At 63.4% G+C, this 110,633-nt stretch carries 113 protein-coding genes and 1 pseudogene (2 of these 114 only partly in view); 43 read left to right on the top strand and 71 right to left on the bottom strand.

The features are described 5' to 3' along the window. The 7 genes from SRB521_RS01630 to SRB521_RS01600 all read left to right on the top strand — a co-directional run. Nucleotides 1–417: the 3' end of an ABC transporter ATP-binding protein gene (locus tag SRB521_RS01630; RefSeq protein WP_075705162.1), read on the top strand. Its footprint begins 633 nt before the window's first position; 417 of the gene's 1,050 nt are visible here — the last part of the coding sequence; the start codon falls outside the window, past its left edge; it ends in the stop codon at nucleotides 415–417. Continuing rightward, a complete protein-coding gene (locus SRB521_RS01625) occupies nucleotides 407–1,345 on the top strand; it encodes an ATP-binding cassette domain-containing protein (RefSeq protein WP_075705161.1) in 939 nt (312 codons plus the stop codon). Before SRB521_RS01630 ends, SRB521_RS01625 begins: the two co-directional genes overlap by 11 nt. Nucleotides 1,346–1,418: 73 nt before the next feature. Beyond that, nucleotides 1,419–2,342 (top strand): S66 peptidase family protein, encoded by a 924-nt coding sequence (locus tag SRB521_RS01620; RefSeq protein ID WP_058116946.1) that lies wholly within the window; start codon nucleotides 1,419–1,421, stop codon nucleotides 2,340–2,342. Beyond that, nucleotides 2,339–3,130: a serine hydrolase gene (locus SRB521_RS01615; protein ID WP_075705160.1), complete on the top strand. Its 792-nt coding sequence runs from the start codon at nucleotides 2,339–2,341 to the stop codon at nucleotides 3,128–3,130. Before SRB521_RS01620 ends, SRB521_RS01615 begins: the two co-directional genes overlap by 4 nt. A 9-nt stretch (nucleotides 3,131–3,139) precedes the next feature. Next, entirely contained in the window at nucleotides 3,140–3,958 is an 819-nt protein-coding gene (locus tag SRB521_RS01610; RefSeq protein ID WP_075705159.1) for a C40 family peptidase, read from the top strand. Nucleotides 3,959–4,061: 103 nt separating this feature from the next. Continuing rightward, on the top strand, nucleotides 4,062–5,366 hold the full coding sequence (locus SRB521_RS01605) for a redoxin domain-containing protein (protein WP_116721510.1): 1,305 nt from the start codon (nucleotides 4,062–4,064) through the stop codon (nucleotides 5,364–5,366). Nucleotides 5,367–5,676: 310 nt separating this feature from the next. Then, nucleotides 5,677–6,126, top strand: a complete 450-nt coding sequence (locus tag SRB521_RS01600; protein WP_058116943.1) for a GNAT family N-acetyltransferase — start codon at nucleotides 5,677–5,679, stop codon at nucleotides 6,124–6,126. Nucleotides 6,127–6,427: 301 nt separating this feature from the next. Here SRB521_RS01600 and SRB521_RS01595 read toward each other — a convergent pair whose 3' ends face one another. The 4 genes from SRB521_RS01595 to SRB521_RS01580 all read right to left on the bottom strand — a co-directional run bounded on the left by SRB521_RS01595 (nucleotide 6,428) and on the right by SRB521_RS01580 (nucleotide 9,437). After that, nucleotides 6,428–7,288 (bottom strand): NYN domain-containing protein, encoded by an 861-nt coding sequence (locus SRB521_RS01595; RefSeq protein WP_058116942.1) that lies wholly within the window; start codon nucleotides 7,286–7,288, stop codon nucleotides 6,428–6,430. Between the two features lie 11 nt (nucleotides 7,289–7,299). Then, nucleotides 7,300–8,109 carry a M55 family metallopeptidase gene (locus SRB521_RS01590; protein WP_075705156.1) on the bottom strand — a complete coding sequence of 270 codons (810 nt, stop codon included), beginning with the start codon at nucleotides 8,107–8,109 and terminating at the stop codon, nucleotides 7,300–7,302. A 265-nt stretch (nucleotides 8,110–8,374) separates the two neighbouring features. Next, on the bottom strand, nucleotides 8,375–8,887 hold the full coding sequence (locus SRB521_RS01585; protein ID WP_242943981.1) for a hypothetical protein: 513 nt from the start codon (nucleotides 8,885–8,887) through the stop codon (nucleotides 8,375–8,377). 67 nt (nucleotides 8,888–8,954) lie between these two features. Then, on the bottom strand, nucleotides 8,955–9,437 hold the full coding sequence (locus SRB521_RS01580) for an RNA polymerase sigma factor (RefSeq protein WP_033119140.1): 483 nt from the start codon (nucleotides 9,435–9,437) through the stop codon (nucleotides 8,955–8,957). Between the two features lie 342 nt (nucleotides 9,438–9,779). On the opposite strand from SRB521_RS01580, the gene SRB521_RS01575 reads away from it, so the two are divergent. Together SRB521_RS01575 and SRB521_RS01570 are read left to right on the top strand one after the other, a co-directional pair. Continuing rightward, nucleotides 9,780–10,196: a hypothetical protein gene (locus SRB521_RS01575; RefSeq protein ID WP_075705153.1), complete on the top strand. Its 417-nt coding sequence runs from the start codon at nucleotides 9,780–9,782 to the stop codon at nucleotides 10,194–10,196. 15 nt (nucleotides 10,197–10,211) lie between these two features. Then, nucleotides 10,212–10,766 carry a hypothetical protein gene (locus SRB521_RS01570; protein WP_075705152.1) on the top strand — a complete coding sequence of 185 codons (555 nt, stop codon included), beginning with the start codon at nucleotides 10,212–10,214 and terminating at the stop codon, nucleotides 10,764–10,766. Between the two features lie 163 nt (nucleotides 10,767–10,929). Here SRB521_RS01570 and SRB521_RS01565 read toward each other — a convergent pair whose 3' ends face one another. The 10 genes and pseudogenes from SRB521_RS01565 to SRB521_RS01520 form a co-directional block, all read right to left on the bottom strand. After that, nucleotides 10,930–11,247, bottom strand: coding sequence for a thioredoxin family protein (locus SRB521_RS01565; protein WP_075705151.1), 318 nt, complete (start codon nucleotides 11,245–11,247; stop codon nucleotides 10,930–10,932). Nucleotides 11,248–11,266: 19 nt separating this feature from the next. After that, nucleotides 11,267–12,280 carry a permease gene (locus tag SRB521_RS01560; protein WP_116721511.1) on the bottom strand — a complete coding sequence of 338 codons (1,014 nt, stop codon included), beginning with the start codon at nucleotides 12,278–12,280 and terminating at the stop codon, nucleotides 11,267–11,269. Nucleotides 12,281–12,380: 100 nt separating this feature from the next. Then, nucleotides 12,381–12,737 carry an ArsR/SmtB family transcription factor gene (locus SRB521_RS01555; RefSeq protein WP_371824764.1) on the bottom strand — a complete coding sequence of 119 codons (357 nt, stop codon included), beginning with the start codon at nucleotides 12,735–12,737 and terminating at the stop codon, nucleotides 12,381–12,383. 140 nt (nucleotides 12,738–12,877) lie between these two features. Further along, a complete protein-coding gene (hpf, locus tag SRB521_RS01550; protein WP_033119137.1) occupies nucleotides 12,878–13,423 on the bottom strand; it encodes a ribosome hibernation-promoting factor, HPF/YfiA family in 546 nt (181 codons plus the stop codon). Between the two features lie 172 nt (nucleotides 13,424–13,595). After that, nucleotides 13,596–14,753, bottom strand: coding sequence for an amidohydrolase (locus tag SRB521_RS01545; protein ID WP_116721512.1), 1,158 nt, complete (start codon nucleotides 14,751–14,753; stop codon nucleotides 13,596–13,598). A 246-nt stretch (nucleotides 14,754–14,999) separates the two neighbouring features. Further along, nucleotides 15,000–15,479: a S1 RNA-binding domain-containing protein gene (locus tag SRB521_RS01540; protein ID WP_033119135.1), complete on the bottom strand. Its 480-nt coding sequence runs from the start codon at nucleotides 15,477–15,479 to the stop codon at nucleotides 15,000–15,002. A gap of 202 nt (nucleotides 15,480–15,681) precedes the next feature. Continuing rightward, on the bottom strand, nucleotides 15,682–15,960 hold the full coding sequence (locus SRB521_RS01535; RefSeq protein WP_227152170.1) for an FtsB family cell division protein: 279 nt from the start codon (nucleotides 15,958–15,960) through the stop codon (nucleotides 15,682–15,684). A 280-nt stretch (nucleotides 15,961–16,240) separates the two neighbouring features. Then, nucleotides 16,241–16,450 (bottom strand): annotated as a pseudogene (gene yabQ / locus SRB521_RS16845) (spore cortex biosynthesis protein YabQ); the annotation flags it as partial. Between the two features lie 9 nt (nucleotides 16,451–16,459). Continuing rightward, nucleotides 16,460–16,750: a sporulation protein YabP gene (gene yabP / locus SRB521_RS01525; protein WP_033119134.1), complete on the bottom strand. Its 291-nt coding sequence runs from the start codon at nucleotides 16,748–16,750 to the stop codon at nucleotides 16,460–16,462. 195 nt (nucleotides 16,751–16,945) lie between these two features. Further along, complete coding sequence (locus SRB521_RS01520; RefSeq protein WP_075705147.1) at nucleotides 16,946–17,509, bottom strand: biotin transporter BioY; 564 nt, start codon at nucleotides 17,507–17,509, stop codon at nucleotides 16,946–16,948. 225 nt (nucleotides 17,510–17,734) lie between these two features. Between SRB521_RS01520 and SRB521_RS01515 the strand changes: the two genes are divergently transcribed. From SRB521_RS01515 to SRB521_RS01505, 3 genes are all read left to right on the top strand, one after another. Continuing rightward, nucleotides 17,735–18,733 carry a biotin--[acetyl-CoA-carboxylase] ligase gene (locus SRB521_RS01515; protein WP_075705146.1) on the top strand — a complete coding sequence of 333 codons (999 nt, stop codon included), beginning with the start codon at nucleotides 17,735–17,737 and terminating at the stop codon, nucleotides 18,731–18,733. A 19-nt stretch (nucleotides 18,734–18,752) separates the two neighbouring features. After that, nucleotides 18,753–19,268, top strand: a complete 516-nt coding sequence (locus tag SRB521_RS01510) for a transcription repressor NadR (RefSeq protein WP_058116933.1) — start codon at nucleotides 18,753–18,755, stop codon at nucleotides 19,266–19,268. A gap of 166 nt (nucleotides 19,269–19,434) precedes the next feature. Continuing rightward, on the top strand, nucleotides 19,435–20,499 hold the full coding sequence (locus SRB521_RS01505) for a PTS sugar transporter subunit IIC (protein ID WP_116721513.1): 1,065 nt from the start codon (nucleotides 19,435–19,437) through the stop codon (nucleotides 20,497–20,499). A 51-nt stretch (nucleotides 20,500–20,550) separates the two neighbouring features. Here SRB521_RS01505 and SRB521_RS01500 read toward each other — a convergent pair whose 3' ends face one another. The 13 genes from SRB521_RS01500 to SRB521_RS01440 all read right to left on the bottom strand — a co-directional run bounded on the left by SRB521_RS01500 (nucleotide 20,551) and on the right by SRB521_RS01440 (nucleotide 32,882). After that, nucleotides 20,551–21,612: a CAP and S-layer homology domain-containing protein gene (locus tag SRB521_RS01500; protein WP_165366520.1), complete on the bottom strand. Its 1,062-nt coding sequence runs from the start codon at nucleotides 21,610–21,612 to the stop codon at nucleotides 20,551–20,553. A gap of 362 nt (nucleotides 21,613–21,974) precedes the next feature. Further along, a complete protein-coding gene (locus SRB521_RS01495; RefSeq protein ID WP_075705142.1) occupies nucleotides 21,975–22,226 on the bottom strand; it encodes a kinase to dihydroxyacetone kinase in 252 nt (83 codons plus the stop codon). Nucleotides 22,227–22,243: 17 nt separating this feature from the next. After that, entirely contained in the window at nucleotides 22,244–23,557 is a 1,314-nt protein-coding gene (locus tag SRB521_RS01490) for a S1C family serine protease (RefSeq protein WP_075705141.1), read from the bottom strand. Between the two features lie 277 nt (nucleotides 23,558–23,834). Continuing rightward, nucleotides 23,835–25,247, bottom strand: a complete 1,413-nt coding sequence (locus SRB521_RS01485; protein WP_242976503.1) for a sensor histidine kinase — start codon at nucleotides 25,245–25,247, stop codon at nucleotides 23,835–23,837. Between the two features lie 62 nt (nucleotides 25,248–25,309). Beyond that, on the bottom strand, nucleotides 25,310–26,002 hold the full coding sequence (locus SRB521_RS01480; protein ID WP_033119127.1) for a response regulator transcription factor: 693 nt from the start codon (nucleotides 26,000–26,002) through the stop codon (nucleotides 25,310–25,312). Between the two features lie 140 nt (nucleotides 26,003–26,142). Beyond that, entirely contained in the window at nucleotides 26,143–27,327 is a 1,185-nt protein-coding gene (locus tag SRB521_RS01475; RefSeq protein ID WP_075705139.1) for a cation diffusion facilitator family transporter, read from the bottom strand. A 4-nt stretch (nucleotides 27,328–27,331) separates the two neighbouring features. Beyond that, nucleotides 27,332–27,571 carry an RNA-binding S4 domain-containing protein gene (locus tag SRB521_RS01470; protein WP_033119144.1) on the bottom strand — a complete coding sequence of 80 codons (240 nt, stop codon included), beginning with the start codon at nucleotides 27,569–27,571 and terminating at the stop codon, nucleotides 27,332–27,334. A 16-nt stretch (nucleotides 27,572–27,587) separates the two neighbouring features. After that, the gene (locus tag SRB521_RS01465; protein WP_116721516.1) at nucleotides 27,588–27,833 is read right to left on the bottom strand and encodes a hypothetical protein; all 246 of its coding nucleotides are present in this window, start codon (nucleotides 27,831–27,833) and stop codon (nucleotides 27,588–27,590) included. A 29-nt stretch (nucleotides 27,834–27,862) separates the two neighbouring features. After that, nucleotides 27,863–28,138: an HU family DNA-binding protein gene (locus SRB521_RS01460; protein ID WP_058116929.1), complete on the bottom strand. Its 276-nt coding sequence runs from the start codon at nucleotides 28,136–28,138 to the stop codon at nucleotides 27,863–27,865. Nucleotides 28,139–28,246: 108 nt separating this feature from the next. Further along, nucleotides 28,247–29,041 (bottom strand): nucleoside triphosphate pyrophosphohydrolase, encoded by a 795-nt coding sequence (gene mazG, locus SRB521_RS01455; RefSeq protein WP_075705138.1) that lies wholly within the window; start codon nucleotides 29,039–29,041, stop codon nucleotides 28,247–28,249. Between the two features lie 41 nt (nucleotides 29,042–29,082). Next, nucleotides 29,083–30,696: a putative polysaccharide biosynthesis protein gene (locus SRB521_RS01450; RefSeq protein ID WP_033117010.1), complete on the bottom strand. Its 1,614-nt coding sequence runs from the start codon at nucleotides 30,694–30,696 to the stop codon at nucleotides 29,083–29,085. A 44-nt stretch (nucleotides 30,697–30,740) separates the two neighbouring features. Next, nucleotides 30,741–32,039: an amidohydrolase family protein gene (locus tag SRB521_RS01445; protein ID WP_116721517.1), complete on the bottom strand. Its 1,299-nt coding sequence runs from the start codon at nucleotides 32,037–32,039 to the stop codon at nucleotides 30,741–30,743. Between the two features lie 18 nt (nucleotides 32,040–32,057). Continuing rightward, nucleotides 32,058–32,882, bottom strand: a complete 825-nt coding sequence (locus tag SRB521_RS01440) for a purine-nucleoside phosphorylase (protein ID WP_058116925.1) — start codon at nucleotides 32,880–32,882, stop codon at nucleotides 32,058–32,060. A gap of 225 nt (nucleotides 32,883–33,107) precedes the next feature. Here SRB521_RS01440 and SRB521_RS01435 point away from each other — a divergent pair, with 225 nt between their 5' ends. Together SRB521_RS01435 and SRB521_RS01430 are read left to right on the top strand one after the other, a co-directional pair. Then, nucleotides 33,108–33,659, top strand: coding sequence for a helix-turn-helix domain-containing protein (locus SRB521_RS01435; protein WP_116721518.1), 552 nt, complete (start codon nucleotides 33,108–33,110; stop codon nucleotides 33,657–33,659). A gap of 126 nt (nucleotides 33,660–33,785) precedes the next feature. After that, entirely contained in the window at nucleotides 33,786–34,550 is a 765-nt protein-coding gene (locus tag SRB521_RS01430; protein WP_075705126.1) for a hypothetical protein, read from the top strand. A 111-nt stretch (nucleotides 34,551–34,661) separates the two neighbouring features. Here SRB521_RS01430 and SRB521_RS01425 read toward each other — a convergent pair whose 3' ends face one another. From SRB521_RS01425 to SRB521_RS01380, 10 genes are all read right to left on the bottom strand, one after another. After that, nucleotides 34,662–36,428 carry an NADH-dependent [FeFe] hydrogenase, group A6 gene (locus SRB521_RS01425; protein WP_033117014.1) on the bottom strand — a complete coding sequence of 589 codons (1,767 nt, stop codon included), beginning with the start codon at nucleotides 36,426–36,428 and terminating at the stop codon, nucleotides 34,662–34,664. 15 nt (nucleotides 36,429–36,443) lie between these two features. Beyond that, on the bottom strand, nucleotides 36,444–38,243 hold the full coding sequence (locus SRB521_RS01420) for an NADH-quinone oxidoreductase subunit NuoF (protein WP_075705124.1): 1,800 nt from the start codon (nucleotides 38,241–38,243) through the stop codon (nucleotides 36,444–36,446). 15 nt (nucleotides 38,244–38,258) lie between these two features. After that, a complete protein-coding gene (locus SRB521_RS01415; protein ID WP_058116922.1) occupies nucleotides 38,259–38,627 on the bottom strand; it encodes a (2Fe-2S) ferredoxin domain-containing protein in 369 nt (122 codons plus the stop codon). Next, on the bottom strand, nucleotides 38,624–39,214 hold the full coding sequence (locus tag SRB521_RS01410) for an ATP-binding protein (protein WP_058116921.1): 591 nt from the start codon (nucleotides 39,212–39,214) through the stop codon (nucleotides 38,624–38,626). Before SRB521_RS01410 ends, SRB521_RS01415 begins: the two co-directional genes overlap by 4 nt. 182 nt (nucleotides 39,215–39,396) lie before the next feature. Then, a complete protein-coding gene (gene nuoE / locus SRB521_RS01405) occupies nucleotides 39,397–39,891 on the bottom strand; it encodes an NADH-quinone oxidoreductase subunit NuoE (protein ID WP_033117017.1) in 495 nt (164 codons plus the stop codon). Between the two features lie 448 nt (nucleotides 39,892–40,339). Beyond that, a complete protein-coding gene (locus SRB521_RS01400; protein WP_242943978.1) occupies nucleotides 40,340–41,083 on the bottom strand; it encodes a PHP domain-containing protein in 744 nt (247 codons plus the stop codon). Between the two features lie 14 nt (nucleotides 41,084–41,097). Further along, nucleotides 41,098–41,427, bottom strand: coding sequence for a DRTGG domain-containing protein (locus tag SRB521_RS01395; RefSeq protein WP_033117018.1), 330 nt, complete (start codon nucleotides 41,425–41,427; stop codon nucleotides 41,098–41,100). Next, nucleotides 41,424–42,779, bottom strand: coding sequence for a [Fe-Fe] hydrogenase large subunit C-terminal domain-containing protein (locus SRB521_RS01390; RefSeq protein ID WP_075705122.1), 1,356 nt, complete (start codon nucleotides 42,777–42,779; stop codon nucleotides 41,424–41,426). The genes SRB521_RS01395 and SRB521_RS01390 overlap by 4 nt, the downstream gene beginning before the upstream one ends. Before the next feature lie 60 nt (nucleotides 42,780–42,839). Continuing rightward, complete coding sequence (locus tag SRB521_RS01385) at nucleotides 42,840–43,268, bottom strand: ATP-binding protein (protein WP_033117019.1); 429 nt, start codon at nucleotides 43,266–43,268, stop codon at nucleotides 42,840–42,842. Nucleotides 43,269–43,272: 4 nt separating this feature from the next. Then, entirely contained in the window at nucleotides 43,273–43,611 is a 339-nt protein-coding gene (locus SRB521_RS01380; protein ID WP_075705121.1) for a DRTGG domain-containing protein, read from the bottom strand. Nucleotides 43,612–43,974: 363 nt separating this feature from the next. Between SRB521_RS01380 and serC the strand changes: the two genes are divergently transcribed. Further along, nucleotides 43,975–45,060, top strand: a complete 1,086-nt coding sequence (gene serC / locus SRB521_RS01375) for a 3-phosphoserine/phosphohydroxythreonine transaminase (protein WP_075705120.1) — start codon at nucleotides 43,975–43,977, stop codon at nucleotides 45,058–45,060. 20 nt (nucleotides 45,061–45,080) lie between these two features. Beyond that, nucleotides 45,081–46,250 (top strand): phosphoglycerate dehydrogenase, encoded by a 1,170-nt coding sequence (locus tag SRB521_RS01370; RefSeq protein ID WP_075705119.1) that lies wholly within the window; start codon nucleotides 45,081–45,083, stop codon nucleotides 46,248–46,250. A gap of 87 nt (nucleotides 46,251–46,337) precedes the next feature. Here SRB521_RS01370 and ftsH read toward each other — a convergent pair whose 3' ends face one another. Both ftsH and SRB521_RS01360 read right to left on the bottom strand, forming a co-directional pair. Next, nucleotides 46,338–48,206: an ATP-dependent zinc metalloprotease FtsH gene (gene ftsH / locus SRB521_RS01365; protein WP_116721519.1), complete on the bottom strand. Its 1,869-nt coding sequence runs from the start codon at nucleotides 48,204–48,206 to the stop codon at nucleotides 46,338–46,340. A 225-nt stretch (nucleotides 48,207–48,431) separates the two neighbouring features. Further along, on the bottom strand, nucleotides 48,432–49,496 hold the full coding sequence (locus SRB521_RS01360; RefSeq protein ID WP_058116916.1) for a sensor histidine kinase: 1,065 nt from the start codon (nucleotides 49,494–49,496) through the stop codon (nucleotides 48,432–48,434). Nucleotides 49,497–49,760: 264 nt separating this feature from the next. On the opposite strand from SRB521_RS01360, the gene gap reads away from it, so the two are divergent. The 5 genes from gap (at nucleotide 49,761) to SRB521_RS01335 (ending at nucleotide 53,542) form a co-directional block, all read left to right on the top strand. Next, nucleotides 49,761–50,774 (top strand): type I glyceraldehyde-3-phosphate dehydrogenase, encoded by a 1,014-nt coding sequence (gap, locus tag SRB521_RS01355; RefSeq protein ID WP_033117054.1) that lies wholly within the window; start codon nucleotides 49,761–49,763, stop codon nucleotides 50,772–50,774. 176 nt (nucleotides 50,775–50,950) lie between these two features. Beyond that, a complete protein-coding gene (locus SRB521_RS01350; protein ID WP_075705117.1) occupies nucleotides 50,951–51,472 on the top strand; it encodes a TIGR04002 family protein in 522 nt (173 codons plus the stop codon). A gap of 201 nt (nucleotides 51,473–51,673) precedes the next feature. Beyond that, complete coding sequence (locus tag SRB521_RS01345) at nucleotides 51,674–52,048, top strand: GntR family transcriptional regulator (RefSeq protein WP_075705116.1); 375 nt, start codon at nucleotides 51,674–51,676, stop codon at nucleotides 52,046–52,048. Nucleotide 52,049: 1 nt separating this feature from the next. Beyond that, a complete protein-coding gene (locus SRB521_RS01340) occupies nucleotides 52,050–52,910 on the top strand; it encodes an ABC transporter ATP-binding protein (RefSeq protein WP_033117027.1) in 861 nt (286 codons plus the stop codon). Further along, the gene (locus tag SRB521_RS01335) at nucleotides 52,907–53,542 is read left to right on the top strand and encodes an ABC-2 transporter permease (protein WP_075705115.1); all 636 of its coding nucleotides are present in this window, start codon (nucleotides 52,907–52,909) and stop codon (nucleotides 53,540–53,542) included. Before SRB521_RS01340 ends, SRB521_RS01335 begins: the two co-directional genes overlap by 4 nt. Nucleotides 53,543–53,694: 152 nt before the next feature. On the opposite strand, the gene lepB is transcribed toward SRB521_RS01335, so the two are convergent. Next, complete coding sequence (lepB, locus tag SRB521_RS01330; protein WP_242943977.1) at nucleotides 53,695–54,309, bottom strand: signal peptidase I; 615 nt, start codon at nucleotides 54,307–54,309, stop codon at nucleotides 53,695–53,697. A 166-nt stretch (nucleotides 54,310–54,475) separates the two neighbouring features. On the opposite strand from lepB, the gene SRB521_RS01325 reads away from it, so the two are divergent. Beyond that, on the top strand, nucleotides 54,476–54,964 hold the full coding sequence (locus SRB521_RS01325; RefSeq protein WP_075705114.1) for an N-acetyltransferase: 489 nt from the start codon (nucleotides 54,476–54,478) through the stop codon (nucleotides 54,962–54,964). A 76-nt stretch (nucleotides 54,965–55,040) separates the two neighbouring features. Here SRB521_RS01325 and SRB521_RS01320 read toward each other — a convergent pair whose 3' ends face one another. The 4 genes from SRB521_RS01320 to SRB521_RS01305 all read right to left on the bottom strand — a co-directional run bounded on the left by SRB521_RS01320 (nucleotide 55,041) and on the right by SRB521_RS01305 (nucleotide 59,549). Then, on the bottom strand, nucleotides 55,041–57,236 hold the full coding sequence (locus tag SRB521_RS01320; protein WP_116721520.1) for an ATP-binding protein: 2,196 nt from the start codon (nucleotides 57,234–57,236) through the stop codon (nucleotides 55,041–55,043). Beyond that, nucleotides 57,233–58,333, bottom strand: a complete 1,101-nt coding sequence (locus tag SRB521_RS01315; protein WP_075705112.1) for a metallophosphoesterase family protein — start codon at nucleotides 58,331–58,333, stop codon at nucleotides 57,233–57,235. Before SRB521_RS01315 ends, SRB521_RS01320 begins: the two co-directional genes overlap by 4 nt. A gap of 42 nt (nucleotides 58,334–58,375) precedes the next feature. Further along, nucleotides 58,376–59,155: a TIGR00282 family metallophosphoesterase gene (locus SRB521_RS01310; RefSeq protein WP_033117033.1), complete on the bottom strand. Its 780-nt coding sequence runs from the start codon at nucleotides 59,153–59,155 to the stop codon at nucleotides 58,376–58,378. 97 nt (nucleotides 59,156–59,252) lie between these two features. Continuing rightward, entirely contained in the window at nucleotides 59,253–59,549 is a 297-nt protein-coding gene (locus SRB521_RS01305) for a helix-turn-helix domain-containing protein (RefSeq protein WP_243647722.1), read from the bottom strand. A gap of 104 nt (nucleotides 59,550–59,653) precedes the next feature. Here SRB521_RS01305 and SRB521_RS16615 point away from each other — a divergent pair, with 104 nt between their 5' ends. Both SRB521_RS16615 and SRB521_RS01300 read left to right on the top strand, forming a co-directional pair. Continuing rightward, nucleotides 59,654–59,788 carry a hypothetical protein gene (locus SRB521_RS16615; RefSeq protein WP_257534798.1) on the top strand — a complete coding sequence of 45 codons (135 nt, stop codon included), beginning with the start codon at nucleotides 59,654–59,656 and terminating at the stop codon, nucleotides 59,786–59,788. A gap of 51 nt (nucleotides 59,789–59,839) precedes the next feature. After that, nucleotides 59,840–60,607 (top strand): hypothetical protein, encoded by a 768-nt coding sequence (locus SRB521_RS01300; RefSeq protein ID WP_075705110.1) that lies wholly within the window; start codon nucleotides 59,840–59,842, stop codon nucleotides 60,605–60,607. Between the two features lie 55 nt (nucleotides 60,608–60,662). Here SRB521_RS01300 and SRB521_RS01295 read toward each other — a convergent pair whose 3' ends face one another. From SRB521_RS01295 to SRB521_RS01285, 3 genes are all read right to left on the bottom strand, one after another. Continuing rightward, nucleotides 60,663–61,466 carry a DUF4358 domain-containing protein gene (locus SRB521_RS01295; protein WP_165366519.1) on the bottom strand — a complete coding sequence of 268 codons (804 nt, stop codon included), beginning with the start codon at nucleotides 61,464–61,466 and terminating at the stop codon, nucleotides 60,663–60,665. 115 nt (nucleotides 61,467–61,581) lie between these two features. Next, on the bottom strand, nucleotides 61,582–63,132 hold the full coding sequence (gene rny / locus SRB521_RS01290; RefSeq protein WP_033117055.1) for a ribonuclease Y: 1,551 nt from the start codon (nucleotides 63,130–63,132) through the stop codon (nucleotides 61,582–61,584). Between the two features lie 471 nt (nucleotides 63,133–63,603). Next, nucleotides 63,604–64,089, bottom strand: coding sequence for a deoxycytidylate deaminase (locus SRB521_RS01285; RefSeq protein ID WP_033117038.1), 486 nt, complete (start codon nucleotides 64,087–64,089; stop codon nucleotides 63,604–63,606). Between the two features lie 160 nt (nucleotides 64,090–64,249). On the opposite strand from SRB521_RS01285, the gene SRB521_RS01280 reads away from it, so the two are divergent. After that, entirely contained in the window at nucleotides 64,250–64,639 is a 390-nt protein-coding gene (locus SRB521_RS01280) for a hypothetical protein (protein ID WP_075705108.1), read from the top strand. Between the two features lie 181 nt (nucleotides 64,640–64,820). Continuing rightward, the gene (locus tag SRB521_RS01275; protein ID WP_129868752.1) at nucleotides 64,821–65,573 is read left to right on the top strand and encodes a sulfite exporter TauE/SafE family protein; all 753 of its coding nucleotides are present in this window, start codon (nucleotides 64,821–64,823) and stop codon (nucleotides 65,571–65,573) included. Between the two features lie 110 nt (nucleotides 65,574–65,683). Here SRB521_RS01275 and mnmE read toward each other — a convergent pair whose 3' ends face one another. Together mnmE and SRB521_RS01265 are read right to left on the bottom strand one after the other, a co-directional pair. Further along, entirely contained in the window at nucleotides 65,684–67,081 is a 1,398-nt protein-coding gene (gene mnmE, locus SRB521_RS01270) for a tRNA uridine-5-carboxymethylaminomethyl(34) synthesis GTPase MnmE (RefSeq protein WP_075705106.1), read from the bottom strand. Between the two features lie 422 nt (nucleotides 67,082–67,503). Beyond that, nucleotides 67,504–68,907 (bottom strand): NAD(P)/FAD-dependent oxidoreductase, encoded by a 1,404-nt coding sequence (locus SRB521_RS01265; protein ID WP_033117042.1) that lies wholly within the window; start codon nucleotides 68,905–68,907, stop codon nucleotides 67,504–67,506. 76 nt (nucleotides 68,908–68,983) lie between these two features. Between SRB521_RS01265 and SRB521_RS01260 the strand changes: the two genes are divergently transcribed. Then, nucleotides 68,984–69,583: a hypothetical protein gene (locus tag SRB521_RS01260; RefSeq protein ID WP_129868751.1), complete on the top strand. Its 600-nt coding sequence runs from the start codon at nucleotides 68,984–68,986 to the stop codon at nucleotides 69,581–69,583. A gap of 119 nt (nucleotides 69,584–69,702) precedes the next feature. On the opposite strand, the gene SRB521_RS01255 is transcribed toward SRB521_RS01260, so the two are convergent. Beyond that, the gene (locus tag SRB521_RS01255) at nucleotides 69,703–70,392 is read right to left on the bottom strand and encodes a phosphatase PAP2 family protein (RefSeq protein WP_052082566.1); all 690 of its coding nucleotides are present in this window, start codon (nucleotides 70,390–70,392) and stop codon (nucleotides 69,703–69,705) included. Between the two features lie 137 nt (nucleotides 70,393–70,529). Beyond that, nucleotides 70,530–71,546: a stage II sporulation protein D gene (spoIID, locus tag SRB521_RS01250; RefSeq protein ID WP_116721523.1), complete on the bottom strand. Its 1,017-nt coding sequence runs from the start codon at nucleotides 71,544–71,546 to the stop codon at nucleotides 70,530–70,532. Nucleotides 71,547–71,652: 106 nt separating this feature from the next. Between spoIID and SRB521_RS01245 the strand changes: the two genes are divergently transcribed. Next, nucleotides 71,653–73,038 (top strand): citrate/2-methylcitrate synthase, encoded by a 1,386-nt coding sequence (locus SRB521_RS01245; protein WP_242976505.1) that lies wholly within the window; start codon nucleotides 71,653–71,655, stop codon nucleotides 73,036–73,038. Between the two features lie 111 nt (nucleotides 73,039–73,149). Here SRB521_RS01245 and SRB521_RS01240 read toward each other — a convergent pair whose 3' ends face one another. Continuing rightward, entirely contained in the window at nucleotides 73,150–73,641 is a 492-nt protein-coding gene (locus SRB521_RS01240) for a pyridoxamine 5'-phosphate oxidase family protein (protein WP_075705104.1), read from the bottom strand. 176 nt (nucleotides 73,642–73,817) lie between these two features. Between SRB521_RS01240 and SRB521_RS01235 the strand changes: the two genes are divergently transcribed. Further along, nucleotides 73,818–74,861: a DmpA family aminopeptidase gene (locus SRB521_RS01235; protein ID WP_075705103.1), complete on the top strand. Its 1,044-nt coding sequence runs from the start codon at nucleotides 73,818–73,820 to the stop codon at nucleotides 74,859–74,861. A gap of 42 nt (nucleotides 74,862–74,903) precedes the next feature. Then, nucleotides 74,904–76,220: a sodium-dependent transporter gene (locus SRB521_RS01230; RefSeq protein WP_075705102.1), complete on the top strand. Its 1,317-nt coding sequence runs from the start codon at nucleotides 74,904–74,906 to the stop codon at nucleotides 76,218–76,220. A gap of 256 nt (nucleotides 76,221–76,476) precedes the next feature. Here SRB521_RS01230 and SRB521_RS01225 read toward each other — a convergent pair whose 3' ends face one another. The 8 genes from SRB521_RS01225 to SRB521_RS01195 all read right to left on the bottom strand — a co-directional run bounded on the left by SRB521_RS01225 (nucleotide 76,477) and on the right by SRB521_RS01195 (nucleotide 83,798). Continuing rightward, the gene (locus tag SRB521_RS01225; RefSeq protein WP_075705101.1) at nucleotides 76,477–76,719 is read right to left on the bottom strand and encodes a helix-turn-helix domain-containing protein; all 243 of its coding nucleotides are present in this window, start codon (nucleotides 76,717–76,719) and stop codon (nucleotides 76,477–76,479) included. Next, nucleotides 76,719–76,961: a helix-turn-helix domain-containing protein gene (locus tag SRB521_RS01220; protein WP_058116904.1), complete on the bottom strand. Its 243-nt coding sequence runs from the start codon at nucleotides 76,959–76,961 to the stop codon at nucleotides 76,719–76,721. The genes SRB521_RS01225 and SRB521_RS01220 overlap by 1 nt, the downstream gene beginning before the upstream one ends. 283 nt (nucleotides 76,962–77,244) lie before the next feature. Then, on the bottom strand, nucleotides 77,245–77,889 hold the full coding sequence (locus SRB521_RS01215) for a stage II sporulation protein R (protein ID WP_242857397.1): 645 nt from the start codon (nucleotides 77,887–77,889) through the stop codon (nucleotides 77,245–77,247). A 203-nt stretch (nucleotides 77,890–78,092) separates the two neighbouring features. Further along, nucleotides 78,093–78,812 carry a GNAT family N-acetyltransferase gene (locus SRB521_RS01210; RefSeq protein WP_075705100.1) on the bottom strand — a complete coding sequence of 240 codons (720 nt, stop codon included), beginning with the start codon at nucleotides 78,810–78,812 and terminating at the stop codon, nucleotides 78,093–78,095. Beyond that, on the bottom strand, nucleotides 78,809–79,951 hold the full coding sequence (locus SRB521_RS16610; protein ID WP_276330671.1) for a sensor histidine kinase: 1,143 nt from the start codon (nucleotides 79,949–79,951) through the stop codon (nucleotides 78,809–78,811). Before SRB521_RS16610 ends, SRB521_RS01210 begins: the two co-directional genes overlap by 4 nt. Beyond that, nucleotides 79,948–82,623, bottom strand: coding sequence for a translation factor GTPase family protein (locus tag SRB521_RS01200; RefSeq protein WP_116721524.1), 2,676 nt, complete (start codon nucleotides 82,621–82,623; stop codon nucleotides 79,948–79,950). The genes SRB521_RS16610 and SRB521_RS01200 overlap by 4 nt, the downstream gene beginning before the upstream one ends. Before the next feature lie 224 nt (nucleotides 82,624–82,847). Next, a complete protein-coding gene (locus tag SRB521_RS15910) occupies nucleotides 82,848–83,000 on the bottom strand; it encodes a hypothetical protein (RefSeq protein ID WP_158453349.1) in 153 nt (50 codons plus the stop codon). A 213-nt stretch (nucleotides 83,001–83,213) separates the two neighbouring features. Beyond that, nucleotides 83,214–83,798, bottom strand: coding sequence for a helix-turn-helix domain-containing protein (locus SRB521_RS01195; RefSeq protein WP_257534797.1), 585 nt, complete (start codon nucleotides 83,796–83,798; stop codon nucleotides 83,214–83,216). A 67-nt stretch (nucleotides 83,799–83,865) separates the two neighbouring features. Here SRB521_RS01195 and SRB521_RS01190 point away from each other — a divergent pair, with 67 nt between their 5' ends. Then, the gene (locus tag SRB521_RS01190; protein WP_075705097.1) at nucleotides 83,866–84,225 is read left to right on the top strand and encodes a DUF6514 family protein; all 360 of its coding nucleotides are present in this window, start codon (nucleotides 83,866–83,868) and stop codon (nucleotides 84,223–84,225) included. Between the two features lie 581 nt (nucleotides 84,226–84,806). Here SRB521_RS01190 and SRB521_RS01185 read toward each other — a convergent pair. From SRB521_RS01185 to SRB521_RS01160, 6 genes are all read right to left on the bottom strand, one after another. Beyond that, nucleotides 84,807–85,037: a hypothetical protein gene (locus tag SRB521_RS01185; protein WP_075705096.1), complete on the bottom strand. Its 231-nt coding sequence runs from the start codon at nucleotides 85,035–85,037 to the stop codon at nucleotides 84,807–84,809. A 130-nt stretch (nucleotides 85,038–85,167) separates the two neighbouring features. Beyond that, on the bottom strand, nucleotides 85,168–85,578 hold the full coding sequence (locus SRB521_RS01180) for a DUF4367 domain-containing protein (RefSeq protein WP_116721525.1): 411 nt from the start codon (nucleotides 85,576–85,578) through the stop codon (nucleotides 85,168–85,170). Nucleotides 85,579–85,849: 271 nt separating this feature from the next. Continuing rightward, complete coding sequence (locus SRB521_RS01175) at nucleotides 85,850–86,233, bottom strand: DUF5655 domain-containing protein (RefSeq protein ID WP_116721526.1); 384 nt, start codon at nucleotides 86,231–86,233, stop codon at nucleotides 85,850–85,852. Beyond that, entirely contained in the window at nucleotides 86,230–87,489 is a 1,260-nt protein-coding gene (locus SRB521_RS01170) for a competence/damage-inducible protein A (RefSeq protein WP_075705094.1), read from the bottom strand. Before SRB521_RS01170 ends, SRB521_RS01175 begins: the two co-directional genes overlap by 4 nt. Before the next feature lie 37 nt (nucleotides 87,490–87,526). Further along, nucleotides 87,527–88,699, bottom strand: a complete 1,173-nt coding sequence (gene thiI / locus SRB521_RS01165; protein ID WP_075705093.1) for a tRNA uracil 4-sulfurtransferase ThiI — start codon at nucleotides 88,697–88,699, stop codon at nucleotides 87,527–87,529. A 51-nt stretch (nucleotides 88,700–88,750) separates the two neighbouring features. Beyond that, entirely contained in the window at nucleotides 88,751–90,271 is a 1,521-nt protein-coding gene (locus SRB521_RS01160; RefSeq protein ID WP_116721527.1) for a YifB family Mg chelatase-like AAA ATPase, read from the bottom strand. A 233-nt stretch (nucleotides 90,272–90,504) separates the two neighbouring features. On the opposite strand from SRB521_RS01160, the gene nifJ reads away from it, so the two are divergent. Next, nucleotides 90,505–94,068, top strand: a complete 3,564-nt coding sequence (gene nifJ, locus SRB521_RS01155; RefSeq protein ID WP_116721528.1) for a pyruvate:ferredoxin (flavodoxin) oxidoreductase — start codon at nucleotides 90,505–90,507, stop codon at nucleotides 94,066–94,068. 265 nt (nucleotides 94,069–94,333) lie between these two features. Here nifJ and SRB521_RS01150 read toward each other — a convergent pair whose 3' ends face one another. The 4 genes from SRB521_RS01150 to SRB521_RS01135 all read right to left on the bottom strand — a co-directional run bounded on the left by SRB521_RS01150 (nucleotide 94,334) and on the right by SRB521_RS01135 (nucleotide 97,667). Continuing rightward, nucleotides 94,334–94,816, bottom strand: coding sequence for a hypothetical protein (locus SRB521_RS01150; RefSeq protein WP_116721529.1), 483 nt, complete (start codon nucleotides 94,814–94,816; stop codon nucleotides 94,334–94,336). A gap of 66 nt (nucleotides 94,817–94,882) precedes the next feature. Continuing rightward, nucleotides 94,883–95,311, bottom strand: a complete 429-nt coding sequence (locus tag SRB521_RS01145; RefSeq protein WP_116721530.1) for a cell wall hydrolase — start codon at nucleotides 95,309–95,311, stop codon at nucleotides 94,883–94,885. A gap of 180 nt (nucleotides 95,312–95,491) precedes the next feature. After that, complete coding sequence (locus SRB521_RS01140; protein ID WP_075705089.1) at nucleotides 95,492–95,917, bottom strand: hypothetical protein; 426 nt, start codon at nucleotides 95,915–95,917, stop codon at nucleotides 95,492–95,494. A 139-nt stretch (nucleotides 95,918–96,056) separates the two neighbouring features. Continuing rightward, nucleotides 96,057–97,667, bottom strand: a complete 1,611-nt coding sequence (locus SRB521_RS01135; protein WP_033118456.1) for a peptide chain release factor 3 — start codon at nucleotides 97,665–97,667, stop codon at nucleotides 96,057–96,059. 415 nt (nucleotides 97,668–98,082) lie between these two features. Between SRB521_RS01135 and lysA the strand changes: the two genes are divergently transcribed. The 11 genes from lysA (at nucleotide 98,083) to SRB521_RS01080 (ending at nucleotide 109,466) form a co-directional block, all read left to right on the top strand. After that, on the top strand, nucleotides 98,083–99,378 hold the full coding sequence (gene lysA / locus SRB521_RS01130) for a diaminopimelate decarboxylase (RefSeq protein WP_058116892.1): 1,296 nt from the start codon (nucleotides 98,083–98,085) through the stop codon (nucleotides 99,376–99,378). Nucleotides 99,379–99,391: 13 nt separating this feature from the next. Next, nucleotides 99,392–100,744 carry an N-acyl-D-amino-acid deacylase family protein gene (locus SRB521_RS01125; RefSeq protein ID WP_116721531.1) on the top strand — a complete coding sequence of 451 codons (1,353 nt, stop codon included), beginning with the start codon at nucleotides 99,392–99,394 and terminating at the stop codon, nucleotides 100,742–100,744. 37 nt (nucleotides 100,745–100,781) lie between these two features. Then, nucleotides 100,782–102,203, top strand: a complete 1,422-nt coding sequence (locus SRB521_RS01120) for a Na+/H+ antiporter NhaC family protein (protein WP_033118459.1) — start codon at nucleotides 100,782–100,784, stop codon at nucleotides 102,201–102,203. 134 nt (nucleotides 102,204–102,337) lie between these two features. Next, nucleotides 102,338–104,197, top strand: coding sequence for a sigma-54 interaction domain-containing protein (locus SRB521_RS01115; protein ID WP_116721532.1), 1,860 nt, complete (start codon nucleotides 102,338–102,340; stop codon nucleotides 104,195–104,197). A gap of 81 nt (nucleotides 104,198–104,278) precedes the next feature. Further along, the gene (locus SRB521_RS01110; protein ID WP_116721533.1) at nucleotides 104,279–104,656 is read left to right on the top strand and encodes a DUF134 domain-containing protein; all 378 of its coding nucleotides are present in this window, start codon (nucleotides 104,279–104,281) and stop codon (nucleotides 104,654–104,656) included. Next, entirely contained in the window at nucleotides 104,634–105,038 is a 405-nt protein-coding gene (locus SRB521_RS01105) for a NifB/NifX family molybdenum-iron cluster-binding protein (RefSeq protein WP_075705086.1), read from the top strand. The genes SRB521_RS01110 and SRB521_RS01105 overlap by 23 nt, the downstream gene beginning before the upstream one ends. 153 nt (nucleotides 105,039–105,191) lie before the next feature. After that, nucleotides 105,192–106,091 (top strand): precorrin-6B methylase, encoded by a 900-nt coding sequence (locus tag SRB521_RS01100; protein WP_075705085.1) that lies wholly within the window; start codon nucleotides 105,192–105,194, stop codon nucleotides 106,089–106,091. Between the two features lie 364 nt (nucleotides 106,092–106,455). Beyond that, nucleotides 106,456–107,034 carry a 2-oxoacid:acceptor oxidoreductase family protein gene (locus SRB521_RS01095; protein WP_075705084.1) on the top strand — a complete coding sequence of 193 codons (579 nt, stop codon included), beginning with the start codon at nucleotides 106,456–106,458 and terminating at the stop codon, nucleotides 107,032–107,034. Next, nucleotides 107,031–107,336 carry a 4Fe-4S binding protein gene (locus SRB521_RS01090; RefSeq protein ID WP_033118464.1) on the top strand — a complete coding sequence of 102 codons (306 nt, stop codon included), beginning with the start codon at nucleotides 107,031–107,033 and terminating at the stop codon, nucleotides 107,334–107,336. The genes SRB521_RS01095 and SRB521_RS01090 overlap by 4 nt, the downstream gene beginning before the upstream one ends. Next, complete coding sequence (gene porA / locus SRB521_RS01085) at nucleotides 107,336–108,535, top strand: pyruvate ferredoxin oxidoreductase (RefSeq protein ID WP_116721534.1); 1,200 nt, start codon at nucleotides 107,336–107,338, stop codon at nucleotides 108,533–108,535. Before SRB521_RS01090 ends, porA begins: the two co-directional genes overlap by 1 nt. 1 nt (nucleotide 108,536) lies before the next feature. Beyond that, a complete protein-coding gene (locus SRB521_RS01080; RefSeq protein WP_075705082.1) occupies nucleotides 108,537–109,466 on the top strand; it encodes a thiamine pyrophosphate-dependent enzyme in 930 nt (309 codons plus the stop codon). A gap of 226 nt (nucleotides 109,467–109,692) precedes the next feature. On the opposite strand, the gene SRB521_RS01075 is transcribed toward SRB521_RS01080, so the two are convergent. Then, on the bottom strand, nucleotides 109,693–110,633 hold the 3' portion of the coding sequence (locus SRB521_RS01075) for a sugar kinase (RefSeq protein WP_075705081.1). It continues 85 nt past the right edge of the window; 941 of the gene's 1,026 nt are visible here — the last part of the coding sequence; its start codon lies beyond the right edge, outside the window; its stop codon occupies nucleotides 109,693–109,695.

Raw genomic sequence — 110,633 nt, 5'->3', positions numbered from 1 at the left:
ACCATCTACATCACCCATGACCTGGGCGTGGTGGCCAACGTGGCCGACCGCATCGCCGTCATGTACGCCGGGGACATCGTGGAGCTGGGCCGCTGCGAAGAGGTGTTTTACGACCCCCGCCACCCCTACACCTGGGCCCTTCTGTCCTCCCTGCCCCAGCTGGGCGTGAAGGGGGAGCCCCTTTACTCCATCGCCGGTACGCCGCCCAACCTCTTCCACGAGGTAAAGGGGGACGCCTTTGCGCCCCGGAACCCCCAGGCCCTGAAGATCGACTTTGTGGCGCGCCCCCCCTATTTCGAGGTGAGTCCCACCCACAAGGCCCGGACATGGCTCCTGGACCCCAGGGCTCCCAAGGTGGAGCCGCCGGAACACATCCGCCAGCTGCGGGAACAGGGGGTGAAATTCCGTGCCCAGTGAGAACAGGGAAGTCCTTCTGGACGTCAAAAATCTGTGCGTGGACTTCGGCTCCAGGCGTCGTCCCTTCCACGCCGTCAGCGACGTGTCCTTTCAGATCTTCCGGGGGGAGACCTTCGGTCTGGTGGGGGAGTCCGGCTCGGGCAAGACCACCATCGGCCGCTCCATCATCCGCATCCATCCCACGGCCTCCGGCGAGGTGTGGTTCCAGGGGAAGCGGATCAGCGGCAAGATCAGCCGGGAGCTGGACCGGGAGGTCACCCGGAAGATCCAGATGATCTTCCAGGACCCCATGGCCTCACTCAACGAGCGGGCCAAGGTGGACTACATCGTCTCCGAGGGGCTTTATGCCCAGGGGGCCCGCCTGCCGGAGGAGGAGCGGAAGGCCAGGGTGGCCAAGGCCCTTTCGGACGTGGGCCTGCTCCCCGAGTTTGCCAGCCGCTTCCCCCACGAGTTTTCCGGCGGCCAGCGCCAGCGCATCGGCATCGCGCGGGCCCTCATTCTGGACCCCGACTTCATCGTGGCCGACGAACCCATCTCCGCTCTGGACGTGTCCATCCGTGCCCAGGTGCTCAACCTGATGTCCCAGCTCCAGAGGGAGCGGGGCCTCACCTATCTCTTCATCGCCCACGACCTGTCTGTGATGCGCTTCATCTGCGACCGCATCGCCGTCATCTACAAGGGCCGGCTCCAGGAGCTGGCCGGGGCGGAGCAGCTCTTCGCCCACCCCTTCCACCCCTATACCCGGGCCCTCCTCTCCGCCATCCCCCAGCCCGACCCCGTCTCGGAAAAGCAAAAAAAGCTGGTGGTCTACGACCCCTCCTGCCATGGCTACGACGATTCCAATCCTCCCCTGTGGGAGGAGCTGGAGCCCGGCCACTTTGTCCGGGGCAGCCGGCGGGAACTGGACGGCTACCGGGCTCAGCTCTGACCCCGGATCCCCGGCGGCGCCCCCGCGCGGCTCACGCCTCGCGGGGGGCCATTTCTCTCTTTTGAGGTGAACCATGATCACGCCCAATCCACTCTACCCCGGGGCAAAGGTCGCCCTGGTCTGCGCCTCCTCCGCGGTGCCGGAGGAGCGCCTGGCCCCCGCCGTGGAGGCGGTGCGCGCCCTGGGCCTCCAGCCGGTGGTCTACCCCTCCTGCTATTATGAAAACCGCCACGGCTACTTCGCCGCCGACGACGCCCAGCGGGCCGGGGACCTCCAGTCCGCCTTTGCCGACGACACCATCGCCGGGGTGCTGGCTATCCGGGGCGGCTACGGCGCCCACCGCCTTCTCCCCCTGCTGGACCTGGACGCCATTGCCCGCACGCCCAAGCTTTTCTGCGGCTACAGCGACGTCACCGCCCTCCATACCGCTTTCAACCAGTGCTGCGGCTTCGTCACCTTCCACACTCCCATGCCCTCCACCGAATACTATCAGCCCGTGGACGGCTACACCGCGGCCTGCCTCCGCCGCGCCCTCTTCGGCCCGGTGGATGGCCCCCTGGAGAATCCGGAGGGCATGGCCATGACCGCGCTCCAGAGCGGCTCCGCCGCCGGGCTCCTCTGCGGCGGGAACCTCTCCCTGCTGTGCGCCTCCCTGGGCACCCCCTGGGAGATTGACACCCGGGGCAAGCTTCTGTTCCTGGAGGACATCGGTGAGCAGACCTATCGGGTGGACGCCATGCTCACCCAACTGCGAAACGCCGGTAAATTCGACGATTGTGCCGGCGTGCTGCTGGGGGCCTGGACCGACTGCGTGCCTGAATACCCGGAACGCACCCTCACGCTGCCGGAGATCTTCTCTGAGCTCATTGTCCCCGCGGGAAAGCCGGTGCTCTCAGGCCTTGCCTGTGGGCACACCCTGCCCACCATGTCCCTGCCCCTGGGGGCCAGGGCGGCCATGGACACCGAGCTACGCCGAGTGGAGGTGCTCTCCCGATGACACCTGCGGAACTGAGCGCCTATCTGGCGGCCGAGATCGCCGCCTTTCCTGGCAAGACCTCCCTGCTGGTGGCCGATCTCCCCACCGGCGCGGTCCGTCATGCCTGGCAGCCGGAGGAGCCGGTCCCCTCCGCGTCCACCATCAAGGTCCCCATCCTCCTGGCCGCCCTGGAGGAGGTGCGTCTGGGCCGGCTCTCCCTGGAGCAGCGAGTGGTGCTCCCCGCCGCGGCTCTGCTGCCCGACACCGAGGTGTTTGACCGGGGGGAGACGGACTGCTCCCTGTGGGAGCTCCTCTATTGGATGACGGCCCTCAGCGACAATACCGCCACCAATGTGATCCTGGACCTGCTGGGCCTGGACGCCGTCAACAGGTACGCCACCCGGGTGCTGGGGCTCCGGCACACCGTCTGCCGCCGGAAAATGCTGGACGCCGCCGCCGCGGCTGCCGGGCGGGACAACCGGACCTCCGCCGCCGACCAGTGCCGCCTCTACCGGCAGCTCTGCCTGGGACGGCTGCTGACCCCCCGTCTCACGGAGACCGCCCTGGATCTGCTCCGCCGTCAGCGGTGCATGGACGCCGCCCTGCGTTATCTCCCCTACCCGGTGGACTTCGCCCACAAGACCGGCGAGCTGGACGGCGTGACCCATGACGCCGGGGTATTCTTTCAGGGGAGCGGGGGCTACTACCTGGGAATCTTCACCTGGGAGGGCCCCAGCCCCGACGGCGACCCGGAACAGAAGCGCTACATCGGCCGCCTGGCCCGGGCCATCTATGAGACTTATCTGTGAGGTGCTGTTATGAAAGCCATCGTCACTTCCCCTATCTGCCCCCTGATGACCCGGCCCTCCCACCAGTGCCGGCGCGGGGATGAGGCCCTCTTCGGCATGACCCTGGAGGTGCTGGAGGACACCCGCACCGGCTGGTATCAGGTGGAGGCCCCCTACCGCTACGGGGGCTATGCCCCGGCGGAGTGCCTTCTCTTCGGGGACAGCGGCATCCGCCGCTGGGCCGACCTTCCCAAGCAGGTGGTCTGCAAGGCCATCTGCGACGTGCTCTCCGGCCCCGCCGTGGAGTTCTGGCCCCTGGTCACCCTGACCCGGGGGGCGTTGGTCTCCCCCGTAGGAGCGCCCGACGAAAAGGGCTGGCAGCGGGTGGTCCTCCCCGACGGCCGGGAGGGGTATACAAAATGTAGTTTTCTCTGTGAATATTACAAAAAATCCTTTCCTGCCGAGGAGAACGCCTTTCGGGCTGCGGTCACCGCCACCGCCCGCTCCTATCTGGGTGTCCATTACCGCTGGGGCGGCAAAACCCCCATGGGCATCGACTGCTCTGGCCTCACCTCCATGAGCTACCTGCTCAGCGGCGTGGTCATCTACCGGGACGCTGAGATCCGGGAGGGCTTCCCCGTCCACCCCATCCCCCGCTCCTCCATGCGCCCCGGCGACTTGCTGTACTTCCCCGGGCACACGGCCATGTATCTGGGGGAGGGCAGGTATATCCACTCCACCGCCCGCTGCGGCAGCGACGGCGTGGTGATCAACAGCCTCCGCCCGGAGGACCCGGATTACCGGGAGGATCTGGACAAGGGCATGACCGCCGTGGGCAGTATTTTTTGACGGAGCACCCCGCCCGGGCTCCCGCTTCGCGCGGTCTTTCTTGACAGCACGGCGCCGGGGCTGGTATACTTGCCTCCCATCCCATGTTCAGAAAGGAGCTTGTATGGGCTTTTCCATTGAGACCGGCGTCTCCGCCGTCACCGTCTTTCTCCAGGGGGTTCTGAGCTTTTTCTCCCCCTGTGTCCTGCCCCTGGTTCCCCTCTATATCGGCTATCTCTCCGGGGGTGCCAGGACCGTGGAGCCGGACGGCTCGGTCCGCTACCGCCGGAGGCGGGTGCTGGGGAACACCTTTTTCTTCGTCCTGGGGGTGTCCTTCGCCTTCTTCCTTCTGGGCCTGGGCTTTACCGCCGCGGGCCGGTTCTTCTCCCGGTATCAGTCCCTCTTCACCCGGGCGGGCGGCATTCTGGTGGTCCTCTTCGGCCTCTACCAGCTGGGCATTCTTGGGCAGTCCCGGCTCATCGCCTCCGAACACCGCCTCCCCTTCCGGCTGGACCGCTTCACCATGGGGCCACTGGCCGCCCTGCTGCTGGGTTTCACCTTTTCCTTTGCCTGGACTCCCTGCGTGGGGCCCGCCCTGGCCTCGGTGCTGCTGCTGGCCTCCTCCGCCGCCTCTGCGGCCAGGGGGTTTGCCCTCATCGGGCTCTATACCCTGGGCTTCACTCTGCCCTTTCTGGCCGCAGGCCTCTTCACCGGCACTCTGCTGGACTTTTTCAAGCAGCACCAGAAGGTGGTGCGGTATACCGTCAAGGCGGGCGGCGTCCTCATGGTGCTCATGGGCGTCATGATGTTCACCGGTTGGATGAACGGCGTGTCCTCTTACCTTTCCCGCTTCGGCGCCGCCGGGACGCCTCCGGCCGCCGGGAGCCCATCCTCTCCCGCCGTCACGGCCTCCCCCACGCCTTCGCCCTCCGTCCATCCGGAATCCACGGCCTCCCCGGCCCCGGTTCCGTCCCCCGACTTTACCCTGTACGACCAGAACGGCGTGGAGCACACCCTGTCCGACTACCAGGGCAAGACCGTCTTTCTCAATTTCTGGGCCACTTGGTGCCCACCCTGCAAGGCGGAGATGCCCGACATCCAGGCCCTCTATGAGGACTGGGGTGAGAACGGCGGGGAGGTGATCGTCCTGGGGGTGGCCAATCCCAAGACTGACGATTTCCCCTATAACCAGGACGTCACCCGTGAGGAGGTGGAGACCTTCCTCAGTGACGGCGGCTACACCTATCCGGTGGTGATGGACCTCACTGGGGACGTCTTTTCCGCCTATGGCATCCGCGCCTTCCCCACCACCTTCATGATCGCCCCGGACGGCAGCGCCTTCGGCTATGTCCAGGGGGGCATCAGCCGGAAGATCATGGACAGCATTGTAGAGCAGACCCGCACCGGCGTCCGCGAAGCGCAAAAATAGACCGGCCTTGCCGGCGTTAAAAACAGCATTGTGCCCGGACGGAATCCACCGTCCGGGCACAATGCTGTCTCTGCTTCCGCTTCTTGTCCCGCAGGAAGATGTGCTTTGTATGGGGGGCGACGTCTGCCCCACGTCTCCCCCGGAAAAGGCTCCGCCTTTAGGTCGCATCCCATATCGAAGTATTTTGGCTCATAGTACTAAAGCAGGGTGGGTGTTCCATGGAACACCCACCCTGCTTTATATCTTGTAAGCGGCATTTGGATGTGATACAATGTGAACGATAAATCGGGAGTTGTACAGGAGAATGTAAATGGATGTTCGTTTAATACAGATAAATGAAGATAATTTTATCGATGCATTTAATTTGAAACTGGAGGAAGAACAGGAACTATTTGTTTCACATCCTATTAGAAGCCTCGCGCAGGCATATGTGTATTATAAACAATGTACTCCATTTGGAATATATGATGGAGATAAAATAGTGGGATATGTAATGGTCATTTATGATTATGACATCCCAGAATATGATATATGGCATATGATGATTGATAAGTCTGAACAGGGTAAGGGATATGGGAAAATTGCATTACAGAAAGTGATTGATTATATTCGCGAAAAACCTTTTGGAAATTCTGATCGTATAGCACTCACCTGTAATAAAAGGAATCAGGTTGCTCTGAAAATATATAAAGAAGCAGGATTTGAGCCAACAGGAAATAGTGATGGAGATGAGATTGAACTTGCCATCCAATTAAGTTAACTAGAAGAAATAGGGTAGGTGTTCACAAATTTTTTGTCAATATGATACCAAAGAGGCGGGTAGTTTATGAAACTACCCGCCTCTTTTACTTGATTCTTTATAAACTTTGGGCCGCCTTGTAACAACCCCCATACTTCCTTATCATTCTGTGCCTTTCCCGGGGACCCCGTCCTTTTCTTCCTCGGGCGGAGTGAATCCGCCCTGCGGCAAGGTGGGCCGCCTGCTGCGGCCCGCCTTGGGCGCGCCTTACGGCGCGAGGGCGCTCCGCGCCCGGTGGACGTGCGGCCACTCCGCTCCCCCTCTACTTCCGCTTCTTGTCCCGCAGGAAGATGTGCTTCGTATGGGGGTTCGACGTCTGCCGCACGTCCACCTCGAAGCGGTCCAGGCTCTTGATGAGCTGGGTCAGTTTGGAAAAACCGTAGTTCCGGGGATCAAAATCCGGCTGCTGCCGGATCAGCAGGTTTCCCAGCTCCCCCATAAAGGCGTATCCGTCTTCGTCGGCGATCATATCCAGGGCGCCGGCGATCAGCTCCTCGATCTCCGGCGGGACCTTCCTCTGCGGTTCCTCCGGAGCGGGCTCCGGTTCCGGCGCGGCGGGGGGCTCCGGGGCCGCCTTCTTCTTTCCCTTCTTGCCCGCCTTGGTCCCCTCCGCCGGGGCGGGCACCGCCTCCGGTTCCGGCGCGGGCTCCGGCTTAGCCGCCTTGTCCTTGGCGGCGGCCCGAATGACCTCGATATAGATGAACTTGTCACAGGCCACGATGAAGGGACTGGGCGTCTTCTTCTCCCCCATGCCGATGACCTTCTTGCCCGCCTCACGCAGCCGGGTGGCCAGACGGGTGAAGTCGGAATCACTGGACACCAGTACGAAACCGTCGCACTGTCCGGTATAGAGGATGTCCATGGCGTCGATGATCATAGCCGAATCAGTGGAGTTCTTTCCGGTGGTATAGCTGTACTGCTGGATGGGGGTGATGGCGTTCTCCAGCAGGATCGGCTTCCAGGAGGCCATATTGGGGGTGGTCCAGTCCCCGTAGATGCGCTTGATGGTGGGGGTACCGTAGACGGCGATCTCGGCCATCACGTCCCGCATGGCGGTCCGGGAGGCGTTGTCCGCGTCAATGAGCACCGCCAGGCGCAGGCTCTGGTCGTTTGACTGCTCCATATCCGCCCTCCTCAGCCGTCACTGAGCACGAAGTGGTAGAACCGCAGCATCTCATACCAGTCGTCGGTGGAGAAGCACACGCTCTTTCCATCTTCCAGCCGCGCCCCGGGGTAAAAGCTCTTGGAGTAGGCCGTCCGGTGCTCCCGGAATCGGATCTCGCTGTCGAACCGCTCCGGCATGGGCACCTTGCACTTGGCGCCCCGATGCACCGCCTCCTTGGCTCCCGCCCGGATGCGTTCCACGGCCACGTCGGGGTGGATGGAGATCACGCCACCGCCCACGCCCCGGTTGACCGGCACGGCCACGATCTCGGGGATGAACTCACGGGCAAAGGCGCACAGCTCCTCGTCGCCGGAGAGGAATACCGCAGGCACGCCGTAATATCCGGCGGTATAGGCGTTGATGAGGAACTCGCTGGCCCGCACACCGTTGAGGAGCACATGCTCGTTGCGCAGGTTCATGGTGTGGGAGAGGGGATTGCCGGGGCAGGAGGCCCAGGCGTGATAGCCGGTGAAGAGGACGGCGCCGTAGTCGTCCCTGTCCAAGCCGGACATCATGGACAGGGGGTCTCCCGTCCAGCCCCGGAGGATCCGGATGCACTCGGGCAGCTCCGCGGCGTCGATGTTCCGGGCGGAGTCGTGGGCGTCCTTGAGGAAGATCTCCCCGGCCCCCGCGTCCAGGGCCCCCTTGCAGGCGGCCTTGACCTCCCGGGTCATCTGCTTCTGAAAGGGCTTGTAGTCGTCCATGGTACACCGCTCGGTCTCCGCCCAGTCGGTGATCCCGCAGGTACCCTCGATATCGGCGCTGATAAATACCTTCAAAGTACAGCACTCCTTTTCTTTTTTTCGTCTCTTTCTGGAATCAGTATAGCATAAAGAGACGGCTTTGCATATGCGGCCGAGCAAAAAAGTCGCCCGCCGGCGCAGACTTTCCGGGGCATTTGATTCCATGCGGGGCGGGCTGTCGCCCGCTCGCGCTCCCCCACCGCAGGCCATGAGCGCTCCCTAGCATACAGGGTTTTCGACAGACAGAGCGGACCTCCTGCCCAACCATTGGACAGGAGGTCCGCTGTTCTATCCTTTTGCGTCAGTTGAACTCCCAGGGGCTCACATACTTATGGGAGCTGGTCGCATACCCGTTTTCATATTTTACCGTCATATACAGGGGTTCCCCATGATTCACCAGCTTCACATAGCAGACGCCGTCTTCAAATCTGTCTGTGATGTCAAGGCTCTGGTCGAACCAGTGGAGCCACACGGACCCATCCTCCTCGTACTGCACATCCGGCTCCGTGAGCTGCGCCATGAGGTCCTCCTCCGATACGGGGATCTCTGTCCCGTCAGGCGCAAATGCCACGCCTCCGCCGCTCTGATGCCGCACATGCCCCTCGCCGTCGGTATATTCCATGCGGTAGCTTCCGTTTCCGTCAAATTGAATCGTGGCCGCTGTTTGGTCTCCGTGGATCCAGACCTGAACGGCGCGCTGAATTCCACCCGCATCTGCGGCATATGCGGCCGCGGCGCCTCCCACGAGCGCTGCACAGACGGCAACAACGGCGGCCATTGTTCTAAACCGATGCTGTTTTGCTGTTCTTTCCATTTTTTCTGCCTCCAAAGAAAAATTATCAGAGGCATGAACCGCCGAAAACGCCTGCTTGTATTTTTCCCTATTCGTCATCTTCCCATGCCTCCTTCAATGTGTTGCGGAGCGACATCCTTCCGCGTGACAGCCTGACCTTCACATTGCCCGGCGTTATTTTCAGAATGTCCGCAATTTCCTTTACCGAATAATCTTCATAGTAAAACAAGTGGACCACGATACGATACTTTTCCGGGAGTTTCATCACCGCCTCAAACAATTCCGACGACTCCTCCGACTGGAAGGCCAGGGTTTCCATGTAGTCCTCCAGCGGGAGCGCGTTTCGCCTGAAAAAAGTATTGTTCTTGTTCTTCGCCTTGTTGATCGCCACGCGGAGCAGCCACGCACGGATATGCTGCTCCGTCTCAAATTCTTTTTTCTGGGACCAATACTGAAGAAAGGTATCCTGAACAACATCCTCGGCATCCTGCGCATTTTTACATACGTTAAATGCCGCTGTATAGAGATTGTTCCGATATTTTTCAATCAGCATCTTGAGGGGTGGTTTCATATAGCATGCTCCTTAACCCGGTTGAAAAGCCTTTCATCCATAATACAAAGTAGCGGAGTGAAAGGTTACAAAGCGCCGCTACCGTCTTTTCCTCTGCCGTGGCGGACAAAGGCCGCCGCTTCTCAAAATGAGGGCGGCCGTTTTTTCTTTTGCCTGCAACTTTTTCCGCTCTCCCAGCGTCTAAGAAACACAGAAAGCCCACATATTTCCTCCCGCGTCTCTGCGGCAGCATTCATTTCTTAAGTTTTTCTTAAGCCGCTATAAAAGCTGTTACAAAACGCCCTTCTTCATCGTTATAGAGGTAGAAACCTTTTCCAGAAGCGAAGAAAGGAGGCGCTGTCCATGGCGCGCCATACCCGGCTGCACTGGGCTCCGGCGGCGGCGATCCTGATCCTGTGCGCCGCTTTCGCGTGGTTCTCCCCCCGCAGTACGCGGGACATGCTGCCACTCTCCGCTGAGGGGGGGGATGTGCGCGCCCTGACGGTCTCCGGCGACGGCACCCTGCGCGCTTTCGCGCTCCCCGCCTCCGGACTACTGTCCTCCGCGCTGGCGGACAGCGCCTGCGTCCGCCTCCCCACCGCCCTGCCCGGCCCCTTTACCGGGGATATCTGTGTATCCGCCGGCGGCATGTGTGCCTGGATCACCCCCCGCGGCGCCTTTCTCAGTCCCGCGGACGGCGATTCCGGTTGCTATATGATCCTGGGCTCCGGTCCCGCGCTCTATCAAAAGATCCAGGATCTGATTCCCTATAATGTTTGAAAAGAGGGATTTCCTGTGCACACTCTCAGAAAACGTATTTTCTGTACCCTGACTGCCATGGCCCTGCTGGCCGCCGGCTCGGCGGGCCTGTTATTCTGGGCGGACGGCCAGTATGCCGCCCGCCTGGCAGAGGAGACCCGGACCCGGTTCGAGGGCGGTGTGCTGATGGACGAGACCTTTTCGCCCCTGCCCCCCTCCGACTCCGTCCTGCTCTTCCAGAGGGCCGCCTCTCCCATCCGGCCCCTGTCCCTGAACGCCAGCTCCTCCGGAGATGCGTCGGTGCTGATCCCCTACCTCCCGGATTACGGCTCGGATCTCTCCCTTACCGTGCCGGAGGCGAGGCGCTGGCGTCTTTCCTACCGCACCCTGGACGGTCTGGAGGTGACGGCGGACTACACCCATGCTGGCCAGGAGGCGCTGACCGTCTATCTCCCGAAGGCCGACCTGGAGGTGCATCTGGCCGGCAGCGGCGATCAGGCCGCCATGGCATACATCCCCCATGCCCGCCGTCCGGCCACCCCCGCCCAGCTGTGGACGGCCCTGACCGCCGAACTCTCCTACCGGTTATAACGGCAAAAAGCCGCAGGACCCCCTCATCTGAGGATTCTGCGGCTTTTACTTTTAGGGTCTGTTTTCACAGCACCGGGACCGTTCCGTCTCCGACACACCGCCCCAGGGACAGCGGCCCCGGTACGTTGGGACGGGGCGCAATTTTTGGCCCGGGCAGCGGCGGTCAGCTCCTGGCCCGTTGGATGAGCTCTTTTGCCTCCTCTTTCTTCAGCACTCTGCCGCAGGACACCACCTGTCCATCCACCACCAGGGCCGGCGTGGTCATCACTCCATAGGAAGCGATCTGTGCAAAGTCCGTCACATGGTCCACAGCGGCATCCATGCCAAGTTCTGTCAATGCGGCGCGGACGGACGCCTCCAGCGCATTGCACTTTGCGCATCCGGATCCCAGCACCTTGATTCCCGCGCTTGCCCTCCCGGCGCCGCTGCCTTCGCAGCGGCGCGTATTTGTTTCCGCTCTCTTTTTTTTGAACAGTTCCATTCCCAATGGCCTCCCATCTTTATATCAGCAAATATTCCAGGGCATTGAACAGATAGCCCACAGCCAGAATTCCCCCGGCGCAGATGCCGACGAATATCCCCAACAGCTTCGGTTTGACCGCCTTGCGGAGCATGATGATGGACGGCAGGCTCAGGGTCGTAACCGCCATCATAAAGGCAAGGACTGTTCCCAGCTGCGCCCCTTTTCCCAGCAGTGCCTCCGCCACGGGAATCGTACCAAAAATATCGGCGTACATGGGCACACCGACAATCACGGCAAGAAGGACGCCAAAAGGATTTCCCCCACCCAGGATACCCTCGATCCACTGTTCCGGAATCCAGTTGTGGATGACCGCGCCGATCCCAACACCGGCCAGAATATAGGGGGCCACTTTGCGGAATGTGGCAGCAACCTGCTCACCGGCATACTCCAAGCGCTCCCGCCGGGTCAGTGAGGGCAATTCCGCGTCCACCCGGCCGGCAGTTCGAATAAAATCCTCCACATATTCCTCCAGATGGAGCCGTTCGATCAGGGTCCCGCCCACCACCGCAATGGCCAGTCCGACGGCCACATAGATCACCGCGATCTTGCCCCCAAAGATGCTGGTCAGCAGGATCAGGCTACCCAAATCCACCATGGGCGAGGAGATCAAAAACGAAAACGTCACGCCCAGCGGCAGTCCTGCGCTGGTAAATCCGATAAAAAGCGGGATCGACGAGCAGGAGCAAAAGGGGGTCACCGTGCCCAGAAGGGCGGACGCCATATTTGCCCCCAAGCCGTGAAAGCGCCCCAGCAGCCTCCTGCTGCGCTCCGGCGGGAAGTAGCTCTGGATATAAGAAATCATAAAAATCAGCAGGCACAGCAGCAAAGTGATCTTGATTGTGTCGTACAGAAAGAACTGGATGCTCCCGCCCCAGCGGGAGGCAGGGTCCAGTCCCAGGGCAGACACCCCCCGCCCGATCAGCACATTCAGCCACTCCATCCCCAGGACCTGTTCCTGTATCAGCCGTCCTGCGGCCTGTAGCCACTGCATCATGGATTCCTCCTTTTTATGTCCATTAGATCAAATTTTTTTGATGTATTTCCGTCAAAGCTCCCTGCCCCATCAAGCAGGGCTATCACACCTCTGGTCATCAGGCGCCTTTCGACTGCCGGTGCGCAGCTCCGGACTGCCCTTCCGCCTCGGAGCAGCGCTCTTGCGTGGCATATGGCGTCGTCAGCTGCAGCAGCAGCGCCGCAGCAGCCTGGCCGCCTGTTTCGCTCAGGCGGTAATGGGTCCATTTTCCCTCCTGGCGACTGGTCACCACCCCGGACGCGCATAAAATTTTCATATGATACGACACTGCGGACTGCCCCATATCCAGCCGTTCCATCAGCACGCAGGCACATTTCTCGCCGCTGCGGAGCAGCGCGAGAATGGCTAGACGGTTGGGATCGCCCAGCGCCCTAAACAGTTTGGCATTTTTCTGGTGAATTGCTTCCAATCTCATCACATCACATCACATAAAAATTTTTTGATATGAAAAGTATACCCATCCCCCTGGGCTATGTCAACCCCTTTCACGGGGTGCGGATCATAAAAGCCCGCCCCGGAGCATAGCTCCGGGGCGGGCCCTTGTACTGCCTGGATTCAGACGTCGTCCTCAATGAGGCCGTAGCCGCCGCCGTTGCGGGTATAGACCACGGAGAAGGCCCCGTCGGCATCGGCGTTCTTAAAGGCGAAGAAGGTGTGTCCCACCAGATTCATCTGGAGCACCGCCTCTTCCACCGTCATATGCTTGATGGGGAACCGCTTGGTCCGCACGATCCTGAACTCGGACTCCTCCTCCTCGGGTGCGAAGTCGGAGACTTCGGCGGCGTCCACCGTGCGCTCGAAGGCGTCGGTGCGCAGACGCTTTTCCAGGCGGGCCTTGTTCTTGCGGATCTGGCGCTCCATGCCGGAGACACAGGCGTCAATGGATGCGCGCATATCGGAGGTACTCTCCGAAGCGCGGAGGATCATGCTGCCGGAGCGGACCGTAATTTCGCAGACGTTCCGGTCCTTTTCCACACTGAAGACGACAGATGCCTCGCCTTCCGTCTTGAAATAGCGGTCCAGCTTGCCTACCTTCTTTTCCGCATAGGCATGGACGGACGCGGGCAGAGTGACCTTCTTGTCGGTGAATACGAACTTCATTCGATTCAGCTCCTTCTTTCGTCCCCTCACGGGGACTGTGGTAACCGGGGGCAGTCCATTCCGCCCTTCGGTACCTTTATTATACCAGCATCTCTACGGAAAGTCACCTGGATTTTATGAACTTTATACAAATTCTGTCCCCGCTCCTCCGTCCCATTGCCCAAATCGGCGGTCACTTCACCTGGATACCGTTGATAAAGACATGTTCCACACTTCCCGTCCACTCCAGCGGGTGGCCGCTGGTCACCACCACGTCGGCGTCCTTCCCGGGCGTCAGGGAACCCACACGGTGAGCCACACCAGCCAATCGGGCGCCGCCCAGAGTGATGGCCCGCAGCGCCTCTTCCGGCTCCAGGCCGCCCCGGACGGCAATGGCCGCGCACAGGGGCAGATACTGGATCGGGGTGACGGGGTGGTCGGTGCAGATGGCGATCTCCACCCCCGCCTTTGCCAGGCGGGCGGGGTTTTCAATGGTGAGGCCCGCCAGCTCGGGCTTGCTGCGGTCTGTGAGAATGGGCCCGGTGATAACGCCTACGCCCTCGGCGGCCAGCAGCTCGGTGACGCGGTAGCCCTCGGTGCCGTGGACCACCACGAATTGCAGTCCGTACTCCCGGCAGATCCGCACCGCCGTGGCGATATCGTCCGCCCGGTGGGCGTGGATATGGACGGGCAGCTCTCCCCGCAGCACGGGGATCAGCGCCTCCAACCTGGGATCATAGCCGGGCGCATTGGTGCCCGCCTCGGTATCCGCCTTGTCCTGACGGTCCATATACTCCAGCGCCCGGGCCAGCTCCGTGCGAATGACAGACGCGGTCCCCATCCGGGTGGTGGGGGTCTCCTTTCGCCCGTTGTACACCGTTTTGGGATTCTCGCCCAGAGCCATTTTCATAGTGGCCGGCGCCTTGAGCACCATTTGATCCACCCAGGCGCCCAGGGTCTTGATCACAATGCCCTGTCCGCTGATGGGGTTGGCGCTGCCCGGCCCGGTGAGCACCGTGGTGACGCCCCCCTCCCGCGCCTCCTGGAAGCAGCGGTCCAGAGGATTCACCCCGTCGATGGCCCGCACATGGGGGGTGCAGGGGTTAGTGGCCTCGTTGCCATCGTCGCCCTCAAACTTCAGGGCGTCGCCGAACAGCCCCAGGTGACAGTGGGCATCCACAAAGCCGGGAACGATGTGCCCGCTCTTCACGTCCAGGGAAGGGCCCTCGCAGCCCTTCGGCAGCGCCTCCATAGGGCCGACGCCTTTGATCTTGCCACCCTCCAGCTCCACATATCCATTGGGGATCACCGGAGCGTCCACCGGGTGCACCACACCGTTGAAAATCAGCATTGTCTCCTCCGCCTTTCAAAATTTTAGTTGACATTTTTAGGAATATATGTTACTCTCTGTCTGTACAGAGTCCTGTCCCTCCTACCGGCTGGACTCCTGCCATTCTCCCACGCAAGATCCTTCCTTTGGGCGCGCCTTATCGGGCGCGCCCGCTTTCTTTTGCGGCGGATATACCGCTGTGCCTTTCTCTCCCACACAGAAAAAATGCGCGGCTTGTCCTTCAGCCGCGCATTTTCCTCTGCATTCTTATTTCCGTCCGCCGCGGCGGGAGCTTCTCTTCTCTGTGTACTTCATCTCCGACAGCTTGCTGTCGGAGGCCTGCATGAAATGCTTGAGCCGTTCCTCAAAGGACTCCGGCTCACTGGGCTGCCTGGAAAATCCGCCGGACCGCCCGCCGCCCTGCCGCGGCGCATAGCCGCCCTGTCGGGGACCGCTGGGCCGGGGTGCAAAACCGCCCTGGCCGCCCGCGGGGCGAGGCGGCCGGGGAGGGGGATCCATGGCCTTTTTGATGGACAGATTGATGCGGTTGTTTTCATCGATTCCGATGACCTTGACCTTGACCTCCTGTCCCTCGGTGAGATGGTCTTTCACATCGTTCACATAGGAATAGGCGATCTCAGAGATGTGCACCAGACCCGAGCGTCCGCCGGGCAGTGACACAAAAGCGCCGAATTTTGTGATGCCTGTCACTTTTCCTTCTACAATAGAACCTACACCAAACTCCATACTGCTCCCAAAATCCTCCTTGAATATTCGCCTGAATCTCTTTAGGGCTTGTCTGAATATGGACCGTGTGCCCGGCGCCGAAGCACTTTGCCCCCGGCAAGCGTTCCCTCGCCGGGGTCCCGGCGGACCCCGGCGGAAATCGGCGCCCGACCGGGGGACAAAAGACCCGGCATTCGGACGGATGATCCATTTCAAGCAAGCCCTAGTTGGTGATGATAAAGACTTTCTCTCCGGGCGCCACAAGGCCCAGCTTATCCCGGGCGATGTCGGCGATGCGGTCGGGGTCGTCCGGATTTGCTACGTCCTCGGCCAGTTCGGCGTTGATCTGGGTCTGCTCCGCCACCTGCTGGCTCAGCGTGTCCCGCTGGGCCTGCGCCTCCTGGATCTGGCCCTGGAGGTTCAGCAGGGCCGTCGCCATGTAGATGAGCAGAGCCAGAACCACCACCTTTGTGAGCAGTCCGGCCTTTTTTGTTCTGATCACGTCGTGCGCCCTCCCCTCCTCCCGCCGCCCGGCGGGTCAAGTCTTCCATCTCTTCGGGTATCAGTTTAATATTATACCATCTTCGGCCATAATGGAAGTGCTTCTTTGCAACTTTTTCAATTTTTTTACTGACATGCCCCAGCAGGACCAGGGGAAATGTGCAGAGCTTCCAGAGAAAAGCGATCCCGTCGGCCACCAGACCGGCCAGAAAGAGGGCCGGACGGCTCAGCGCCAGAAAATAGACGACCGCTCCCAGGAAGAGGGCCAGCACCATATAAATGCGCAGCTGCCCGCCCCCGGCGGCGATGGCATAGAGAAAGAGCCCCGCGGTGACCAGAGCCCAGAAGAGGAGATCCAGCGCGGAGCCCAGCAGGGGGAGCCGGACCCGCCGCCGGAGGATGCGGAACAGATCATATACCAGGCCTAGCGCCGTCCCCAGGCCGGCGGCGCCCAGGAACGTAAGGGCCTGGTCCAGAAGGTCGACGCCCATCGCGTGGACCTATCGGAACAGCCGGGCCAGGAAGCCGCCCCGTTCGCCCCCGTCGTCCTCATAGGTCAGGGAGTCCACGCTTCCCTCCACCTTCAGGTCTCCCCCGTCCAGACTCAGCTTTTCGATGTGGAGGTCCTCCCCCCGCACCACCAGGGTCCCCTTGCAGGTGCTCATGACAATGCTGTTCTCGTCGAAGCTCTCCACCTCCTCCACCCCGGATACGGACAGAGATTCCCGCCCCTCCAGAATCACATGATGGGGCGCAGTCTCCGCCCGGAGCTTCTTCTCCTCGTATTGCATCCTTCTCCCGCCTTTCCCAGCAATGGCTTTCTGCTGTAACCATGTATATGGGACAGGGGCCGCGGATATGCAGAGGCGCCCCCGTTCTATGAGAACGGGGGCGCCTCTGCCTGCCGAAAAACCTGTATGTTAGGGATCCTTGCGGTCTGCGGCAGGGGAGCGCGAGGGGCGACGCCATCCGCGGCTTTCAAATCCCTAGTTCGTCGCGGCGGCAGTCCCCGCCGTGGGCCCCAGCGCCTTCCGCAGAGGCCGGTATACGGCCGCGGTGGCGGCAATCTTCAATGCGTCTCCAGGGAGGTACACCAGCATCCCGATCTGCGCCACGGTCCAGGCGGACAGCCCCTTCCCCAGATAGACGTTCAGGATGAGATACATATACGGCAGCCCCACCAGGTAGAGCACACCCAGCCCGACCAGACACGCCAGGACCACCCGCGGGAGCTTCGCCTCCCCCTCGGTCAGTTTTCCCATAACCCAGGCGGAGGGGATCAGCCCCAGCAGAAATCCGAAGCTGGGCTGAAAGACGTAGCCCAGTCCGCCCCCCATGGTGAAAATGGGCAGGCCCACCAGGCCCAGCACCACATAGGCCGCCTGGGACAGCGCCCCCCACCTGGCCCCCAGAAGTACGCCCGCCATGGCGGTAAACAGGAATTGCAGCGTGACGGACATCGCCCCCAAAGGAAACTTGAGGAAGGCCCCGATGGCTGTCAGGGCAGAGAAAAGGGCGGCCAGGATCAACATGCGGGTGTTGGTTCTCATTGTGTACTCTCTCCAATCGTAAACCAATTTTTTATTGTAGGTTTACAATATCACATTTTCCCCCGATTGTAAACTGTTATTTTTCATTTGGTTGACGTATCCTCCCTTCCGGGGATATAATATCCTTGATACACAAGGCGGAGGTCCGCCTTCTCCCTGCCGGATCGGCCGCAGGGCGGCTCATTCCGCGCACGGAAAATGGAGAGGACAAAAGGGGGCTCGACTATGCTACAAGATGAAATTCTCACGCTTCTTCGCTCCGGCGGCGGGGCCTATCTCTCCGGTGAGGCCATGAGCCGGAAGCTGGGGGTCAGCCGCGCGGCGGTGTGGAAGGCGGTGGACGCCCTCCGGCGGGAGGGCTATGCCATCTCCTCCGGCTCCAACCGGGGCTATCGGCTGGAGTCGGCGCCGGACACCCTGCGGGCGGGGGAGCTCTCTCAGGCCCTGGCGGGGCGCCTGGTGGGAAGCAATCTGGCCTGTCTGGAGACGGTGGACTCCACCAACAACGAGATCAAGCGCCGGGCGGCCAACGGCGCGCCGGAGGGACTGGCCGTCCTCACCGATGAGCAGACCGGCGGCCGCGGCCGCCGGGGAAACACCTTTCAGTCCCTGAAGGGCAAGGGGCTCTATTGCTCCATCCTCCTGCGGCCCCGTCTGGTGCTGGACCTGGACAAGCTCAGTACGCTCACCGCCTGGGTGGCGGTGGCGGCCAGCCGCGCGGTAGAGGCCTGCTGCGGGCTCCGCCCCGGGATCAAGTGGACCAATGACCTGGTCCTGGGCGGGCGGAAGCTCTGTGGCATCCTCACCGAGCTGGAGCTGGAGGCCGAGACCGGGGAGCCCTCCGCCGTGATCGCGGGCATCGGCATCAATGTCGGACAGACCGACGGGGACTTCGGCCCGGCACTCTCCCGGGTGGCCACCTCTCTGGAGCAGGAGCTGGGCTCTCCCGTCCGCCGGGCCGACCTGGCCGTGTGCCTGCTGCGGGCGTTGGACGACATGTACGCCGCCTTCCCGGCGGCGAAGGCCGACTATCTGGCGGAGTACCGCGCCCGGTGCGTTACCACCGGGCACGAGGTCTACCTAGTCCGCGGAGAGGAGCGCCTCCCCGCCTTTGCCGAATCCGTGGACGAAGACTTCGCCCTCCTCTGCCGGATGCCGGACGGCTCCCGCCGCCGGGTGACGGCGGGAGAGGTGTCGGTCCGGGGGCTGATGGGCTATGTGTGAGAGAGGGGGAAGCACCGTTATGCATGCCGCACAGCGTCGGGATGCCCTGTTGGAGCTGCTCCGCACCTCCCGGGGGCCGGTGAGCGCCACGGCGCTGGCCCGCCGCTTTTCCGTCAGCCGTCAGATTATCGTGGGAGATATCGCCCTCCTCCGGGCTGGCGGGGCGGATATCGCCTCCACCCCCCGGGGCTATGTGATCCCCGCCCAGGAGGATACGGGCCTTACCTGCACCCTGGTCTGCCGCCATACCGCCGCCGATCTGGAACGAGAGCTCAATCTCATGGTGGACAACGGCTGCACTGTGCTGGACGTGGTGGTGGAGCACCCGGTCTACGGCCAGCTCTCCGGCCAGCTCCAGCTCTCCTCCCGGTATGATGTGGCTGAGTTTATACGCCGGGTAGAGAAGGAACAGGCCACTCCTCTCAGCGCCCTCACCGGAGGGGTCCACCTCCACCGCCTCCGCTGTCCCGACGAGGCGGCCTGCCGCAGGGTGTGCCAGGCATTGGATGAGGCCGGATTTCTGGTGAAGGAGTAAGCCTGGACCGAGGCGAGGCGGTGCTTCTCCTCCGGCGCCGGACCCCATGACAGTCGGAACCTGCGCTTGACAAATCCTGCACAGACGCTATAATAGGGCATTACAGGTGTCAAGACACCTGTAATGCCCTATTTTTCCGGATCCCATCTATTAAAGGAGTGGTCCCATGGACGGATGCAAGTCTTTCCTCGCCCGCAAGAATATCGTAATCTCCGCCAAACGCTACGGCATTGACGCGCTGGGCGCCATGGCCCAGGGGCTTTTCTGCTCCCTGCTCATCGGCACCATCATCAAGACCCTGGGCCAGCAGCTTGGCCTCCCCTTTTTGGTGGACATCGGCGGCTACGCCTCGGCCATGTCCGGTCCGGCCATGGCCGCCGCCATCGGGTACGCCCTTCAGGCGCCGCCTCTGGTATTGTTCTCCCTTATCGCCGTGGGCTCCGCCGCCAATGGTCTGGGCGGCGCGGGGGGGCCGCTGGCCGTGCTGGTCATCGCCATTTTGGCCGCAGAGGTCGGCAAGGCCGTCTCCAAGGAGACCAAGGTGGACATTCTGGTGACGCCCCTGGTCACCATCTGCGTGGGCGTGGCCCTCTCGGCCTGGTGGGCCCCGGCCATCGGGGCCGCGGCCTCCGCCTTCGGTCAGCTCATTCAGGACGCCACCGTGCTCCAGCCCTTCTGGATGGGCATCGTGGTATCCGTGCTGGTGGGCGTCGCCCTGACCCTCCCCATCTCCTCCGCGGCCATCTGCGCCGCGTTCAACCTCACTGGGCTGGCCGGGGGCGCCGCCGTGGCCGGCTGCTGCGCCAACATGGTGGGCTTCGCCGTGCTCTCCTTCCGGGAGAACCGCTGGGGTGGCCTGGTGAGCCAAGGCATCGGCACCTCCATGCTCCAAATGCCCAACATCGTTCGGAATCCCCGCATCTGGCTTCCCGCCATCCTTACCTCCGCCGTCACCGGCCCCATCGCCACCTGCGTGTTCCGCCTGGAGATGAACGACCCCGCCAGCGGCGTGGCCTCCGGCATGGGGACCTGCGGACTGGTGGGGCAGATCGGAGTCTACAGCGGCTGGGTGAATGATGTAGCCACCGGCGTCAAGGCCGCCATCACCCCCTTTGACTGGCTGGGCCTGATCCTCATCTCCTTTGTCCTCCCCGCCGTGCTCTGCTGGGCCTTCGGTCTCTTCTTCCGCAGGATCGGCTGGATCAAGGAGGGGGACCTCACCCTCTCTTAGGGCCTGTTTGAAAATGGCCGACACGCCCCTGCACATTCCTCCAGGTCTGCGTCAGCCGTCCGTAAAGATCTGGCAGTAATAGTACAGTCCGCTGTCCGAGCGGGCTACCCCCACTCCGATACGGGTAATCTCCGGGTTGACCATATTCTGATAGTGCCCGCTGGAATTTTCCCAGACCGTCACCGCCTCTCGGGCGGAGAGGGCGGAGACCATGGCCAGGTTTTCGGAGGCGTATCCGGTAAGCCGGTCTCCCAAGACGGTGTAAAACGGTCCTCCGTCGGGGCGCACATGGTTGTAGTTGTCCAGATCGTCCATGGCCGCGCACTCCTCGGCCCGGATCTGGGCGGCCGCCATCAGGGTCTCGTCCGTCTCCAGTGGGGCCTCGCCGGCCTCCTGGCGGAGCCCATTGGTCAGGGCCACAAGCTCCTGCCGCGCCGCCTCCAGCCCGTCGGGCGCCTCCGCCTTCTCCCGGCCCGTCCACCGGAAGGTCTGGTCGTACCGTGCCAGCATGACCGCGGCCTCCGCCCGGGTCACACCGCCCTCCGGGTCCATGGTGGTCTCCCCGGTACCTGTCAGGATGCCGTTGGGACAGGCCCAGCCCAGCACCGCCAGCCGGACCTCCCCGTCCACCCCTTCCATATCGGAAAAGGGTCCTGCCGGGGCCTCCTCCGCCGCCGGGCTGTCCCCCGTCAGCAGGGCAAAGCGGTAGAGCATGACCGCAAACTCCCCCCTCTGAACGGCCTCATCGGGCTTGAGCTCCCCTCCGGTCGCCGCTCCGCTGTCCGGATACAGCCCGCTCTGATAGGCCCAGGTCACCGCGTCCCTGTAATAGGCCCCATCAGGTACGTCGGAATAAGTCCCGGAGCCGGTGACGGCAGGGGCCCCCGCGTAGCGGTAGAGCACCTCTGCCAGCATGGACCGGGTCATGACGGCATCCGGGATAAAACGATCCCCACCCGCGCCCTGAAACAGCCCCTTCTCCGTGACGTAGGCCACGCTGTCGCGGGCCCAGTGGCCCTCAGGCACATCGGCAAAGCCGGCGGCCAGGGCCGGTGACGCCAGCCCGGTCCAAAGGCTCAGTGCCAGGCCCAGGCATGCGATCTGTCTTTTCATACTGCCTCTCTCCCTATAAAATAAGCTGTGCCCGGACCTTTTTTCACGGTCATACCGCGTGCAGACTGCGGCCGGGTCCCCGCTCTTCGGCGGGGGCCCGGTTGTTTCATGGCCCGTCCATTCGCGCCAGCAGCCCATGCGGCCGCGGGGATCAGGAGGTGCAGCCCCAGAAAGCCCAGGTCCGCCAGGCAGATCGTCAGGAGACACCGCTCTGCGGCTCCCCCAGGGAAAAGGGACAGCAGTCCATAGAAAAAACGGCGGGCATGCCCCGTGTACAGGCCGTACCCGCCCAGCAGCACGGCCACAGCCGCCGCAGAGCGCCGGCAGGGCCTTTCCGCCCTGCCTCCACTCCCGTCCCCAGGTCAGCCGGAGAGGCCGTTGGACTGCCGCTCCATGTTCTCCACTACAATGTCGTGGATCTCCCCCAGGGAAGCACAGTACTCCAGCACCGCCCAGGGGACGTTGGTGTGGAAGTGGATCTTGACCAGCGACTCATCCCCCACCGCCAGCAGGCAGTCCCCCGGGATGTGGGCCTGAATGTAGTCGTGGATGTCGTCTTCCGAGAGGTCTTCCCCCTCGATGAGCAGTTGGGTGTCGAACGGATAGTCCAGCATGGCCGTACCGGCTCCTTTCATTGGTTGAGTTCATACTGCTCCACCAGCCGGACGGAGTACTCCAGGCAGGCTCCCTCCCGGTCCGCCTGGAAGAGGATGCTCTCGCCCACGTCCAGGGCGTCCCGGACGGCCAGCAGATCGTCGGTGGTGTTCAGCTCGGTGCCGTTGGCGGTGAGGAGGATATCCCCCGCCTGCACCTTGTCCGCGGCGTCCGAGCCAGCCTGGACGGCATCCACCAGCAGGCCGCAGGCCACTCCCCTGGCCTCCTTCTCAGAGGGGTAGAGCCCCCGCACCGTGACGCCCAGGGTGGGCCGTCCGGTGACGTGGCCGCTCTGGATGAGGGAGTCCACCACCGGCTTCACCGTGGCGGTGGGGATGGCGAAGCCCAGCCCCTCCAGGGTATTGCTGTCGGCGTCGGTGGAGACCAGCTTCATGTTGGTGATCCCGATGACCTGCCCCCGGTCGTTGACCAGAGCCCCCCCGGAATTGCCGGTATTAAGCGCGGCGGTGGTCTGGAGGAGGGTCATTGGGTTACCGTCCACCTCCATGTCCCGGTTGATGGCGGAGAGGATGCCGTCGGTCATGGTGCCCCGCAGCTCCTCTCCCATGGGGTTGCCGATGGCCACCACCGCGTCCCCCACCACCATGTCCTCGGAGTCCCCGAAGGCGGCGGGGGTGAGCCCCTCGGCCTCGATCTTCAGCACGGCCAGATCGGTGGTGCTGTCGCTTCCCACCAGCTTTGCCTGGAACCCGCGTCCGTCCTCCAGGGAGACGTCCACCCGAAAGGCCCCGTCGATGACGTGGGCGTTGGTGATGAGGTAGCCGTCCCCGCTCATCAGGATGCCGGTGCCCTGGCTCACGCCCTGGAGCGTGCCCTTCGCCACCGTGGCCTGGATGGATACGATGGAGGGGATGACCTTCCGATAGATGTCCTGGAGGCGCATCCCCTCTCCCTCCGGCTTGGCCTCCAGGGAGAGCACGGTGCCGTCCCCGGTGGGCGCCCGCTCCAGTTCCGCCTGAAAGGAGAGGGAGGGAGTGACGGAGGCCTGCCCGCCTCCGGAGGGATAGAACGCTCCCGCGTCCACCAGCGGCTGTGCCCGCAGGGCCAGCAGCACCGCCGTCCCTCCCAGCACCAGGGTCAGGGCGGCCAGGACCAACGCCGCGCCCCGCTCGGACTTTCGGCGGGTCGGTCGCACCGCCGGTCCTGCATGGGCGGCGGGCTGCTGCTCCCCTTCCCGCCGGCCGGGCGGCTCCTGCGGTGCGGGCCGGACCGCTGGGGAGCCTTCTCCGGTGTTCTCCTCCGGGGGAGGATCAAAATAATACGGATGCATGGATTCTCCTCCTTCCAAAATGCCCGCTCCGGGGCGGGGGCCCGCCGGCCCCCTACGCCAGCGTCAGCGTGAAGGTGAACTCCGTCACCCCGTCCGCACTGGTCACGGTGATGTTTGCCCCACCCGGCTTCACGCCGGGCAGGGGCCCCTTTTTTCTTCCTCGGGGCAAATCAATTGCCCCTGCGGCAAGGCTTTGGCCTTCGGCCAAACCGCTTGTGGCGGCTTGCGCCGCATCCCTGCTCCGCAGGGTCGCGAAAACATCCTGCCCGCCGGCCCCCTACGCCAACGTCAGCGTGAAGGTGAACTCCGTCACCCCGTCCGCACTGGTCACGGTGATGTTTTCGTGGTGGTTGTTGAGGACAGTCTTGACAATATAGAGCCCCAGGCCCACGCCCTCCCGGTCCACGCTTCTTGAGCGGTCCGTCTTGTGGAAGCGGTCAAAGACCAGGGGGAGCTCGTCGGGCGGGATGGTGTCCCCGTGGTTGCGGACCGAGACATAGGCCTTGCCCGCCCGGGTGGTCACTGTGATGCCCAGGGTGCTCTCCTCATAGGAGAACTTGATGGCGTTGTCCAGCAGATTATAGCACACCTGGGTGATGGCGTCCGGATCGCCCCAGACCTGGACCGGATCATCCGGAAGCTGGGTGTCCACATCCAGATGCTTGTCGTTGATCTTGGTCTCCAGGCTCACCAGCACCCGGAGCATAACCTCAGAGACGTCGAACTGCTCCTGGGGCGTGACATACTCGGCGGACTGGAGCCGGGAGAGGTCCAGCATTTTCCGCACCAGCCGGGACAGGCGCTTGGTCTCTGAGGAGATGACCTTCAGATACTCCCGCTCCCGGTCGGGGGGAATGGTGCCGTCCAGGATGCCCTCGGCAAAGCCGGAGATTGTGGTCATGGGAGTCTTGAGCTCATGGGAAATGTTGGCCACGAATTCACTTCTCCGGGCCTCGGATTGGGCGATGTTGTCCGCCATGGCGTTGAAGGCCTCGGCCAGCTCCCCCACCTCGTCGCAGCGGCCGCCGCAGCTTACCCGGGTCTCATACTCCCCGTGCCCGAACTTCCGCACGGCCTCCGCCATATCCTTGAGGGGCCGGGTCATCCGGAGGGAGGTGACGGAGCTGGTGATAAAGGCCACCAGCATGACCACAACGGCGGTAAAGAGGAAGATGTTGGCGAAGGCCCGCCACATCTCGGTGATGCTGCCGGCCTCGGCGGAGACAAAGACCAGAGCCACCACCTGCTGGCCGCCTTGGATGGGCAGCAGCACAGGGGCCCCCGCCACGTACCGTTTTTCGGGAAAGATCCCCTCCAGATCGCTCATGGCTCCGAAGGTTCCGGTGGTGTAGATGGTCTGCACCACGCCGCTGGGGATGTATTGTCCCACCATGCCGCTCTGCTCCCCGGTGCTGTCCCCGGCATAGATGATCTGTCCGTCCTGCATGGTGAAGAGAACGGAGGCGTCCGTCACCTCCGCCACAGCCTCCACCGTGGGCCGGAAGAGGGCGGCCTTCATGGAAAAGCCGCCCAGCTCCTCGCTGCTGGTGATGGCCTCTCCGGCTACCCCGGCGATGTAGTCGGCGTTGTGCCGCAGGGAATTCTGGCGTTCGCTGACGGTGTAGCGGTAGGAGAGGGTGATAAAGGCCGCGCCCAGCAGCGCGAAAGACACCAGGATCACGCCCGCCATGATGGCAAACTGCCGCTTATAGAGACTTTTCAGAGGAAAGTCCCCCTTTCCCGCCCCGGCTGTTACTGGGGCTCGATGACCTCAAATTTGTACCCCACGCCCCACACGGTTTTGAGGCTCCACTGCTCCGAGACACCCTCCAGCTTTTCCCGCAGGCGCTTGATGTGCACATCCACGGTGCGGGAGTCGCCGAAGTAGTCAAAGCCCCACACCTCGTCCAGGAGCTGGTTCCGGGTAAAGACCCGGTTGGGGGAAGAGGCCAGGTGGTAGAGCAGCTCCAGCTCCTTGGGGGGCGTATCCACCCGCCGCCCGTCTACCAGCAGCTCGTAGGAGTCCAGATTGATCACCAGCTTGTCAAAGCTGAGCTTTTTCTCCTCGCTTCCCTCCTCTGCGCCGTAGCGCCGGAGGACGGCGTGGATGCGGGCCAGGACCTCCTTCATCTCGAAGGGTTTAACAATGTAGTCGTCGGCCCCGCCCTCCAGGCCCTGGACCTTGTCCGTGGTCTCACCCTTGGCGGTGAGCATGATGACGGGAGTCTTGTCGGACTCCCGGATCTTCTTGAGTACGGACCAGCCGTCCATGACGGGCAGCATGATGTCCAGCAGAACCAGGTCGGGGCGGAAGGCGCGGAAGAGCTCCACACCCTTGCCGCCGTCGGGGGCCACCTGGGTCTCAAAGCCCTCTTTCTCCAGATAGAGGTGTAGCAGTTCCGCGATATTGCCGTCGTCCTCGACGATCAGGACCTTGCGCGGCATAGGATCACCAGCCTTTTCTCATTCTCATCGGCGGGCGGGGACACGCCTCGCCCCATTCTCCACCATTATACCCAATTTTCACCCCCGTGGGTGAATTTTTTGTAAATGCTCTCCGTCCCGGCGGCCCGGGGCCCACCCGCTCAGGGCTCCGGGCTCTCGGCGTAGGCCCGGTCGATGGACACCACGGTAAAGTAAGGTCCGCCCTCCAGCTCCCCGGCCTTTTGGGCGATGGCCGCCTTCACCTCCTCGTCGGTGAGGGCGCACTGATAGGGCACCACCGTGTCGAAGATCAGGTTCTGATGGTCGGGACCGGCGGTCATCCGGAAATCGTGTATGGTCATGGCCGGATCGATCTCCCGCACCAGTCCCGCCACCCGGCCCCGCATGGCGTTGACCGCGGGATCGTGGGTGGCGATGGGGTCCATATGTATGACCGCCTCGGTGTGGAATTTTTCCTTGAGCTCCCGCTCCACATTGTCGATGATGTCGTGCACCTCCAGCACATCCGCGTCCATGGGCACCTCGGCGTGTAGGGACATCATGGACCGCCCCGGTCCGTAGTCGTGGATCACCAGGTCATGGATACCGGTGATCTCCGGGTGGCTGAGCACGGTCTCCTGGACGCCCTGGACCAGGGAGGGATCGGGGCTCTGTCCCAGCAGGGGATCCAGGGTGTCCTTGGCCGCGCCCCAGCCCGCCCTGAGGATAAACGCAGCCACCAGAATCCCCACCCAGCCGTCGATCCGCAGCCCGGAGAAGCGGCCCACCAGGGTGCCCAGCAGCACGGCGGAGGTGGCAACCACGTCGGAGAGGGAATCTGTCGCCGTGGCCGCCATAGCGGCGGAGCCGATGCGGCGGCTCAGGTCCCTGTTGAAGGCCGCCATCCACAGCTTCACCAGGATGGAGGCCAGAAGGATGCCCACCGACAGCCAGGAAAAGGAGACCGCCTCGGGGGCCAGGATCTTCTCCAGGGACGACTTGACCAGCTCCAGCCCCACCAGCAGAATGGCCACCGCCACCACAAGGCCGGAGAGGTACTCGATGCGCCCGTGGCCAAAGGGGTGATCGTCGTCGGCCTTTTTCGCCGCCATATGGAAGCCGGCCAGGGTCACCACCGAGGAGCCTGCGTCGGAGAGGTTGTTGAAGGCGTCTGCCGTGACGGCGATGCTCCCGGTGAGGACGCCGGCCAGGAATTTCCCCGCCGAGAGGCACAGATTGAGGAGGATGCCCACGATTCCGGAGAGGAGCCCATACCGCTGCCGGACGGCGGGGTCCTCCCCATTTCCCGCGTCCCGGATAAAGGTCTTGACCAGCCAGTTCGTCATATCCTCACAGCTCCTTGTACATGGCGGCGGCCTCGCCCTTCCCCACGTGTTCGCCCACCGAGAGGACCTCCACCCGGGTCACCCGCTCGCCGAAACGGAACTCCAGCACGTCCCCCACCTTCACATCGTAAGAGGCCTTCACCGTCCGCCCGTTGGCAGACACCCTCTGCCCGTCGCAGGCCTCGTTGGCCACGGTCCGCCGCTTGATGAGGCGGGATACCTTGAGCCATTTGTCCAAACGCATGCTTATCACCTCGGAATCAGTTTTCCCGCCGGGCATACCGCCCCCTCGGGATGCAAAAGCGGCCCCGGGTCTCCCCGGAGCCGCCGTATTCACAAGTGTACCCTCGCCGGAAGAAGCTCCGCTTCGCGTGGGCCCCTTGGGGCGTGCCCTCCGTGCTTTGGGCTGTCACGCTGCGGCGGCTGCGCGACGCGCGGCTTCCCTCCGTCTCGGGCTGGTCTTTGGGCCGCCTTGCGGCCCGCCGCTCGCCCTCGCTCCGGTCCATCCGCGCTGCTCCGCGCGCCTCCGCGCTTCTTATTTCGCGACGGCGTCCTTCAGGGCCTTACCAGGCTTAAAGACAGGCACCTTGGAGGCCGGGATCTTGATGCTCTCCTTGGTCTTGGGATTACGACCGATGCGCTCGGCGCGCTTCTTCACCTCAAAAGCGCCGAACCCTACCAGCTGCACCTTGTCATCGTTGGCCAGACATTCCACAATTGCCTCGATAGCGGCATTGACCGCGCTCTCCGTGTCCTTCTTGGATAGGCCGGCCTTCTCAGCCGCGGCATTGATCAGTTCAGCTTTATTCATTTTGCGGTACTCCTCCTAAAGATAGTCTCGGGCGTAAAGATCGTTCACGTCCTTTGTATTACTTAAAGCCGCGCCGAAGAATGGCAGCCATCCCCCCGCGTCCGGCCTTTAAGCCTCCTGCTTTTTGGCCTCGTCCCAGAGCCGGTCCATCTCAGCCAGGGTCATCTCATCCAGAGTCTTCCCCTGGGCGGCGGCCGATGCCTCCACCTGGCGGAACCGCCGCGCGAACTTGTCGCAGGCGACGCTCAGGGCGTCCTCCGGGTCCACCTTTACGAATCGGGCCACATTGACGGCGGCGAACAGTAGATCGCCCAGCTCTTCCGCCACGTTGGTGTCCTCCCGGACAGCCTCCTCCAGCTCTCCCGCCTCCTCGCGCAGCTTTTCCAGCGCGCCCGAGACGTCCGGCCAGTCGAAGCCCACCTTGGCGGCCTTCTTCTGGATCTTTTCCGCCCGCCACAGGCCGGGCAGGCTCCGGGCCACGGAATCCACGCTGTCCGCGGCCGTGGTCTGGTGCTTTTCCCTCTTTTTGAGCTCCTCCCAGTTCTGGAGCACCTCTCCGCTGCCGGAGACGGTCACATCCCCGAACACATGGGGATGGCGGTAGATGAGCTTCTTACAGATGCCGTCGGCCACATCGTCCAGATCGAAGCCCCCCTGCTCCTCCTCCATGCGCGCATGAAAGACGACTTGTAGCAGAACGTCCCCCAGCTCCTCCTGCAGGTGCTCGGGGTTTCCCTCGTCGATGGCCTCGGCGGCCTCATAGGCCTCCTCCAGCAGATTGCGCCGGATGGAGTGATGGTCCTGCTCCCGGTCCCAGGGACATCCGCCGGGCGCCCGCAGGATGCGGACGATCTCCCGCAGGTCCTCCACCCCGTAAAAGGACTTCTTTTCAAAATCTATCATATTTTCAACCCTTCTGCAAGCTATTTTTTGATAAAACTGCCTTAAAGCCGCAAAATCTTAGCAATTTTATCCCCCTTGGGCATCAGCGAAAGGTCTTCCCTGGAAATTGTTCTCAGCGCGACCACCAAAACGGCGTAGACCAGCACGCCCACACAGATGGCGCCCAGGGTGGAGAGGGTATTGCCCAAGAAGCGGTCGAGCAGTCCGTAGACGGCCCAGACTGCCAGTCCCATGACGGCCGCCGCCGCCGCCGGCTTGACAAAGACCCGGCCATAGCTGGGCGCGGCGGGGATGACCCGCTTGATGAGGGCCAGCTCCAGCACGGCCACGATGATGTAGCACACCAGGGTACCCACCGCGGCACCCACGGCGCCCACACTGCGCACCATGAAGTTATTGACGATGAGCTTGGCGGCGCAGCCCGCCACCATGATGACGATGGGCAGATTCACAAAGCCGCTGGCCTGGAGCACGGAGTTGCACACCAGCATAATGCACACGAAGATGGACGCCAGCCCGAGGAGCATCATGGAGGGGTCGGCGATGGCGTGATCGGTGGTAGGATAGAGCAGCTGCATGATGGGCCCGGCCAGGGCCAGCAGCCCGATCCCGGCCGGCAGCGCCAGCAGCATGCCCACCCGCATGGAGGATTCGGCGATGCGGCCCGCCCCCACAAGATCCCGCCGGGCCCGGCAGGCGGCGATGGCGGGGACCACGCTGGCGGTGATGGCCACCATGAAGGAGGAGGGCAGGTTATAGATGGTGATGGCCTTCTGATAGGCGCCGTAGGCCGCCACCACCGGGTCCACCACACTCTGGGCCTCATACCACTCGGCAGGCTGGGCCCCCATGATGTCCCGCAGGATGTTCTGCACCTGTGCGGTGTCCAGCCAGGAGGTGATGGGGGTAACGGAGGCGCAGAGGGTGATGGGCACGGCGATGACCATCAGCTTTTTCAGGATGACGCCGTGGTCCTCCGGCGCGTCGTCCAGCCGTCCCGTCTCGCTTCTGCGGCGGCGGACGTGGTCAGCGATGAGATAGATGAGGCAGATGCCCGCCCCGCATGTCACGCCGAAGATGGCCCCCGCGGCGGAGAAGGCGGAGGACATGCCCTGCTGCACCAAAAACCAGGCCAGGGCCAGGCCGATGATAAGCTTGCCCAGGGCCTCGATGATCTGGGACACGGCGGTGGGCACCATGTTGGAGTGCCCCTGGGCATACCCCCGGAAGGTGGAGAGGACGCACACAAAGAAGCAGGCGGGCGCGATGGCCTGGACGGCGTAAACCGCCATGCCGTCTCCCTGCAGATCGGCTAGGGGCTGGGCAAAGAGGAACATGACGGCAAAGCTCACCGCCCCCAGGAGGAAGAAGGTGACCAGCGCCACGTTGAACACCCGATGCACCTGGTTCCTCCGGCCCAAGGCGTTGGCCTCGGAGATGGTTTTGGAGAGGGCCACAGGCAGGCCCGCCGTGGACACCATCAGCAGCAGATTGTAGATCACATAGGCGTTGTTGAAGTGGCCGAAGCCCTCGTCCCCCAGGATATTGCCCAGAGGGATCTTGTAGACGGCTCCGATGAGCTTGACGATGGCGATGCCCGCCGCCAGAATGGCGGCGCCGCCGAAGAAGGTGCTTTTCTTTTCTCGATTACCCAATGGGCGCACAGCCTTTCGCATGGATTGTGGGGCGCGGCGCAGACTCAGCCGAACAGCAGCGGCAGGGCGTACCCCTCCACCTCTTTTTTCACCCGCTCGATGTCGATGGTGAGAAACTCCCCATTTTTGTATATGACCTTGCCCCGGGCCATATTCATCACCACGTTGGAGCCGTGGGCGGCGTAGGCCAGATTGTTGGCCGCGTCGTGACAGGGGATGAGGTTGACGGCCTCGGCGTCCAGAAGGATGAGGTCGGCGTCATACCCCTTCTCAATGCGCCCGGTCTTGCGGCCCAGGGCCTTTCCGCCGTTGACGGTGGCCATCTCCAGGGCGTCCCACGCGGTGAGGGCCATGGGGTCGTGGCGGACGCCGTTCTGGAGGATGGCGGCCAGCTTCAGGTCTCCGAAGAAATCGGTGCAGTTGTTGGAGGAGACGCCGTCGGTGCCCAGGGCCACGTTGACCCCTGCCCCCCTGAGGTCCACCACCGGCGCCACCCCGGAGCCCAGCTTCAGGTTGGACACCGGATTGTGGACCGCCGAAACCCCCTTTTCCGCCAGCAGGGCCCAGTCCTCGGGGGTGGTCCAGACGCAGTGGGCGGCGATGGCCCGCACGTCAAAGACGCCAAGCCCGGCCAGATAGGCGGCCGGGGTCAGCCCGCCGTGGCGGAGCTTGCACTCCTCATGCTCCTTCCGGGTCTCGGAGAGATGGACATGCATGCCCAGTCCGTGGTCGGCGGCAAACCGGGCCATCCACCGGCACAGGCCCTCCCGGGACGTGTACTCCGCGTGGAGGGAGGCATCCACCCGGATGCGCCCGTCATCCCTGCCATGCCACTTCTCGGTGAGCTCCCTCTGCACGATGCAGTCATGATTCTTCTCCGGGTCGAAGGTTTCCTCAAACTGTACGCCGCCGCAGCAGACGTTGGCGCTCAGGCCGGCGGCGTCCACCTCCCGGAGGACGACGTCGGTGTGCATATACATGTCGGCGATGCAGGTGACGCCGGAGGAGATCATCTCCGCAAGGCCCAGGGCGGCGCAGACCCGGACGGCACGGTCGTCCCACTTGGCCTCCACCGGGAAAATATACTGGTTCAGCCATTCGTGCAGGTCGTGGCCGTCTCCGTAGCCCCGCATGGCGGTCATGGGCACGTGGGTGTGGGCGTTCACCAGACCGGGCATGAGGATGCCCCCCTTGCCGTCGATGCACTTGCCCGTAAAGCCCTGAGGCCGCTGGGCGCCGAAGTCGGTGATCCTGTGGCCGTCCACCACCACATAGGCCCCCGGCAGCACGGTATGTCCCTCGTCCATCAGCACGGCGGTGACGTTGTAGATCATGGTTGCCATACTCTCATCCCTCCCCGGTCAGATGCGCTCCAGGCAGGCCAGCACCAGCCTGGAAAACTTATCCTTGCAGGCCTCGGCCGCGTCCAGCACCTCCTGCTCGGAGAGGGGCTGGTCCAGGATGCCGGCGGCCAGATTGGATACCAGAGTGAAGCCCAGCACCTGCATCCCGCAGTGTCCGGCCACAATGACCTCGGGAGCGGTGGACATGCCTACCGCGTCGGCCCCGGCCACCCGGGCAAAGCGGACCTCCGCCGGTGTCTCATACTGGGGCCCGGGGAAGTACATATACACGCCCTCCCGCAGCGGGATGCCCAGATCCCTGGCGGCGGTCCGGGCCACCTCCTGCAGGGCGGGGGTATAGAGGTGGGAGGCGTCGGGGAACCGGGGGCCGAACGCGGGGAGATTCTCCCCCCGCAGCGGAGACTCCATGAAAATTTTGATGTGGTCGGTGATGAGCATCAGGTCCCCGGCCTGGAAGTCCAGATTGACCCCGCCGGCGGCGTTGGTGACCACCAGGGTGTCGCACCCCAGCAGGCGCAGCACCCGGACGGCGTAGCCCACCTCCTCATAGGAATAGCCCTCGTAGTGGTGCATCCGGCCCTGCATGACGGCCACATTCCGGCCCCGCAGGGTGCCGAAGACCAGCCGGCCCTTGTGGCCGGGGGCGGTGGACGCCTTGAAATGGGGGATATCGCGGTAGGAGACACAGATGGGGTCCTCCACCTCGTCGCCCAGGAAGCCCAGGCCGGAACCCAGGACCATGGCGACCTTGGGGGCAAAGGAGCCGATCTTGGCGCGGATGAAGTCCGCGCTCTCCTGATACTGGGCAAAGGTATACTGCATGATAAAAGCCCTCCTTGATCCATACTAGCTTTGGTCAGTCACAGGCATTTTACACCAGGCATGGAAAAAAAGCAAGGAAAGCGCCGGAACGCGAAAAAACGGCCCCCGCCCTCCGTTTCCCTCAATGTCACGTTTCGTTGCACATCTGCCGCCCCTGCTTGATTGACCCGCTCCGGTCCCCGTGATAGAATGAGCAGGTAAAATCCGGCACAGGAGGAATTTAGGATGACCTTGGGTGAAAAGCTATACCGTCTCAGAAAAGAAAAGGGTTGGACACAGGAACGGCTGGCCGAGCAGATCGGCGTATCCAGGCAGGCGCTCTCGAAGTGGGAATCCGGCAGCGCCGTCCCTGACGCGGTGAACATTCTGCGTCTGAGCAAGCTGTTCGCGGTCTCCGCGGACTATCTTCTGGACGATGCCTTTGAAAGCAGCGACGCCACATGGGCCGGCCGCCCCTCCGGCCAGGCGCGCCGTCCCGCCTCCTGGGCCGTTCTCCGCACGGCCGCCGGAGTCTGCGCCGTCGGCGTCTCCCTGCTCGGCATGCTCCTTCTGGGGATCCTCAGTTCGGTATTCCCCTGCGTCTATTCCATCTCTCCGGCTGGTGTGGAATGGACGCGGGTTTATACCGGCCTCTGGGGGTTTTTGAAAACAAATCATCTCGAGTGGCTGTTTGCGCTCTGTGGGGCACTCCTCCTCGCCGGAACAGCCGTTCTCTGTTCTCCCGTTCTCAAGCGGCTGCGGGACAGGCGCGCGTCCTCCCCCGCCCCGGACCAATGAGCCCGCCCTCTCGCATGCCCTCCGACGCGCCCCCTTGCCAGCGGGAAAGATCTGTCCTATAATAGTGCGCGCCTCCGGCACAGGCACGGCGGGAAATGCTACACAGGAAATGGAGACCAGAGTGATATGGCACTGACACAGACAGACATCGCCAGGGTAAAGGCCCTTGGCTTTTTGCGCAACCGCGGCACGGAGCTCTTTTCCGGACGGATCGTCCCGGCCGGTGGGGTGTTCACCGTTGAAGAACTCGCCGCAGCGGCGGAGCTTGCCGCCCGGTTCGGCAACGGGAAAGTGGCCCCCACCACCCGTATGACGCTGGAGATCGTAGGTATCCCCTATGAACAGATCGACCAGGCGATCGCCTTCGGTGAGGCCCTGGGGCTGCGCTTCGGCGGCACAGGCGCCAAGGTCCGCCCCGTGACGGCCTGCAAGGGAACCACCTGCGTATTCGGCAGTTACGACACCCAGGCCCTGGGCCGCGAAATCCACCAGCGGTACTATCTGGGCTGGGACAAGGTGGCCCTGCCCCACAAGTTCAAAATCGCCGTGGGCGGCTGCCCCAACAGCTGTATCAAGCCCAGCCTCAATGACTTCGGCATAGAGGGCCGCCGCACGCCCGAGGGCGTGCGCTACCAGATCTACGTGGGCGGCACCTGGGGCCGGCACACCCGGGTGGGCGACCCGCTGCCCAGGCTGGTGGAACAGGAGGAGATCCTTCCCCTTCTGGAAAAGACCCTGCTGTGGTTCCGGGAAAACGCCTTTCAGAGGGAGCGCCTGGGCGCGGCCATCGACCGGCTGGGCACGGCGGCCCTTCTCTCCGCGCTGGTGGGAGACGGTCTGCCGGCGCGGAGGGAGGCCATTCTTGCCGCCCCGCTCAAGCAAAGGCCGTAATCGTCCCCTTCCCGCTTTTCCACGGCCCCTCCCTTCTTCAGCGCAAGCGAAAGGCCCTGCGCGCCGCTTCCGCGGTGCGCAGGGCCCTTTCTTTTCCCGCCTGGGTTCTTCTTAGAATTTGTTCTCGGTACGGTAGCGCTTCTGGGGCACATAGGTGCAATGGAGCAGCTCGTGGGCTCTGTGGCCGCCGGGCTCACCCAGGTAATCCTGATAGACGGCCTGGAGCACCGGGTTCTCATGGCTCTTGCGGATGGGCATGGCCTCGTCCTGCCGGTAGAGGGCGGCGGCCCGCAGCGCCTTGATGTCGGTGAAGGAGCGGACCTCCGCGCTCTGGAGGGGCTGTCCGCCGCCGTTGATGCAGCCGCCGGGGCAGGCCATGAACTCGATGAAATCGTAGTGCAAGGTGCCGTTTTTCACGCCGTCCAGTACTGTTTTGGCGTTGTGGAGGCCGGAGGCCGCGCAGACCCGGACGGTCCTGCCGGGCAGCTCGTAAACCGCCTCCTTGATGCCCTCCATACCGCGGACCTCGTGGAACTCCAGGGGCTTCATCTCGCCGCCGGTGACCACCTCCACCACAGTACGCAGGGCGGCCTCCATCACGCCGCCGGACGCGCCGAAAATCACGGAGGCGCCGGTGCTCAGGCCCAGCATGGGATCGAACTGCCCCTCGGGCAGGTGGTCGAAGAGGATGCCCGCCCGCTGGATCATGCGGGCAAGCTCCCGGGTGGTGATGGAGATGTCCACAGGCATACAGCCGTTGGCCATGCGTTGCTCCTCCCGCTGGACCTCATATTTCTTGGCGGTGCAAGGCATGACGGAGACCACCACGATATCCTTGGGGTCGATGCCCGCCTTCTCGGCATAGTAGCTCTTCACCAGGGCGCCGAACATCTGCTGGGGGGACTTGCAGGTGGAGAGATTGGGCAGCATGTCAGGGTAGTGCTGCTCACAGTAGCGGATCCAGCCGGGGGAGCAGGAGGTGATCATGGGCAGGACGCCCCCCTCCTTCATGCGCGCCAGAAACTCCGTGCCCTCCTCCATAATGGTGAAGTCGGCGGCGTTGTCCACGTCAAAGACCTTGTCGAAGCCCAGGCGGCGGAGGGCGGAGACCATCTTGCCCTCCACGTTGGTTCCGATGGGCATTTTGAAGCACTCGCCCAGGGTCACCCGGACGGAGGGGGCGGGGCCTACCACCACGTGCTTGGCGGGGTCGTTGAGGGCGGCCCAGACCTTCGCGGTATCGTCCTTCTCGGAGAGGGCGCCAGTGGGGCAGGCCACGATGCACTGGCCGCAGGAGACGCAGTCCACCTCGGAGAGGTCCCGGTCGAAGGCGCAGCCGATGTGGGTGGAAAAGCCCCGGTCATTGGGGCCGATGACCCCCACCTCCTGATATTTGCGGCACACGGCGGTGCAGCGGCGGCACAGGACGCACTTGGAGTTGTCCCGGACCAAGTGTGGGGCGGAATCCTCGATCCGGGGCAGCAGCTCGTCGTTGGCGTAGCGCACAGCGTCGATGCCCAGCTCGGCGGCCAGCTCCCGCAGTTCACAGTGGGCGTTCCGGGCGCAGGTGAGGCAGTCCATGCGGTGGTTGGACAGGATGAGCTCCAGGGTGAGCTGACGGGAGTGGCGCACCCGCTCGGTGTTGGTCTGGACCTCCATGCCCTCGCTCACAGGATAGACGCAGGAGGCCACCAGGCTCTTGGCCCCCTTCACCTCCACCACGCAAATGCGGCAGGCGCCGATCTCATTGACCCCCTTGAGGAAGCAGAGGGAAGGGATCTTAATGCCGGCGTTGCGGGCCGCCTCCAGGACGGTGGTCCCCTCGGGGACGGTCACCGGGATGTCGTTGATTTTCAGGGTTACCATTTTCTGTTCCATCTTCTTCTCCCCTCCTTAATGCTTGGAAATGGCGCCAAAGCGGCAGTTGTCCATGCACGCGCCGCACTTGATGCACTTATTGGGGTCGATGACGTGGGGGGCCTTCACCGCGCCCATGATGGCGTTGGCCGGGCAGTTCTTGGCGCAGAGGGTGCAGCCCTTGCACTTGCCCGGATCGATGACAAAGTGGAGGAGGTTCTTGCACACTCCGGCGGGACAGCGCTTCTCCACCACATGGGCGATGTACTCGTCCCGGAAGTGGTGCAGGGTGCTGAGCACAGGGTTGGGGGCCGTCTGCCCCAGGCCGCACAGGGCGGACTGCTTGATGTGCTCGCACAGCTCCTCGATGGTGGTGAGGTCCTCCAGAGTGCCGTTGCCCTCGGTGATCTTGGTCAGCAGGTCGTAGAGCCGCTTGGTGCCGATGCGGCAGGGGGAACACTTGCCGCAGGACTCGTCGATGATGAACTCCAGGAAAAACTTGGCGATATCCACCATGCAGTTGTCCTCATCCATGACGATGAGCCCGCCGGAACCCATCATGGAGCCGATGGCCCCCAGGGAGTCGTAATCCATGGGGGTGTCGATGAGGGAGGCGGGGATGCATCCGCCGGAGGGGCCGCCGGTCTGGGCGGCCTTAAACTTTTTCCCGTTGGGACAGCCGCCGCCGATGTCCTCGATGACGGTGCGCAGGGGGGTGCCCATGGGGATCTCCACAAGGCCCGTGTTGGCGATCTTCCCGCCCAGGGCGAATACCTTGGTGCCGGTGGATCCCTTGGTGCCGATGGCGGCGAATTTGTCCGGGCCATTGTTGAGAATCCAAGTGATATTGGCGTAAGTCTCCACGTTGTTGAGGAGGGTGGGGCGCTCAAAGAGGCCCTTGTTGGCGGGGAAGGGCGGACGGGGATGGGGCTCGCCCCGCTTGCCCTCGATGCTGGTCATGAGGGCGGTCTCCTCGCCGCAGACGAAGGCGCCGGCGCCCAGGCGCAGCTCCAGGTCGAAGCTGAAGCCGGTGTCAAAGATGTTCTCCCCCAGCAGGCCGTACTCCTTGGCCTGCCCGATGGCCACCTGAAGGCGGTGGACGGCGATGGGATACTCGGCGCGGACATAGATGTAGCCCTGGTGGGCGCCGATGGCGTAGCCGGCGATGGTCATGGCCTCGATGACGCTGTGGGGGTCGCCCTCCAGCACGGAGCGGTCCATGAACGCGCCCGGATCGCCCTCGTCGGCGTTGCAGCAGACGAATTTCACCCCGTCGGGGCTCACCGCGTCGTGGGTCATCTGCCACTTGCGCCCGGTGGGGAAGCCCGCGCCGCCGCGGCCCCGGAGCCCGGAGGCCAGGATGGCGTCGATGACCTGCTGGGGGGTCTGCTGGGTGAGGGCGCGGCCCAGGGCCTCATACCCGCCGGTGCCGATGTACTCGTCGATGTTCTCGGGGTTGATGACGCCGCAGTTGCGCAGTGCGATGCGGAACTGATTCTTATAGAACTTGGTGTCGGAGAGACTGGTCACCTTTTCGGCGGTGTCCCCCTCCTTGTGCAGCAGCCGCTGGACGATGCGGCCCTTGACGATGTGCTCGGAGACGATCTCCGCCGCGTCGTCCGGGGTCACGTGGGTGTAAAAAGCCCCCTCGGGATAGACGAGGACCACCGGGCCCATGGCGCACAGTCCAAAACAGCCGGTCTTGACCACCCGTGCCTCCTGCTCCATGCCCTGGGCCTTCAGCTCCCGCTCAAAGGCCTCAATGATCTTGGGACTGTTGGAGGAAGAGCAGCCGGTGCCGGTGCAGACCAGGATATGGGAACGGACAAAATTCATCTGTAACTCCTCCCCTTACTCCGCCGCGCCGATGGTGTACTCGGCCACGGGGTTGTGGTTGACCAGGTGCTCGGAGACGATGCGGGGCACCATCTCCGGGGTCAGCTTCACATAGGTGACCTTCTCCTCGCCGGGCACGTATACCTCGGCGATGGGCTCCAGGCGGCACACGCCGATGCAGCCGGTCTGGGTCACGGTGACGTTCTTGAGCTCCCGTTTGGCCACCTCCTCCAGGAAGGCGGTCAGCACGGGCCGCGCCCCGGCGGCGATGCCGCAGGTGGCCATGCCTACCACGACGCGGATATTATCCTCGCTGTTTTCCCGCAGGTCGATCTGTTTCTGCATCCTTTCGCGGATGGCTCTGAGTTCTTCCAAACTTTTCATGACTTCACTCCCCCAATGTCCTGTGTTCTCTTTTCCTCGCCGTGTGCACACCGCACACGCGTTTCTCCTTCTTCCACATATTCCTTCACCCACCGGGCCACCTCCGGCTCCGAGAGAGGCACCTCCGGCCCCAGTATAGAGCGGATCTCCGCCGTGTCAAAGCGGAACTCTCCCCGCCGGGTCCTGTGGATGTAAGTAAAATCCATATGCTCCGGCAGGCCCTGGGCCAGCAGGGATATGGTGGCGGCCACATCTCCCAGGGGCGGACAGTCGATGTGCCCGGCGTGGAAAACGGCGGTGACGGTGGTCCCCACGCCCAGGGTGCTCTCTATGTCCATATGTCCACCGGTCATCTCGGCCGCCATACGCAGAAGGGGCAGGCCCAGCCCCACCTTTCGGGTGGTGCGGGTGGTGGTGAATGGGTCGGCGACGGTGGCCAGGAGCTCGGGCGGCATGCCGCGCCCGTCGTCCGCCGCGGTGAGGATGATGCGCCCGCCCGTTTCCTCCACCGCCAGGTCCATGTGTCCGGCGCCGGCGGCAATGGAATTTTGGGCGATATCCAGCATGTGGAGCGAGAGCTCCTTCATATCTCTTCCCCTCCCCCTGTGGTCCGGCTCGTCCTTGCGCTTCGGTTTGTCACGCTGCGGATTGGACGCGTTGCCGGGAAGGTAAGCCGTCATTCCGCGAAAAATGCCGCCGGGCCTTGCCCGGCCTGTTTTTTCGCCTCCATGCCGTCTTATCTCCCCGGCGCGTCTATCCTCCGCGCTTCTTATTCATACTTATCCAGAATACTCCCCACCTGATCCACCGTAAGGCGGCCGTACACATCGTTGTTGATCATCATAACAGGGGCCAGGCCGCAGGCGCCGATACAGCGGCAGGCGTCCAGAGAGAACTTTCCGTCCGGCGTGATGGAGCCGGGCTTGATACCTAGGCGCTGCTGGACCGCTTCCAAAATATCGGAGGCGCCCTTTACGTAGCAGGCCGTGCCCAGGCACAGACTGATCTGATACTTCCCCTTGGGGTTGAGCGTAAACTGGGCGTAAAACGAGGCCACCCCGTAGACCTCGGTGAGGGGGATGTCCAACCCTTCCGCCACCATGATCTGGACCTCCTCGGGCAGGTAGCCGAAAATCTCCTGCGCCGCCTGAAGCACCGGCATGGTAGCGCCGGGCTGTCCCTTGTGCGTCCGGATGACCTCCCGCAGGCGCTCCTCCTGCTCCTCCGTCCCAGCGTAGGGGACTACGGTTTTCACATTTGGCATATTCGCGTTCCTCCTTTTGTCCCGATACCGGCCGGCCCTTCCGGGGCTCCCATCCCAAATCGCGCCCCGTTTCCGGTCCCTCGTGTGCCCGTTCTGGCCGGCGTTTTCCCATGAACCCACCACATGTCGGTTGATTCAATCTTTTATATTGTAATGCAGAATCCTCCAAGGCTCAACTCTTTTTTTAGGTAAATTGAACTCCGGACAAATTTTATTTTGTCTTTCTCCGGCCGGCCGGGCCGCCGGGCCCCTCTGCCGACTGGTCTTTGCCCCTGAGGCAGCACCGCTCTCCTTCAAAATATTCCAGTTAAAATACGCTCCGTTTCCCGTGTCACCGGCAAAAAAAGATGCACCCATCTCTGAGTGCATCCGTTTACCGTGACTTTCCCTGTTCCGGACGGGGACCGTCAAGCGGGGCCGGGCCTTTCGGGCTGCGCTGCCGGCTCTTTCACGCGCCGCCCCGGCGCAGCCAGGCCAGCACCGCCTCCCGGGACCGGGCGGGGACCTCCATAAACTGGCCGGTATCTGAGATCTGCTCCAGATAGTGGGCGTCACAGCCCGTGATGGTAGGCACGCCCCGCAGGTCCCGCCTGCCCGGCATAAAGTCAGGGGGGCAGTTCCGGGACACCTCGGCCAGGGAAAAGCCCAGTCCCGGGTCCCACAGGCCCAGATTGGACAGGAGCGAGAAGGACGGCCGGTCGATATGGGCGGGCCAGGCCGCCCCGCCGTACCGCTCCACCAGGGCGGGCACCTCGTAGACGCCGATGGCGGTCGCCCCCGCCAGCAGCCGGGACTCCTCGCCCAGCACACGGTCGTCGGTGTCCAGATAGAGCTGACGGCCGAAAATAGCCGGGTCGTTGCGGGCCTCCCCCAGGCTGCGGTACACCTCCTCCTGGAAGGCGCCGGCCCGCTCCAGGTCCGGGAATACACACACTATATGGACCTCCTCCCGCGTGCACAGCTCCATGCCCGGCAGGGCCAGCAGCCCGTAAGCCTCGGCGGCTTGGCAAAAGGCGGCGCAATTGCCGCAGGTATTGTGGTCGGTGAGGGCCGCGGCGTCCAGCCCGGAGAGCTTGCACATGCCGGCGATGGTGGCAGGCGTCATAGCCTCGTCCCCACAGGGGGAGAGGCAGGAGTGAAAGTGAAAATCGAAATGTAATTTGATACCTCTGGCACCTTCCTTTTCAGACACGCCGCCGCCTCGCGCTACCGCAGGAGCTGCTTGAGCACCGACGCCGCATCGAACGTGGACAGCTTAGTGCCCAGGATGTTGATATTCTGCTGCTCGGCCCGCTGGCGCAGGGTCTCGTCCGGGACTACGCCCTCGGTGAGCACCACGCAGGCCACCTCGGCCATCAGCGCCACAGCGGCCACGTTCTGATTGGACATGATGGTGAGCCAGGCGTTGCCCGCCTGGGCCCTGCCCATCACCCAGGACAGAAGGTCTCCCACATAACCCCCGTTCACCTCCCGGTCGGGCTCGGGCATGATAAATTCTGTCAAGGCCATCACATGGGCCAGCTCTCTTACATTCAAATCTCGGAACCTCCCTCTGATTCTTTCTCCGCGGCGCGGCGGGTGGCGGAGCGCCGCTGCCGGAAGGGGGCGGGCAGATATTCGTCGGCATCGCCGCTGCCCGCCATGTACTGCATGCGCTCCCGGACCTTGAAGATGCAGTCCTCCATGCTGGCCCTCCCCAGCACCACGTCCTCGGCCAGGGCGTGACAGGAGGGGGCGCCGCAGGAGCCGCAGTCCAGGCCCGGCAGACTCCGCTCTAGCTCGTCGATCTTGAGGAGCTTTTCCAGGGCCACCGATCGGTCCTGATCCAGCCGGAAGGCCGGCACATATTGGAGCTCCTGGTCGATCTTCACCAGGTCCCGGTCCCCGCCCCGGAAATCATACCGGCTGCGGGAGACAGGCAGGCCCTTCATCAGCCGCTTGATCCGCATCCGGGCCCCGTAGGGGTTCTCCACCGTGAGGCACCCCCCCACACAGCCCTGGGTGCAGGCGCACAGCTCGATGAAATCCGCCTCCGGCAGGCGGCCGTCCTCGATCTCCTCCAGCATGCGGATACAATTTTCAATGCCGTCCACGGCCAGGTACCGCTCGCCCAGCCGGGCGGCGGACTCTCCCCCGCAGAAGGCCCAGCCCACCCCCATGATGCCCGCCGAAGAGAGGGGCTTCACCTTCTGGAGGTCCTTCATGGGGCCCAGCAGGCGCAGGTAGATGTCCCGAATGGCGAAGGCGCCGTCCAGCACCGGCTTCTGGAGCCCCTCGGGACTGTGGGCCGCCGTCACCTGGGAGGAGCAGGGCACGATGGAAAAAACGCCGATCTCCTCCGGCGGCAGGCCGGTCTCAGCCTCCGCCTCCCGGCGGGCCAGGATGGCGGCCAGCTCCACCGGCGTCACCGTGGCGGCGATGTTGGGGATCAGCTTGGGAAAGCGCATGCGGATGAGCCGCATGATGGTGGGGCAGGCGGAAGAGATCTGGGGCATGACCCGGGTCTCTCCGCTGCTGATGGCGTGCCTGGCATAGTCGGAGAGGATCTCCGCCGCCTTGGCGGTCTCAAAGACCTTCTGGAAGCCGATCTCCAGCAGACCGCTGAGCACAATGTCGATGTCGTCCAGATGCTGGAACTGCCCGTAGAGGACCGGGTCGGGAAGAGCCACCCGGTATTTGTACTGCTCCAGCTTGTCCAAGCTGTCGCTGACGGATTTGACCGCCTTGTGCGGACACACCTGGATGCACTTGCCGCAGTCGATGCACCGCTCATTGAGGATGGTGGCCTTGCCGCTGCGGACCCGCACGGCCTCAGTCGGGCAGTTTTTGATGCAGGTGGTACAGCCCCGACAGCGCTTATACTCCAGGATGACCGAGTGCTTCATCATAAATCCTCACCCCCTGGTTGAAATCGAAACGGGCGCCCTGTGGGCACGGCCGTCCCGCCGTCAGCCGTTGTTGATATCGATCCGCATGGTCACCGTGGTGCCCACCCCCACCGTGGTGTCGATGCGCATTTCGTCGGAGTACCGCTTCATGTTGGGCAGGCCCATTCCGGCCCCGAACCCCAGGTCCCGGGCCACGTCCCCAGCGGTAGAGTAGCCCTCCTCCATCGCCCGGTCCACATCGGGAATGCCGGGGCCCTGGTCGATGAGGCGGATGGTGATGGCGTCCATGCCCACCTCCACTTCCACCCGGCCCCCGTCGGCGTGGATGACCATATTGATCTCGCCCTCGTACATGCACACCGAGGCCTTGCGGATGATCTCCGGCGGCAGCCCCAGCTTCTTCAGGGTCATCTTCATCTGGCTGGAGGCCTCTCCGGCCTGGACCAGATCGCCGCCGTCCACCTGATAGGTCAGCTTCAGGTCCCCCATGCCCTCAGCCTTCCAGTCCCCTGCTGTAGAGCAGGCCGCAGGCGATGAACATACGGATGGCGGAGCTCATGACCACGATGTCCCGCTCCCGGGCCAGCTCCAGGATGTCCTCTCCGGGCACCTTGCCCCGGACGAAGATGATGCACTTCATATCCATCATCTCCGCCGTGCGCACCACCTGGGGGTTGACCATACCGGTGATGAGCAGGCTCTGGTCCTTGACATAAGCCAGCACATCGCTCATAAAATCGCTGGCGCAGGCGGATTTCACCTCCCGGTCCAGATGCTCCTTCCCCGAGAGGACCCGCGCGTTCAACGCCTCCTTGATCTCGTACAGATACATAGACGTTTCCCCTTTCGGCGCCCGCCCCAGTCCCCGGCGGAGGGCGCTTTACTTCGTCTGTTATTTTATCACAAGCGCCGCCGGTTGGGAAAGACTTTTTTCTCCTCTCCGGACGGGCGCCGGGGAGGAGCGCTCCTCCTCTCCCCGCTCCGCCCCGGGACGGTATACTATACAAAGAACGCCCGTCCCCCGCTTTTATTTTTTGTGTCTCCCTCTCATTGACACCTGTCCTCGGTATGTATATAATAAACTTTAACTCAGTAAAGCGATCAAAATTATCGCGGAACTGGTACAAAGAGGCGCCAGTTTCCCCCAAAATCGGGCAAATTGGCCCCTCCAAATTGTTAAGGAGGCTTATCAACCATGGGTAAAGAGCGCGTGTACAACTTTTCCGCCGGTCCCTCCATGCTCCCGCTGGAAGTCCTGGAGCGTGCGGGCTCAGAGATCACCAACTACGAGGGCTCTGGCATGTCAGTCATGGAGATGAGTCACCGATCTAAAGTGTTCCAGAAGATCTTCGACGACACCCAAGCCAAGTTCCGCCGCCTGTTCCACGTCCCGGACGGGTATCATATCCTCTTCCTCCAGGGCGGCGCGTCCACCCAGTTCGCCGCCGCGCCCATGAACCTCATCGGCGCCGCCGGCAAGGCGGACTACGCCGTGACCGGCAATTTCTCCAGCATCGCCTATAAAGAGGCGAAGAAATACGGCGCCATCCACCTGGCGGCCTCCTCGGAGGACAGGAACCACACGTACATCCCCGCCCAGGATCAGCTCGAGCTGGACCCCGAAGCGTCTTATTTCTATTACTGCGCCAACAATACCATCTACGGCACCGAGTGGCAGTACGTGCCCGACACCGGGCGCGTGCCCATCGTGTGCGACATGTCCTCCGACATCCTCTCCCGTCCGGTGGATGTGAGCAAGTACGGCGTCATCTTCGCCGGCGCCCAGAAGAACATGGCCCCCGCGGGCCTCACCGTGGTCATCGTCAAAAAAGAGCTGGCGGGCCGCGAGCTCCCCTATACCCCGCTGATGCTCAGCTACAAGACCATGATCGACAAGGATTCCATGTACAATACGCCCCCCTGCTGGTGCATCTATATGCTGGGCCTGGTGCTGGACTGGCTGGAGGAAAAGGGCGGCGTCGAGGGCATGGAGGCCATCAAGCACGGCAAGGCCCGGATGCTCTATGACACCATCGACGCCTCCCGCCTCTTCACCTGCGCGGTGGAGAAGGACTCCCGCTCGGATATGAACGTGGTGTTCCGCACCGCCAGCGAGGAGCTGGACGCCAAATTCGTCAAGGAGTCGGTGGACGCGGGCTTTACCAATCTGAAGGGCCACCGCAGCGTGGGCGGCATGCGCGCCTCCATCTACAACGCCATGCCCGTGGAGGGCGTGGAGAAGCTCTGCGACTTCATCCGCGCGTTTGACAAAAACAACTGAAGATCAGGGAGGGTACAAGGATGTTCCGTATCAAAACTTTGAATCAAATCAGCCCCACCGGCCTCTCTGTGCTGGACGCCTCCCGCTTCACCGTCTCCGACGGCGTGGAGAACGAGGACGGCGTTCTGGTCCGCTCCGCCGACATGCAGGAATACGTCTTTCCCCCCGCCCTCCGGGCCATTGCCCGGGCCGGGGCGGGCACCAACAACATCCCCGTGGACCGCTGCTCTGAAAGCGGCATCGTGGTCTTCAACACCCCCGGCGCCAACGCCAACGCGGTCAAGGAGCTGGCGGTGTGCGCCCTGATGCTGGCCTCCCGGGACGTGGTGGGGGGCGTGGAATGGGTGAAGGCCCAGGCCCGGGCCGGCGAGGACGTGGCCAAGGTGGTGGAAAAGGGTAAGAGCCAGTTCGTGGGCCCCGAAATCTCCGGCAAGAATCTGGGGGTCATCGGCCTGGGCGCCATCGGGGTGCAGGTGGCCAACATCGCCACCAAGCTGGGGATGACCGTCTACGGCTACGACCCCTTCCTCTCCGTGGACGCCGCCCTGTCCCTCTCCCGTCTGGTCCACCATGTCACCGATCTGACCGCCATCTATAAAAACTGCGATTACATCACCATCCACGTGCCCCAGACGGCCGACACCAAGGGGATGCTCAACGCCGCCGCCTTCGACCAGATGAAGACCGGCGTGCGCGTTATCAACCTGGCCCGGGGCGGCCTGGTGGCGGGCGAGGACATGATCGCCGCCCTGGAGAGCGGCAAGGTGGCCCGGTATGTCACCGACTTCCCCGACAACGCCCTCACGCTGGTGAAGAACGTGGTCCCCATCCCCCATCTGGGTGCCTCCAGCCCCGAGAGTGAGGAGAACTGCGCCCTGATGGCGGCCCAGCAGCTCCGGGACTATCTGGAGACCGGCAACATCCGCAACTCCGTCAACCTGCCTACCCTGGAGCAGGACTGGTCCGGCGAGACCCGGCTGTGCATCATCCACCGGAACGTCCCCAACATGCTGGCCTCCATCACCGCCGCCCTCTCCAGAGAGAACGTGAACGTGGAGAACATGACCAACAAATCCAAGGGCAATTATGCCTACACCATCGTGGACGTAAGCGCCCGGGTGGGCGACGCGGTGGCCGACGAAATCCGCGCCATCTCCGGCGTGCTGCGGGTCCGCGTCCTCCGGCACTGAGCCGTCTTTCCCTTTTTCTGAGAACAAAGCTGCCCGCGCGCCCCATTGAGGGCGCGCGGGCAGCTTTCTGCTCTCTATACCGCGGATTCAGCTCCGCTCCAGAACCTGCATAAACTCTTCGCCGGTGATGGTCTCCCGCTCCAGCAGGTACTTGGCCAGCGCATGGAGCTTGGACTCGTTGGCCTTCAGAATGTCCGCGGCCTTCTGGTGGGCGCTGCGGACGGTCTCCACCACCTTGGCGTCGATGCGGGCGGCGATCTCGGCGGAGCAGGCCAGGGCGGTGTCCCCGCCCAGATAGCGGTTCTGCACCGCCTCCAGCGCCACCATATCAAACTCTTCGGTCATGCCGTACCGGGTGATCATGGACCGGGCCAGCTTGGTGGCCTGCTCGATGTCGTTGGAGGCGCCGGTGGTCATATTATCCGCGCCGAAGATCAGCTCTTCGGCCGCCCGGCCGCCGGTGAGGGTGGCGATCTTGTTCAGCAGCTCGGTGCGGCTCATGAGGTTGCGCTCCCCCTGATCCACCTGCATGGTGTAGCCCAGGGCGCCGGAGGTCCGGGGCACGATGGTGATCTTGGTCACGGGGGCGGAGTGGCTCTGGAGGGCGGCCACCAGGGCATGGCCGGTCTCGTGGTAGGCCACGATGCGCTTCTCCTCGGGGGAGATGACGGCGCTCTTCCTCTGGGCTCCGGCGATGACGGTCTCCACGCTCTCCTCCAGGTCCTCCTGTGTCACCAGGCCCCGGCCCATACGCACCGCCCGGAGGGCTCCCTCGTTGATGATGTTGGCAAGCTCCGCCCCGGAGGCGCCCGAGGTGGCCCGGGCAATGGCCAGGAAGTCCACGTCCTCGGCCATACGCACGTCCTTGGCGTGGACCTTCAGGATGGCCGCCCGGCCCTGGAGGTCGGGCAGCTCCACCGGCACCCGGCGGTCAAAGCGCCCGGGGCGCAGCAGGGCGGGGTCCAGGGTGTCGGGCCGGTTGGTAGCCGCCAGGATGACCACGCCCTTCCGGCCGTCAAAGCCGTCCATCTCGGTGAGGAGCTGGTTCAGGGTCTGCTCCCGCTCGTCATTGCCGCCCATGCCGGAGCCGTCCCGCTTTTTGCCGATGGTGTCGATCTCGTCGATAAAGACGATGCAGGGGGCCTTCTCCTGGGCCTGTTTGAAGAGGTCCCGGACCTTAGCCGCACCCATGCCCACGAACATCTCCACGAACTCCGAACCGGAGATGGAGAAGAAGGGCACCTTGGCCTCGCCGGCCACAGCCTTGGCCAGCAGGGTCTTGCCGGTGCCCGGAGGTCCCACCAGCAGCGCACCCTTGGGCAGCTTGGCCCCGATCTGGGCGTATTTTTCCGGGTTGTGGAGGAAGTCCACGATCTCGGTAAGGGCCTCCTTGGCCTCCTCCTCGCCGGCCACATCGGCGAATGTGACCCCGGTCTCGGTTTCGGCGTAGATCTTGGCCCCCGATTTGCCGAAGGTCATGGCGTTGCCGGGCAGGCCGCCGCCCATCCGCTTCATCATCTGGCGGGAGAGCAGCTCCCCGATGAAAATAAAGAACACGATGGGCAGCACCCAGCTCACCAGGAAGGTCATGATGGGGCTGGCCTGTGTGGGGATCTCGGCCTCAAACTGGATCGCCGGCTCGGACTCCCGGAGCTGCTGGAGGAGTCGCTGGCCGTCGTCCGGCCAGATGCCGGTCTTGTAGTAGCCTTCCCTGCCGTTTTCCCCTTCGGCGACGAACACAAGCTGGCCGTCGGCGTCGTCCAGGGCCACCTCCTTCACCTTGCCTTCGTCCACCATGTCCAGGAACTGGTTATAGGGCACCTCCACCACCTGCTTCTGGAGGAGGGAGGGAAACAGCAGCGCGTTGAGCAGCAGCAGGACGATCATCGCCAGGATATAGTAGTAGATCAGTGGTTTTTTGCTGGGCTTCTGCGGGTCTTCCGTATGGGTTACCATGGTAACTCTTCCTTTCCGCGGTCTTTTGTTCTGTTTCGACCTCTATTATCTTTTTATTTCTTGTACGAAATATGGATAAGTTTTAAATTTTTTGCAAACTTGGGACGGCTGCTCTCATTTGTCCCCCAAAACCGACCCGCGCACGCCGCGCGGCCCGCAGACCGCCGGAGAGGCCCCCTTCCATACAGAAACCGCCCGTCCGGCCTGGGCCGGGCGGGCGGTGTTTCAATTCACGTCCTCCGGGGCGAACACCCGGGCGGACAGCACGTCGGAGAGCTCCACCAGCACCGGGGAGAAGCCCCCGGCGTACTCCCCCGCCGGGGAGCGCAGTCCAACCCCCGCCTCCGGAGGCTGCACGGGCAGGGACACCACCGCTCGCAGGCCCTCCTCGGGCCGCCCCTCCATCATGAGGAAGCCCCCGTGGAGCCGCGCGATGCGCCGCACCGCCTCCAGCCCCAGGCCCAGGCCCTCTCCAGGGTCCATGGAGACGCCGCGCGCCTCCCCGCCGAACAGCCGGGCCAGATCTTCCGCCTCCAACCCCTTCCCCCGGTCCCATACCGTGAGCACCGCCCGGCCCCTGCGCTTGGCCAGCCGCGCCCCCAGCGCGCCCCCGGCCCCCGCCGCCTTCATGGCGTTGGAGACCAGGCTGAGCACCAGCCGCCGCAGCAGGGCCTCGTCCCCCACGGTGAGGAGGGTGACGAGCTCCGTCTCATAGGAAAAACGGTACCCCGACATAGCGCACACGCTCTCCACCTCCCGGAACAGCTCCCGGCAGAACCCCGCCATGTCCAGCGGAGCGGGCCGATAGAGGTCCTGGTCCCGGGCGTCGGCGAACTCCAGGTGGTCGGCCAGCCGCAGCAGGCGGTAAAGTCCCTGATTGGCAGCCGCCAGATATTTTTCCCGTTTCTTCTGGTCGCTCTCTCCGCCGGCGGGTTCCAGCCGCTGGAGGGAGGCCGCCAGACCGGCCGTCTCCTGCCGCAGCCGCAGGGCCAGCTTTTCCAGCCCCGGTCCGGCGGCCGCCTCATGCTCCGGGCGCAGCACGGCCAGGAGCCCCTCCCGCCCCACGCCCTGGACGCTCATGCGGAAGCTCCTTGCGCCCACGCGCCCGGTGCACACGATGGGGAATTCTGCATCTGCCGGAACCGCGAGCTCTTCCGGCGCGCGGTCCCCCTCCCGCAGGCCCGGGAACACCCTCCCCGCCGCCGGGTTCCGATACCGTACCGTCCCCTCCTCCAGCAGCAGCACCGGCTCCGGAAAGCCGTCGAAAAGCTGTGCCGGGTCCAATTCCATGGTTGACAAAAAAATGCCTCCTCAATGGTCTTCGCTACTAGCATGCGCAGAGGGCTCAAACTATAATTGCTTTAAGTGTACCAAATATTGGGCCCCCCTACAAGAGAAAATGTCGAAATTTGTCGAATTTTACGCACCTTACAAACTTACTATCGAAAGCCATGGAATTTTCTTTTCATAGGCTCTTGATATTTTTTTGATGGTGCATTATAATAATGGCCGTAAACGAGGTCCCATATGATTTTCAAAGGAGAGTATGAGCTTATGAGCATCAAGATCGGTATCAACGGCTTCGGCAGAATCGGCCGCCTGGTATTCCGCGCGGGCCTCAGCCGCCCTGACGTGGAGTTTGTCGGCATCAACGACCCCGGTATGACCCCCGACTATATGGCCTACATGCTCCGGTACGACACCATCCACGGCAAGTTCGACGGCACCATCGAGTATGATGAGGACAGCATTACCGTCAATGGCCACAAGGTGATGGTCTACGCCAAGATGAGCCCCTCCGAGATCCCCTGGGGCGAGATCGGCGCGGAGTACGTGGTGGAGTCCACCGGTCTCTTCCTCACCAAGGAGAAGGCCCAGGGACACATTGACGCCGGCGCCAAGAAGGTCGTTATGTCCGCTCCTTCCAAGGATGACACCCCCATGTTCGTCATGGGCGTCAACAATACAACCTATGATCCCAGCATGACCTTTGTGTCCAACGCCTCCTGCACCACCAACTGCCTGGCCCCCATCGCCAAGGTCCTCAACGACGCCTTCGGCATCCAGGACGGCCTGATGACCACCGTGCATTCCGTCACTGCCACCCAGAAGACCGTGGACGGTCCCTCCAAGAAGGACTGGCGTGGCGGGCGCGCGGCCACCTATAACATCATCCCCTCCAGCACCGGTGCTGCCAAGGCCGTGGGCAAGGTCATCCCTGCCCTCAACGGCAAGCTCACCGGTATGTCTATGCGTGTGCCCACCCTGGACGTGTCCGTGGTGGACCTCACCGTGAACCTGGCCAAGCCCGCCAAGTACGATGAGATCTGCGCCGCCATGAAGGCCGCCTCCGAAGGCGAGCTGGCCGGCGTGCTGGGCTACACCGACGAGGACGTGGTCTCCTCCGACTTCATCTCCGACCCCCGCACTTCCATCTTCGACGCCAAGGCCGGTATCGCCCTCACCGACACCTTTGTCAAGGTCGTGTCCTGGTACGACAACGAGTGGGGCTATTCCAACAAGGTGGTGGACCTCATCACCTATATGAGCTCCGTGGACCACAAGTAATCTTTCCCCGCACAGGTCAAAGGGCCGTGCCCCGTCTTTCTGACGGGACACGGCCCTTTTTCAGCTCCCGGACCCTCCGGCCAAATCTGACCTTATAAAATACATCAAAACTGGATATTTTAATCAGCTCAGTCTGTGGTATTCTGGATGCAGAAGTTTCCAAGGAGGTCCTTGCCATGCGCGCCCACACCAAGCTGCAATCTCTGGTCACCGCCGCCATTCTGGCCGCCGCCATCACCATCATGACCGCCTTTCTCTTCCATGTGCCCATCGGGGCCACGGGCGGCTATGTCCACTTCGGCGACGCGCTGATCTATCTCTCCGCCGCCCTGCTGCCCGCGCCCTACGCCGTTGGGGCCGCCGTGGTGGGGGCCGGTCTTGCCGACCTGCTCACCGCGCCCATGTGGATGCCCGCCACCGTCGTCATCAAGTCCCTGGTGGTCCTCCCCTTCTCCAGCCGGGGAGAGCGGCTGCTCACCCGCCGGAACGCCGCCGCCACCCTTCTCGCCGGCGCCATCACCGTGGTGGGCTATTATCTGGCCGAGGGCCTCCTATTCGGCGGTTGGGCCGCCTTTCTGATGTCGGTCACCGGCAATCTGGTGCAGGCCGTGGGCAGCGCCGTCCTCTTCCTGGCGCTGGCCGGGGTCCTGGACCGGGTAGATCTCAAGCAGAGGCTGTATGTTTCGCTTCAACACTGAGTCCATGGGAGTAGGGAACTGGGAAACGGGGCCCGGGAATGCCGCAGCGGCATTCCCGGGCCCCGTTTTACCAACATGTGCCCTTCCAGCCCTCTTCCTTTTTTGCTTGAAATATTTTTCCCTTCCCTATTGACAAGAGAGGGGCATTGCGTCTATACTGTATATGCTGGATATATACAGTATAGCATCTCGAGGTGACGTATGGACATCATCATCAGCAACAGCGCCGGCGTGCCGATCTACGAGCAGATCACCCAGCAGATGAAGGGCCTTATCCTGCGGGGAGAGCTGCGCGAGGGGGAGGCCCTTCCCTCCATGCGGCTGCTGGCCAAGGAGCTGCGCATTTCGGTCATTACCACCAAGCGGGCCTATGAGGAGCTGGAGCGGGAGGGGTTTCTCACCACCGTGCCCGGCAAGGGCTGCTTTGTGGCACCCAGGGATCTGGAGCTGGTCCGGGAGGACTGCCTCCGGCGGGTGGAGGAGCACCTCTCCCAGGCGGTACAGATCGCCAAAGTGGGCGGCGTCACCCTTCCGGAGCTGGCCGATGCGCTCACGATTTTATATGGAGACGACTGACATGACAAACGCCATTGAAGTAAGGGGTCTGTGCAAGGAATACGGGGACTTCCGGCTGGACCGGGTGGACCTGACGGTGCCCTGTGGGGCCATCGTGGGCCTCATCGGGGAAAACGGGGCGGGAAAGTCCACCACGCTGCGGGCCATTTTAAATCTGATCCGCCCGGACGGCGGCACGGTCAAGGTCTTTGGCCGGGCGGTATCGGAGGCAGAGCCGGACTTTAAGGAGGACATCGGCGTGGTGCTGGACGAGGCCAGCTTCCACGACCCGCTGAAGGCCCCCCAGGTGGGGCGTATCCTCTCCGGCGCCTACCGGAACTGGGACCAGCGCTGTTTTGACGGCTATCTGGACAAGTTTGGGCTGCCCCGGGACAAAAAGATCAAGGACTTTTCCAAGGGGATGCGGATGAAGCTCTCCATCGCCACCGCCCTGTCCCACCACCCCCGGCTCCTCCTCCTGGATGAGCCCACCTCGGGGCTGGACCCGGTGGTGCGCAACGAACTGCTGGACGAGTTCCTGGACTTCATCCAGGATGAGGGGCGCGCCATTCTCCTCTCCAGCCATATCACCAGCGACCTGGAGAAGGCCGCGGACTATGTGACCTACCTCCACAGGGGACGGGTGGCGGTGCAGGGGGCCAAGGACGAGCTGCTGGAGTCCTATGGGCGGCTGGCCTGCGCCCGCTCGGACCTCCAGGGCGTGGACCCGGCGCTGCTGGTTGGGGCCCGGACAGGCCAGTTCGGCTGCGAGGCCCTGGTGCGGGACCGCCGTGCCTTCCGGAGGCAGTATCCGGCGCTCACGGTGGACCCGGTAACGCTGGAGGACATCATGGTATTCACAGTAAGGGGGGACGAGGCGTGAAAGGACTGCTGCAAAAGGACTTCTATCTCATGAGGACCCTGGCCAGGAGCTACGCCTTTATCCTGGGCGTTTTTTTCCTTCTCTCCCTGACGGGGGTCTACGACGGCACCTTTCTTTGCACCTTCCTGGTGCTCATGTGCGTCATGATCCCGGCAAACACCTTCTCCTATGACGAGCAGGCCAAGTGGGACAAATATGCCGCCTCTCTGCCCGCGGGCCGGCCGGGTGTGGTCCGGGCCAAATACCTCTTCACGCTTCTGGTGAGTCTGGCCGCCCTGGCGCTGGCCGCCCTGCTTCAGGCGCTGCTCTTCTTCCTGGGCCGGGCGGGCACGGCCACCCTGCTGGAGGCCGAGCTCAGCGCCGTGGCCCCCGCCGGCTTCGGTATCCTCATGACCGCCATACTGCTGCCCCTCCTCTTCCGCTTCGGCTCCCAGAGGGGCCGGCTCTACCTGGTCCTGGTGGTGGCCGTCCTGACAGGCGGGACCGTGGGCGGCGCGATGGTCCTTTCCGAGGCGGGTCTGGACGCCTCCATCCTTCTCACCCTGCTGGCCGCCGCTCCCCTTGTGGGACTGGTGGCGCTGGTCCCCTCCTATTTTCTCTCTCTGCGCATCTACCGGGAAAAGGACCTCTGACGGGAGGAGGGCCCGCCTCATCGGACACCCCAACCTCAGACCACAGGCGATTCCTAACAACAGGTTTTTCGTCAGACTGAAAAAGCACCGCGGCCAATCGGATTGGCCGCGGTGCTTTTTTCTCACGGGAACGCTTGGACGGAACCTTGGGCTCAGGCCGGGCGGGAGATGGACTCCACCGGGCCGATGTCCTGGAAGGGGAGCAGCACGAACAGGGCGCGGCCCAGCACGCACCGCTCGTCCACCACGCCGAGCTCAGGGCTGCGGCCGTCGGTGGAATTGTTGCGGTTGTCGCCCATAACGAAAATAGAGCCCTCCGGCACCACCACATGGGTGGCAAAATGGGAGGGGAGCTCCCGCATGGGCTCCAGAATATACGGCTCATCCAGGACCACCCCGTCCACATAGACGGTGTTGCTCTCGTAGTCGATGTCCACGGTCTGCCCCCCCACGGCGATGACCCGCTTGACGATGGGCTGACCCTCCCGAAAGGACTTCTTGCTCAGCACCACCACGTCGCCCGACTCCGGCGTATAGCCGATGGACTGCAGGAGCAGCATATCGTGGTCGTGCAGGGTGGGCATCATGGACGAGCCGTCCACGCCGATGATGCGCCCGATGAAGGTAAAGACGAGAATGAGGCCCACCAGGGCCATCACCAGCGCCTGGAGCCAGAAGTAGAGATCCACCTTCAGCGCGTCCCGGTCGGAGAGCCTGCTCTCCTCTTCGCCGCTCTCCTGGGGCTCGAGATGTTCTTCTTCAAACACGGGGTTTCCCTCCCAATCGAAAACAGGTGAGGGTATTATACCCTTTTTGTGCCTGGATTGCAAGCCGGCTCCCGCTTGCCCGGCGGGGCGGCTTGTGTTATGATATTCTCTGTCAAAGCTGCCCCTGATACCCAAGGGCATGGAACGAGGAAAGGAGTCGAGCGCCATGATACGGCCCGCCGAACCGGGGGATCTGGACGCCCTGCTGGCAGTGTACGCCTCCGCCCGCGCCTATATGTGTCTGCACGGAAACCCCAGCCAGTGGGGAGACGACTATCCCTCCCCCGCTCTGCTGGAGGAAGATATCCGCCGGGGACGGCTCTACGTGGACACGGATGAGCGCGGCGCGGTCCACGGCGCCTTTGCCTTTCTCCCGGGCGACGATCCCACCTACGCCCGCATCGAGGGGGGCTCCTGGCTCAGCGACGCGCCCTACGGCGTGATCCACCGGGTGGCCAGCGACGGACGGATGCCCGGGGTGTTCCACCGGTGCGCGGCCTTCTGCCGGGCGCGGTGCGCCAACCTGCGCATCGACACCCACCACGACAACCACACCATGCAGCGCCTCATCGAGGGGGCGGGCTTCCGGCGCTGCGGCGTCATCTATGTGGAGGACGGCAGCCCCCGCATCGCCTACCAGACCCCGTGTCCCTGACCCCTTCCCCCAGTCGGGCAAAGCGGGGACTCTTCCGTCACCCCGGCCCCCCTTCCAAAGGAATGGGGGCCTTTTTCTATCCCCGCCCCGCCTGCCAGGCCCGCTCCCGGCCATGGCAGGTGAAGAGCAGGATCTGTCGCTCCCCGGCATACTGCTCCAGGCACTCCAGCGCCAGGGCCATACGGGCGTCGTCAAAGTCGCTGAGGGCGTCGTCCAGCACCAGTGGGGCGGGCTCCTCCGCCGGGAGGGCCAGCTCACACACCGCCAGACGCACCGCCAGATAGAGCTGGTCCACCGTGCCCCGGGACAGGCTGACGGTCCGCCGGGGCAGCACACCGCCGGCCTCCCGGGCCTCCGCCTCGAATGCACGGGTGAGGGTGAGCTCCTCATATTTTCCGCCGGTGAGGGCGGAGAAGAGCTGTCCCGCCCGACGGTTGAGCGCCGGTGAGAACCGGGCCTGGAGCTCTCCGTTGGCCTGGGAGAGGACCTCCAGCGCCAGCTCCAGGGCGCGGTACTCGCCCCGCCGCCGCGCAAGCGCCTCCTCCGCCTCCTCCAGGCCGTGTTCCAGCTCCGCCGGGTCCCCCAGGGCCGTTCTCTGCCCCTCGGCGTGGGAGAGCTCGCCCTGCAGCCGGGAGAGCTCCCCGCCCACTGCCGCCAGAGCGGCGGCGGTCTGCTGGGGGTTACGCTCCGTGGGCGGGGGCGGCGTGCCCGGCCCCGCCCCGGCCGGGGCGGGCAGGGAGTCCACCAGCCTCTGGGCCGCCTGGGCCTTCACTCTGGCGGCGGAGAGCCGCTCCTCCCGCCCCAGGGCCCGGGACAGGGCGGCGGACGCGCCAAAGGGGTCGTTTGCCTCGGGAGCGAAGGTCCGGACAAAGGAGAGGAGCTTGTCCCACAGCGCCCGCCGCTGCTCCTCCAGGTCCCGGATGGAGCGCTCCACCGCCTCGGCCCCCCGCCGGGCCTCCGCCGCCGCCGTCCACTTGTCCCGGTAGGCATTGGCCCGCGCCAGAATGTCGTCGGGGAACGCCGCGCCGTAGCGGGAGAGTATCTCCTCGCGGGCCTTCACCCGCCTCTTCTCCGCCCGCCCAGCGGACAGCAGCGACTGCACGCCGGCCAGCGCCTCCAGCGCCGCCGAGACAAAAAAGGCAAGATTTCGCCCGGAGAGGGCCCCGATCACCGCCGAAACGGCGGCCGCCGCGAAAAACAGTATCCCGACGGCGCGAAGGCCCGTCCCGGCCCGCTTCTCCAGCGCCCGGGCCCGCTGAGCGTCCTCCCCGGCCCGCCGCCATGCCTGATCCGGGTCCATGTCCGGAAACATGGGGTCCACGGCGGCGGATTCCGCCGCCTCCACCGCCCGGCGGGCGGGCTCACGCTGGTTTTTCGCCTCCTTCAGGCTGGAGGTGAGCACGTTGAGGTAAGCCAGCTCCCCCTGAGCCTCCCGCAGGGCTTCCTTGTCGGGGAGGGTCTCCCCCTCCAGGCCGTCCAGCTCTGCCCGGGCCTTCTCCAGCTCCCGGACAGCGGCGCGGTACTGCTCGGCCTGGGCCCAGTCCCGCCGGGCCTGCTGGGCGGCGGACTCCGCCTCCAGCTCCGCCTTCTGCCGTGTCAGCGCCCCGATCTGCGCCTGGGCCTCCGCCGCCCGGCGGGCGGCCTGCCGGGCCTGGGCCAGCCGCTCCGTCAGGGCCGACGCCTCCTCCTCCAGGCGGGGGATGAGGCCGGTCTTGTTGTGCTTCCGGCGGTTGAGCCAGCTTCGGAGGGTCTTTTCCGTCTGGGAGTAGGACACGTCCTCCTCCCCGGAGGAGACCAGGGCGGCGATCCGCTTCTCCAGGTCAGGATCGGCGTCAATGGGCACGCCGGACTGCCCCACGAAGGCGCTGCGCTGATAGACCTCCCGGCCCACCCCCAGCAGCCGCTCGCCGCAGTTCTCCCCGGTGAGGCCGGGGACGGTCTCACCCGTGTCGGCGTATACCGCCTGAAAGCCGCCGAAGGGGGAGGCCCCTTTGGCGAACCGGCGCAGGATCAGGTCCCGTCCCCCCCAGGTGAGGAGCATCTCCCCCGCCATGGGGGAGCCGGACCAGGGCTGATAGCGGTTCTTTTCGGCCAGGGTGGTCCTGGTGTCCCGCTCCCGGGTGGGGATCCCGTAAAACATGGCCCGCAGGAAGGCGCACCAAGTGGACTTGCCCCCCTCGTTGGGGAGCTGGAGCAGGTTGAGCCCCTCCTCCAGCTCCAGGGTCGCCCCCTCCAGCGCGCCGAAGGTGGCGGTCATTCTCTTGATCTTCATGCCATCGGCTCCTCCCCGTGCTCCAGCGCCGCCAGGCCAAAGCGGACGGCCCGCTCCAGGGCGGCCCGCTCGTCCCCGTCCCCCGCGGCGGCTAGGCGCTCCCGCATCCTGCGGAGGAAGAGCCCGGTGAGGGTGTCTTCCTCCGCCCGGCTCCACAGGTCCCGGCGGACCCGGGTCATATCCCGGAGGTCGGCGCTGTAGCATCTCCCCTCCAGCAGGCGGGCCAGAGGGGCCAGGTCCAGCCCCTCCACACCGCTCTCCCCGGTGAGAAGGACCCGGAGGATATCGTCACCGGCATCTTCCGGCAGAGCCGCTAAGAGGGCGTCCTCCGGGCGCTCGGCCCGGGAGACGTCGGCCTCCACGATGCGGTAGCGCCGTCTGGCCAGGGGGACGAACTCGGCCGAGATCGCCCCGTCGTCCAGCGTCACCCACAGGCCGCCCTTCTCTCCCAGCTCGTCAAAGCCCCGGCCCTCCGGACAGCCGGGATACGCCCAGGCGGTGCCGCCCTCCCACTGGAGGCCGGACCCGGCGTGGACATGACCCAGTGCCAGATAAGCAAGGCCCGAGGCGGCGATCTCCGCCCTGGGGATGGGGCCGTAGCGCCCCTTCCCGTCCACCTCCCCGTGGAGGACCCCCAGGTGGATCAGACCGTCCCCCGGGGCGGCAAAGCCGGAGAGGGGGGAGTCCTCCCGGGCCGGCGCGGTGAAAGCCGCGCCGTGGACGGCGCAGCCCAGGTCGGGAAGCTCCACTGCCTCCAGCGCGGCGGAGCGAAAAATATGTACGTTTTCCGGCCAGTGCAGGGCGGAATAGGGGGAGCGGAGGGTGAAATAGTCGTGGTTCCCCGGCGCGATGAACACCGGGCAGCCGGTCTGGCCCAGAGCTCTGGCCAGGGCCTGGGTGGTCTCGGCATAGGTGTCGGCGCTGTCGAACAGGTCCCCGGAGAGAAGGACCAGATCGGCCCCCCGGGTTCTGGCAAGATCGGCGAGCCGCCCGATGAGGTCCCGCTGCTCCGCCCGCCGCTCCGCGGCCTTGTGGGCGGGGAGGGAGGCAAAGGGGGCGTCCAGATGGAGATCGGCGGCATGGAGGATGTGCAGCATGAAAAGGCTCCTTTCAAGGGATCGTGGCGGAAAAACGGTGCTTTACTCCCCGACGTCCACCCGCTCTACGCCGACGCAGCGGCGCCGGTCGGTGTCGATGGAAAAGACGGCGCTCTCCAGCTTACAGGGGCCGGGCGCGGGCTCAAAGCGCATGGGGAGCCCGCCCAGGAAGCGGTTGACGGCCTGTTCCGGGCGCATCCCCAGCACGGACTGGGCGGGCCCGGTCATACCCAGGTCGGTGAGAAAGCCCGTCCCTCTGGGGAGCACCTTGGCGTCGGCAGTGGGCACATGGGTGTGGGTGCCCCACACCGCCTGGACCCGCCCGTCCAGATAGAACCCCATGGCGCCCTTCTCGCTGGTGGCCTCGGCGTGGAAGTCCACCAGACAGACATCCGCGTCCAGACCGTGGAGCAGCCGGTCCGCCACGGTAAAAGGGTTGTCAAAATTGGAGTCCATTTCGCACCGCCCGATGAGGTTCATCACCGCAATGCGCAGCCCCCTGGGGCCGTCGTAGATCCCCAGTCCCCGGCCGGGGACCCGGCTGGTGTAATTGGCGGGACGGAGGAGCCAGGGCGCCTCCGGGAGGAGGTCCTTGATCTGGATGCGGTTCCAGGTGTGGTTCCCCAGGGTTACCACGTCGGCCCCGGCGTCGTAAATGGCCCTGGCCTGCCGGGGCAGGATGCCCACGCCGGAGGCGTTTTCCCCGTTGACCACGGTGAAATGGATGTCGTGGAGCTTTTGCAGGGCGCGGAGATGGCGCGTTAAAAAGTCCAGTCCCTGCTCGCCCACCACATCGCCCACGGTCAGTACGTTGAGTATCATATCCGTCCCTCCCCAAATGCAGTAACCTTTATTATATGCGATTTCCGGCCAAAAAGCGAGACCTGTTTCCGCAGGAAAAAAGTGAGGGCTCTCGCCCTCACTTCCGCGCGTTGGCCTGCTCGAATTGACGAATCAGTTCATTCACTAAGACGGCCTGCTCGTCTGTCAGGCCGGAGAGATCATAGCCATTGCTGTCGCTGACGCCCAGCAGGTAGTCTGTGGAGACCCGGAAGTAATGCGACAGCCGGATCAAAATCTCCACAGATGGGTAAGAACCTCCGCCCTCATACATACTGATCATAGAGGGAGAAAGCTCCATCCCTTTGGCCAGCTCTTTTTGTGTCAGGCCGCGCTCCTCTCTGAGCTGTTTCAGTTTTGTTCCAAAATATATCATCATATCTTCAACCACACTTGATTTTTTGAGTATAACAATATATTATTGGAATCAAAGTCAATTATACTGATATAATTTATTTTAATTAATCGGAGGAATGAATTATGCCCGACTATGAAAAACTGTATTACGCCCTGTTCAGCGACTTGTCCCGCATCATCGATATCCTGGAGATCGTCCGGCAGAACGCCGAGACGCGTTTTCTGGCCGCCGTGGAAGAGGGCGAAGAGGAGGTTTGATTTTTTGCCTCCCATACGGTATACTGGTGCCGTAAAAAGGAGGATCTTCCGATGAATTGTCGACTGTGCGCCTTCTGCTGTGCCCTGGCGCTGGCATTTTCCCTCTCCGCCTGCTCCGGGGACAAGCCCATCACCCACGCCTCCCCTACGCCGGCCCCCACACCGTCCGTTTCCCCCACGCCGTCCCCATCTCCATCGGCGTCGGAGCCTGCTCCCGAGATCACGCCGGAGCCCTCCCCGGTCCCCACCCCCACGGAGTCCGCCGGCCCGGATGCCGCCCCCGTCGGTGCCCAGCTCCCAGGCGCCTGGAACGACCGGGAGGCCCAGGTCTCCTTCGGTATGTCCCCCGGCACGGACTGCCCCCTGGCGGTCTTTGACGCCCGGGTTGGGCTCAACGATCTCTCCGTCTCCCTAGTCCCCCTGGGCAGCGGTCCCGACATCCAGTCTTTCCTGGAGGCCGATATCCGCATCCCCCACACCTCGGTCTCCTACGACTCCGGCGCCGATGCCCTGGTCCTCCGCCTGGAGAACACGGTATTGGAGACCGGAGACCCCGCCGAGGCCGCCGGAAACGACGACTGGGTCTTCGACTTTATCGGTGAGCACGGCCTCCGCTACCCCCACAGCTTCCCCATGGGCTCCATCGGGGAGGACAACCGCTTTTTTGAGCGTGCCGCCATCTCCACCGACGGGACGGACACCACCATCACCCTCCGTCTCACTGGCAAGGCCATGTCCTACCGGGTGGAGAGCGGCAGCCTGGACGTGGAGGGGATGCTCCCCTATTTCCGCATCCTCTTCAGCGAAGCGCCTGCCTGAACTGCAGACGGCGCGCGGACAAGCTCCGCGCGCCGTCTGTCTGTTTTCTCCGTGTTCAGCCCTTCACGCCGTCCCGGAACATCTGGATGGCGGTGTCGTTGTCCCCGGAGATGATGAGCATCACATAGTCCCCGCTGGTGACCACCCGGCCGTTCTTGGCCCGCTCCAGGGGCTCGGGGAGGTACTGCTCAAAGCTCTGCTGCGTCCGGGCCCGGACGGCCTCCAGCTCCTCCTTCACCGCGTCTATCTCCCCGCTTTTGACCTTGCCGATGACAATGGTATCGGCGCTGATCATCATGGGGAAAAAGGCCGCCACCTCGTCAAAGCGGGCGGTGTCCAGGCCGTAGTACTCCTTGAGCTCGGACTCCGCGGGCTTGTTGGAGGCCCCCAGCTCTACCTTGGCGATGATCTGGCGGGCCAGCTTGGTCAGGGCCTCCCCGTTGGGGGTGGCGATGGCGATCCGGCTGTCCTGGACCGTGGCGGTGTAGCCCTCCAGATGATTGAGCAGCCCCACGGGGACGAAGGTGACTCCCTGGGCGAAGGACGCCGTCATGCCGGTCTGGGCCTCCCCGTTGAGTTCGATGGCCCCGGTGGCGCAGTCCACATAGATGCTGTTCCCGTCCAGCGAGAAGAAGGAGCGGCCCTCCTCGGGATACCAGGCGGCGTAGCCGTAATCGGCCTCCGCCACGCTCCGCAGGGGCACCGCCGTGTACGGTGCGGAGGCGGCGGGAAGCCCGGAGGTGTCCAGCGCCGTGCCGTTTATGGTGATGCTCCCGGCATAGCCGCCGGCGGCCAGGGCCGCCGTGTTCAGGGAGAGGGCCAGGGCTGCGGCCGCAGCCGCGGAAAGAAATCTCTTCATGATGATACATTCTCCTTTTCGTGGTGGTTGTCCCTTTAGACGGCGGGAGATTCCAAAAAGTTCCCCCGGACAGAAGGAAGGCGCTCCGGAAGTCCGGAGCGCCTTTTCCGTGCTTTTACTTCGCGTACTCGATGACCTTGGTCTCCCGGAGCACATGGACCTTGATCTGTCCGGGGTACTCCAGCTCCTCTTCGATCTTCTTGGCGATATCCCGGGCCAGCAGAACCATCTGATCCTCGGAGACCTGGTCGGGCTTGACCATGATGCGGACCTCGCGGCCGGCCTGGATCGCAAAGGATTTCTCCACTCCGGGGAAGGAAGAGGTGACCTCCTCCAGCTTTTCCAGCCGCTTGATATAGTTTTCCAGGTTCTCCCGCCGGGCGCCGGGCCGGGCGGCGGAGATGGCGTCGGCCGCCTGGACAAGGCAGGCCACCACGGTCCGGGGCTCCACATCGTTATGGTGGGCCTCGATGGCGTGGATGATGTTCTCCGACTCCTTGTACTTCCGGGCCAGTTCCACGCCGATGGCCACATGGGAGCCCTCCACCTCGTGGTCGATGGCCTTGCCCAGGTCGTGGAGCAGGCCGGCCCGCTTGGCCTCGGTCACGTTGGCGCCGATCTCGGCGGCCAGCAGACCGGCCACATGGGCCACCTCGATGGAGTGGTTGAGGACGTTCTGTCCGTAGCTGGTGCGGTAGCGCATACGGCCCAGGAGCTTCACCAACTCCGGGTGCAGGCCGTGGACGTTGGTCTCAAAGACGGCCCGCTCGCCCTCGGCCTTGATGGTGGCGTCCACCTCCCGCTTGGCCTTCTCCACCATCTCCTCGATGCGGGTGGGGTGGATGCGTCCGTCCTGGATGAGCTTCTCCAGGGCCAGGCGGGCGATCTCCCGGCGGACCGGGTCGAAGCAGGAGACCGTGATGGCCTCCGGCGTGTCGTCGATGATAAGGTCCACGCCGGTCATGGTCTCCAGTGTGCGGATGTTGCGGCCCTCGCGGCCGATGATGCGCCCCTTCATCTCATCGTTGGGCAGGGGCACCACGGAGACGGTGGCCTCGGCCACATGGTCGGCGGCGCAGCGCTGGATGGCCCCCGAGATGAGTTCCCGGGCGATGGTGTCGGCCTCTTCCTTGTAGTGGGCCTCAATCTCCTTGATCTTCATGGCGGACTCGTGGGTGACGTCGGCCTCCAGTTGGGCGATGAGGTAGTTCTTGGCCTCCTCGGCGGTGAAGCCGGAGATGCGCTCCAGCACATCCATCTCGGACTTTTTGAGGGTGTTCACCTCTTCCCGGGCCTCCTCCAGCTCGGCGAGCTTGCGGGAAAGGGTCTCCTCTTTCTTCTCGATGTTGTCGGTCTTGCGGTCCAGGGTCTCCTCCTTCTGCTGGAGACGGCGCTCCTGCTTCTGGAGGTCGGAGCGGCGCTCCTTGACCTCTTTTTCGTACTCGTTGCGGGCCTTCAGGATTTCCTCCTTGGCCTCCACCAGTGCCTCGCGCTTCTTGCTCTCGGCGCTTTTGATGGACTCGTTGATGATGCGTTTTGCCTCTTCCTCGGCGCTGCCGATCTCCTTTTCGGCAACGTTCTTCCGGTACTGGTTACCCAGGACAAAAAATACAACTGCCGCAACTGCGAAGCAGACAATGCCGACAATGACTGTCGTGACATCCATAGATTCTGAAAACACCTCCACTTTCTCTTTTTTATTTTTGACATGCTGCATTTTGCATAAAATGATTCGTGCAGGACCCTGCGGTACCGCGCTTTCCCCGGCGCGCAGCGCCGCCCCACACGATTTTGTGAAAAACATCCACTGAAAGTTCTTCAGTTTTGTCCATTTATATTGTAAGACTGCCTTGCTTTTCTGTCAAGAACATTCGCAGGCGAAATGGTAAGAAGCGCGGAGGATAGACGCGCCGTCGCAGAGAGCGCACTAAAAGGGTCCCCGCAAAGCCGCAAGGCTTTGTGGGGAGAGGATGAGCAAGGTTGCGCCCGCAGGCGCGTTTCGGAGCGCAACCGCCCCGCAGGGGCGGCGCTTGGCGCGGAGATGAGCGGAGTGAGCTTTTCCCGGTAGGGAGCAGCGAACAAAGCGGACTTTGTGAGGACGAGCCGCAGCGTGACACCCGAAGCACGGCCCCGCTTCCTACCCAAGGGCCGGGGGCAGGCTGTCGTCCTCCCGGATCCAGTCCTCCACGTGGACCACCGTGTACTCGCTGGGTGTGCGCCGGATCACCACCCGGTCAATGCCCGCGTTGATGATGAGCCTGCGGCACATGGAGCAGGATGTGGCGTCGGGCAGCAGCTCCCCGGTCTTGCTGTCCCGGCCCGCCAGATATAACGTGCCACCCAGAATGGCGCTGCGGGCGGCGGAGATAATACAGTTGGCCTCGGCATGGACGCTGCGGCACAGCTCGTACCGCTCCCCCGAGGGCACCTGGAGGGCGTCCCGGGTGCAGTAGCCCAGGTCGGTGCAATTCCTGCGCCCTCTGGGCGCGCCGTTGTAGCCGGTGGAGATGATCTCGTCGTTCTTGACGATAATGGCGCCATAGCACCGGCGCAGGCAGGTAGCCCGCTTGAGCACGGTCTCCGCGATGTCCAAATAATAATTTTCCTTGTCGATTCGGGCCATAGCCGGTCCTCCGATCTCTGTTTTCATTCAGTATACCGGGTTTTCCACCCGGACGCAAGAGTACAATTCACACTTTGTTTACGATTGATTTCTTGACTGGGACACATGGAGAGGCTATGATATCTAATTGATATCTCAATGGAAAGGAGTATGAGCCGCGATGAATTTTATGCAGCGTTTGATGTACGGCCGCTATGGCGGGGACCAGTTCTCCGTGTTTCTTATTGCCCTCTATCTGCTGCTCTACCTCCTCTCCTCCCTTCTGCACAGTTCCATCCTCTCCCTGCTGTCCACATTGGTGGCGGCATGGTGCATCTACCGCATGTTTTCCCGGCGGATCGACCGCCGGCGGGCGGAAAACGCAAAGTTTATGACGGTGGCGGGCCCCGCCATCCGCTGGTTCAAGCTCCGGCGCACCATCCACCGGGACAAGGAGCACCGCTACTTCAAGTGCCCCAACTGCGGCCAGCAGCTTCGCGTCCCCAGAGGGAAGGGGAAGATCACCATCAACTGCCGCAATTGCGGCGTGTCCTTTGAGGAAAAGACCTGATCAGCCGCCGCGCTCTCCGGCGGGTCCCTGATCACAGCGCGCAACGACGGCTCTCCCACTGCCGGGGCAGTGGGAGAGCCGCTTTTTCTCTTTATTCTGTTTTACTCCAATTTCTTGACAAAATCTTTACCAAATCGTTATCTTCTGTTATAATAACAGCACTCGCCGCTCTCCGGCGGCTGTGAGAAACGATCGGGAGATGTTGTGTGTGGACCTGGTGTTGATCGCTGCGATCGCCCTTCTGGGCGGGACCATCCAAACCGTGATCGGCTTTGGCGGAGGGATCGTCATCATGATGATCCTCCCCTTTTTTCTGGATATGCTGCACGCCTCGGCCGTATCCTCCGCATCGCTCCTGTTTTTGAATTATTCTCTGGCCTTCCGCTTTCGAAGCAGTATCTCCTTCCGGCGGCTGCCCCTCCCCCTGCTGATCTACATCCCGTGCAGCGCCTTTGCCATCTTTCTGGCCGCCTCCCTGGATCTGGAGGTGCTGGTCCTGGTCTTCGGCGTCTTCCTGATCGTACTGGCGCTCTACTTCATGTTTGCCGACGGGCGCTTTACCGTCCGGGACAGCATTCCCGCCGCAGTGGTCTGCTCGGCCATTTCCGGCCTGTCCAGCGGGCTTTTCGGCATTGGCGGCCCTCTGATGTCGGTCTACTTTCTCTCCAACTCCAGGAGCAAGGAGGAGTACACCGGCACCATCCAGCTCTTTTTTGCCTGTACCGCCACCGTCAACCTGCTGATCCGGATCGGCAAGGGCATCTTTACCCCGGCGCTGGTGCCCTTCACCCTGGTCAGCATGCTGGGGATCGCAGTCGGGATCCAGCTTGGGTTGCGGATCCTGCGCTGGATCAACATCTCCATGCTGACTAAGGTCATCTATGTGGCGCTGGGGGCCACCGGCGTGTTCACCATCCTGAGCCACCTGCCCTGACGTCCCGCGCCGGAAAACCGCCCGGCGCTTTGACGGCCCTCCGGACCTCTCGACGAGGTCCGGAGGGCCGCTGTCTTTTTCAAGCTGCGCCACAAGGGCGCCATAGTTCTTTACTTTCCCACACAGAACCGGGCGAAGATGCGCGCCACCACATCCTCCCGAATGTTCCGCCCGGAGAGCTCTCCCAGGGCCTCCACGGCCCCCTCCACATCGGTGAGGACCGCGTCCGGGGTGACGCCGGCGTCCAGACCCTCCCCCGCGCGCTCCAGGCCGCGCAGGGCCCGCTCCGCGGCCTCCGCCTGCCGGGCGTTGGTGAGAACGGCGCCCTCCTCCCCGGGGGTGCCCTGGGGAAAGAGGGCCTGGACGGCGTCGGACAGCTCCGCCAGTCCCTCCCCGGTCCGGGCGCTCAGCCGTACCACCGGCGGTGCCTTTTCCCCGCCCAGTACCGAGAAGCCCCGGTCCGCCCCCCGGGGCAGATCAGCCTTGGTGAGGACCAGGATGGTCCTGGGGCAGGTCCGTGCGGCCTCCTCCCAGAGCTGTAATTCCGCGGTCAGGCGGTCCAGGTCCTCCGCCGGCGCAGAGCCGTCCATCAGCACCAGGGCCAGCTCGGCCCCCTCCAGCGCGGCGCGGCTGCGGGCCACGCCCAGCCGCTCCACCGGGTCGTCGGTCTCCCGGAGGCCTGCCGTATCGATGAGCCGCAGCAGTACGCCGCCCAGCATGCACCGCTCCTCCACCGTGTCCCGGGTGGTGCCCGGGATATCGGTGACGATGGCGCGCTGATAGCCCACCAAGGCGTTCAGGAGAGAGGACTTGCCCGCGTTGGGAAGGCCCACAATGGCGCAGGGCGCCCCCCGGACCAGAAACCGCCCCCGCTGGTAGGTTTCCAGCAGGCGCCGCAGCTCCCCGGCGGCGGCTGAGAGCACGCCGCCGATCTGCTCTGCCTCCAGAGGGCCGATGTCCTCGTCGGGATAGTCCAATACGGCGTGGAAATGTGCCAGCAGGTCCACCAGACCGTGGTAGACCCCCTCCACCCGCCGGGACAGGGCCCCGGAGAGCTGTCCCGCCGCCGCGCGGACGCCCTCCGGCGTCTCGGCCTCCAGCAGGTCGGCCACCGCCTCGGCCTGGGGGAGGTCCAGCCTGCCGTTCAGGAAGGCCCTTTTGGTAAACTCTCCGGGCTGCGCCAGACGGGCCCCCGCGGCGCAGAGGGCCTCCAGTCCCAGGGAGAGCACCATGGGCGAGCCGTGGCACTGGAGCTCCGCCGTGTCCTCCCCGGTATAGCTGTGCGGCGCGCGGGAGACCGTAGCCAACACCTGATCCACCACCCGCCCCTCCCGGTCCAGAAGGGAGCCGTACACCAGAGTGCGGCTGGGCGCCTCAGCCAGCGGGCGGCCGCTCCGGGCGCGAAAGACCCGGTCCGCCGCCGCTGCCGCTCCCGGCCCCGACAGGCGGAGGATCCCGATGGCGGAGGGGCTCAGGGGGGTGCTGATCGCAGCGATCAAGTCGGACATTTCGCTCACCTCATCATTTTTGTGGAAAACGTCATCCCATTTCCCCTTGACAGCCTTCTTATGTCTCCTTACATGCATATTCCAGTTTTGCACGTTGACATAACCAGGTGTGGAAAACCCTGTGGATAATGTGGAAAACCCTTGGGAGAACCCATTTTCTTTACAAAGCGGTTACAATTATGGCCTGCATACTGTTCCGTATATTCGATGTACAAAAGAAATAGGAAGCGCGCCGCCCTCCGTGTCAGGCGGCGCGCCGTGTGGCCCAGGTCTCTTACACCTTCTCCGACAGCCGACGGGAAATCACCTGGGCCCTCCCAAAACCGCCGTGCGCTTTTGGGGCCCCAATTATTTTATGGATCACGTGGGCGGAGTGAATCCGCCCACGCTCCGGCGCACTCGCGCCGTGTGGCCCAGGTCTCTTACACCTTCTCCGACAGCCGACGGGAAATCACCTGGGCCACTTTGACGCCGGAGGCGCCGGCCTGCGCCAGCCCCCGGGTGATGCCCGCGCCGTCGCCGATGGCAAACATGCCGGGAAGCCGGGTCTCCAATTCAGGGCTCAGGGTGAGCCGGGAGGAGTAGAACTTCACCTCCGCGCCGTAGAGAAGGGTGTCGTAGTTGGCGGTACCCGGGGCCAGCTTGTCCAGTTGGTAGATCATCTCTATGATGTCGTCCAACTGCCGCTTGGGCAGGGCAAGGGACAGGTCGCCGGGCACGGCGGCGGTGAGGGTGGGCCGGGTGAAGGACTTGCTCATCCGGTGGTCGTTGGTCCGCACGCCCTTCACCAGATCGCCGAAGCGCTGGACCAGCACGCCACCGGCCAGCATGTTGGACAGGGACGCGATGTGCTTGCCGTAGCGGTAGGGCTCGTTGAAGGGCTCGGTAAAGCGGTTGGACACCAGCAGGGCGAAATTGGTGTTCTCGCTCTGCAGGGCGGGGTCGGCATAGGAGTGGCCGTTCACCGTGTTGATGCCCTCCACGTTCTCGGCCACCACGTGGCCATAAGGGTTCATGCAGAAGGTGCGCACCTGGTCGCCGTACTGCTTGGTCCGGTAGACCAGCTTGGACTCGTACACCACGTCAGTGATGTGCTCAAAGACCCGGGCGGGCAGCTCCACCCGTACGCCGATGTCCACCTGGTTGTTGATGAGGGCGATGCCCAGGTCCTTGCATTGGTTGGCGAACCACTCGGCGCCGGAGCGCCCGGGGGCGGCGATAAGCCAGTCGCAGGAGAGCTCTCCACCTCCGCTGAGGGTCAGGCGGTAGCCCTGATCGGCGGTATGGATGGCCTGTACGGCGGTATGGAACCGGAACTCGATGCCCTGCTTCAGGTCCTCATAGATATTCTGGAGGATGACCAGATTCTTTTCGGTCCCCAGATGCTTGACCTTGGCCTGTAGGAGATGGAGGTCGAACTCCAGTGCCTTTTTCTCCAGGGCCCGGGCGGCGGGAGTGTCTGTGGAATAGAGCTCCTCGGTGGCCCCGTGGGCGACGTTGATGGAATCCACATAGCCGATGAGGTCCATGACCTCCTGTGCGGGCATGAAATCGGTGAGCCAGCCGCCGAAGGCGGTGGTGAAGTTGAACTTGCCGTCGGAGAAAGCCCCCGCCCCGCCGAAGCCGCACATGGTATCGCAGACCTTGCACTGGATACAGTCCTTCACCTTGCCGGCCACGATGGGGCAGCTGCGGCTGTAGATGTCGCGCCCCTGCTCCAGGACCACCACCTTCAGCTCCGGATTTCTGCGCATTAGCTCATAGCCCGCGTAGATACCGGCCTCTCCGCAGCCGATGATGGCAACGTCGTATCTCTCGTTCATCATTGTTCCTACTCCTTCTGTCCGGTGGGGACATACTCTATCTATTTTAGTATACCATGGTCTGTCAAGGCGCCGAACAGTGCTTTGGACATTTGACGGCAGCTTGCATTCGTCCGCTGCCGATGAAAAATTGTTGCAAATGCATCCATTTAAAATTGAGGGGAGGTTTAAATTTGGACTTGTTCCAAATCTTAATAGAAGTTTGGGGATTGATGGAAACCTTATCGGGTTTACCGATTCGGAAATCGCCGTCCCTCACTTTTGCTATCCCGTGAATGCAACCGCAATCGGCTTTGAGGGCTGCATTTTATACTGCTTTCTTCCTGAATGTGGAGAAATGGTGTTCGCCTCCAACCCCGAAAGCTGTGCCGAGACATATGTCTATCCGCTGGCCGAAAGGTTTGAGGATTTTATGCGCCTGGTCATCACCTGCGGCTCTGCAAATCCAGTGGAACAAATCGTGTGGATGAGCAGGGCGCAGTTTGATCAGCATCTGCAAAACGAGCGCGCTCTTCGCACCGCGGAGCAGATCGCGCGCATCGGGAAGCTCCGCGAGGAGCTGAAGCTGTCCCCCATGGACAACCCATATGAATATGTGAAGGCATCGCAGACGCATTTTGATGGCAGTCAAATTCCATATAGCGATGCGTATTACGATATCTTGGGACAGGAGCGGTAGCTCCCTGTTTACGAAGCGGCTCGGAGCCGCCCTGTTTCTGGTGATACATAAAGACAGGGGCGCCGCGGAACTCACATTCCGCGGTGCCCCTCAGCCTGTTAAAAGAGTGCGCCCTGCGCTCAGGTCTCCATCACGGTCCTTCCTCCGGCCCGGGGCCGGACCACCAGGCGCAGCAGGCCCAGGCCGGGATTCCACCGGCGGACCAGCAGATCCAGCACCACGCTCAGGATGAGACCGCAGACCACGTCCACCGCCGAGTGTTGCTTGAGGAACATGGTGGACATGCAGATGAGGATAGTCAGCGTGAGGATCCCTCTCCGGACCGCCTTGTGTTCCCGCAGGGACCCGGCCCGGGCGGCGGCGATGCCGATGGTGGCCGAGACAAAGACGTGGATGGAGGGACAGACGTTGATGGGCGGATCGGTTTTCCGGATGAGCGCCACCAGTTGGCACAGGATGTTGTCGCGGGGCAGAGGCCGGCGCAGGAGCTGGCCGTTGGGCAGCACCGTGTAGATGAGCAGACACAGGGTGAGCCCCGTGAGGATGGTGCGGCACAGATAGACATAGCTCTCCGGGTCCCGCCGGTGGAAATAGAGGAACATGAGGGGCACCAGGGGGAACCACAGCACATAGGGGATCACGAACCCCTCAAAAAACGGGATATAGGCGTCCAGCTCGGTGTAGACCCAGAACTTCGGGCGGGCATATTCCTGCAAGAGGGTAAAGTAGAGCAGATAGAAGAAAAAATAGGCCACGGGCACCGCCAGCATCCGGCGGCGGGTCTGCTCCTCGTTCCAGTTGAGCGCCACGCCGATCGCCTCCCTTCAGATGAAATCATCTTCTCATAAGCAAGGACGATTGTACTCTGTTTTTTGTTACAAATCCAGGGATAAAATCTGAAGAATTTTTAAAGTTTTTTCCGCAGGCGTAGGATGCTGCGCACAAATCAGCTCCCGCTCCAGGGCGCCACCGTGACGCCGGTATAGTAGTGGGTGAGGATGTCCAGGTAGCTCTTCCCCTCCTTGGCCAGAGCGTTTGCGCCGTACTGGCTCATCCCCACGCCGTGGCCGTAGCCTGTCACGGAAAAGACCACCTGGTCCCCCTCCGCCTCCACGGTAAAGCTGGCGGAGCGCAGGCCGAAGAGGGTGCGCAGGGCGGTGCCCTTCACCGTCACGCCCCCTACGGACATGGTCTCCACCCCGCCGGAGGAGGTGGGTACCGTCTCCCCAAACCACTCCGACGCCTCTCCGGAGAGATCGGCCTGGGGATACTGGGCCAGGAAAGTGGTCCTGAACTCCTCCGCCGGCACCTCCACGGTGGTGCGGTAATTGGGGACCTCCTCCCCCTCCGGGCTCTCCACGCTCTCCAGATAGGGCACGCTGCCGCCCCACACCTCCACTGAGCTCAGGGTCCGCCCCGCCGCGGAGGAGAAGAACACCGCGTCGATGGGCGCGCCGTCGTAGAGGATGGCCTGTCCGTCCGTGGAAGAGACGGCCTGGGCGATCTTCTCCGTATAGGTCTGGGCGCTGTCCCCCCAGTTGGCGGCGGCCTTGTCCGGGTCCAGGTAGGCCTGACAGCAGTTGATGTCGGCACAGACGTCGGCGTCCGGGTGGTTGGGGTTCACCCCGATGCTCCGCTTGTAGAGCGTATACGTCCTGGCCGTGACGGCCTGGGCCTTGAGGGCTTCCGGCTCGAAGGAGGCTGGCATCTCCGCCGCCACCACCCGCCAGAGGTAGTCCGCCATGGAGAGGGAGACCACCGCACCGTCGGACAGCTTTACCTTGATCGTGGTGGAGGCGTCACTGCCCGGGTCGGGGGAGGTCACGGTGCGGTCGATGGGCAGGGTGGCCGTGGGCGAGGGCAGGGGCTCCTCCGGCCCCGGGGCCTCCCCCCGCAGGAACAGGATCGGGCCGATAAACAGGGCCAGCAGAAGCACCAAGGCCGTAGCCACGACAGATCTCATTTTTCCATCCTCCCATCTTTTTCATTCCCGACCGTTGACGCGGCGTGTCCTTTGGCGTAAAATAGTGCAAACTGTTGCACACTACTGTGCGAAGGAGGCCACCGGCATGCAGACCGTCCCGATGCGCGGCGACGAGGCCGCGCAGACCCGTGACTTTATCCAGAGTCTATGCGGGGAATTCCAGAAGCATAACTATATCGATCCCTCCTATTACGAGCATATCGACGTTAAGCGGGGCCTCCGCAACGCCGACGGCACGGGCGTTATGGCCGGCATCACCCAGATCGGCAACGTCCAGGGCTACTACATCCAGGACGGCGAGCGAGTCCCCATGGAGGGCCGGCTCATCTACAGGGGCATCAGTATCGAGGACCTGATCCACGGCTTTATGTCCGAGGGGCGGTTCGGCTTTGAGGAGACGGCCTATCTGCTCCTCTTCGGGGCTCTGCCCACCCGAAAAGAGCTGGCGGATTTCAACCATGTGCTCTCCGAGCTGCGCCCCCTGCCGCCCAACTTCACCGAGGATATGATCCTCCGGGTGCCGGGCCGGGACATCATGAACCGCCTGGGCCGATGCATCCTGGCCCTCTACTGCTATGACGAGGACCCGGAGGGCAGGTCCCTGGAGAATGAGCTGCGCCAGGCCCTGCAGCTGGTGGCCCGGTGCCCCATGATCATCGCCCACTCCTACGCGGCCAAGCGCCACTACTTTGACAACGACTCCCTGTATCTCCACCGCCCCCAGGAGGGGCTCTCCTTCGCGGAGAACTTCCTCTACGCCATGCGCCACGACAACCGCTTCACCGAGCGGGAGGCCAAGCTCCTGGATCTGTGCATGGTGGTCCACGCCGAGCACGGCGGCGGCAACAACTCCGCCTTTGCCTGCCGGGTCCTCTCCTCCTCCGGCACGGATATCTACGCTGCCGTCTCGGCGGCGGTGGGGTCCCTGAAGGGCCCCCGCCACGGCGGCGCCAACAAGAAGGTCATGGAGATGTTCCGCTATATCCAGGAGGGCGTCCGGGACTGGAAGGACGACGGTCAGGTGCGGGATTTCCTCCTGAAGCTCCAGCGGAAGGAGGCCGGGGACCGTTCCGGCCTCATTTACGGCATGGGGCACGCCATCTACACCCTTTCCGACCCCCGGGCCAAGCTCCTCAAGCAGTTTGCCAAGACCCTGGCCGATGAGAAGGGGATGCTGGAGGAGTTCGAGTTGGTGGAGGCGGTGGAGCGCCTGGCCCCCGAGGTCATCAACGGCTCCAGGGGCGTCCCCAAGCCGCTCTGCGCCAATCTGGACCTCTATTCGGGCCTGGTCTACCGGATGCTGGACATCCCCGAGGAGCTCTACACCCCCCTCTTCGCCATGGCCCGCATGGTGGGCTGGTGCGCCCACCGGGTGGAGGAGGTCTACAACCCCGGCAACAAGATCATCCGTCCCGCCTATAAGGCGGTGGCCCCCCTTCAGAAGTTCATCCCCCTGGACGAGCGGGGCTGAATACGACAAAAAGCCCGCATACCATTTTGCAATGGTATGCGGGCTGGTTTTTCAAAAGATCTCCCATTCCATCGAATGCAGCGGGATTTTTATAGGGCGACAGGGCTTCCCTTACCGCTCTTTTTCCGTGACCAGCTCTATGGCCTCCTTGCCGGACATGTGCTCCACGGCCAGCTCCACCATGCACACCCGCTGAAAGAGCTTGTCGATCTCCGCCCTGCGGCCCTCTTCCTGCCGGGGGGAGTACCGTTCCGCCAGCTTTTCCAGGGCGGCGCGCTTCTCCCCCTCGTCCTCCAGAACCCTGGCTCTTCCGAACGCGATAACGCTCCGGTAGTAGGTGGTGTACTCCTCCGGCACCACATGGTCCTGGTCAATCACGCAGAAGGACGCCTTTTCATTTCCCGCGATGGCGTCCAGCTTGTGCCCGGAGGGGGCGCAGTGGAAAAACAGCCTGCCGTCGTCATAGACGTAGCTCAGGGGTACGGCATAGGGGTATCCGTCGTCACCGGACACCGCCAGCACCCCGGAGGTCCCCTTCCGGAGGACCTCCACACAGCTCTCCAGGGACAGAGCCTGTTTCCTGCGGCGCATTTCTCTGAACATATTGATTCCTCATTTCCACCCGTGGTTTCCGTGCCCTCCGCCAGCGGGGCGGGCGCGTCTCGTCTTTTCACTATATAATAGTTTCTTCCAAAGTGCAAGCCCGCCGCCCTCTCCATTGCCAAATCCCGGATTTTCTGGTACAATGGCTCTCACCGATACAGGATGGAGGCGTTTTCATGTTCCAGATGCGCGCACAGGACTTCGGCATCCGGGTGGGCTCTCTGCCCAGGGGCCCCCGGAACAAGATCACCGACGTGCCCGGCGTACTGGTGGGCCACGCCACGGTGGACACCCCCACGCACAAGACCGGGGTCACCGTGATCCTGCCCGGTCCCCAGAACCCCTTTACCCATAAGCTCCCCGCCGGCGTCTGCCCCTTCAACGGCTTCGGCAAGACGGCGGGGCTCCTGCAGCTCCAGGAGCTGGGCACCCTGGAGACCCCCATCGCCCTCACCAACACCCTCAACGTGGGTCTGGTCCACGACGCCATGGTGGAGTACATGCTCTCCCGCTGTGAGGCCGAGGGGGTGGTGCTCCGGTCCGTGAACCCCCTGGTGTGCGAGTGCAACGACTCCACCCTCAACCACATCGGGGAGCGGGCGGTGGGCCGGGAACATGTCTTTTCCGCCTTGGCCTCCGCCTGCCAGGACTTTGCCGAGGGCGACGTGGGCGGCGGCAAGGGCATGATCTGCCACGGTCTCAAGGGCGGCATCGGCTCGGCCTCCCGGGTCCTGGCGTTCGACGGAAAAACCTATACCATTGGTATTTTGGTGCAGTCAAATCACGGTGTGTTGTCAGATCTGACCGTCTCCGGCGTCAACATCGGCGCCGGGCTGGCCCGGACGCTGGAGACCCGGGCGGCGGATCAGGGCTCCATCATCGCCGTGCTGGCCACCGACCTGCCCCTGGACGCCCGGCAGCTTGCCCGGGTGGCCCGCCGGGTCTCGGTGGGCCTGGCCCGGCTGGGGTCCCACATCGGTCACGGCAGCGGCGAGGTCTTTGTAGCCTTCTCCACCGCCAATCCCTTCGATTTCCGCGCGGAAAACGCCGTGCGCATGACGACGGCCTTCCACGAGGAGCTGCTGGACCTCCCCTTCCGGGCGGCGGCGGAGTGCGCGGAGGAGGCGGTGCTCAACTCTATGCTCACCGCCCACACCGTCACGGGCTGGCAGGGGAATACGGTTTACGCGCTGCCCGAGCTCTGGCGCCCGGGCGTCTGACCGGGCAGAACACAAAATTACATCAGATATCTGGAGGTCGCTATGCAGCACAAGCACGGAGGCACCTTTACAAGCTCCATGGGAGCGATCCTGGCGGCGGTGGGCTCCGCCGTGGGGATGGGCAACATCTGGCTCTTCCCCTACCGGGTGGGCCAGTACGGCGGCGGTGCGTTTCTGATCCCCTACTTCCTCTTCGTGGCGCTCTTCTCCTATGTGGGCCTCTCCGGGGAGTTTGCCTTCGGGCGGCTCACCGGCACCGGGGCCCGGGGCTCCTTTGACTATGCGCTCAAGACCCGCGGCCTCCGGGGCGGCGCCGCGCTGGGGGTCCTTCCCCTCCTGGGCGTGCTGGGCATCGCCATCGGCTACTCGGTGGTGGTGGGCTGGGTCCTCAACTACGCCGTGGGCTCCCTCACCGGGGCGGTCCTGGCCGGGGACCCGGACGGCTATTTTTCCGCCCTGGCGGTGTCCTTCGGCTCGGTGCCCTGGCACCTTCTGGTCATCGCCGCCACCGTGCTCATCCTCATTCTGGGAGTGGCCGGCGGCATTGAAAAAATCAGCAAATTCATGATGCCCGTCTTCTATGTCCTCTTTCTCATCATCGCCGTGCGGGTGGCCTTCCTGCCCGGCGCAGTGGAGGGCTACCGCTACCTGCTGGAACCGGACTGGTCCTATCTGCTGCGCTTCGACACCTGGGTCATGGCCATGGGGCAGGCCTTTTTCAGCCTGTCCATCAACGGCGCGGGCATGCTCATCTACGGCAGCTATATGAAGAAGTCGGAGGACATCATCCACCAGTCCGTCATGACCGCCATGCTGGACACCGCCGCCGCCCTCCTGGCCGGCTTCGCCATTCTCCCGGCCGTCTTTGCCTTCGGCATCGCCCCGGAGAGCGGCCCTCCCCTCATGTTCATCACCCTGCCCCGCGTCTTCCAGCAGATGCCCGGCGGGCGCTTTTTCTCCGTTTTGTTCTTTGTCTCGGTCCTCTTCGCCGGCATCACCTCCCTCATCAACATGCTGGAGGCGGTCAGCGAATCCCTGGGCCGGGGCGCCCGGCTCTCCCGCACCCTCTCGGTCCTCATCGTGGGGAGCGTCACCTTCGCCGTGGGCGTCTTTCTGGAGGCCCTCCCCTCCATGGGGGCCTGGATGGACGCCGTCACCATCTATATCGCCCCCTTCGGGGCCGTGCTGGCGGCGGTGATTCTCTATTGGGTGCTGGGCCTCCCGGCGGTCAAGGCCGAGCTGGCCCTGGGGCGGAAGCGTCCGCTGGGGCGGGGCTTCGACTTTTTGTCCAAATACGTCTATGTGATCCTCACCGCCGTGGTGCTGGTCTGCGGCATCCTCTACGGCGGGATCGGATAAAAAGCTGAAATGCTTCTCAAAAATGCAAGCATTTTTTCGAGGAGATGCAGACCGCTGCGCGCACTCGCTGGCGCTCGCACACTTGCGGCCTGAAATGAGTGTTTTTCGACGTACATGCCGCCGAAAAACACGCTTTGATGCGCTTCCGCCGTCTGCGGACGGCGGAACTCTGCGAGGCTCTTACAGCAAAAATCGCAGCAGTACACTTTATTGACATACTGACGCGGCGGACCGCCCAAGGCGGTCCGCCGCGTTTTCACTTCTTTCCACGTGGATAGGGTTCTGTGTTGTCGGTGAGTCCCAACAGGTAGTCCACGCTTACCTCATAAATGGCCGAGAGCTTAACGAGGACTTCCGGTGTCATATTGTGCGTCCCCGTCTCGTAAGTAGAGTAGGTTCTGCGATTGATAAACAGGAGGTCCGCCACCTTCTGCTGCGTCCAGTCTCTGTCCTCACGCAGATTTCTGATTCTTGGATATACCACTTTCATCACCGACATCAGTATTGCGATCCGCTGCTTTTTTTCGTCTTCCCATAGGGCTTGGGCTCATCGGTGAGCCCCAATAGGTAATCCACACTTGTGTGATAATATTGTGCGATTGCAATGAGGACTTGAGTCGGAATGTCATTTTCTCCCGTCTCGTACTTGGAATATCCAGTCTGGGACATTCCCAGCATCTTTGCAAATTCCGTTTGAGACAACTCAGCGTCATTACGCAAATCCCGCAATCTCGGATACATTGTCCTCACCTCATTTAAAGCATAATTAACCTAAATCAGAGTATTGACATTTTAATCTGTTTTAGGTTAAAATAAGTTGAGGTGATCCACATGCTCTGTCAAGACTGCCTGCCCACGGTGGAATGTATGACCTGCCAGTATTACTGTCCACATTACATCAAGCGGGGCGGGCGCTATGTCCCCCTGGCATACGGCCACTGCACCCGCCCCGCGGAGCGCGGGCAGCCCCCGAATCTCTTCCGCTGCCGCCACTGGCTCCGGAATTCGGACCTGAAAACGCCGTCTAGCGGCCCTCCGCCCAGCCCTTGAAGTCCTCCCACAGCTCGATGGCCTTGAATTTGACCACATAGCCCTCGTCCTCTCCGGTCATCAGGGCCACGTCGCTCTCGCTCAGGTCCCCCAGGGCGGCGGTCTCCTCGGTGGTCTCGGTGACGGAGCCCAGGCACAGCGGTGGAAAGACCACGCACCACCAGTTCCGTCCCCCGCCCTCGCCGATGACCACCCGCAGGGCGGTATAACTCCCCTGGGGGAGGGCGAAATCGGTGTACTGCTTGGTGGGGAACCAGACGTTTTCCTCCAGGGAGGCGGAGACGGCGTACTCGTACCCCTCCTCCCGCACCACCTCCGCCCCGGCCTCCGCCAGGGCGGGCAGGGCGAGGGTGAGGGTCTCCCGGGCCTGCGCCACCGTCTCCCCCGGCGCGAAGAGGTCGGCGGCCTCCGCCAGGATGCGGTCCCGCACCCGCAGCTTCAGGGCCTGGTCGGCCTCTGAATCGGAGTTTGCAAGGACATGGAGGCGGATGACCTTGTCCGCCAGGGCGGCCTGCTCCCGGTCCAGCCACACCCCCCAGAGCATGGCCACCGCCACCCCCGCCAAGAGCGCCGCCTCCCAGCGGCGCAGCCGGTTGTTCTCCCGCAATGTTCCCGTCATATCTGAGCACCATCCTCTTATGTAGTGCTCTTAGTTTTCCCACTCCCACCGGCCCTTAATCGCTTTTTTCCATTTTAGTGCCCTCGTCCAAAGAGGGCCGGCAATGCATGCTTTGCCGAACAAGACCGCAAAAAACAACCCCCCTTTCTCCTGAGGGGTAAAACCGCTGCGGCGGGTACCCTTTCTGGGTACCCGCCGCTTTTTTATTCCCGCATGAGCCAGAACATCCGGGTCCCGGACAGGGTCAGGCCGGCCTTTTGCTGGAGGGCCAGAGAGGGAGCGTTGTCCTCGATCACCTGGGCGAAGGGGAGGGCGCCCCGCTCCAGCGCCCGGTTTACCGCCGCCCGCAGGAGGAGCTCGCCCAAGCCCCGGCGCCGCCAGGCGGGCAGCACCTCCAGCATGCCGATGCTCCCCTCCTCATGAAAGCCCACAAAACCCGCGGGCTGGTTGCTGCCGGTGGGAAACGCCCCCAGGACCCCGCGCCTCACGGCCTCCTCCATATAGGGCAGGCCCCCAAAGGCGTGGCTGTAGTGCCGGAGAACCCAGGGGGCCCAGGTCCGGTCCAGGGGACGCAGCGCCCCGTCAAAGGCGGGCAGGGGCAGCGGCTCCGTCCCCAGATAGGCGGCGGAGTAGCAGATCTGGCTCAGTGGGAAGCCCCACCGGGCCTTTGCCTGCTCAAAATACGCCAGCTCATGGCCCACGAAAAGGTCGCAGTCCGCCGGGACCATTCCCAGCAGCCGCCCTGCCGCCGCCGGGGAGGCTACGGACATCATGTACGCCCCGCATCCCCGCTCGTAGAGGAGGACGCCCTCCTCCCCGGCCTCCAGCAGCTCGGCGCTCCCCCGCCGCAGCGCCTCCAGCAGATTGGCGTACAGCACCGGGTCCCGGCACAGATAGGCCTGTGCGGCCTCCTGTTTTGTCATGGCGTCTCCTCCTCCGCGCGGGGCAGGCGGATCACAAAGCTGGTGCGCCTGCCGTCGCTCTCCGCCCGAATGGAGCCGCCGTGGCGCTCCACGATCTCCCGGGCGATGGCCAGACCCAGCCCGGCGCCGCCGGTGCGGGTGGAGCGGGCCTGATCCAGGCGGTAAAATTTCTGAAAGATATTGGTCAGCTCCTTTTCCGGAATCTCCAGACCCTCGTTGCGCACGGCGATCTCCACGCTCTCTCCGTCGACCCTGGCCTCCAGGTCCACCTGGCCGCCGGACACACTGTAGCTCACGGCGTTGCGCAGGACGTTGTCGAACACCCGGGCCAGCTTGTCCGGGTCCCCCCGGACCACCAGCCGGGAGGCGATGTCCGTGCGGCAGGTGAGGTCCTTCCCCGCGAAGGCGGGGTAAAACTCGTCCACCAGCTGCTCCAGCAGGATGGAGAGCTGAATGGGCTCTCCGTTCCCGCCCAGAATGCGGAAGTCCATCCGGGTGATGTCGAAAAATTCGCTGATGAGCTCCTCCAGCCGCCTGGCCTTGTCCAGGGCGATGCCCGTATATTTGGCCCGCTGCTCCGCCGTGAGTCCCGGCTCGTCGTGGAGCAGGTTGAGGTAGCCCAGCACAGAGGTGAGTGGGGTCTTGAGGTCGTGGGCCAGGAAGGCCACCAGGTCCTGCCGCCGCTGCTCCGCCTCCCTGGCCTCGGTCTCCCGCCCTCCCAGGGTCCGCTGGATGGACCGCAGGTCCTCCTCCACGGGCCGGAGCTCCTTGGGCAGGCGCACCGTCTCTCCGGTCTCGTTCACCACCTGGCGCACCGCCGCGCCGATCTGGTCCAGCCAGCGGGTGAACCGCCCCATCGCCACGTAAAAGGCCCCCAGCATCAGAAGGATGGTCCCCACCAGCAGCCAGGTGCCCTTGTGATTGCGGAAGACGTGCTGGTAGATCTCCAGCGCCCCCGCCTCGTCACAGCCGAACAGGTTCTGGCACACCCACAGCACGCTCCGGGCAAAGGGGTCCTGGAACAGGCCGTCCACCACCATCTCCCAGAGGAAGAGGGCCGCGGCCAGCGCGCCCAGGGTGCCCGCCACCACCAGCAGGAGCATCTTCAGCTTGAGGCGGGTATACCGCTTGTCCATCATGACCCCTCCTCTCTCTCCCGCCGCCGGGCCTCTCCGGCCCGGTCCAGGGCGGCCTTCACCGGCTGGGACCGCACCCGGCAGTTGTTCCGCTCCAGAATGGCCTGAATCTCTCCGCCGGTCCGCTCCAGCTCCGCCCGGAAGGCGGAGGCGGAGAGGCGCAGGGCCCCGTGGCCCAGAATGATGAGCTGCTCCGCGCCGTCGGAGGTGGCCACCCGGACCCGGTGCTTTTTCCCGATCTCATAGGTGGCCTTCTCGATATAGGCGTCCGCCGTCTCGGCCTCCCTGGTATAGACCACATAGATATTGTGGTAGCGGACCACCTCGCCCGTGTTCCTGGGGACCTTGTAGGCGTCGAAGACCAGAATGACCTCGCACTTGCGGAACCCCTGGTAGTTGCTCAAAAGGTCCATGAGCAGCTGCCGGGCGGCGTCCAGGCTGTCCCGCGCCACCGCCTTCAGGTCCTCCCAGGCGAAAATGATGTTGTAGCCGTCCACCAGCAGGTATTCCGGCCCCAGGTCCGGGGGGCGGATGCTCCGCTTCTCCCCGGCCTCCTCCGTCTCCCGGCGGGGCGGTCGGGCCTGGGGCTGGAAGTCCCGCCGCTTCACCGGCCCGTAGGTCCGCTCGAAGATGGCCTGGAGCTCCTTGTCCTGTTCCAGGGAGTGGGCATAGCCGGCGGGGACCCGCCGGGAGGCCGGAGGGGCTTCCGCTTCCTCCGCCTTTTCCAGGCAGAGACCGCTGTCCACGTGCATGTATTTCCGCACCTGGTCCCATTTCACGGTGAAGCCCGCCCCGTGGGCGCAGAACACCGAGTCCGCCGGATTCTCCGTATCCCGAAGGCTGTCGTAGCCCAGGGCGGCCACCACCTCCGCCTGGTTGTGGCAGGGCGCGTAGCCCCTCAGGGTGCAGAAGAGCCTGCCCCGGCCCCGGGTATAGGCGGCCACCTCCCGGGCATAGTCCCGCAGGCAGGCCACCGGCGCCGCGCCGGTGAGCACCGTCTCCTCCCCCTCCGTCTCCGGCGGGGAGACCTCCCCCGCCATGCGCTGGAGGTCGGAGAGGGCCCGTCCCACATGCTCGGCGGGGAGCTCCAGGCGGAACTCGTACCAGGGCTCCAGAAGGATGCTCTCGGCCTGCATCAGACCCTGGCGCACCGCCCGATAGGTGGCCTGGCGGAAGTCGCCCCCCTCGGTGTGCTTCACATGGGCCCGCCCGGCCACCAGCGTGATGCGCAGATCCGTGACGGGGGCCCCGGTGAGCACGCCGGGGTGGCTGCGCTCGGCCAGGTGGGTGAGGATGAGCCGCTGCCAGTTCCGGTCCAGCATGTCCTCTCCGCAGGAGGAGAAGAACTGCAGGCCGCTGCCCCGCGGGCCGGGCTCCAGCAGCAGGTGGACCTCCGCGTAGTGCCGCAGGGGCTCAAAGTGACCCACCCCCTCCACCGGCGCGGCGATGGTCTCCCGGTAGACGATGCTCCCTGCGCCGAAGCCGACCTCCAGGCCGAACCGCTGCGCGATGAGCACCCGCAGGACCTCCAGCTGGACCTCCCCCATGAGCTGGATATGGATCTCCCGCAGCGGTTCATTCCAGACGATATGGAGCTGGGGGTCCTCCTCCTGGAGCTCCCGGAGCTTCAGCAGCGCCCTGTGGGGGTCGCAGCCCGGGGGCAGCAGCACCTGATAGGTGAGCACCGGCTCCAGAGCAGGGGGCTCCGGCGCCCGTTCACAGCCCAGGCCCTCGCCGGGATAGGTGCGGCTCAGGCCGGTCACCGCGCACACCGTCCCCGCCGGGACCTCCTCCACGGCCCGGTATCGCTCCCCGGAATAAATGCGGATCTGGTCCGCCTTCTCCTCCCAGATCTGCTCCTCCCCCAGATCCGCCCGGCGGTTGGTCAGCAGGTCCTTCACCCGGAGGCGGCCTCCGGTGACCTTCAGGTGGGTGAGGCGCCCGCCCTGGGCGTCCCGGGAGATCTTATACACCCGGGCCCCGAACTCCGGGGGATAGTCCGGCCGGGGTCCGTACCGCTCCAGCCCCTCCAGCAGCGCGTCCACCCCCTCCAGGCGCAGCGCGGAGCCGAAGTAGCAGGGGAAGAGCTTCCGCGCGCCCACCAGGCCGGCCACCTCCCCGTCGGAGAGGGTCCCCGCCTCCAGATACCGCTCGAGGGCGGCCTCGTCGCACACCGCCACATTCTCCAGCAGCGCGGCGCCCTCCGCGTCGAAGTCGGTGCAGCCGTCGCCCAGGCGGCGCTTCAGCCCGGCCAGCAGACCCGCCCGGTCCGCGCCGGGCAGATCCATCTTGTTGATGAATACAAAGGTGGGGACGCCGTACTGCTCCAGCAGCCGCCAGAGGGTGCGGGTGTGCCCCTGCACTCCGTCGGTGCCGCTGATCACCAGGATGGCGCAGTCCAGCACCCGCAGGGTCCGCTCCATCTCGGCGGAGAAGTCCACATGGCCCGGCGTGTCCAGCAGCGTGAGCTCCGTCTCCCCCAGGGGCAGCACGGCCTGCTTGGAGAAAATGGTGATGCCGCGCTCCCGCTCCAGGGGCGCGGTATCCAGGAAGGCGTCCCCGTGGTCCACTCTGCCCAGCCGCCGCAGACATCCGGTCCGGTACAGCAGCGCCTCCGACAGCGTGGTCTTCCCCGCGTCCACATGGGCTAAAATTCCAACGGCCAGTCTCCTCATATCCGCTCTCCATATCCTCAAGTCGTCTTCCTTATGATATCATTCCCCGGTCCATGAATCAACCGGGTTATCCGCGGCGCAAAAAATGGACCGGCGCCGCAAATGCGGCGCCGGTCCATTTTCCAAAACCCTTCCTGGGGGCTCTTTTTCCGGGAAACGAGCTCAGACGCAGGACCTGTTTGGAGACCGGCGATATGCCCGGCAAGGCCGTATTCAAACGAGCCCTAGGCGTATTTGGCCATCTCCACCCACAGGCCGCCGCCCCGGGCGGACACGCCGTTATTGGACAGCGGAGCCAGCGGATACCGCCTGCTCTGCGTCTTGTTTGCGCCGCTATGGGCCTTCGCCGCGTCTTTCTTTTCCACCTTCAGGGACATATCTGACACCTCTTCTTGGGGAGCTGCGCCCCCCTGATTTCACTTCTATGATACACCATGGCGTCAAATCAAATTTCTCCTGTTTTTTGTGCATATTTCCCCTTCTCGCACCCTCCCGCCCGTTTCTTACCGGTACAGGCCACCTTTTCTCACCATTTCGGCCCCACACGTCCGCGCAATTCTATGCCAATTTTAATATTGATCGCACCAATTTTAAAGTTGGCCTCTCCTCTCAAGCTCATCCAGCAGGGAGAGCAGGCGGTCCAGCTTTTCCTTGTCCAGGTCATAGATCCGGTCGATGGTCTCCTTGTAGGAGATCCTGCTTCCCTTTTTTTGCAGCAGCCTCAGCCACTGTACATATTCCCGCTCCAGGCACTCGTCCACCGCCTGCCTTCCGCTGCTGCCGAGTACCCGGTACTTCTGCATGTGATTCATCTCGTTCTCCCGGATGGTGCGCTTGTTCTGCCGGGTGGAGAACTCGTCCATCGGAACGTCCAGCCCCTCCGCGATGGACAGCATCACGTCCCAGGTGGGATTGGTGGTCTGACCGCTCACCAGCCGCACGATCGTGGAGAGGGGGGTACAGGTGAGCTCGGCCAGTTCCGAATTGGTCAAACCTCGTTCCATCTTCAACTGTCTCAACCTCAGCGCGATCAATCCCGTCCGCTCCCATCCACAATATATTCCACCATCCGTAGGTTTATTACACCATCTTTGGGTATTGAACAATTTCCGCCCAGCGGATACAATGAATATGTTGTTTTTACTGTGTCTGGATTTGCAAGAATTTTTTTCCATAGCGCGAATACAGTATAACATTGTTTTCTGGATTTGTAAAAGGAAATATGGAAGGGAGCGAGCTTTTTTGCTTCAGAGGAAACGTCCGTATCATCAGCGGCACCCGGCGCTGACGCAGTCCAACGAGCGTCGGGATCTCCGCCGCTTCAAGCTCAAGGCACTGACGGAGGAGGTACGTCCCTTTCCGGATCAGTACGCCTATCAGGTGGTCTGTACCGAGCTCCACTCCCCGGAACTGGGGCGCTACGTAGCCTACGGTCTGCTCTGCTGCCAGTATCTCCGCGGCGTGTGGAAGCCCGTCTCCGCCCTCTGCGACCTCTCCCTCCGCAGCGAGGAGGTCCTGGCGCTGGCCGCCCGCTTCAACGCAGCCCAACTCTCTCCCCTCCACTTTCGGGAGGCCGTGGAGGACTGGCTGGCCGACCTCTGATCCGCGGGAGCCCCGCCGGAACGGGCGGGGCCCATCCTGCGCCGTTCCACTGCCTTTTCCGCACGCAGCAGACAGAGGCCGCCGCAGCTGGGCTGCGACGGTCTCTGTTCGATTTCCCGGCCAGTGACGGCATTCCCCCGGGGGATCTGCTATACCGGGGGCAGCCACACTTTGGAAGGCGAGGGAATCCTGTAGAATCCATCTTCTCTGTCAAAGCCCGCCTGTCCGCTCTGCCCAGGGCGGAGCTCGGCTTCTTTCCCACGCCCCTGCATCGGGCGGAGCGACTCTCCGCCGGGCTGTGCGTGGAGCTCTGGCTCAGGCCGGACGACCTCACCGGCGTGAGCTTCTTTGGCTGCAATAAGATCCGCAAGCTGGAGTGTATGCTGGGCGAGGCCAGGCCCCGGGGCTGCGGGGCCTCCCACTCCAACTGCTGCGCGATGCAGACGGCCATGTATCCCTTCCACCGCCGGGGGACCCGTACCGCACTTGCCCCGGCTGGCCGGGGCCCCGCCTCGGTCTCCTGGAGCTTGTCCAGGATACGCCGGCGCATCTCGTCGGTCACTTCGACTCTATCCATGATCTCATCGTACCGTCTCTTCAAAGTCATACGCCTCCCTCAGGACCTCCTCCGCATCGCTCCGGTTGTGCAGATAGGAATAGGCCAGGCGAAAAATGCTGTTGCCGTAGTCGCTGAGCATCCGCTCCGCCCGGCGGTTGACGGCCTCGTGGTCCGCGCGTTCTCCCGCCGGACGCTCCCCGCCGGCGGCACAGCTCGGGCAGGCCCTGCTCCAGAGGGCGCGGATCGCCGCCACGCCTGTTCAAGCCGGCCCCGGGCCGGATATCTCTTCACAAGGCAAGCTTCCATCGCGATTCCTCCTCCAGTCTGCCGGAAGGGAGCGAGCCGCGCAGAGCGTTCCTCCACGGCCCGCTCTCCATTTGTCTTTACCGCACGGCGGCAACCAGTGCGGACATCTCGCCGCTGGAGACGCCGTCGGCGCTGCCGCCAAGCCCGATGGAATCGGCATACCCGCCGCTGGTCCAGATCGCCAGGCTGATCTGACCGTCGGCGCCCTTCATGGTCACCCGGAGGTCGTCGACATGGACTGTGCTGATCTCGGCGTACCGGTTGTAGTCGCCGCTTATGTCCTCGCCGCCCACGCCCTTGCGAATGCGGATCTCGCCCTCATCCGTGTTCTCGGTCTGATAGATCACCTCGATTATATCCTTGTCCATCGCGCGGATGATCCGGCTGGAAAATCCATCTATGGCGTCGGGCGCCGCCATGTCAAAGCCGGTCAGCTCGGCGGTCTTCTCCAGGCTCTCGCAGTCCGTCCACGGTTCTGGGATCTGCACAACAGCGGTGGTCTGGGCATTGCCGTTTGCCTTTCCGTCCGCCCCGGCATCACAGGCGGCGAGGGAGAGGCCATAGCGGCGCAGAGCGCAAATGTCACAATCTTTTTCATCGTACGTTTTCCTTTCTGCTTTTAAAATGGCTCAGGCGTGGAACGGCTCGTTTGCCGTTCCGCCTTATATACAGCTCAGGAAACGCAGATGTTGCAGGCCGGGTAAAATTTTTTGAAACGCGGAGGCGCGGGACGGCTTGACCGTCCCGCGCCTCCGCCTGCTATGTTCCCCGTCCTTTGGTCCGGGCGAACCAATAGGCCTCGGCCAGAAAGGCGCTCACCTCTCCGTCCACGTCCCCGGGGCAGGTCAGCACCACATGATGCGTCCAGCGGCCGGGGTAGGGCTCCGCGGCCTGAAAGATCCTGGGGTGCTCCAGCCGCCGCCCCAGGCCGAAGGTGAGCACCAGAGCCCCCTCCGGCCAATGCCTCCCCACGCGCAGAGGAAGAGACAGGGCGGCAAACAGCCTGGGGGCCTTCCAGGAGATCTGGGACCTTTTGACCTCCATGGCGCTCTCGCCCAGCTCCGCCACGGCGGCCTCCACGGCCTCAAAAATGGCCGTGCGCTCCGGCTGTGCGCCCAAAAAGGCCAGCGCCTCCGCCGTCATTCCGCCCACGGCCGGCCGGTGAGATACCGCCTCACCAGATCGAGGGCGTGAAGGGAGGCCCGGCTGCGCACCATTGCGCGCCCCCTTCCCAGATGGAGCTCCTGCACATGGCAGAACTCCGCGCCGGCCAGGGCCACATATACCAGTCCCACGGGGTTCCCCCGGTCGTCCGGGTCCGGCCCGGCCACGCCGGTGGTGGAGACGGCCAGATCGCACCCCAGTACCCTGCGGGCGCCCCGGGCCATGGCCTCGGCCACCTGGGGGGACACGGCCCCGTATTGATCCAGCAGCGCCTGTGGTACGCCCAGCACATTGTGCTTTACCTCGTCGGTATAGCTCACTACGCCGCCCTTCAGGACGGCGGAGGCGCCCGGTAGATCCGTCATGCGCTTGGCCACCAGGCCCCCGGTGCAGGACTCCGCCGTGCCGAAGGTGAGGCCCTGGGCCTCCATCAGGGCGAAGGCCACCTCCTCCAAACTCTTTACGTCCGCGCCGTAGATCACGTCTCCCAGCAGGTCCCGCAGCTCCTCCTCCACCGGGGCGATGAGGTCCCGGGCCTCGGCCTCGGTGGGGGCCTTGGCGGTGATGCGCAGCTCCATCTCCCCCTCCTTGGCGTAGGGGGCCAGGGTGGGGTTGGCCATGGCGTTCATGCGCTCCCGCAGCAGGGCCTCCACCGAGGACTCCCCCATCCCGAATATCTTCAGCGTTCGGGATACGATGGTGCCGTCGGCCAGAGCCCTGAGGTAGGGCAGGGCCCGGTGGGTGAACATGGCCCGGCACTCCCTGGGGGGGCCGGGGAGCATGATGACCCGTACCCCCTCCGCCTCAAAGGCGCAGCCGGGGGCGGTGCCCCAGTCGTTTGCAAAGATGGTGCAGCCCTCCGGCAGCATGGCCTGCTGGAGGTTGTTCTCCGTCATGGGCCTGTCGGGGTGGAGGCGCTGGAAGTAGCTGCAGATGCGCTGGGCCGAGGGCTCGTCAAAGACCAGCTCCCGCTCGAAGACCTGGGCCAGAGTCTGCTTGGTAAGGTCGTCGCAGGTGGGCCCCAAGCCGCCGGTGGTGATGAGGATGTCGGCCCGCCGCCGGGCGATCTCCACAGCGGAGCGGAGCCGGGCGGGATTGTCCCCCACCACCGTGTGGTAGTAGACGTGGATGCCCAGCTCCGAAAGGCCCTGGGAGATCATCTGGGCGTCTGTATTGGCGATATTGCCGAGGAGCAGTTCGGTGCCCACGGCGATGAGTTCCGCGATATGAGGCATATGCGTTTCCTTCTTCCTGGCTTCCCGCAGATTTTTCTCAGCCGCCCACCTGGACCCGCTCGATTCCCTCCAGGGCCTCTTTTACCAGACCCTCCACATCCAGGGGCTCCTCGATGGCCTCCACATCCTCCAGCCGGGGCCGGGTGCGGGGATGGCGGGGCGTGAACACGGTGCAGCAGTCCTCATAGGGCAGGATGGAGGTCTCGAAGGTGCCGATCTTCCGCGCGATGCGGACCGCCTCCTCCTTGTCCATCCCCACCAGGGGCCGGAAGATGGGAAGCGCGGTGACGGCCCCGGTGACGGCCATGGCGTCCATGGTCTGGGAGGCCACCTGTCCCAGGGATTCGCCGGTGACCACGGCGCGGCAGCCCGTGCGCCGGGCCACCCCCTCCGCGATGCGCATCATGAACCGGCGCATGAGGAGGGTGAAGTAGTCCTCCGGACAGGAGCGGCGCAGCTCCTCCTGGATGTGGGTGAAGGGCACCACATGGACCGTAAGGCGTCCGCACCAGGGGGTGAGCAGCTTGGCCAGCTCCAGCACCTTCTCCCTGGCCTCGGGGGAGGTGTAGGGGTAGGAGTAAAAGTGGACCATCTCCAGGGCCACACCCCGCTTGGCCATCATCCAGGAGGCCACCGGGGAGTCGATGCCGCCGGAGAGCAGACTGAGCGCCCGCCCGCTGGTCCCCACCGGCAGGCCGCCCGCCCCCGGCTCCGGGTCGGCATGGACGAAGGCGGCGTAATCCCGCACCTCCAGGTGGACGGTGAGCTCCGGCTGGTGGACGTCCACCTGCAGGTTGGGATAGAGGTCGTCCAGCTCCCCGCCCACCCACTGGGACAGGGCGATGGAGGTCATGGGGAAGGACTTGTCCGCCCGCTTGGACTCCACCTTGAACGTATGTGCGGCCGAGAGCTTGTCCCCCAGATAGCTCCGGGCGGTCTCCAGCATAGCCTCCCGGGTCTTTTCACAGGCTTTGGCCCGGGAGATCCCCACCACACCGAACACGTGCTTCATGGCCTCGTAGGCCGCGTCCATGTCGCAGGCGTCGCTGAGGGGCTCCACATAGGTGGTGGACTGGCGGGTGTACACCCGGAACTTGCCCAGCGGGCGCAGCCGCCGGGCGATGTTGGACTTGAGCTTGTCCTCAAAGGTGTGGCGGTTGGCGCCCTTGAGCACCAGCTCGCCCAGCTTGAGCAGGATCATTTCGGTCATAAATTTTGTCTAACTCCTTTCGGGCGGCGGGCGGGGACGGACAATGCCCTGTCACCGCCGCAAATAGCCGCTCTCCCGGTATTGGATGGCCTCGGCCAGGTGGTGGACCCGGATGCCGGGGCTCCCCTCCAGGTCCGCGATGGTCCGGGCCACCCGCAGGATGCGGTCATAGCTCCGTGCGGTCAGGCCCATGCGCTCATAGGCACCCTTCATCACGGCCCGGCAGTCCCCGTCCAGGGCGCAGCAGCGCTCCAGCTCGGCGGGCCCCATACGGGCGTTGCAGTCCGGGCCGTCGGGGCCGAAGCGCTCGGTCTGCCTGCGCCGGGCGGCGTCCACCCGGCGCTTGATCTCCGCCGAGGACTCCCCGGCGCTCTTTCGGGAGAGAGCCTCGTATTCCAGGGGAGGTACCTCCACATACAGGTCGATGCGGTCCAGCAGGGGGCCGGACAGCTTGCCCAGGTATTTTTCCACCTCTCCCGGCGAGCAGCGGCAGCGCCCGGAGGGGTGGCCGTACCAGCCGCACTTACAGGGATTCATGGCGCATACCAGCATGAAGCGGCTGGGAAACACCTCGGTCCCGGAGGCCCGGGAGATCTGGACCCGCCCGTCCTCCAGCGGCTGGCGCAGGGCCTCCAGCACGTCCTTGTGGAACTCCGGCAGCTCGTCCAGAAAGAGGACGCCGTTGTGGGCCAGGGAGATCTCCCCCGGCCGGGGCGCAGGCGCGCCGCCCCCCGCCATCCCCATGGCGGAGATGGTGTGGTGGGGCGCACGGAAGGGCCGCAGGGTCAGCATGGGCCGTTCTCTCCCCGTAAGGCCCATCACCGAGTGGACCGCGGTGGCCTCCAGGGCCTCCCGCCGGGTCATATCCGGCAGAATGGAGGGCAGGCGCCGGGCCAGCATGCTCTTGCCTGAGCCGGGCGGCCCCACCATGGCCAGGTTGTGTCCGCCCGCGGCGGCGATCTCCAGGCAGCGCTTCACCTGCTCCTGGCCCTTGACGTCGGCAAAATCCGGCGCGTCCCCATTCTCCGGCTCCGGCCTCCAGACCGGAGCGGGCGGGAGAGGGCGCTCTCCCCGGAGATGGGCCGTCAGGGCCTGCACATCCTCCACCGGATAGACCGTCATGCCCCCGGCCAGCGTGGCCTCCGGCGCCGAGTCCGCCGGCACAAAGAGGGTGCGGAGCCCCGCCGCCCGGGCCGCCAGCGCCATGGGCAGCATCCCCGCCACCGGCCGCACCTCCCCCGAGAGGGAGAGCTCCCCCACAAAGGCCGCATCCGCCGGCGGGGCGGGGAGCTGGCCCCCCGCGCACAGGATCCCCACCAGAATGGGCAGGTCATAGACCGTGCCCGCTTTTTTCCGGTCCGCCGGGGCCAGATTGACGGTGATGCGGGAGACCGGAAAGGTAAACCCGCAGTTTTTCACCGCCGCGCGCACCCGCTCCCGGGCCTCCCGCACCGCCGCGTCGGGCAGGCCCACAATGTCGAAATTGGGCAGCCCCCCGGAGAGATCGCACTCCGCGGCGACCAGATATCCTGTGACGCCGTGGAGTCCCAAGGAATTGAGTTTGCACAGCATGGCCCGCCCCTCTTTCCGGAACATTTCTCTTAACTATACCCTATTTTACAGGGGTTTTCAAGTTTAGAACTTCGTCATTTTTTCCGTTTCGCCAAATTGGAGGGGCCAATTTTGGTCTCATCGCCGAAAATCTTCGTTGGAAGTAAGATGCGGTTTACAAATGAAGCGAGGAGTGATACTATAAAGGGCGAAAAAATGGAGTTGTATCCATTTAAATAAGGAGGAAACAAAGCATGGCAAGGAAAAAGAAGTCCATGGACGGCAACACCGCCGCGGCGCATGTCTCCTATGCGTTCACGGAGGTTGCCGGTATCTACCCCATCACCCCCTCCAGCCCCATGGCCGATAATGTGGACCAGTGGGCCGCCGCAGGCCGCAAGAACATTTTCGGAGATCCCGTCCGGGTCATCGAGATGCAGTCCGAGGCCGGCGCCGCAGGCACCGTGCACGGCTCACTGAACGCCGGCGCCCTGACCACCACCTATACCGCCTCCCAGGGTCTGCTGCTGATGATCCCCAACATGTATAAGATCGCCGCCGAGCTGCTGCCCGCGGTGTTCCACGTCTCCGCTCGGACCGTGGCCACCCAGAGCCTGAACATCTTCGGCGACCATTCCGACGTTATGGCCTGCCGCCAGACCGGCTTTGCCATGCTGGCCGAGACCAACCCCCAGGAGGTCATGGACCTGGGCGCAGTGGCCCATCTGGCCGCCATCAAGGGCCGCGTCCCCTTCCTCAACTTCTTTGACGGCTTCCGCACCTCCCATGAGATCCAGAAGATCGACATCTGGGACTACGAGGATCTGAAGGACATGGTGGACATGGACGCCATCGAGGCCTTCCGCGCCCGTGCCCTGAACCCCGAGCACCCCACCATGCGCGGCTCCCACGAGAACGGCGATATCTTCTTCCAGCACCGCGAGGCCTGCAACCAGTACTACGAAGCCGTCCCCGAAATCGTGGAGGAGTACATGGGCAAGGTCAACGCCAAGCTGGGGACCAACTACCAGCTCTTCAACTACTACGGCGCGCCCGACGCCGACCGCGTCATCATCGCCATGGGCTCCATCTGCGACGTGGCCGAGGAGGTCATTGACTACCTCAACGCCCATGGTGAGAAGGTCGGCCTCGTGAAGGTCCGCCTGTACCGCCCCTTCCGCGCCGACAAGCTCTTGGCCGCCATCCCGGAGACCGCCAAGAAGATCGCCGTCCTGGACCGCACCAAGGAGCCCGGCTCTCAGGGCGAGCCCCTCTACATGGACGTGATCACCGCCTTTGCCAACGCCGGCCGTCAGGCCGTCATCACCGGCGGTCGCTACGGCCTGGGCTCCAAAGATACGCCTCCCCGCAGCGTCTTCGCCGTCTACGAGGACCTGGCCAAGGACGCGCCCAAGCACGAGTTCACCATCGGCATCGTGGACGACGTCACCAACCTCTCCCTGCCTGAGCACGACTGCCCCAACACCGCGGCGGCCGGCACCATCGAGTGCAAGTTCTGGGGCCTGGGCGGCGACGGCACCGTGGGCGCCAACAAAAACTCCATCAAGATCATCGGCGACCACACCGACAAGTATGTGCAGGCGTACTTCCAGTACGACTCCAAGAAGACCGGCGGCGTGACCATCAGCCACCTGCGCTTTGGCGACAAGCCCATCAAGAGCCCCTACTACATCAACAAGGCCGACTTTGTGGCCTGCCACGTGCCCGCCTACATCATCAAGGGCTTCCCCATGGTCCGCGACGTCAAGGACGGCGGCACCTTCCTCATCAACTGCCAGTGGAGCGATGAGGAGCTCGACAAGCACATGCCCGCCGTGGCCAAGCGCTACATCGCCGAGCACCACATCAACGTCTACACCATCGACGCCATCGACCTGGCCGCCAAGATCGGCATGGGCAAGCGCACCAACACCATCCTCCAGTCCGCCTTCTTCGCCCTGGCCAATGTCATGCCCCAGGACGAGGCCATCGGCTACATGAAGGACGCCGCCACCCACTCCTACCTGAAGAAGGGCCAGGACGTGGTGGATATGAACCATAAGGCCATCGATACCGGCGCCACCGCCTTCAAGAAGTTCAACGTCCCCGCCTCCTGGGCCACCGCCGCCGACGAGGTGAAGGAGGAGAAGCTGGAGGGTCGTGACTCCACCGTGAAGATGGTCACCGAGATCATGGAGCCTGTGGGCCGCATGGACGGCGACAGCCTCCCCGTCTCCGCCTTCTCCGACCACGTGGACGGCACCTTCGAGCAGGGCGCCGCCGCCTATGAGAAGCGCGGTGTGGCCGTCATGGTCCCCACCTGGAACGCCGACAAGTGCATCCAGTGCAACCAGTGCTCCTATGTCTGTCCCCACGCCACCATCCGTCCCTACGCGCTGACCGACGAGGAGGCCAAGAACGCCCCCGAGGCCGCCAAGATCGTGGACTTCAAGGCCGGCAAGGGCAAGGGCGTGTACAAGTTTTCCATCGCCGTGAGCCCCCTGGACTGCATGGGCTGCGGCGTCTGCGTGGGCGTGTGCCCGGTGAAGGCCCTGGAGATGGTTCCCCAGGAGTCCCAGGCCGAGCAGCAGCCTGTCTTTGATTACATGGTCGCCAAAGTCGCCGACAAGGACGACGTGGCCGACACCACCTCCGTCAAGGGCAGCCAGTTCAAGCAGCCCCTGCTGGAGTTCTCCGGCTCCTGCGCTGGCTGCGCCGAGACCAGCTACGCCCGTCTCATCACCCAGGTCTGCGGCGACCGGATGTACATCTCCAACGCCACCGGCTGCTCCTCCATCTGGGGCGGTCCCGCCGCCACCTCTCCCTACACCGTCAATAAGCAGGGCAGGGGTCCCGCGTGGGCCAACTCCCTCTTTGAGGACAACGCCGAGCACGGTCTGGGCTTCTACTATGGCCAGAAGGCCCTGCGTGACCGCCTGACCGAGCAGACCAAGGCTCTCCTCGCCATCGACTACGCCGACGAGGACATCAAGGCCGCCGGCCAGGAATGGCTGGATACCATGGCGGACGGCGTGGCCAACGCTGAGGCCACCAAGAAGTATGTGGCCGCCCTGGAGGCCATTGTCTCCCAGCGGGGCGACTGCGGCTGCGACGCCTGCAAGCTGGCCCGTGAGATTCTGGCCCGCAAGGAGTTCCTCGCCAAGAAGTCCATCTGGATCTTCGGCGGCGACGGCTGGGCTTACGACATCGGCTTCGGCGGTCTGGACCATGTGCTGGCCTCCGGCGAGGACGTGAACGTGATGGTCTTTGATACCGAGGTGTACTCCAACACCGGCGGTCAGGCCTCCAAGTCCACCAATGTGGGCGCTGTGGCCCAGTTTGCCGCCGCCGGCAAGACCATGCCCAAGAAGTCCCTGGCCGAAATCGCCATGAGCTACGGTTATGTGTATGTGGCCCAGGTGGCCATGGGCGCCAATCCCGCCCAGACCCTGAAGGCCATCACCGAGGCCGAGAACTACCACGGCCCCTCCCTCATCATCGGCTATGCCCCCTGTGAGATGCACTCCATCAAGGGCGGCATGACCAACTGCCAGAGCGAGATGAAGAAGGCCGTCGAGTGCGGCTACTGGAACATGTTCCGCTTTAACCCGGCTCTGAAGGCCGAGGGCAAGAGCCCCTTCACCCTGGACTCCAAGGCCCCCGCCGGCGGCTATCAGGAGTTCCTCATGAACGAGGCCCGCTACTCCGCTCTTACCCGCGCCTTCCCGGAACGCGCCGAGAAGCTCTTCCAGGAGAACGAGGCGTTGGCCAAGGCCCGTTACGAGCATCTGGTCAAGCTCCAGGAGCTCTACGCCTGATCCATTCCCAAAACCCATAAACGCATTTGAAAAGCGGCCCGGCAGGATTTCCCGCCGGGCCGCTTCGACTGCCGCGCAGCGGGCAGTCGAATGACTGTTTCGACGGTGTCGAAACAGTGCTTGACTGTACGTGAAAGTGGGGGCTCACCGCCCCCCTTTCACACTTTTCCCCCGGTGCTAATCCTGCGCGGCACCTCCTTTTCGAAAAGCCGAAGCGGCCCGGCGGGATTTCCGCCGGGCCGCTCTCTCTGCTCCTCTTCCGCGCCTATCGGCTGCCGCCCAGGGAGCGGTTGCCGGTGGAGCGGGGCTGTGTGCTGCTCCCCACTTCTCCGGAGCCCGTTCCGATCCCATAAGGACCCGCCGGAACGGTGCCCACCCCGGGAATATTCACCGTGGGGACGCTGATGCCCCCTCCGCTCTGTCCGGGACGCTGACCGGGCAGATAGAAGGTTACGAATTTCACCGAGAAGATATCACAGACCACAAAGGTCTGGCTGTTCTCTTCATAGAGGGTCATATAGCTGCGCCCCACATTGTACAGGATTCCCTCTTTCCGGGTCATGGCCTGGGTCCCCACCAGGAATTCGCACACCACGAAATTGCCCAGGTTGTCGGCCAGGATCTGCTGCATGGAGCCCCGCATGGCGTCGGTATTGAAGTCTTCTTCGGGAGGCGTCACCAGTCCGCCGTTTTCCTGGGCCCGGTTCAAGGCCATGTCACGCATCCCGTCGGGATAAAACTGATTCATAAAACCATTCTCCTCCATCATGAAAATTGGGGATCGCCGCCGGTCCTCTGCCGGCCCTTCCCCATGCTATGTATCCGCGTAAGCGTCGGTGGGGTTGTAGAAACAGTGGTTCCCAATGCGCACCATGAACTCCCCCACATTGGACGGGAAATTGGGCCGGCAGCTTGGACTGAAGGGGTTGAAATACCACAGGGCAAAGCCCAGGTTGGTCAGACGGTTCCCGGCTATGGCCCACTCCGCAATGTCGTAGTGGATGTCCTCCACGGACATGTTGTAAATATTCTGGGCGTTGTATTTGCCTCGAATGGTCTCCCGGGCACAGTCAAACTGGCCCATCTGGTAGATCACCTCTCTGATCGTCGCCAGCCTGCCGTACTCCCCGTAGTCCACATGGACCCGGTTCATCACCACGCAGGCCACGGCCTTCATCCCCTGTTCCCCCTCTCCCCCAGCTTCACACTGGACGATCCGTGCCAAAATCTCCAAATCTGTCATAACATTCCCCCCAAGGAAATCAAAACCTGTACACATCAGCAGGGCACGGCAGGCGGGCGTGGCTTTTCCGTTGGACAAGGCGATTGATGCCGCCATATTCCGTGTATGGCAAAGAAAATCAACGCGGTACGGCGGGAAGGCCCCGCCCCGATGCTGCGGAATGCTTGTCAGTACAGGTTCTCAGTCTGGTAGCGTGTCCTCCTCCTCCAGCGAGGCCTGGCACCGCTCCACAAAATCCAGGTCCTGATAGCGGAGCATGGCGGCCAGCAGCACAAATAAGGATGCCCACAGGTTGCTCCGTGCCGACCGCTTCGCCACACAGTCGCCGCCCTCTTCCGCCTCCTCCAGCGTACGCAGAGCCAGGCACAGGAAAAAGCCCAGCGCGCCGACGATGATGGCGGAGGCCTTGTGCCGGATGGGATAGATAGGGGGCAGTTGTCCGGCGGTCTCCGTCTCCCCCTGGATGGTGAGGCAGAGCCCCTTTCGCTGGAGGGACACCGACCAGAAGGAGAGCAGTGTGGCGGCAATGATCAGCAGTAAAAAAAACAGGGAATCGTCTACCACCCCAAGCTGTGCGCAGAGCGTCTTTTCCTGCTCCTCCTCCATCCTGCCGCCCTCCTCTTGAGAACTGCTTCATTCTATACAAATCCGCTGATCTTGGTGCACTTTTTCTCCCGCTCGGGAAAGAAAAAAGAGGTCCGGGCCGCTTCCATGCGGTCCGGACCTCTTTTGTTCTCCGTTGTTTTCAGCCCTGGCTGTCCCGGGCCCCGCCGAACTCGGTGAGGGTCAGGTCCTTGTTCTTGTCCTGGACCCAGTGGATGGACCACTGGGATGCGAACAGGAGGAGCTGGTTCCCCTTGTAGTCCTCCACCAGCTTTACGTCGGTGCCCAGAATGAGCTGCTCTTCCTTTATGGGCTCGCCGGTGTCGTTTTCGATCCAGCGCAGATATTCGTAGGGCAGTCCCTCCATATAGAGCTCCACCCCGTACTCGTTTTTGAGCCGGTACTCCAGCACGTCGAACTGGAGGGTACCCACCACGCCCACGATGACCTCCTCCATGCCGGTATAGGGGGTTTTGAAGATCTGAATGGCGCCCTCCTGGGCGATCTGCTCCATCCCCTTGAGAAACTGCTTGCGCTTCATGGTGTCCAGAGGTCGGACCCGCCGGAAGTGCTCAGGCGCAAAGGTGGGGATGGGGTCGAAGCGGAACTTCTTCCCCGGCGCGCACAGCGTGTCGCCAATGGAAAAGATCCCGGGGTCAAAGACGCCGATGATGTCTCCGGCGTAGGCCTCCTCAATGATCTCCCGCTCGGCGGCCATGAGCTGCTGGGGCCGGGAGAGCTTGATCTTCTTGCCGCCCTGAACGTGGTAGACCTCCCTGTCCGCGTCAAAGCGCCCGGAGACCACCCGCATAAAGGCGATACGGTCCCGGTGGGCCTTGTTCATATTGGCTTGGATCTTGAAGACGAAGGCGGAGAACTCGTCGTCCATGGAGTCCACGATCACCTCCCCCGCCTGGCGGGGCAGGGGCGGCGTGGTCATGCGGAGGAAGTCCTCCAGAAAGGGCTCCACGCCGAAATTGGTGAGGGCAGAGCCGAAGAACACGGGGGAGAGCTTTCCGTGGCGCACTCGCTCCATATCAAAGTCACAGGAAGCGCCGTCCAGCAGCTCAATGTCGTCCTGGAGCTGTGTGCGGAAGGCAGGGCCGATCAGGCCGTCCAGCTCCGGGTCGTCCAGGCCCACCTCTACCGCCGTGGCCTGCCTGGCGCCGCCGTTGGAGGTGAAGTGGATGATCTCCCGCTTGTTCCGGTCGTAGACGCCCTTGAAGTCCTTGCCGCAGCCGATGGGCCAGTTCACCGCATAGGTGTCGATCCCCAGCTCCTTCTCGATCTCCTCGCAGAGCTCAAAGGGGTCCCGGGCCTCCCGGTCCATCTTATTGATAAAGGTGAAGATGGGGATATCCCGCATCACACACACCTTGAAGAGCTTCCGGGTCTGGGCCTCCACGCCTTTGGCCGCGTCAATGACCATAACGGCCGAATCGGCGGCCATGAGGGTACGGTACGTGTCCTCAGAGAAGTCCTGGTGACCGGGGGTGTCCAAGATATTGATGCAGAAGCCCTCATACTGGAACTGCATGACCGAGGAGGTGACGGAGATGCCGCGCTGCTTTTCGATCTCCATCCAGTCGGAGGTGGCGGCGCGGCTGTTCTTTTTTCCCTTGACCACACCGGCCTGGGCGATGGCTCCGCCGTAGAGCAGGAACTTCTCGGTCAGGGTGGTCTTGCCGGCGTCGGGATGGGAGATGATGGCAAAGGTGCGGCGGCGTGAGATTTCGGATTCGTATTTGGACAAGGCAGCGGCCTCCTAGCGTTTTACAAGTCTTTTTATTGTAGCATACTCTCCCGCCGAATTGCAAGGAAAATGGACGTACCTCCGCCCAAAGCTCCACAAAACCCGCACCTTTTTTCACAGGCGGCGGCCAGGGAGGGCGGTCCGTCTCTCCGGCCCCATGGCCCCGGGCTTCTCTCATGCGGGCCTTCTCTTCAAGAGGGCTCCCGTCCAGAGATGCCGCATTTGTTGCTCTTGATAGTCCGAATTTTCGGAGCATTCTGCTGCTATTTTTCCGATATTTTGGACCATCTTTTTCTGGCGGCCGGGCCGCTGACGGCGCTTTTTCTTAGCGGGGCAGGGGCTGCGGCGTCCCGCCCTCTGGTTGGCATGAAATTTGCTTATTCTATAGGCGGTACCAAAAAGGAGGTCCGATCATATGATGGAAACCAAAAACGGCAGGCTCTTCTTCGATGGCTGTGACGTCACGGAGCTGGCCAAGAAATATGGAACCCCTCTGTACGTCTATTCCCAGACCGCCATAGAGCGCCGCTTCGACGAGCTGCGCCGGGACTTTCTGGACCGCTGGCCGGGAAGCCGGGTCGCCTATGCGGCCAAGGCCTTCTGTACCACCGGCATGTGCCGGCTGGTGGAGCGGGCCGGGATGTGCGTGGACGTGGTGTCCGGCGGCGAGCTCTACACCGCCCTGGCAGCCGGCTTCCCGCCCGAGCGTATCGAGTTCAACGGCAACAACAAGCTCCCCGGCGAGCTGGAGCTGGCCGTGGACCGGGGCGTGGGCCGGATCATCGTGGACGGGGCCCACGAGCTGGAGGCCATTGAAGCCCTCTGCGCCGCCAGAGGAAAGCGGATGAAGGTCCTCTACCGGGTGACTCCCGGCGTTAAGGCGGACAGCCATGACTACATCGTCACCGGCAAAAAGGACTCCAAGTTCGGCTTCCCCCTGGATGAGGATGTCATCTATCCCGCTGTGGAGCGGGCCGTCGCTGCGCCCCATGTGGACTTTCTGGGCTTTCACTTTCACATCGGCTCCCAGCTCTTCGACGCCTCCCCCTATCTCCAGGCGGTGGAGGCGGTGCTGGAGCTGGTCCGACAGGTCAGGGACCGCTTTGGCGTCCGCGTCTCAGAGCTCAACCTGGGGGGTGGATTCGGCATCACCTACACCACGGAGGAGCGCAGGCCCTACCGCTATTATCTGGACCCCATGCTGGAACGCATCGCCGCCTGCTTTGACGCGCTGGAGCTCCCCCGCCCCGCCGTGGTCATTGAGCCGGGCCGCAGCATCGTCGGGGACGCCGCTCTCTCCCTCTACACCGTGGGGGCCATCAAAGAGATCGCCGGCGTGCGCAAATATGTGGCGGTGGACGGCGGCATGACGGACAACATCCGTCCCGCCCTCTATCAGGCCGTCTATCGGGGCATCCTGGCCAACAAGGCGGACGCAGCGCCGGCCGAGACGGTCACCGTCTGCGGCAAGTGCTGTGAATCCGGGGATATCCTGCTCCGGGACGCGGCGCTCCCAGCAGCGGAAAGCGGCGACATTCTGGCCGTCCTCTCCACAGGCGCCTATGGCTATTCCATGGCCAGCAACTACAACAGCAACCCCATCCCCGCAGTGGTCCTGGTCAAGGACGGGCGGGATGAGCTGATGGTCCGGCGCCAGAGCTATGAGGATCTGATCCGGAATCAGATCATCCCGGCGTCGCTGAACAGTTGAGGGAGGCCGCAGCATGAGAACCCTGATCAAAAACGGCACCATTATCGATCCTGCCAACCATATTCATGCCAGGAACAACCTCCTCCTTCAGGACGGAAAGGTCTTGGCCACCGTGCAGGACGAGCCCGAGGCCGACGTTGTTCTGGACGCCGTCGGAAAATATGTCTGTCCTGGCTTCATCGACATCCACATGCACGAGGACCCCTATGATCCGGTCCGGGACCGCCTGATCCCCAGCATCATGACCTCCATGCTGAGGATGGGCGTCACCACCGCCATCGGCGGGAATTGCGGCATCAACACCGTCTCCCCGATCCGATACCTGGAGCTTATGGACCGGGACGGCGGGCCCGTCAACATGGGGCTGCTGGCTGGGCACACCTTTCTCCGGGAGCAGGCCGGACACCTGGACAAATATGCTCCTATCACCCCCGATGCGCTCCGCCGTCTCTCCGGACTGGCACAGGAGGCGCTGGAGGCGGGCTGCTTCGGCATCTCCTTCGGCATCCGCTATGTACCCGGCATCTCCATGGATGAGATGGTGGAGACGGCCCGCGGCTGCCGGAAGTCCGGCAAATTCATCGCTGCCCACGTCCGGGACGACGCGGCGTACATTTTCCGCGCGGTACAGGAACTGATCGACGTGGGACGGGCGCTGGATCTCCCGGTGCAGAATTCTCATGTGGGCAGCATGGGCGGCTTCGGTCAGATGGAGCGGCTGCTTGCCATGATGGACGCCTACCGGGCCAACGGTATGGATCTGTCCGGCGACTGTTATCCCTATTATGCCTTCAGCACCCGCATCGGAGAGACCACCTATGACGACGGTTTCCTGGAGCGGTATCAGACGGATTATTCCGTCATCGAGGTCTGCGAGGGCCCCTACAAGGGGCAGCGCTGCACGGAGGCCATTTTCCGGACGCTTCGCCGGGAGGCCCCCCGTACCATCACCGTCTGCCATGTGATGAAGCCGGAGGACGTGGACATGGCCCTCCTCCACCCCAACATCATGCTGGCCAGCGACGGCCTCATGGACAACGGCCAGGGACATCCCCGGGCAGCGGGCGCCTTTCCCCGTTTTGTGCGCAATTACGTCGGAAGCGGACGTCTCAGTCTGGACGAGGCAGTGTACAAAATGACCGCCATGCCCGCCGCCAAGCTGGGGCTCTCCCACAAAGGGAACCTCCGCAGCGGCGCCGATGCCGACGTGGTGGTGCTGGATCTGGACCGAATCGCGGACCGCGCTACCTTTGACCAGCCCAACGCCGGACCAGAGGGCTTTGACTACGTCCTCGTCGGAGGGGAGGTGGCTGTAGACCATGACCGGGTTGTCCGTTCTGACCTGGGCCGGGCATTGAGAAAGTGAGTTCTCCGAATTCATTAAATACTAGGAGGAGAGTCTTGTGGAATTTGGGTTTCTATCAATCTTGCCGCCGTTGTTGACTATTGTTTTGGCAATTATTACTAAAAATGTATTTATTTCTCTGTTTATTGGTGTATTCCTTGGCTTCTGCGTTATTGATGGTTTTCACATCATCTCTGCGCTTAATGCCACCCTTAATGGTTTTATCACCACATTCGAGAGCCACAGCAACACCATTGTTATTGCCTCCATTCTTATGATTGGCGCGTTAATCTATATCATTGAGCGCTCCGGCGGAATTGAAGGCTTTGTCGAAATTATGGTGCGAAAAAAAGGAGTTATCAGGTCTAAACGGGCCGCCAATATTTTTACTTGGCTAGTAGGCGTTCTAGTCTTTACCTCGGGCTCTCTTAGTTGTCTTGTTGTCGGCTCTGTTACTCGTCCAGTTAACGATGCCATGCGGGTCTCACATGAAAAATCAGCATTCTTGGTCCATGCCACTTCTACACCAGTTTGTGTGTTGCTCCCATTGAGCGGCTGGGGTGCCGCCATGATCGGTTACCTCACTTCCGGCGGCGTAGAGGAGTCCCGAGCAGCCACACTGTTGGTCCAATCCATACCATTAAACTTCTATTGTATGCTGGCTGTCCTCGGCTCTCTTTTACTCTGCCTGCTCCGCAAGGATTTTGGCCCTTTGAAAGCCGCTGAGCTGCGGGCTGACACCACTGGTGAATTGGATTCGCCCTCATCTGCTACTTCTTTAGACGAAGTGAGCGATGACAAAAGTTATTTGGATACCGACCGTCCTTTGGCCCGCAATATGCTCATTCCCATTGCTGTTCTCATCCTGGGCGTATTAGTTGTACTGACGGTCACTGGCAGTGGGAATCCTTTAGATGGTAACGGCATGAATGCCCTTCTGTGGGGCGTCTTCCTTGCTTTAGTTGCTTCCGGTATTCTGTGTATAACCCAAAAAATTTACAACCTATCACAGTTCATTGATGTGGCATTCAAAGGTGCGTCTGGCATGCTCTCCATCGCTATGATTTTAATTTTCGGCTTTACCATGGGAGGCGTGGTCTCCCAACTTGGCACCGGACTGTATCTTTGTTCCATCTTTGAGCAATTTCTTTCTCCCTCTCTCCTGCCCGTTCTTGTCTTTTTGATGGCCTGTCTTATTTCTTTTGCCACCGGTACTTCTATGGGTACTATGGCGATCACCTCGGTGATTTGCCTACCTATGGCTCTCCAGCTGGGCGTAGATATTCCTTTGGTGGCAGGTGCTGTATGGGGTGGTAGTATTTTCGGTGATCACTGCTCTCCCATTTCAGATACTACTATTATGACCTGTTCCACCACTGGGTGTAATATTATCGACCATATCAAAACACAGTTTCCTTATTGTCTCGCGTTTGCCGTTCTCTCTATTATCTTCTATCTATTTTTGGGCTTTATTATGTAATATCCTACCCCCTCCTTTCAGCGCTCCGCCCCGGCTTGTTGCCGGAGCGGAGCGTCTTTTTCCTCCGCACTTGTGCCGCGCCCTCCTTCGTCCTATAATGAAAGCACCTTAACACCGGAAAGGAGGCCCCCGATATGGAAAGCAAGCTGCTCGACACCATAACCGAAATCGTGGGTGAGGGCATCGTCTGCGTCAACGCGGGCGGGATCGTCACCCACTTCAACCGTAAGGCCAAGGAGATCACCGGCATCGTCCTGGAGGGCGGGCGCTCCCATCCCGCCGGCTCCATTCTCCCGGGAGACATTGTGCTCATCGCGGACAACATGCTGGGGGACGATGACGGCGGCATGACGCCGGAGGACCTCTCCCATCTGAATATCCGCGACCCGGAGCTCCGCCCCGGAGACGTGGTGCTGGCCGCCGGCGTTTATCACAGAGGAGGGTCCAAGCCCCTCTACCGCCGCTGCGGACCATACGCCATGCCCCAGGCGCTGTGTCTGGAGGGCCGCTGCGGCGGCCTGGAGGTGCGCCTTTCGGTGAGCCGGTACGAAAAGCTGCTGACCATCTCCGTCGGGGGCGAGCCCTACCACCTCCGGTATCTCCGCTCCATGGCCCACCTGGTGGTGGTGGACGGCGGGACCGGGAAGGTAAAATTTTATCAGGAAAAGGGCTGTACCATCCGTCACGAGGATCTGAAAGGACTCCTGGAGGGGGGAACTTTCCAGCCGAAAAATGACGGCACCACCGAGTTCAGCGTCATCGGCCGGGACTTTTTTGAGCTCTTTCAGCCCTGTGAGCTCACCCAGCGCATGGACCGCCTCCTCTCCGGCGGAGGCGGGGCCACGCTGGACGAGGAGCTCTACATCAACAAGCGTCTCATGCTCTGCTCCATTCTGCCGGTGCGGGAAGGAAATCATGTCCGCGGCGCCGTGCTCAAGCTTACCGACCTCTCCGAGCTGCACAAGCTGCTGGACCAGCGCAACGAGCTCATCACCAAGGTGGAGCAGGCCAGCCTCAACGTGGACAACCAGGCCATGCGGGTCCCGGCCAACGCCTTTCCCGACTTTGCAGGCAGCTCTCCCCCCATCCAGCGGGTCAAATATCTGGCCTTCAAGGCTGCCCAGGCCAGGTGCAACGTCATCATCACAGGGGAGAGCGGCACCGGCAAGTCCCAACTGGCCCGGGAGATTCACCGTCTCTCCCGGCCCGACGGCCCCTTCGTGGAGGTCAACTGCAGCTCCATCCCCAGGGACCTCTTTGAGAGCGAGCTCTTCGGCTATATGGGCGGAGCCTTTACCGGAGCCCTCTCCGGCGGAAAGCCGGGCTACTTTGAGCAGGCGGACGGCGGCACCATCTTCCTCGACGAGATCGGCGAGATCCCCATGAGCGCCCAGGTCAAGCTGCTCTACGCCATCCAGAACAAGCGGTTTTACCGCGTGGGTGCCACCAAGCCCACCAACGTGGACGTGCGTATCCTCTCCGCCACCAATCAGGACCTGTGGAAGGCCGTGCGCGAGGGCCGTTTCCGGGAGGATCTCTACTACCGGATCAACGTCTTTTCCCTGCGCATCCCGCCCCTGCGTGAGCGTATCTCGGACCTCTATCTCCTCAGCCGCAGTCTCACCGAGTCCGTCTGCGCCCAGTACGGCATCCCGCCCAAAAAGCTCTCCGGCTCGGCAGTGGAGAAGCTGCTCCAGCACACCTGGCCGGGCAATATCCGGGAGCTGGGCAACGTCATCGAGCGGGCGGTAGCGGTATGCGAGAGCAGCATCATCGGCCCTGAGGAGATCGAACTCTCCCCCGTGGGCGCGCGTCCGACGGAAGCCGCCCCCGTCCTCTCCGGTCCGCTGAAAGCCCAGCTGGAATACGCCGAGGAACAGGCGCTTCTCCGCGCTCTGGCGGCCGCAGAGGGCGACAAGCGCCGGGCCATGGAGCTGCTGGAGATGAAAAAGTCCAGCTTCTACGAACGTCTGCAACACTATGGGATCAAGTGACGTTTTTTCTCCTCATATTGACATATGTCAAAAATGGGAGTATGATATTTTCGACATATGTCAGGAACAAGAGGTGACGACATGTCCAGACCACCAAAATGCAGACGGGTATGCACCCTGCCCCGGTGCGGTGGGTTCCGCCCCATGGAGGACGCCCCCTGGAGCGGGACCGTGACCCTGGGAGTAGATGAATACGAGGTGATCCGCCTCATCGACCTGGAGGGCCTGACCCAGGAGCAGTGCGCCGCGCAGATGGAGGTGGCACGCACCACAGTAACCGGCATCTATCTCAGCGCCCGCCGCAAGCTGGCCCAGGCCCTGGTGGAGCGCAAGGCGCTGGCGGTGGCGGGGGGGCATTACCGCCTGTGTGACGGTGGGGAATGTCGCCGCCGGGGGCACGAATGCCCCAAAAAGCAGAAATTGGAGGCGTTTCATCGTGAAAATCGCAGTGACTTATGAGAATGGGACCGTGTTTCAGCACTTTGGCCACACGGAGCAGTTCAAGGTATACCAGGTGGAAGACGGCAGGGTGACAGGAACAGAGATCCTGGACACCAACGGCAGCGGACACGGCGCGCTGGCGGGCTTTCTGCGGGATGCCGGCGTGGAGGCCCTGATCTGCGGCGGCCTGGGTATGGGCGCCCGGAACGCACTGGCACAGGCGGGCGTCACCCTGTACGCCGGGGTCACCGGCGACGCGGACGCTGCGGTCCAGGCCCTGCTGGCGGACCGCCTGGCCTACGGTACCGAGGCCAACTGCAGCCATCATGACGGTGGCCATGATCACACGCACCACGGAGACTGCGCGTCCCACGACTGCGGCGGACACTGCGGCGCATGAAAAAAGGTCCGGGACCGGCATATGCCGGTCCCGGACCTTTTTCTCTCCCCGTTTCCGGCCTGTCAGGGGATGACAGGCCGGGCCATCCGTGGTACAATCAGGATAAATGCTTTGCTCTGATGAAGAGCGCACAACAAGGGGAGGCATGCTTATATGGAAGACCATCTGTTCACAAATGCCCATATCCTGGCCTGGCTCCAGTATTTTGCCGAGAATACCAGGGTGGACCTGGAAAAGGTAAAGCTGCTGGATATCACCAGAAAGAACAAAAACCTCATCCCCACAGTGGAGTCCCACTCCTCCGTGCTGGTATTCACTGAGGCGGGCCACCCGGATATCTTCTACCGCATGTGGGACGCGGGTCTGGGAGAATGCGACGTGTGGTACAACGAGGGTTCCGATCCCGCGGGTCCCATTCTCCACTCCAAGCTCAAGGATATGATCAACCGGGGGATCAACGCCTCCGCCGGTATGCTCATCCTCAACCCCAACGCCCGCTCCACCTATAAGATCGGCATGCGCAACTCCAGCTTCTCCCGGGGCTCCGTCCACTATGTGGGCAATGAGATCCGGGCGGTCATCCTCAGCAAGATGCACCTGGCCCAGGGAGATACGGTGTGCGTCATCTCCGGGGAATCCATCGCGGTGGAGTCGGCCATCCTCGCTTGTGAGGGCACTGTCATCGCGGTGGAGTACAGCCAGGGAGACCGCACCACCATGGAGGAGAATGTGCGGCAATTCGGCCTCAACAACATCGCCATCATCGATCACGTGGACGACGAAACGCTGGCAGCCCTGCCCGCCCCCTCACTGGCCTTCTTGGTGGCTTCCGCCAGCATGGAACAGGAACTCGCCTGCCTGCTGCGCCGCAACCCCCATATAGAATTCCTCATCTATACCCTGGATTTCCGCTGCGCGGCCACCCTGCCGGCCCTCTTTGAGCGCCTGGGCATCGGGGAGACCGAGGTGGTGCAGCTCTCGGTGTCCAAGCTCACGGCCAAAGGCACCTTCCAGACCGAGCCCGCCCCCTGGCTCATCTCCGGCAGGTCCTGAGTTTTTCTATTTTGTGTATTTTACCCATTGACAAATGTCCTTTCAGCCACTACAGTATATATAACAATTTAACGCATGAAAGATGATGATGGAGACAGTAGTGCCTCTCCGAGGATCTCAGAGAGCCGGCGGCAGGTGGGAAGCCGGTATCAGTAGGGCAGGCAGGAACATCACTCCGGAGTTGCGGCCCGAACCGCTTTGCCGCGAAGTAGGCGCCGACGGGATTCCCCGTTAGAGGAAGCGCATATGTCGGTATGCAGTAACGGGTGGTACAGCGATGGTGGTTTGATCCTCGTCCCTTTACAGGGGCGGGGATCTTTTTCGTCTGTGCCGGGCATACCGGAACAGAGGGAGGAAGGAACGTATGAGCAAGCAAATGACCGAGATCCGCTGGCATGGCCGGGGCGGGCAAGGGGCCAAGACCGCCTGCCTGCTGCTGGCCGACGCCGCCTTTTCCTCGGGCAAGTATGTCCAGGGCTTTCCGGAATACGGCCCCGAGCGCATGGGCGCCCCCATCACCGCCTATAACCGCATCAGCGACGTCCCCTGCACCATCCACTCCAACATCTATCAGCCAGACTACGTGGTGGTGGTGGACGAGTCCCTCCTCTCCTCGGTGGATGTCACCGCAGGGCTGAGCCAGGAGGGCGCCGTCCTCATCAATTCTCCCAAGGCCCCCGGTGCCCTGCGGCCCCTGCTGCGGGGTTATTCCGGCGGGGTGTACACCGTGGATGCCCGGCGCCTTTCCGAACAGTACCTGGGCGGCTATTTTCCCAACACCCCCATGCTCGCCGCCATCGTTCAGGTCAGCCGGGTGCTGGAGCCGGATCAGTTCGCGGCCGATATGGAGGCCAGCTTCCGGCACAAATTCGCCACCAAGCCCCAGGTCATCGAGGGCAACATGAAATGCCTGCTCCAATCCATGAAGGAGGTGCGCGCATGAACTTCCAGGCATCCAAAATCAACGAGCAGACTCCCTGGCAGGAGATGACTCCGGGCGGGGAGATCTACGAGGGCGGCACCGCAAAGGCAGTGCGCACCGGCGAGTGGCGCTCCGACGTGCCGGTCTGGGACCCGGCCAAATGCAAGCAGTGTCTGCTGTGCGCCCCCTTTTGTCCCGACTCCTCCATCCCCGTCTCCAATGGAAAGCGGGGCGCATTTGATCTGGACCACTGCAAGGGCTGCGGCATCTGCTGGAAGGTCTGCCCCTTCGGCGCCATCGCCTTTGAAAAGGAGGAGAAGTGATGAGTATCCGCGACCGCCTGTCGGGAAATGAGGCCATTGCCTGCGCCATGCGGCAGATCAACCCCGGCGTCTTTGCCGCCTTCCCCATCACCCCTTCCACCGAGATCCCCCAGTACTTCGCCCAGTATGTGGCCAACGGCCTGGTGGACACCGAGTACGTCACCGTGGAGTCGGAGCACTCCTCCATGTCCACCTGTATCGGAGCCCAGGCCGCCGGCGTTCGGGCCGTCACCGCCACGTCGTCCTGCGGTCTGGCGTACATGACGGAGATGCTGTATGTGGCCGCCTCTTCCCGCCTGCCCATCACCCTCGCCTGCGTCAACCGCGCCCTCACAGGCCCCATCAACATCAACAACGACCACTCCGACTCCATGGGTGCGCGGGACACCGGCTGGATCCAGCTCTATGCGGAGAACAACCAGGAGGCCTATGACAACTATCTCCAGGCCATGCGCATCGCCGAAACCCCGGATGTGCGCCTCCCGATCATGGTCTGCCAGGACGGCTTCATCACCTCCCACGCGGTGGAGAATATCCTGCTGGAGGCGGACGAGAAGGTCCGGGCCTTCGTGGGGGAGTATACGCCGGAGCGCCATCTGCTCCAGCACGGCAATCCCCTGGCCGTGGGCCCCTATGACACCTGTCCCTACTGTATGGAGCATAAGGTCCAGCAGGCCGAGGCCATGAAAAACGCCAAGCGGGCCGTGCTGGAGGTGGCCGCAGATTTTGCACGGACCTTCGGCCGGAAATACGGCCTCTTCGAGGCCTATGCGATGGAGGACGCCGAGGTGGCGCTGGTGCTCATCGGCTCCACCGCCGGCACGGCCAAGGCCTGTGTCCAGCGCCTGCGGGAGCGGGGCGTCAAGGCCGGGCTCCTCAAGTTGCGTGTGTTCCGCCCCTTCCCTATGGAGGAGATCGCCCAAGCCCTCTCCCATGTGAAGGCGGTGGCAGTCATGGACAAGAGCGAGGGTTATTCCGGCTGCGGCGGTCCCCTCTTTGCCGAGGTGCGCTCCGCCTGCTACGATCTGCCCAACCGCCCCCTCATGACCAACGTGGTCTACGGCCTGGGCGGACGCGACTGTGCGGTGGAGGACGTGGAGCGGGTCTACCGCCACCTGCTCCGGATGGCCGAAAGCGGCCAGGCCGGCCCCCGGTATCTCCACATGGGCCAGCGCAGCAGTGAACAGGAGGTGCTCTGAAATGGCGTACAATCACAAGCGCGAGCTTTCTAAGCCGGAGCGATTTGTCGGCGGACATCGGCTGTGCGCCGGCTGCGGGGCGGGCATCGTCTGCCGGGCCGTGACCCGCGCCCTGGACGAGGGAGACAGGGCGGTCATCTGCAACGCCACCGGCTGCCTGGAGGTGTCCTCCTTCCTCTACCCCTACACCGCCTGGGAGGACAGCTACATCCACTCCGCCTTTGAAAACGCCGCCGCCACCTGCGGCGGCGTGGAGGCCGCGTACCGCTTTCTCAAGCGCCGCGGCAGCGTCGAAGATTCCTTCAAGTTTCTGGCCATCGGCGGCGACGGAGGCACATATGACATCGGCTTCCAGTCCCTCTCCGGCGCCATGGAGCGGGGCCACGACATGGTATATTTCTGTTATGACAACGAGGCCTATATGAATACCGGCATCCAGCGCTCCTCCTCCACCCCCCGCTTTGCCAGCGCCACCACCACCCCGCCCGGCTCCGCCTCCAGCGGCAAGCCGCAGAACAAGAAGGACCTTACGGAGATCATGGCCGCACACCACATCCCCTATGTGGCCCAGACCACCTTTCTCACCAACTTCAAGGACCTCCATGAAAAGGCCCATCGGGCCATCTATACCCCCGGCCCCGCCTTTGTCAACATCATGTCACCCTGCCCCCGGGGCTGGCAGTACTCTCCCGAGCTGCTCCCCGAGCTGTGCCGCCTGGCGGTGGAGACCTGCGTGTGGCCCCTCTATGAAGTCATCGACGGCGTATGGCATCTGAGCTACGAGCCGAAAAGGAAGCTGCCCGTCACCGAGTTCATGCGTCTGCAGGGGCGATTCAAGCACTGCTTCCAGCCCGGCAGCGAGTGGACCCTGGAGGCCGCCCAGCGGTATGTGGATGAAAAATGGGAGGCCCTGCTCTCCCGTTGTGTATAAGCGCCGCCAAGGCGGCTTATCCTCTTTGGCAGCGCGGAGTCCCCGTTTCAGCCGCCTGCCTTTTGATGCGCTGAAGGCCCTGGAACCGTTGGTTCCAGGGCCTTTTTCCCGGAAGGAATCCCCCGCGCCGCCGTTTGCCGCAGCAAAAGCGCAGGTATGCGGCGATATTTTGCAGAGGAATAAGGGTCGTGTGCTGCAGGAGGTTCCGGGCCCCGCCCTGTACTGCTTACCGCTGGACCCGGCCGGAGCCGTCGCCGCCGGCGAGCTTTTCCACCTCAGCCAGCGTGACCCGATTGAAGTCCCCCTCGATGGAGTGCTTCAGCGCCGACGCCGCCACCGCGAATTCAATCGCCTCCCGGCTGTCCTTCCCGCTGAGCAGCGCGTAAATGAGCCCGCCGCCGAAGCTGTCGCCGCCGCCCACCCGGTCCACGATGTGCAGGTGGTACTCCTTGGAGAAACAGCACTCCTTTCCGTCATACAGCATGCCCGCCCAGTCGTTGTCGCTGGCGGAAATGGAGGTGCGCAGCGTGATGGCCACCTTCTCAAAGCCGAACCGGTCGGCGAGCTGCTTGGCCACGGACTGATATCCCTCTTTGTTCAGCTTGCCGCCGTAGATGTCGGTGTTTTCCGCCTCGATGCCGAAAACATCCTTGGCGTCCTCCTCGTTGGAAATGCAGACGTCCACATACCGGCAGAGCTCGGTCATCGCCGCGCGGGCCTGCTCCCGGCTCCACAGCTTTCCCCGATAGTTCAGGTCGCAGGAGACCTTCACACCGTGCCGCTTTGCCGCGGCACAGGCCTGCCTGCAAATTTCCACCAGGTTGGGGCCCAGGGCGGGCGTGATCCCGGTGAAGTGGAACCAGTCCGCGCCTTCAAAGATGGCGTCCCAGTCAAAGTCGGAGGGCTGCGCCTCCTGGATGGCCGAGTGGGCCCGGTCATAGATGCAAACGCTGCCCCGCTGGGAGGCGCCCTTCTCCAGGAAATAGATGCCCACGCGCTCCCCGCCGCGGACGATCCCGGAGGTGTCCACCCCCAGCCCCCGCAGCGCGTTCACCGCGCCCTGTCCGATGGCATGGGCGGGCAGCTTGGTGACAAAGGCGGCGTCCAGACCGTAGTTGGCGAGGGATACCGCCACATTCGCCTCTCCGCCGCCAAAGGTGGCCTGGA

Source organism: Intestinimonas butyriciproducens (assembly GCF_004154955.1).
Lineage (GTDB): Bacteria > Bacillota > Clostridia > Oscillospirales > Oscillospiraceae > Intestinimonas > Intestinimonas butyriciproducens.
This window is presented reverse-complemented; position numbering and strand designations above follow the sequence as displayed.

What these genes read in the sequence shown, in the direction of transcription:
- SRB521_RS01620 (WP_058116946.1), top strand. Translation starts at nt 1,419, where the DNA reads ATGATCACGCCCAATCCACTCTACCCCGGGGCAAAGGTCGCCCTGGTC.
- SRB521_RS01615 (WP_075705160.1), top strand. Translation starts at nt 2,339, where the DNA reads ATGACACCTGCGGAACTGAGCGCCTATCTGGCGGCCGAGATCGCCGCC.
- SRB521_RS01610 (WP_075705159.1), top strand. Translation starts at nt 3,140, where the DNA reads ATGAAAGCCATCGTCACTTCCCCTATCTGCCCCCTGATGACCCGGCCC.
- SRB521_RS01605 (WP_116721510.1), top strand. Translation starts at nt 4,062, where the DNA reads ATGGGCTTTTCCATTGAGACCGGCGTCTCCGCCGTCACCGTCTTTCTC.
- SRB521_RS01600 (WP_058116943.1), top strand. Translation starts at nt 5,677, where the DNA reads ATGGATGTTCGTTTAATACAGATAAATGAAGATAATTTTATCGATGCA.
- SRB521_RS01595 (WP_058116942.1), bottom strand. Translation starts at nt 7,288, where the DNA reads ATGGAGCAGTCAAACGACCAGAGCCTGCGCCTGGCGGTGCTCATTGAC.
- SRB521_RS01585 (WP_242943981.1), bottom strand. Translation starts at nt 8,887, where the DNA reads ATGGAAAGAACAGCAAAACAGCATCGGTTTAGAACAATGGCCGCCGTT.
- SRB521_RS01580 (WP_033119140.1), bottom strand. Translation starts at nt 9,437, where the DNA reads ATGAAACCACCCCTCAAGATGCTGATTGAAAAATATCGGAACAATCTC.
- SRB521_RS01575 (WP_075705153.1), top strand. Translation starts at nt 9,780, where the DNA reads ATGGCGCGCCATACCCGGCTGCACTGGGCTCCGGCGGCGGCGATCCTG.
- SRB521_RS01565 (WP_075705151.1), bottom strand. Translation starts at nt 11,247, where the DNA reads ATGGAACTGTTCAAAAAAAAGAGAGCGGAAACAAATACGCGCCGCTGC.
- SRB521_RS01560 (WP_116721511.1), bottom strand. Translation starts at nt 12,280, where the DNA reads ATGCAGTGGCTACAGGCCGCAGGACGGCTGATACAGGAACAGGTCCTG.
- SRB521_RS01555 (WP_371824764.1), bottom strand. Translation starts at nt 12,737, where the DNA reads ATGAGATTGGAAGCAATTCACCAGAAAAATGCCAAACTGTTTAGGGCG.
- hpf (WP_033119137.1), bottom strand. Translation starts at nt 13,423, where the DNA reads ATGAAGTTCGTATTCACCGACAAGAAGGTCACTCTGCCCGCGTCCGTC.
- SRB521_RS01545 (WP_116721512.1), bottom strand. Translation starts at nt 14,753, where the DNA reads ATGCTGATTTTCAACGGTGTGGTGCACCCGGTGGACGCTCCGGTGATC.
- SRB521_RS01540 (WP_033119135.1), bottom strand. Translation starts at nt 15,479, where the DNA reads ATGGAGTTTGGTGTAGGTTCTATTGTAGAAGGAAAAGTGACAGGCATC.
- yabP (WP_033119134.1), bottom strand. Translation starts at nt 16,750, where the DNA reads ATGCAATACGAGGAGAAGAAGCTCCGGGCGGAGACTGCGCCCCATCAT.
- SRB521_RS01520 (WP_075705147.1), bottom strand. Translation starts at nt 17,509, where the DNA reads ATGAGAACCAACACCCGCATGTTGATCCTGGCCGCCCTTTTCTCTGCC.
- SRB521_RS01515 (WP_075705146.1), top strand. Translation starts at nt 17,735, where the DNA reads ATGCTACAAGATGAAATTCTCACGCTTCTTCGCTCCGGCGGCGGGGCC.
- SRB521_RS01510 (WP_058116933.1), top strand. Translation starts at nt 18,753, where the DNA reads ATGCATGCCGCACAGCGTCGGGATGCCCTGTTGGAGCTGCTCCGCACC.
- SRB521_RS01505 (WP_116721513.1), top strand. Translation starts at nt 19,435, where the DNA reads ATGGACGGATGCAAGTCTTTCCTCGCCCGCAAGAATATCGTAATCTCC.
- SRB521_RS01500 (WP_165366520.1), bottom strand. Translation starts at nt 21,612, where the DNA reads ATGAAAAGACAGATCGCATGCCTGGGCCTGGCACTGAGCCTTTGGACC.
- SRB521_RS01495 (WP_075705142.1), bottom strand. Translation starts at nt 22,226, where the DNA reads ATGCTGGACTATCCGTTCGACACCCAACTGCTCATCGAGGGGGAAGAC.
- SRB521_RS01490 (WP_075705141.1), bottom strand. Translation starts at nt 23,557, where the DNA reads ATGCATCCGTATTATTTTGATCCTCCCCCGGAGGAGAACACCGGAGAA.
- SRB521_RS01485 (WP_242976503.1), bottom strand. Translation starts at nt 25,247, where the DNA reads ATGGCGGGCGTGATCCTGGTGTCTTTCGCGCTGCTGGGCGCGGCCTTT.
- SRB521_RS01480 (WP_033119127.1), bottom strand. Translation starts at nt 26,002, where the DNA reads ATGCCGCGCAAGGTCCTGATCGTCGAGGACGACGGCAATATCGCGGAA.
- SRB521_RS01475 (WP_075705139.1), bottom strand. Translation starts at nt 27,327, where the DNA reads ATGACGAACTGGCTGGTCAAGACCTTTATCCGGGACGCGGGAAATGGG.
- SRB521_RS01470 (WP_033119144.1), bottom strand. Translation starts at nt 27,571, where the DNA reads ATGCGTTTGGACAAATGGCTCAAGGTATCCCGCCTCATCAAGCGGCGG.
- SRB521_RS01465 (WP_116721516.1), bottom strand. Translation starts at nt 27,833, where the DNA reads ATGGACCGGAGCGAGGGCGAGCGGCGGGCCGCAAGGCGGCCCAAAGAC.
- SRB521_RS01460 (WP_058116929.1), bottom strand. Translation starts at nt 28,138, where the DNA reads ATGAATAAAGCTGAACTGATCAATGCCGCGGCTGAGAAGGCCGGCCTA.
- mazG (WP_075705138.1), bottom strand. Translation starts at nt 29,041, where the DNA reads ATGATAGATTTTGAAAAGAAGTCCTTTTACGGGGTGGAGGACCTGCGG.
- SRB521_RS01445 (WP_116721517.1), bottom strand. Translation starts at nt 32,039, where the DNA reads ATGGCAACCATGATCTACAACGTCACCGCCGTGCTGATGGACGAGGGA.
- SRB521_RS01440 (WP_058116925.1), bottom strand. Translation starts at nt 32,882, where the DNA reads ATGCAGTATACCTTTGCCCAGTATCAGGAGAGCGCGGACTTCATCCGC.
- SRB521_RS01435 (WP_116721518.1), top strand. Translation starts at nt 33,108, where the DNA reads ATGACCTTGGGTGAAAAGCTATACCGTCTCAGAAAAGAAAAGGGTTGG.
- SRB521_RS01430 (WP_075705126.1), top strand. Translation starts at nt 33,786, where the DNA reads ATGGCACTGACACAGACAGACATCGCCAGGGTAAAGGCCCTTGGCTTT.
- SRB521_RS01425 (WP_033117014.1), bottom strand. Translation starts at nt 36,428, where the DNA reads ATGGAACAGAAAATGGTAACCCTGAAAATCAACGACATCCCGGTGACC.
- SRB521_RS01420 (WP_075705124.1), bottom strand. Translation starts at nt 38,243, where the DNA reads ATGAATTTTGTCCGTTCCCATATCCTGGTCTGCACCGGCACCGGCTGC.
- SRB521_RS01415 (WP_058116922.1), bottom strand. Translation starts at nt 38,627, where the DNA reads ATGAAAAGTTTGGAAGAACTCAGAGCCATCCGCGAAAGGATGCAGAAA.
- SRB521_RS01410 (WP_058116921.1), bottom strand. Translation starts at nt 39,214, where the DNA reads ATGAAGGAGCTCTCGCTCCACATGCTGGATATCGCCCAAAATTCCATT.
- nuoE (WP_033117017.1), bottom strand. Translation starts at nt 39,891, where the DNA reads ATGCCAAATGTGAAAACCGTAGTCCCCTACGCTGGGACGGAGGAGCAG.
- SRB521_RS01390 (WP_075705122.1), bottom strand. Translation starts at nt 42,779, where the DNA reads ATGATGAAGCACTCGGTCATCCTGGAGTATAAGCGCTGTCGGGGCTGT.
- SRB521_RS01385 (WP_033117019.1), bottom strand. Translation starts at nt 43,268, where the DNA reads ATGGGGGACCTGAAGCTGACCTATCAGGTGGACGGCGGCGATCTGGTC.
- SRB521_RS01380 (WP_075705121.1), bottom strand. Translation starts at nt 43,611, where the DNA reads ATGTATCTGTACGAGATCAAGGAGGCGTTGAACGCGCGGGTCCTCTCG.
- serC (WP_075705120.1), top strand. Translation starts at nt 43,975, where the DNA reads ATGGGTAAAGAGCGCGTGTACAACTTTTCCGCCGGTCCCTCCATGCTC.
- SRB521_RS01370 (WP_075705119.1), top strand. Translation starts at nt 45,081, where the DNA reads ATGTTCCGTATCAAAACTTTGAATCAAATCAGCCCCACCGGCCTCTCT.
- ftsH (WP_116721519.1), bottom strand. Translation starts at nt 48,206, where the DNA reads ATGGTAACCCATACGGAAGACCCGCAGAAGCCCAGCAAAAAACCACTG.
- SRB521_RS01360 (WP_058116916.1), bottom strand. Translation starts at nt 49,496, where the DNA reads ATGGAATTGGACCCGGCACAGCTTTTCGACGGCTTTCCGGAGCCGGTG.
- gap (WP_033117054.1), top strand. Translation starts at nt 49,761, where the DNA reads ATGAGCATCAAGATCGGTATCAACGGCTTCGGCAGAATCGGCCGCCTG.
- SRB521_RS01350 (WP_075705117.1), top strand. Translation starts at nt 50,951, where the DNA reads ATGCGCGCCCACACCAAGCTGCAATCTCTGGTCACCGCCGCCATTCTG.
- SRB521_RS01345 (WP_075705116.1), top strand. Translation starts at nt 51,674, where the DNA reads ATGGACATCATCATCAGCAACAGCGCCGGCGTGCCGATCTACGAGCAG.
- SRB521_RS01340 (WP_033117027.1), top strand. Translation starts at nt 52,050, where the DNA reads ATGACAAACGCCATTGAAGTAAGGGGTCTGTGCAAGGAATACGGGGAC.
- SRB521_RS01325 (WP_075705114.1), top strand. Translation starts at nt 54,476, where the DNA reads ATGATACGGCCCGCCGAACCGGGGGATCTGGACGCCCTGCTGGCAGTG.
- SRB521_RS01320 (WP_116721520.1), bottom strand. Translation starts at nt 57,236, where the DNA reads ATGAAGATCAAGAGAATGACCGCCACCTTCGGCGCGCTGGAGGGGGCG.
- SRB521_RS01315 (WP_075705112.1), bottom strand. Translation starts at nt 58,333, where the DNA reads ATGCTGCACATCCTCCATGCCGCCGATCTCCATCTGGACGCCCCCTTT.
- SRB521_RS01310 (WP_033117033.1), bottom strand. Translation starts at nt 59,155, where the DNA reads ATGATACTCAACGTACTGACCGTGGGCGATGTGGTGGGCGAGCAGGGA.
- SRB521_RS01305 (WP_243647722.1), bottom strand. Translation starts at nt 59,549, where the DNA reads ATGATATATTTTGGAACAAAACTGAAACAGCTCAGAGAGGAGCGCGGC.
- SRB521_RS16615 (WP_257534798.1), top strand. Translation starts at nt 59,654, where the DNA reads ATGCCCGACTATGAAAAACTGTATTACGCCCTGTTCAGCGACTTGTCC.
- SRB521_RS01300 (WP_075705110.1), top strand. Translation starts at nt 59,840, where the DNA reads ATGAATTGTCGACTGTGCGCCTTCTGCTGTGCCCTGGCGCTGGCATTT.
- SRB521_RS01295 (WP_165366519.1), bottom strand. Translation starts at nt 61,466, where the DNA reads ATGAAGAGATTTCTTTCCGCGGCTGCGGCCGCAGCCCTGGCCCTCTCC.
- rny (WP_033117055.1), bottom strand. Translation starts at nt 63,132, where the DNA reads ATGGATGTCACGACAGTCATTGTCGGCATTGTCTGCTTCGCAGTTGCG.
- SRB521_RS01285 (WP_033117038.1), bottom strand. Translation starts at nt 64,089, where the DNA reads ATGGCCCGAATCGACAAGGAAAATTATTATTTGGACATCGCGGAGACC.
- SRB521_RS01280 (WP_075705108.1), top strand. Translation starts at nt 64,250, where the DNA reads ATGAATTTTATGCAGCGTTTGATGTACGGCCGCTATGGCGGGGACCAG.
- mnmE (WP_075705106.1), bottom strand. Translation starts at nt 67,081, where the DNA reads ATGTCCGACTTGATCGCTGCGATCAGCACCCCCCTGAGCCCCTCCGCC.
- SRB521_RS01265 (WP_033117042.1), bottom strand. Translation starts at nt 68,907, where the DNA reads ATGATGAACGAGAGATACGACGTTGCCATCATCGGCTGCGGAGAGGCC.
- spoIID (WP_116721523.1), bottom strand. Translation starts at nt 71,546, where the DNA reads ATGAGATCTGTCGTGGCTACGGCCTTGGTGCTTCTGCTGGCCCTGTTT.
- SRB521_RS01245 (WP_242976505.1), top strand. Translation starts at nt 71,653, where the DNA reads ATGCAGACCGTCCCGATGCGCGGCGACGAGGCCGCGCAGACCCGTGAC.
- SRB521_RS01240 (WP_075705104.1), bottom strand. Translation starts at nt 73,641, where the DNA reads ATGTTCAGAGAAATGCGCCGCAGGAAACAGGCTCTGTCCCTGGAGAGC.
- SRB521_RS01235 (WP_075705103.1), top strand. Translation starts at nt 73,818, where the DNA reads ATGTTCCAGATGCGCGCACAGGACTTCGGCATCCGGGTGGGCTCTCTG.
- SRB521_RS01230 (WP_075705102.1), top strand. Translation starts at nt 74,904, where the DNA reads ATGCAGCACAAGCACGGAGGCACCTTTACAAGCTCCATGGGAGCGATC.
- SRB521_RS01225 (WP_075705101.1), bottom strand. Translation starts at nt 76,719, where the DNA reads ATGTCGGTGATGAAAGTGGTATATCCAAGAATCAGAAATCTGCGTGAG.
- SRB521_RS01220 (WP_058116904.1), bottom strand. Translation starts at nt 76,961, where the DNA reads ATGTATCCGAGATTGCGGGATTTGCGTAATGACGCTGAGTTGTCTCAA.
- SRB521_RS01215 (WP_242857397.1), bottom strand. Translation starts at nt 77,889, where the DNA reads ATGACGGGAACATTGCGGGAGAACAACCGGCTGCGCCGCTGGGAGGCG.
- SRB521_RS01210 (WP_075705100.1), bottom strand. Translation starts at nt 78,812, where the DNA reads ATGACAAAACAGGAGGCCGCACAGGCCTATCTGTGCCGGGACCCGGTG.
- SRB521_RS16610 (WP_276330671.1), bottom strand. Translation starts at nt 79,951, where the DNA reads ATGATGGACAAGCGGTATACCCGCCTCAAGCTGAAGATGCTCCTGCTG.
- SRB521_RS01200 (WP_116721524.1), bottom strand. Translation starts at nt 82,623, where the DNA reads ATGAGGAGACTGGCCGTTGGAATTTTAGCCCATGTGGACGCGGGGAAG.
- SRB521_RS15910 (WP_158453349.1), bottom strand. Translation starts at nt 83,000, where the DNA reads ATGTCCCTGAAGGTGGAAAAGAAAGACGCGGCGAAGGCCCATAGCGGC.
- SRB521_RS01195 (WP_257534797.1), bottom strand. Translation starts at nt 83,798, where the DNA reads ATGGAAAAAAATTCTTGCAAATCCAGACACAGTAAAAACAACATATTC.
- SRB521_RS01175 (WP_116721526.1), bottom strand. Translation starts at nt 86,233, where the DNA reads ATGACGGCGGAGGCGCTGGCCTTTTTGGGCGCACAGCCGGAGCGCACG.
- SRB521_RS01170 (WP_075705094.1), bottom strand. Translation starts at nt 87,489, where the DNA reads ATGCCTCATATCGCGGAACTCATCGCCGTGGGCACCGAACTGCTCCTC.
- thiI (WP_075705093.1), bottom strand. Translation starts at nt 88,699, where the DNA reads ATGACCGAAATGATCCTGCTCAAGCTGGGCGAGCTGGTGCTCAAGGGC.
- SRB521_RS01160 (WP_116721527.1), bottom strand. Translation starts at nt 90,271, where the DNA reads ATGCTGTGCAAACTCAATTCCTTGGGACTCCACGGCGTCACAGGATAT.
- nifJ (WP_116721528.1), top strand. Translation starts at nt 90,505, where the DNA reads ATGGCAAGGAAAAAGAAGTCCATGGACGGCAACACCGCCGCGGCGCAT.
- SRB521_RS01150 (WP_116721529.1), bottom strand. Translation starts at nt 94,816, where the DNA reads ATGAATCAGTTTTATCCCGACGGGATGCGTGACATGGCCTTGAACCGG.
- SRB521_RS01145 (WP_116721530.1), bottom strand. Translation starts at nt 95,311, where the DNA reads ATGACAGATTTGGAGATTTTGGCACGGATCGTCCAGTGTGAAGCTGGG.
- SRB521_RS01140 (WP_075705089.1), bottom strand. Translation starts at nt 95,917, where the DNA reads ATGGAGGAGGAGCAGGAAAAGACGCTCTGCGCACAGCTTGGGGTGGTA.
- lysA (WP_058116892.1), top strand. Translation starts at nt 98,083, where the DNA reads ATGATGGAAACCAAAAACGGCAGGCTCTTCTTCGATGGCTGTGACGTC.
- SRB521_RS01125 (WP_116721531.1), top strand. Translation starts at nt 99,392, where the DNA reads ATGAGAACCCTGATCAAAAACGGCACCATTATCGATCCTGCCAACCAT.
- SRB521_RS01115 (WP_116721532.1), top strand. Translation starts at nt 102,338, where the DNA reads ATGGAAAGCAAGCTGCTCGACACCATAACCGAAATCGTGGGTGAGGGC.
- SRB521_RS01110 (WP_116721533.1), top strand. Translation starts at nt 104,279, where the DNA reads ATGTCCAGACCACCAAAATGCAGACGGGTATGCACCCTGCCCCGGTGC.
- SRB521_RS01100 (WP_075705085.1), top strand. Translation starts at nt 105,192, where the DNA reads ATGGAAGACCATCTGTTCACAAATGCCCATATCCTGGCCTGGCTCCAG.
- SRB521_RS01095 (WP_075705084.1), top strand. Translation starts at nt 106,456, where the DNA reads ATGAGCAAGCAAATGACCGAGATCCGCTGGCATGGCCGGGGCGGGCAA.
- SRB521_RS01090 (WP_033118464.1), top strand. Translation starts at nt 107,031, where the DNA reads ATGAACTTCCAGGCATCCAAAATCAACGAGCAGACTCCCTGGCAGGAG.
- porA (WP_116721534.1), top strand. Translation starts at nt 107,336, where the DNA reads ATGAGTATCCGCGACCGCCTGTCGGGAAATGAGGCCATTGCCTGCGCC.
- SRB521_RS01080 (WP_075705082.1), top strand. Translation starts at nt 108,537, where the DNA reads ATGGCGTACAATCACAAGCGCGAGCTTTCTAAGCCGGAGCGATTTGTC.